This window comes from Flavobacterium taihuense (genome assembly GCF_019351435.1).
Taxonomy (GTDB): Bacteria; Bacteroidota; Bacteroidia; order Flavobacteriales; family Flavobacteriaceae; genus Flavobacterium; species Flavobacterium taihuense.
The window spans coordinates 230,686-346,028 of record NZ_JAHWYN010000003.1 but is presented as its reverse complement, the minus strand read 5'-3'; the positions used below and the strand labels follow the sequence as shown (position 1 = coordinate 346,028).

General features: G+C 34.2%; 101 protein-coding genes and 2 tRNA genes (2 of these 103 only partly in view). 55 read left to right on the top strand and 48 right to left on the bottom strand.

The window, feature by feature from the left end; genetic code table 11:
• The 4 genes from hemL to KZH69_RS04950 form a co-directional block, all read right to left on the bottom strand.
• Nucleotides 1–810 carry the 5' portion of a glutamate-1-semialdehyde 2,1-aminomutase gene (gene hemL, locus KZH69_RS04965; protein WP_219316347.1) on the bottom strand. 477 nt of this gene lie to the left of the window's left edge, so the window shows 810 of its 1,287 coding nt (coding positions 1–810); its start codon is at nucleotides 808–810; the stop codon falls past the left edge of the window.
• 154 nt (nucleotides 811–964) lie between these two features.
• Entirely contained in the window at nucleotides 965–1,789 is an 825-nt protein-coding gene (locus tag KZH69_RS04960) for a glucosaminidase domain-containing protein (RefSeq protein WP_219316346.1), read from the bottom strand.
• Nucleotides 1,790–1,813: 24 nt separating this feature from the next.
• Nucleotides 1,814–2,707 carry a 1-aminocyclopropane-1-carboxylate deaminase/D-cysteine desulfhydrase gene (locus KZH69_RS04955; protein ID WP_219316345.1) on the bottom strand — a complete coding sequence of 298 codons (894 nt, stop codon included), beginning with the start codon at nucleotides 2,705–2,707 and terminating at the stop codon, nucleotides 1,814–1,816.
• Nucleotides 2,704–3,051, bottom strand: a complete 348-nt coding sequence (locus KZH69_RS04950) for a hypothetical protein (RefSeq protein WP_111411306.1) — start codon at nucleotides 3,049–3,051, stop codon at nucleotides 2,704–2,706. The genes KZH69_RS04955 and KZH69_RS04950 overlap by 4 nt, the downstream gene beginning before the upstream one ends.
• Nucleotides 3,052–3,144: 93 nt before the next feature.
• Between KZH69_RS04950 and KZH69_RS04945 the strand changes: the two genes are divergently transcribed.
• The 8 genes from KZH69_RS04945 (at nucleotide 3,145) to KZH69_RS04910 (ending at nucleotide 11,814) form a co-directional block, all read left to right on the top strand.
• Nucleotides 3,145–3,321, top strand: coding sequence for a C1orf53 family protein (locus KZH69_RS04945; RefSeq protein WP_165830459.1), 177 nt, complete (start codon nucleotides 3,145–3,147; stop codon nucleotides 3,319–3,321).
• A 355-nt stretch (nucleotides 3,322–3,676) separates the two neighbouring features.
• A complete protein-coding gene (gene hutU, locus KZH69_RS04940; protein ID WP_219316344.1) occupies nucleotides 3,677–5,656 on the top strand; it encodes a urocanate hydratase in 1,980 nt (659 codons plus the stop codon).
• A 328-nt stretch (nucleotides 5,657–5,984) separates the two neighbouring features.
• Nucleotides 5,985–6,548: a DUF4136 domain-containing protein gene (locus KZH69_RS04935; RefSeq protein WP_219316343.1), complete on the top strand. Its 564-nt coding sequence runs from the start codon at nucleotides 5,985–5,987 to the stop codon at nucleotides 6,546–6,548.
• Between the two features lie 334 nt (nucleotides 6,549–6,882).
• Nucleotides 6,883–7,323, top strand: a complete 441-nt coding sequence (locus KZH69_RS04930) for an ACT domain-containing protein (protein ID WP_219316342.1) — start codon at nucleotides 6,883–6,885, stop codon at nucleotides 7,321–7,323.
• A gap of 31 nt (nucleotides 7,324–7,354) precedes the next feature.
• A complete protein-coding gene (gene ilvA / locus KZH69_RS04925; protein ID WP_219316341.1) occupies nucleotides 7,355–8,599 on the top strand; it encodes a threonine ammonia-lyase IlvA in 1,245 nt (414 codons plus the stop codon).
• Nucleotides 8,600–8,676: 77 nt separating this feature from the next.
• Nucleotides 8,677–9,066 carry a group III truncated hemoglobin gene (locus KZH69_RS04920; RefSeq protein WP_219316423.1) on the top strand — a complete coding sequence of 130 codons (390 nt, stop codon included), beginning with the start codon at nucleotides 8,677–8,679 and terminating at the stop codon, nucleotides 9,064–9,066.
• Between the two features lie 133 nt (nucleotides 9,067–9,199).
• On the top strand, nucleotides 9,200–9,979 hold the full coding sequence (gene budA, locus KZH69_RS04915) for an acetolactate decarboxylase (protein WP_219316340.1): 780 nt from the start codon (nucleotides 9,200–9,202) through the stop codon (nucleotides 9,977–9,979).
• Nucleotides 9,980–10,050: 71 nt separating this feature from the next.
• Nucleotides 10,051–11,814 carry an aromatic amino acid hydroxylase gene (locus KZH69_RS04910; RefSeq protein WP_219316339.1) on the top strand — a complete coding sequence of 588 codons (1,764 nt, stop codon included), beginning with the start codon at nucleotides 10,051–10,053 and terminating at the stop codon, nucleotides 11,812–11,814.
• Nucleotides 11,815–12,294: 480 nt separating this feature from the next.
• Here the strand turns inward: KZH69_RS04910 and tamL are convergent, their stop codons facing one another.
• From tamL to alaS, 6 genes are all read right to left on the bottom strand, one after another.
• On the bottom strand, nucleotides 12,295–14,589 hold the full coding sequence (gene tamL / locus KZH69_RS04905) for a translocation and assembly module lipoprotein TamL (protein ID WP_219316338.1): 2,295 nt from the start codon (nucleotides 14,587–14,589) through the stop codon (nucleotides 12,295–12,297).
• Complete coding sequence (locus tag KZH69_RS04900; protein ID WP_219316337.1) at nucleotides 14,579–19,642, bottom strand: translocation/assembly module TamB domain-containing protein; 5,064 nt, start codon at nucleotides 19,640–19,642, stop codon at nucleotides 14,579–14,581. The genes tamL and KZH69_RS04900 overlap by 11 nt, the downstream gene beginning before the upstream one ends.
• A 205-nt stretch (nucleotides 19,643–19,847) precedes the next feature.
• Nucleotides 19,848–20,468, bottom strand: coding sequence for a DUF4230 domain-containing protein (locus tag KZH69_RS04895; RefSeq protein ID WP_219316336.1), 621 nt, complete (start codon nucleotides 20,466–20,468; stop codon nucleotides 19,848–19,850).
• Between the two features lie 2 nt (nucleotides 20,469–20,470).
• Nucleotides 20,471–21,442, bottom strand: a complete 972-nt coding sequence (locus tag KZH69_RS04890; protein ID WP_219316335.1) for a GSCFA domain-containing protein — start codon at nucleotides 21,440–21,442, stop codon at nucleotides 20,471–20,473.
• A gap of 90 nt (nucleotides 21,443–21,532) precedes the next feature.
• The gene (locus KZH69_RS04885; protein WP_219316334.1) at nucleotides 21,533–22,330 is read right to left on the bottom strand and encodes a hypothetical protein; all 798 of its coding nucleotides are present in this window, start codon (nucleotides 22,328–22,330) and stop codon (nucleotides 21,533–21,535) included.
• Between the two features lie 178 nt (nucleotides 22,331–22,508).
• Complete coding sequence (gene alaS, locus KZH69_RS04880) at nucleotides 22,509–25,139, bottom strand: alanine--tRNA ligase (protein ID WP_219316333.1); 2,631 nt, start codon at nucleotides 25,137–25,139, stop codon at nucleotides 22,509–22,511.
• A 405-nt stretch (nucleotides 25,140–25,544) separates the two neighbouring features.
• Here alaS and KZH69_RS04875 point away from each other — a divergent pair, with 405 nt between their 5' ends.
• The 14 genes from KZH69_RS04875 to KZH69_RS04810 all read left to right on the top strand — a co-directional run bounded on the left by KZH69_RS04875 (nucleotide 25,545) and on the right by KZH69_RS04810 (nucleotide 38,597).
• The gene (locus tag KZH69_RS04875; RefSeq protein WP_219316332.1) at nucleotides 25,545–26,522 is read left to right on the top strand and encodes a M23 family metallopeptidase; all 978 of its coding nucleotides are present in this window, start codon (nucleotides 25,545–25,547) and stop codon (nucleotides 26,520–26,522) included.
• A gap of 116 nt (nucleotides 26,523–26,638) precedes the next feature.
• A complete protein-coding gene (locus tag KZH69_RS04870; RefSeq protein ID WP_116795990.1) occupies nucleotides 26,639–26,971 on the top strand; it encodes a MerR family transcriptional regulator in 333 nt (110 codons plus the stop codon).
• A gap of 44 nt (nucleotides 26,972–27,015) precedes the next feature.
• On the top strand, nucleotides 27,016–27,603 hold the full coding sequence (locus KZH69_RS04865) for a LemA family protein (RefSeq protein ID WP_219316331.1): 588 nt from the start codon (nucleotides 27,016–27,018) through the stop codon (nucleotides 27,601–27,603).
• Between the two features lie 44 nt (nucleotides 27,604–27,647).
• On the top strand, nucleotides 27,648–28,085 hold the full coding sequence (locus tag KZH69_RS04860) for a TPM domain-containing protein (RefSeq protein ID WP_219316330.1): 438 nt from the start codon (nucleotides 27,648–27,650) through the stop codon (nucleotides 28,083–28,085).
• 3 nt (nucleotides 28,086–28,088) lie between these two features.
• Nucleotides 28,089–28,922, top strand: coding sequence for a TPM domain-containing protein (locus KZH69_RS04855; RefSeq protein ID WP_219316329.1), 834 nt, complete (start codon nucleotides 28,089–28,091; stop codon nucleotides 28,920–28,922).
• Nucleotides 28,923–29,263: 341 nt separating this feature from the next.
• A complete protein-coding gene (locus KZH69_RS04850) occupies nucleotides 29,264–29,677 on the top strand; it encodes an RrF2 family transcriptional regulator (RefSeq protein WP_111411322.1) in 414 nt (137 codons plus the stop codon).
• Nucleotides 29,678–29,931: 254 nt separating this feature from the next.
• Nucleotides 29,932–32,505 carry a TonB-dependent receptor gene (locus KZH69_RS04845; RefSeq protein WP_219316328.1) on the top strand — a complete coding sequence of 858 codons (2,574 nt, stop codon included), beginning with the start codon at nucleotides 29,932–29,934 and terminating at the stop codon, nucleotides 32,503–32,505.
• 84 nt (nucleotides 32,506–32,589) lie between these two features.
• On the top strand, nucleotides 32,590–33,537 hold the full coding sequence (locus KZH69_RS04840; protein WP_219316327.1) for a PstS family phosphate ABC transporter substrate-binding protein: 948 nt from the start codon (nucleotides 32,590–32,592) through the stop codon (nucleotides 33,535–33,537).
• A gap of 97 nt (nucleotides 33,538–33,634) precedes the next feature.
• Nucleotides 33,635–34,528: a phosphate ABC transporter permease subunit PstC gene (gene pstC / locus KZH69_RS04835; RefSeq protein ID WP_219316326.1), complete on the top strand. Its 894-nt coding sequence runs from the start codon at nucleotides 33,635–33,637 to the stop codon at nucleotides 34,526–34,528.
• A gap of 11 nt (nucleotides 34,529–34,539) precedes the next feature.
• Complete coding sequence (gene pstA / locus KZH69_RS04830) at nucleotides 34,540–35,379, top strand: phosphate ABC transporter permease PstA (protein ID WP_219316325.1); 840 nt, start codon at nucleotides 34,540–34,542, stop codon at nucleotides 35,377–35,379.
• A complete protein-coding gene (gene pstB, locus KZH69_RS04825; protein WP_219316324.1) occupies nucleotides 35,376–36,137 on the top strand; it encodes a phosphate ABC transporter ATP-binding protein PstB in 762 nt (253 codons plus the stop codon). The genes pstA and pstB overlap by 4 nt, the downstream gene beginning before the upstream one ends.
• Nucleotides 36,138–36,208: 71 nt before the next feature.
• On the top strand, nucleotides 36,209–36,964 hold the full coding sequence (locus KZH69_RS04820; protein ID WP_219316323.1) for a DUF2490 domain-containing protein: 756 nt from the start codon (nucleotides 36,209–36,211) through the stop codon (nucleotides 36,962–36,964).
• A 111-nt stretch (nucleotides 36,965–37,075) separates the two neighbouring features.
• Nucleotides 37,076–38,245 carry a chromate transporter gene (locus tag KZH69_RS04815; RefSeq protein WP_219316322.1) on the top strand — a complete coding sequence of 390 codons (1,170 nt, stop codon included), beginning with the start codon at nucleotides 37,076–37,078 and terminating at the stop codon, nucleotides 38,243–38,245.
• Between the two features lie 121 nt (nucleotides 38,246–38,366).
• Entirely contained in the window at nucleotides 38,367–38,597 is a 231-nt protein-coding gene (locus KZH69_RS04810; RefSeq protein ID WP_219316321.1) for a hypothetical protein, read from the top strand.
• A 60-nt stretch (nucleotides 38,598–38,657) separates the two neighbouring features.
• On the opposite strand, the gene der is transcribed toward KZH69_RS04810, so the two are convergent.
• Nucleotides 38,658–39,968: a ribosome biogenesis GTPase Der gene (gene der / locus KZH69_RS04805; protein WP_219316320.1), complete on the bottom strand. Its 1,311-nt coding sequence runs from the start codon at nucleotides 39,966–39,968 to the stop codon at nucleotides 38,658–38,660.
• 74 nt (nucleotides 39,969–40,042) lie between these two features.
• Between der and KZH69_RS04800 the strand changes: the two genes are divergently transcribed.
• Entirely contained in the window at nucleotides 40,043–40,609 is a 567-nt protein-coding gene (locus KZH69_RS04800; protein WP_219316319.1) for a hypothetical protein, read from the top strand.
• Nucleotides 40,610–40,868: 259 nt separating this feature from the next.
• Here KZH69_RS04800 and era read toward each other — a convergent pair whose 3' ends face one another.
• Nucleotides 40,869–41,750, bottom strand: a complete 882-nt coding sequence (gene era / locus KZH69_RS04795; RefSeq protein WP_219316318.1) for a GTPase Era — start codon at nucleotides 41,748–41,750, stop codon at nucleotides 40,869–40,871.
• 117 nt (nucleotides 41,751–41,867) lie between these two features.
• On the opposite strand from era, the gene KZH69_RS04790 reads away from it, so the two are divergent.
• Nucleotides 41,868–41,940 (top strand) — tRNA-Met (locus KZH69_RS04790).
• 35 nt (nucleotides 41,941–41,975) lie between these two features.
• Nucleotides 41,976–42,048 (top strand) — tRNA-Met (locus KZH69_RS04785).
• Between the two features lie 81 nt (nucleotides 42,049–42,129).
• On the opposite strand, the gene KZH69_RS04780 is transcribed toward KZH69_RS04785, so the two are convergent.
• From KZH69_RS04780 to KZH69_RS04755, 7 genes are all read right to left on the bottom strand, one after another.
• Nucleotides 42,130–42,744: a recombinase family protein gene (locus KZH69_RS04780; protein WP_219316317.1), complete on the bottom strand. Its 615-nt coding sequence runs from the start codon at nucleotides 42,742–42,744 to the stop codon at nucleotides 42,130–42,132.
• A 164-nt stretch (nucleotides 42,745–42,908) separates the two neighbouring features.
• Nucleotides 42,909–43,034, bottom strand: coding sequence for a hypothetical protein (locus tag KZH69_RS20435; protein WP_255557640.1), 126 nt, complete (start codon nucleotides 43,032–43,034; stop codon nucleotides 42,909–42,911).
• A complete protein-coding gene (locus KZH69_RS04775) occupies nucleotides 43,021–43,659 on the bottom strand; it encodes a hypothetical protein (RefSeq protein ID WP_219316316.1) in 639 nt (212 codons plus the stop codon). Before KZH69_RS04775 ends, KZH69_RS20435 begins: the two co-directional genes overlap by 14 nt.
• 519 nt (nucleotides 43,660–44,178) lie before the next feature.
• A complete protein-coding gene (locus tag KZH69_RS04770) occupies nucleotides 44,179–45,129 on the bottom strand; it encodes a hypothetical protein (protein WP_219316315.1) in 951 nt (316 codons plus the stop codon).
• Between the two features lie 2 nt (nucleotides 45,130–45,131).
• Nucleotides 45,132–45,680 carry a DUF8453 domain-containing protein gene (locus KZH69_RS04765; protein WP_219316314.1) on the bottom strand — a complete coding sequence of 183 codons (549 nt, stop codon included), beginning with the start codon at nucleotides 45,678–45,680 and terminating at the stop codon, nucleotides 45,132–45,134.
• 80 nt (nucleotides 45,681–45,760) lie between these two features.
• The gene (locus tag KZH69_RS04760) at nucleotides 45,761–46,276 is read right to left on the bottom strand and encodes a hypothetical protein (RefSeq protein ID WP_219316313.1); all 516 of its coding nucleotides are present in this window, start codon (nucleotides 46,274–46,276) and stop codon (nucleotides 45,761–45,763) included.
• Nucleotides 46,269–47,612, bottom strand: coding sequence for a tyrosine-type recombinase/integrase (locus KZH69_RS04755; protein WP_219316312.1), 1,344 nt, complete (start codon nucleotides 47,610–47,612; stop codon nucleotides 46,269–46,271). The genes KZH69_RS04760 and KZH69_RS04755 overlap by 8 nt, the downstream gene beginning before the upstream one ends.
• 281 nt (nucleotides 47,613–47,893) lie before the next feature.
• Between KZH69_RS04755 and KZH69_RS04750 the strand changes: the two genes are divergently transcribed.
• On the top strand, nucleotides 47,894–48,592 hold the full coding sequence (locus KZH69_RS04750; RefSeq protein ID WP_219316311.1) for a pseudouridine synthase: 699 nt from the start codon (nucleotides 47,894–47,896) through the stop codon (nucleotides 48,590–48,592).
• Between the two features lie 195 nt (nucleotides 48,593–48,787).
• Here KZH69_RS04750 and KZH69_RS04745 read toward each other — a convergent pair whose 3' ends face one another.
• From KZH69_RS04745 to KZH69_RS04705, 9 genes are all read right to left on the bottom strand, one after another.
• Nucleotides 48,788–49,093, bottom strand: a complete 306-nt coding sequence (locus tag KZH69_RS04745) for a hypothetical protein (protein ID WP_219316310.1) — start codon at nucleotides 49,091–49,093, stop codon at nucleotides 48,788–48,790.
• A gap of 396 nt (nucleotides 49,094–49,489) precedes the next feature.
• On the bottom strand, nucleotides 49,490–50,317 hold the full coding sequence (locus tag KZH69_RS04740; RefSeq protein WP_219316309.1) for a leucine-rich repeat domain-containing protein: 828 nt from the start codon (nucleotides 50,315–50,317) through the stop codon (nucleotides 49,490–49,492).
• 333 nt (nucleotides 50,318–50,650) lie between these two features.
• A complete protein-coding gene (locus KZH69_RS04735) occupies nucleotides 50,651–51,733 on the bottom strand; it encodes a formylglycine-generating enzyme family protein (protein WP_255557639.1) in 1,083 nt (360 codons plus the stop codon).
• A gap of 205 nt (nucleotides 51,734–51,938) precedes the next feature.
• Nucleotides 51,939–52,664 carry a thioredoxin domain-containing protein gene (locus tag KZH69_RS04730; protein ID WP_219316308.1) on the bottom strand — a complete coding sequence of 242 codons (726 nt, stop codon included), beginning with the start codon at nucleotides 52,662–52,664 and terminating at the stop codon, nucleotides 51,939–51,941.
• Nucleotides 52,651–53,712, bottom strand: a complete 1,062-nt coding sequence (locus KZH69_RS04725) for a sterol desaturase family protein (protein WP_219316307.1) — start codon at nucleotides 53,710–53,712, stop codon at nucleotides 52,651–52,653. The genes KZH69_RS04730 and KZH69_RS04725 overlap by 14 nt, the downstream gene beginning before the upstream one ends.
• Before the next feature lie 216 nt (nucleotides 53,713–53,928).
• Nucleotides 53,929–55,848, bottom strand: coding sequence for an arylsulfatase (locus tag KZH69_RS04720; protein ID WP_219316306.1), 1,920 nt, complete (start codon nucleotides 55,846–55,848; stop codon nucleotides 53,929–53,931).
• Nucleotides 55,849–55,865: 17 nt separating this feature from the next.
• A complete protein-coding gene (locus KZH69_RS04715; RefSeq protein ID WP_219316305.1) occupies nucleotides 55,866–57,335 on the bottom strand; it encodes a RagB/SusD family nutrient uptake outer membrane protein in 1,470 nt (489 codons plus the stop codon).
• A gap of 21 nt (nucleotides 57,336–57,356) precedes the next feature.
• Nucleotides 57,357–60,476 (bottom strand): SusC/RagA family TonB-linked outer membrane protein, encoded by a 3,120-nt coding sequence (locus KZH69_RS04710; protein WP_219316304.1) that lies wholly within the window; start codon nucleotides 60,474–60,476, stop codon nucleotides 57,357–57,359.
• Between the two features lie 862 nt (nucleotides 60,477–61,338).
• Nucleotides 61,339–62,193, bottom strand: coding sequence for a leucine-rich repeat domain-containing protein (locus KZH69_RS04705; RefSeq protein ID WP_219316303.1), 855 nt, complete (start codon nucleotides 62,191–62,193; stop codon nucleotides 61,339–61,341).
• 180 nt (nucleotides 62,194–62,373) lie between these two features.
• Here KZH69_RS04705 and KZH69_RS04700 point away from each other — a divergent pair, with 180 nt between their 5' ends.
• Nucleotides 62,374–62,862: a DUF1761 domain-containing protein gene (locus KZH69_RS04700; protein ID WP_219316302.1), complete on the top strand. Its 489-nt coding sequence runs from the start codon at nucleotides 62,374–62,376 to the stop codon at nucleotides 62,860–62,862.
• Between the two features lie 56 nt (nucleotides 62,863–62,918).
• Here KZH69_RS04700 and KZH69_RS04695 read toward each other — a convergent pair whose 3' ends face one another.
• Nucleotides 62,919–63,197, bottom strand: coding sequence for a 4a-hydroxytetrahydrobiopterin dehydratase (locus tag KZH69_RS04695; RefSeq protein WP_219316301.1), 279 nt, complete (start codon nucleotides 63,195–63,197; stop codon nucleotides 62,919–62,921).
• 92 nt (nucleotides 63,198–63,289) lie between these two features.
• On the opposite strand from KZH69_RS04695, the gene KZH69_RS04690 reads away from it, so the two are divergent.
• On the top strand, nucleotides 63,290–64,441 hold the full coding sequence (locus KZH69_RS04690) for a GNAT family N-acetyltransferase (RefSeq protein WP_219316300.1): 1,152 nt from the start codon (nucleotides 63,290–63,292) through the stop codon (nucleotides 64,439–64,441).
• Nucleotides 64,442–64,598: 157 nt separating this feature from the next.
• On the opposite strand, the gene KZH69_RS04685 is transcribed toward KZH69_RS04690, so the two are convergent.
• On the bottom strand, nucleotides 64,599–66,506 hold the full coding sequence (locus KZH69_RS04685) for an ABC-F family ATP-binding cassette domain-containing protein (protein ID WP_219316299.1): 1,908 nt from the start codon (nucleotides 66,504–66,506) through the stop codon (nucleotides 64,599–64,601).
• A 74-nt stretch (nucleotides 66,507–66,580) separates the two neighbouring features.
• Here KZH69_RS04685 and KZH69_RS04680 point away from each other — a divergent pair, with 74 nt between their 5' ends.
• Entirely contained in the window at nucleotides 66,581–66,961 is a 381-nt protein-coding gene (locus tag KZH69_RS04680) for a DUF983 domain-containing protein (RefSeq protein ID WP_219316298.1), read from the top strand.
• On the opposite strand, the gene KZH69_RS04675 is transcribed toward KZH69_RS04680, so the two are convergent.
• From KZH69_RS04675 to topA, 7 genes are all read right to left on the bottom strand, one after another.
• Nucleotides 66,962–68,020, bottom strand: coding sequence for an NAD(P)/FAD-dependent oxidoreductase (locus KZH69_RS04675; protein WP_219316297.1), 1,059 nt, complete (start codon nucleotides 68,018–68,020; stop codon nucleotides 66,962–66,964).
• 78 nt (nucleotides 68,021–68,098) lie between these two features.
• On the bottom strand, nucleotides 68,099–69,076 hold the full coding sequence (gene porN / locus KZH69_RS04670; protein WP_219316296.1) for a type IX secretion system ring subunit PorN/GldN: 978 nt from the start codon (nucleotides 69,074–69,076) through the stop codon (nucleotides 68,099–68,101).
• 49 nt (nucleotides 69,077–69,125) lie between these two features.
• The gene (gene porM, locus KZH69_RS04665; RefSeq protein WP_219316295.1) at nucleotides 69,126–70,685 is read right to left on the bottom strand and encodes a type IX secretion system motor protein PorM/GldM; all 1,560 of its coding nucleotides are present in this window, start codon (nucleotides 70,683–70,685) and stop codon (nucleotides 69,126–69,128) included.
• A 52-nt stretch (nucleotides 70,686–70,737) separates the two neighbouring features.
• Nucleotides 70,738–71,367 (bottom strand): type IX secretion system motor protein PorL/GldL, encoded by a 630-nt coding sequence (porL, locus tag KZH69_RS04660; RefSeq protein ID WP_219316294.1) that lies wholly within the window; start codon nucleotides 71,365–71,367, stop codon nucleotides 70,738–70,740.
• A 55-nt stretch (nucleotides 71,368–71,422) separates the two neighbouring features.
• Nucleotides 71,423–72,832, bottom strand: coding sequence for a T9SS ring complex lipoprotein PorK/GldK (porK, locus tag KZH69_RS04655; RefSeq protein ID WP_219316293.1), 1,410 nt, complete (start codon nucleotides 72,830–72,832; stop codon nucleotides 71,423–71,425).
• Between the two features lie 266 nt (nucleotides 72,833–73,098).
• Nucleotides 73,099–74,250 (bottom strand): formimidoylglutamase, encoded by a 1,152-nt coding sequence (locus KZH69_RS04650; protein ID WP_219316292.1) that lies wholly within the window; start codon nucleotides 74,248–74,250, stop codon nucleotides 73,099–73,101.
• Nucleotides 74,251–74,329: 79 nt separating this feature from the next.
• Nucleotides 74,330–76,849, bottom strand: a complete 2,520-nt coding sequence (gene topA, locus KZH69_RS04645; protein WP_219316291.1) for a type I DNA topoisomerase — start codon at nucleotides 76,847–76,849, stop codon at nucleotides 74,330–74,332.
• A gap of 351 nt (nucleotides 76,850–77,200) precedes the next feature.
• Between topA and KZH69_RS04640 the strand changes: the two genes are divergently transcribed.
• Nucleotides 77,201–78,784, top strand: coding sequence for a glycerol-3-phosphate dehydrogenase/oxidase (locus tag KZH69_RS04640; protein ID WP_219316290.1), 1,584 nt, complete (start codon nucleotides 77,201–77,203; stop codon nucleotides 78,782–78,784).
• A 41-nt stretch (nucleotides 78,785–78,825) separates the two neighbouring features.
• Here the strand turns inward: KZH69_RS04640 and KZH69_RS04635 are convergent, their stop codons facing one another.
• The gene (locus tag KZH69_RS04635; RefSeq protein ID WP_219316289.1) at nucleotides 78,826–79,446 is read right to left on the bottom strand and encodes an outer membrane beta-barrel protein; all 621 of its coding nucleotides are present in this window, start codon (nucleotides 79,444–79,446) and stop codon (nucleotides 78,826–78,828) included.
• Between the two features lie 411 nt (nucleotides 79,447–79,857).
• Between KZH69_RS04635 and miaB the strand changes: the two genes are divergently transcribed.
• The 9 genes from miaB (at nucleotide 79,858) to groL (ending at nucleotide 87,556) form a co-directional block, all read left to right on the top strand.
• On the top strand, nucleotides 79,858–81,303 hold the full coding sequence (miaB, locus tag KZH69_RS04630; protein ID WP_219316288.1) for a tRNA (N6-isopentenyl adenosine(37)-C2)-methylthiotransferase MiaB: 1,446 nt from the start codon (nucleotides 79,858–79,860) through the stop codon (nucleotides 81,301–81,303).
• A gap of 41 nt (nucleotides 81,304–81,344) precedes the next feature.
• A complete protein-coding gene (locus KZH69_RS04625) occupies nucleotides 81,345–81,875 on the top strand; it encodes a YcxB family protein (RefSeq protein ID WP_219316287.1) in 531 nt (176 codons plus the stop codon).
• Between the two features lie 6 nt (nucleotides 81,876–81,881).
• Nucleotides 81,882–82,028: a hypothetical protein gene (locus KZH69_RS04620; protein WP_219316286.1), complete on the top strand. Its 147-nt coding sequence runs from the start codon at nucleotides 81,882–81,884 to the stop codon at nucleotides 82,026–82,028.
• 104 nt (nucleotides 82,029–82,132) lie between these two features.
• Nucleotides 82,133–83,392: a sigma-54 interaction domain-containing protein gene (locus KZH69_RS04615; RefSeq protein ID WP_219316285.1), complete on the top strand. Its 1,260-nt coding sequence runs from the start codon at nucleotides 82,133–82,135 to the stop codon at nucleotides 83,390–83,392.
• A 126-nt stretch (nucleotides 83,393–83,518) separates the two neighbouring features.
• Nucleotides 83,519–84,022 (top strand): LptE family protein, encoded by a 504-nt coding sequence (locus tag KZH69_RS04610; protein ID WP_219316284.1) that lies wholly within the window; start codon nucleotides 83,519–83,521, stop codon nucleotides 84,020–84,022.
• Between the two features lie 117 nt (nucleotides 84,023–84,139).
• The gene (locus KZH69_RS04605; protein ID WP_219316283.1) at nucleotides 84,140–85,090 is read left to right on the top strand and encodes a tetratricopeptide repeat protein; all 951 of its coding nucleotides are present in this window, start codon (nucleotides 84,140–84,142) and stop codon (nucleotides 85,088–85,090) included.
• An 11-nt stretch (nucleotides 85,091–85,101) separates the two neighbouring features.
• On the top strand, nucleotides 85,102–85,431 hold the full coding sequence (gene secG / locus KZH69_RS04600) for a preprotein translocase subunit SecG (RefSeq protein WP_219316282.1): 330 nt from the start codon (nucleotides 85,102–85,104) through the stop codon (nucleotides 85,429–85,431).
• Between the two features lie 133 nt (nucleotides 85,432–85,564).
• On the top strand, nucleotides 85,565–85,840 hold the full coding sequence (locus KZH69_RS04595) for a co-chaperone GroES (protein WP_100431955.1): 276 nt from the start codon (nucleotides 85,565–85,567) through the stop codon (nucleotides 85,838–85,840).
• A gap of 87 nt (nucleotides 85,841–85,927) precedes the next feature.
• On the top strand, nucleotides 85,928–87,556 hold the full coding sequence (gene groL / locus KZH69_RS04590) for a chaperonin GroEL (protein WP_219316281.1): 1,629 nt from the start codon (nucleotides 85,928–85,930) through the stop codon (nucleotides 87,554–87,556).
• Between the two features lie 177 nt (nucleotides 87,557–87,733).
• Here the strand turns inward: groL and KZH69_RS04585 are convergent, their stop codons facing one another.
• The 8 genes from KZH69_RS04585 to xrtF all read right to left on the bottom strand — a co-directional run bounded on the left by KZH69_RS04585 (nucleotide 87,734) and on the right by xrtF (nucleotide 94,946).
• Entirely contained in the window at nucleotides 87,734–88,414 is a 681-nt protein-coding gene (locus KZH69_RS04585; RefSeq protein WP_219316280.1) for a DedA family protein, read from the bottom strand.
• Between the two features lie 212 nt (nucleotides 88,415–88,626).
• Nucleotides 88,627–89,016, bottom strand: a complete 390-nt coding sequence (locus tag KZH69_RS04580; RefSeq protein WP_219316279.1) for a heavy-metal-associated domain-containing protein — start codon at nucleotides 89,014–89,016, stop codon at nucleotides 88,627–88,629.
• Nucleotides 89,017–89,050: 34 nt separating this feature from the next.
• A complete protein-coding gene (locus KZH69_RS04575; protein ID WP_219316278.1) occupies nucleotides 89,051–91,063 on the bottom strand; it encodes a TonB-dependent receptor plug domain-containing protein in 2,013 nt (670 codons plus the stop codon).
• Between the two features lie 63 nt (nucleotides 91,064–91,126).
• Nucleotides 91,127–91,537, bottom strand: coding sequence for an HYC_CC_PP family protein (locus KZH69_RS04570; RefSeq protein ID WP_219316277.1), 411 nt, complete (start codon nucleotides 91,535–91,537; stop codon nucleotides 91,127–91,129).
• A gap of 79 nt (nucleotides 91,538–91,616) precedes the next feature.
• Nucleotides 91,617–92,972 carry an MBL fold metallo-hydrolase RNA specificity domain-containing protein gene (locus KZH69_RS04565; protein WP_219316276.1) on the bottom strand — a complete coding sequence of 452 codons (1,356 nt, stop codon included), beginning with the start codon at nucleotides 92,970–92,972 and terminating at the stop codon, nucleotides 91,617–91,619.
• 112 nt (nucleotides 92,973–93,084) lie between these two features.
• Complete coding sequence (locus tag KZH69_RS04560) at nucleotides 93,085–93,915, bottom strand: ATP cone domain-containing protein (protein WP_219316275.1); 831 nt, start codon at nucleotides 93,913–93,915, stop codon at nucleotides 93,085–93,087.
• Nucleotides 93,916–93,976: 61 nt separating this feature from the next.
• Nucleotides 93,977–94,420, bottom strand: coding sequence for an exosortase F system-associated membrane protein (locus KZH69_RS04555; protein ID WP_219316274.1), 444 nt, complete (start codon nucleotides 94,418–94,420; stop codon nucleotides 93,977–93,979).
• Nucleotides 94,410–94,946 (bottom strand): exosortase family protein XrtF, encoded by a 537-nt coding sequence (gene xrtF / locus KZH69_RS04550; protein ID WP_219316273.1) that lies wholly within the window; start codon nucleotides 94,944–94,946, stop codon nucleotides 94,410–94,412. The genes KZH69_RS04555 and xrtF overlap by 11 nt, the downstream gene beginning before the upstream one ends.
• 71 nt (nucleotides 94,947–95,017) lie before the next feature.
• Between xrtF and KZH69_RS04545 the strand changes: the two genes are divergently transcribed.
• From KZH69_RS04545 to rpe, 13 genes are all read left to right on the top strand, one after another.
• Complete coding sequence (locus tag KZH69_RS04545; protein WP_219316272.1) at nucleotides 95,018–95,473, top strand: XrtF-associated fRMsr-like GAF protein; 456 nt, start codon at nucleotides 95,018–95,020, stop codon at nucleotides 95,471–95,473.
• A 289-nt stretch (nucleotides 95,474–95,762) separates the two neighbouring features.
• A complete protein-coding gene (rpsO, locus tag KZH69_RS04540; protein ID WP_219316271.1) occupies nucleotides 95,763–96,029 on the top strand; it encodes a 30S ribosomal protein S15 in 267 nt (88 codons plus the stop codon).
• Nucleotides 96,030–96,238: 209 nt separating this feature from the next.
• The gene (locus KZH69_RS04535) at nucleotides 96,239–98,374 is read left to right on the top strand and encodes a polyribonucleotide nucleotidyltransferase (protein ID WP_219316270.1); all 2,136 of its coding nucleotides are present in this window, start codon (nucleotides 96,239–96,241) and stop codon (nucleotides 98,372–98,374) included.
• Nucleotides 98,375–98,724: 350 nt separating this feature from the next.
• On the top strand, nucleotides 98,725–99,477 hold the full coding sequence (locus KZH69_RS04530) for a hypothetical protein (RefSeq protein ID WP_219316269.1): 753 nt from the start codon (nucleotides 98,725–98,727) through the stop codon (nucleotides 99,475–99,477).
• 5 nt (nucleotides 99,478–99,482) lie between these two features.
• Nucleotides 99,483–102,269 carry a TonB-dependent receptor gene (locus tag KZH69_RS04525; protein ID WP_219316268.1) on the top strand — a complete coding sequence of 929 codons (2,787 nt, stop codon included), beginning with the start codon at nucleotides 99,483–99,485 and terminating at the stop codon, nucleotides 102,267–102,269.
• A 28-nt stretch (nucleotides 102,270–102,297) separates the two neighbouring features.
• Nucleotides 102,298–103,479 (top strand): DUF4249 domain-containing protein, encoded by a 1,182-nt coding sequence (locus KZH69_RS04520; RefSeq protein WP_219316267.1) that lies wholly within the window; start codon nucleotides 102,298–102,300, stop codon nucleotides 103,477–103,479.
• A 214-nt stretch (nucleotides 103,480–103,693) separates the two neighbouring features.
• Nucleotides 103,694–105,442 (top strand): hypothetical protein, encoded by a 1,749-nt coding sequence (locus KZH69_RS04515; protein ID WP_219316266.1) that lies wholly within the window; start codon nucleotides 103,694–103,696, stop codon nucleotides 105,440–105,442.
• A 498-nt stretch (nucleotides 105,443–105,940) separates the two neighbouring features.
• On the top strand, nucleotides 105,941–106,363 hold the full coding sequence (locus KZH69_RS04510) for a hypothetical protein (protein ID WP_219316265.1): 423 nt from the start codon (nucleotides 105,941–105,943) through the stop codon (nucleotides 106,361–106,363).
• A gap of 1 nt (nucleotide 106,364) precedes the next feature.
• On the top strand, nucleotides 106,365–108,107 hold the full coding sequence (locus tag KZH69_RS04505; protein WP_255557637.1) for a tetratricopeptide repeat-containing sensor histidine kinase: 1,743 nt from the start codon (nucleotides 106,365–106,367) through the stop codon (nucleotides 108,105–108,107).
• Nucleotides 108,100–108,846: a LytR/AlgR family response regulator transcription factor gene (locus tag KZH69_RS04500; RefSeq protein WP_219316264.1), complete on the top strand. Its 747-nt coding sequence runs from the start codon at nucleotides 108,100–108,102 to the stop codon at nucleotides 108,844–108,846. Before KZH69_RS04505 ends, KZH69_RS04500 begins: the two co-directional genes overlap by 8 nt.
• A 368-nt stretch (nucleotides 108,847–109,214) precedes the next feature.
• Entirely contained in the window at nucleotides 109,215–109,454 is a 240-nt protein-coding gene (locus KZH69_RS04495; protein ID WP_219316263.1) for a hypothetical protein, read from the top strand.
• Between the two features lie 215 nt (nucleotides 109,455–109,669).
• Nucleotides 109,670–110,533 carry a sigma-70 family RNA polymerase sigma factor gene (locus tag KZH69_RS04490; RefSeq protein ID WP_026707723.1) on the top strand — a complete coding sequence of 288 codons (864 nt, stop codon included), beginning with the start codon at nucleotides 109,670–109,672 and terminating at the stop codon, nucleotides 110,531–110,533.
• Nucleotides 110,534–110,702: 169 nt separating this feature from the next.
• Entirely contained in the window at nucleotides 110,703–111,365 is a 663-nt protein-coding gene (gene rpe, locus KZH69_RS04485) for a ribulose-phosphate 3-epimerase (RefSeq protein WP_219316262.1), read from the top strand.
• Nucleotides 111,366–111,431: 66 nt separating this feature from the next.
• On the opposite strand, the gene KZH69_RS04480 is transcribed toward rpe, so the two are convergent.
• Nucleotides 111,432–111,854 (bottom strand): CBS domain-containing protein, encoded by a 423-nt coding sequence (locus KZH69_RS04480; protein ID WP_219316261.1) that lies wholly within the window; start codon nucleotides 111,852–111,854, stop codon nucleotides 111,432–111,434.
• A 93-nt stretch (nucleotides 111,855–111,947) separates the two neighbouring features.
• Nucleotides 111,948–112,763 (bottom strand): zinc-dependent peptidase, encoded by an 816-nt coding sequence (locus KZH69_RS04475; protein ID WP_219316260.1) that lies wholly within the window; start codon nucleotides 112,761–112,763, stop codon nucleotides 111,948–111,950.
• Between the two features lie 342 nt (nucleotides 112,764–113,105).
• Between KZH69_RS04475 and KZH69_RS04470 the strand changes: the two genes are divergently transcribed.
• The 3 genes from KZH69_RS04470 to KZH69_RS04460 all read left to right on the top strand — a co-directional run.
• Complete coding sequence (locus tag KZH69_RS04470; protein WP_219316259.1) at nucleotides 113,106–114,506, top strand: phage integrase SAM-like domain-containing protein; 1,401 nt, start codon at nucleotides 113,106–113,108, stop codon at nucleotides 114,504–114,506.
• A 432-nt stretch (nucleotides 114,507–114,938) separates the two neighbouring features.
• Nucleotides 114,939–115,109, top strand: a complete 171-nt coding sequence (locus tag KZH69_RS20655) for a helix-turn-helix domain-containing protein (protein WP_219316258.1) — start codon at nucleotides 114,939–114,941, stop codon at nucleotides 115,107–115,109.
• Nucleotides 115,102–115,343 carry the 5' portion of a helix-turn-helix domain-containing protein gene (locus KZH69_RS04460; RefSeq protein ID WP_219316257.1) on the top strand. The gene runs 40 nt beyond the window's last position, so the window shows 242 of its 282 coding nt (coding positions 1–242); it begins with the start codon at nucleotides 115,102–115,104; its stop codon lies off the right edge, out of view. Before KZH69_RS20655 ends, KZH69_RS04460 begins: the two co-directional genes overlap by 8 nt.

Sequence of the window (115,343 nt, the reverse complement as noted above, 5' to 3'; positions counted from 1 at the left end):
CCCGATTACTTTTCCGAAACAAACAATATCTGCATCGATGTTGAACAATTCCTGAACTCCACCTCTGGCTAATCTAAAGCCTGTCATAACCTCATCAAAAATGAGCAGAATTCCGTTAGCCGTGCATAACTCACGCAATCCTTCCAAAAACCCTTTCACTGGTGGAATACATCCCATGTTTCCTGCAACGGGCTCAACAATTATGGCCGCAATCTCATTTTTATTGGCTTCGATTAAAGTCTTCACATTTTCCAAATCATTGTATTTGGCGAGCAAAGTATCTTTTGCCGTTCCGGCAGTTACACCAGGACTGTTTGGAGTTCCAAAAGTCACAGCACCACTACCGGCCTGAATCAAAAATGAATCGGAATGACCGTGGTAGCAACCGGCAAATTTGATGATTTTATCTCTTTTGGTAAATCCGCGAGCCAAACGCACCGCACTCATACATGCCTCTGTTCCTGAATTCACAAATCGGATTTTATCAATATTTGGAACCATAGATACAGCAAGTGCAGCAATTTGTGTTTCTAATTCAGTTGGCATCCCAAAAGACGTCCCTAGTTTCGCTTTTTCAATTACGGCTTCCACCACAGGCTCGTAGGCATGACCCAAAATCATTGGTCCCCATGAATTGATATAGTCGATTAATCGGTTTCCATCTTCATCGTACAAATAAGCTCCTTTGGCACTTTTTACGAATATTGGCGTACCTCCCACGGCTTTAAAAGCTCTTACTGGTGAATTTACTCCCCCTGGGATTACTTTTTCTGCTTCAGCAAAAAGCTGACTACTTCTTTGGTATATCATTTTTATATTTATTTGAGATGATAGACAAAAAGATGATAGATTAAGAGACTCCAACGAGTTCTATAAACTGTCATATTCTTTAAATTATTCATTAGTCTATTATCTATTTTCCCTTTTATTATCTATTATCTATTCGTCTATTATCTATCTGTCTTTACTTCACTATCAACTTCTGTCCAATCGAAAGTGTATTCTCTGTTAGATTATTTTTCTGTTTTAATTCTTCTACCGTCAAATTGAATTTTTTGGAAACGGAATAAAAAGTATCTCCTTTTTGAATTTCATACAAACTGGCTTCATCTGCACCAAAATTGTCCTGAAGCAAAACTTTGGATTCTTCCTTTGCCATTTGTTTTCCTAAAACTTTGGCGTCGTACTGACTCAAATTATAGGTCTCAATATAACTTATTAATTTTTCCGGATACCTTGGATCAGTGGCGTATCCTGCGTCTTTCAATCCTTTTGCCCATGATTTATAGTCCCCTTTAGGTAAGGTAAACAAATTGGCATATCTTTTTTTACCTGTCAATACCATTGCGTGATCTTGGTAGGATTCGGAGGCTTGATTGTATTTTCTAAAACATTCATTGGCAGAATCGTCGTCTTTATAGATTTTATCACCAGTCCAATCGTTATGACATTTGATTCCAAAATGATTATTGGCTGTCGTTGCCAAATCACTTTGTCCCGAACCTGATTCTAGAATTCCTTGTGCCAAAATAATACTGGCAGGAATTCCGTAAGTTTTCATATTAGACATCGCAACTGAATTGTATTGCGCAATATAACCATAGGTCATTTCATTTGTGGACATTGGTTTTGAAGTGGACTGTGTACCAACTTTACTGCTGCTGCCGTTTTGGATTGGTTTGGAATATTTCCATCCCACCGGTTTTTTTGTAGTGACAATTGTTGGTTTCGATGAACCACAACTTATAAGGGTTGCAATTAAGAGAAATAAAAATATTTTCTTGACCATATTTATTTTTTGATATTGATTTTACTATTGTACTTCAATCAATGTTTTATTTTTGCTTTTCAAAAGCGTGTTCATCCCCTGGATTCCCTGTAATCCTCCTGTATGAATCAATAGAATTTTGGAATTATGAGGAAAATAATCTTTGTGAATTAAATCTATAACGCCAAAAACCATCTTTCCCGTATAAATAGGATCTAATGGAACTTGTGTTTGTTTGTAAAACTGATTTATAAACTGAATCAGTTCTTCATTTGCCTTTCCGTACCCCCCAAAGTGGTATTCGGTAATTAACCCCCAATTTGTATTGGTGGCAAATTTACGAATTTCATCTTTTAAAAAGTCTCCTTTTAATGCTGGAAATCCTAAAACTTTTTGGTGCGGCAATGCGCTATTGATAATCCCCGAAACAGTTCCACCCGTTCCAACCGCGCAACAAACATAATCAAATGAAGCGTCTTCCTCAATCAGTATTTCTTCGCAACCTTTTACGGCATATTCATTGGTTCCGCCTTCTGGAACTAGGTAAAATGATCCAAATTTATTTTTTAGATTGGCTATAAAATTAGGTTCAGTTTTATGTCGATAAGCTTCCCTGGTGACAAACTCGAATTGCATTCCACATTCTTGAGCAAACTTTAAAGTGGGGTTTTCGTCAATTTTATCGCCCAACTCATCTCCGCGAATCACGCCAATGGTTTTGAAACCCTGCTCTTTTCCAGCATAGGCCACTGCCGCAATATGATTGGAATAAGCGCCACCAAAAGTCAACACAGTTTCGTGATTTTCGGCTTTCGCCTGAAGCAAATTATACTTTAGCTTCCTAAATTTATTTCCAGATATAAAGGGATGAAGTAAATCTTCCCGTTTTATTTCGAGAGAAATTCCATTAGGTAGTTCGTATGTTATTTTTTGGTTCAAAGTTTAGGATTTATTAGTTTTAAATAGTTTAAAAAACTAAAAAAAGTTCTCTTTTTAAAATAATCAAAGTCGGTTTCATTAGCATAAGCCTCTCTTTCAAAACTGATATTTCTATAGGCTAAATTGGCGTTTTTATACTGCAGCAAACGTACCGCATATTCCATAAAATACCAAACAAAAAAAGGCAAGATTAGTAGCTCCAATTGTTGTCGGAGGTGAATTTTTTCGTGATTGACAAGTACTTTATTTTCGGAATCAAATGCATATTTTACAAACACAAAAGGAAAGACCGTTAACCCGCGATATCCTTTAGGAATTAAATATTTGGCAACAATAACAAACATTGGTTATAAAATTTATAGATTTGTACAGGCAATTTAGTCCGAATTAAAGAAAATCACAATCGCCTAGTCGCGAATTGCAAGCATAAAAACAGAATGGCAGAACAAAGTAATGAAAATAAATTAATAGAAGGTGAAGATTTTTATTATACACCCGAAGGTTACAAATGTTTTACCGAAAAACACCACTTAAAAAGAGGCTATTGCTGTAAAAGCGGTTGTCGTCATTGTCCCTATGGATTTGACAAGAAAACGGGGCTTTTGAAAAAGTAATCAGTTTGCAGTTTTTAGGCTGCAGAACTTAGATTACAGAAAACAGTATTTTATATATTTCAACACTAACAATGGACATTCTTTCTTTAAAATATAAAATTAAAATTCATAAGTCCTACCACAGGTCGGATATACGGTATCCTTAGTGGCGAATTCCTCTAATTTAAGAAAAATATCTTGATTTACGGGATGCGAGAGGGATAGAAACTAGCTACCGAAGTAGCGTGGATAGCCCGACCGCATTAAGGAAAGTGGGCGACTAACCGACACGAAACGTAGGCCCCTTTTCTTAATGCGGTCTCGCCCAAAAGCTGCTCATTAGAACAATTAATTTTAGATTTTAAATACCAAAAAAATGACTTTTCAAGAACAAATACAACAAGGAATTCCTTCAATATTACCACAGCCAAAACCGTATGAAGCCAACATTAACCACGCGCCGAAACGGAAAGAAATCTTAACAGACGAAGAGAAAAAATTAGCACTTCGTAACGCTTTGCGCTATTTTGAACCCAAGCATCACGCCGAATTACTACCAGAATTCAAGGACGAACTCGAAACTTACGGTCGCATTTATATGTACCGTTTACGTCCCGATTATAAAATGTATGCCCGACCAATCTCGGAATATCCTGGAAAAAGCGAACAAGCCAAGGCCATTATGCTAATGATTCAGAATAATCTTGATTATGCAGTGGCGCAACATCCACACGAATTGATTACTTATGGCGGTAACGGTGCTGTTTTCTCGAACTGGGCGCAATATTTATTGACGATGAAATACTTATCGGAAATGACCGATGAGCAAACATTGACGATGTATTCCGGACACCCAATGGGATTATTTCCATCCCACAAAGAGGCGCCGAGAGTTGTGGTAACCAACGGAATGGTCATCCCTAATTATTCCAAACCCGATGATTGGGAGCGAATGAATGCCCTGGGCGTTTCGCAATACGGACAAATGACAGCAGGAAGTTATATGTACATCGGTCCACAAGGGATTGTACACGGAACGACAATCACTGTTTTGAACGGTTTCAGAAAAATAAAACGTTCCCCAAAAGGCGGTTTATTCGTGACTTCTGGTCTTGGAGGAATGAGTGGTGCGCAACCCAAAGCGGGAAATATTGCAGGTTGCATCACAGTTTGTGCCGAGGTAAATGCTAAAATAACACATATTCGTCACAGTCAAGGTTGGATTAATGAAGTGATAGAAAACTTAGACGAATTAGTACAGCGAGTAACTTTGGCGAAAGCCAATAATGAAACAGTTTCTATCGGTTACCTTGGAAACGTGGTAGATGTTTGGGAACGATTTGATGAAGAAAACCTATATATTGATTTGGGTTCTGACCAAACTTCGCTTCACAATCCATGGGCGGGCGGATATTATCCGGTTGGAATTTCATTTGAAGAAGCCAATGATATGATGGCGAACAATCCTGATTTATTCAAAGAAAAAGTACAGGAAACATTGCGTCGTCACACAACAGCCATCAACAAACATACAGCCAAAGGAACTTATTTCTTCGATTACGGAAATGCCTTTTTACTGGAAGCCTCTCGTGCCGGTGCCGATATTATGGCCGAAAATAAAATTGATTTCAGGTACCCGAGTTATGTACAGGACATTATGGGACCTATGTGTTTTGACTATGGTTTTGGGCCTTTCCGTTGGGTTTGTGCCTCAGGAAAGCCGGAAGATTTAGCCAAAACAGATGCTATTGCATGTCAAGTTTTGGAAGAAATGGCCAAAACTGCTCCAATAGAAATTCAGCAACAAATGCAGGATAATATTCAGTGGATAAAAGGTGCACAAGAAAATAAATTGGTTGTGGGTTCTCAAGCCCGAATCCTATATGCTGATGCTGAAGGCCGTGTAAAAATCGCCGAAGCTTTCAATCAGGCGATTGCCAAAGGTGAAATAGGATTGGTAGTTCTAGGTCGTGATCATCACGATGTTTCGGGAACCGATTCACCTTACCGCGAAACTTCCAATATTTATGACGGTTCTCGTTTCACCGCAGATATGGCTATTCAAAACGTGATTGGCGACAGTTTTCGTGGTGCGACCTGGGTTTCCATTCACAATGGTGGTGGTGTAGGTTGGGGAGAAGTTATCAATGGTGGCTTCGGAATGGTGTTGGACGGTAGTAAGGAAGCTTCCCGTCGCTTGGCTTCGATGCTTTTTTGGGATGTCAATAACGGAATCTCAAGACGCAGCTGGGCCAGAAACGAAGGTGCTGTTTTTGCCATAAAACGTGCAATGGAAGTAGAACCATTGTTGAAAGTTACACTTCCAAATTTAGTTGACGATCAATTATTAAATTAAGATATTTTCTGGGAGCTAATCCTGCTATTCGCTTCAAGATTTTTCATAAACTCGTTTTTTTCTAAGAACAAAAAGAGCTTCCATTGGTCGCTTTTTTTGTTCAAGAAAAAAATACTCGTTTATCAAAAAATGCTTTCCGCTACAAACGAAGTTCACTGAACTCGCATGAAAATAAAAGTATAGTGAAGTAATCAGGGCTAACACAGCTGACTGCAAACAAATGTATTTAGTAGAGTTTTTTGAAAAATCATTTTTTTTAACTACCTTAGAGTAAACAAATTGGTACGATTTTTGCAGTTTCTCTACACCACCATAAATCAAATAAAAAATGAAAACATTTAAGCTTCTGCCCCTATTATTACTTTTCATAGTTGCCTCATGTGACACGGTAAAAGTATATTCTGATTACGACAAATCCGTTGATTTTACGCAATATAAAACTTTTGCTTTTATGAAATCCGGTATTGACAAAGTTGAAATTTCCGATTTGGATAAAAAAAGAATCCTGAACGCCATCGACCAACAATTACAGGCCAAAGGTTTTACCAAAAGTGAAACTCCCGATTTATTGGTTAATATTTTCACCAAATCCCGAGAAGAAATCAGTGTAAACCAATTCAATGCCGGTTATGGCTACGGTTGGGGATGGGGATGGAATCCTTATATGTACGGAGGACAAACGTATGTAAGCTCCTCTACAGAAGGGACATTGTACATTGACCTTATAGACGCCAAAAAGAAAGAATTAGTTTGGCAAGGTGAAGGTACTGGAACCCTTTCTAAAAATATGGACGAAAAAGACGCAATAGTCAATAATATTGTTACCCAAATTTTGGCACAATATCCTCCTGCAAAACCCGAAACAAAGGAAAATAAAGAAAAGAAAAAATAATTTATTGCTCAATTCATTAAAATGAATACATTTGTCATCTAAGCAATAAAAATGAAAAACTTAATTAGCATCATCGTTGTCATTATTATAATTATCATTCGATAATTATGGCGAGGTGTTATATAAAAAAGTAATCAATATACAATTTATGAAACCTCCCACATCGGGAGGTTTTTTATTTTAAAGAAGTATGAAAAATTTAGTAGCAATTATTAGTATCGTAATTATCATTATTCGTTTCACATAACGAGTCAGGATTCTATTTTCTAATAAAGCCTTTCTCAGTTCAATGGAGAAAGGCTTTTTTTTTTAACCAACAGCAAACTATTAAACAATGAAACAAGAATTTACGATAACCCTTTTCAGTGAAAAACAGGAAGGATTAATCAATAAAGTAGTCCTTATTTTGACTCGAAGAAAAATAAGCATAAACAGCTTCTCTGTATTTTTTTGCAAAACAGTAAATTTATATCGTTTTACGATTACGCTTATTGAAACAGAATCAGCAGTTCAAAACATAGTGTATCAAATGGAAAAAATCATTGGAGTTTTTAAATGTTATTTACAGACTGAAGCTGAGCTATCTACTCACCAAATCCTACTATTAAAGTTTCTAAATTCCGATGAAAAAGAAAAACAAATCACATCAATTATCAATGCCATTCCAATTATTCAGGAAACTGATTATTGTGTTTATACCAGCAAAACACACAAAGAAATAATCCAACAATTAGCCACAATAATAACCGAATTAGAAGCAATGAATTCCTTTTAATTCCAAATTTTAAAATCCAAATACTAAAAAAATGACTTTATTTACAGCAATACAACAAGCCCAAAAACAACTTCAAAATGTAGTCCCCACAGCTCCCCTCATCGAAAACCTAAATTTATCGGAGGAATTTGGCGCAACCGTTTTACTAAAACGTGAAGACCTGCAAGTAGTACGATCCTACAAAATAAGAGGAGCTTATAATAAAATGAGTTCCTTAACTGATGCCGAAAAAGAAAACGGAATTGTCTGTGCAAGTGCAGGAAATCACGCTCAAGGTGTTGCTTTTTCCTGTCATCTCCTAAAAGTAATGGGCAAAATTTACATGCCTAAAACTACCCCAAAACAAAAAGTCAAACAAGTACAGCTGTTTGGAAAAAACTTCGTCGAAATTGTCTTGACAGGCGACACCTTTGATGACGCTTACGCAAAAGCCGTAGCCGATGCCTCCCAAAACAACAAAGCGTTCATTCATCCTTTTGATGACTTAGAAGTTATAGCAGGTCAAGGTACTGTTGGATTGGAAATTTTGGATACTTACAAAGAACCTATCGATTATGTATTCGTACCCGTAGGCGGTGGCGGACTGGCATCAGGGCTTTCGACCGTATTCAAACAATTAAGTCCCAATACCAAAATCATTGGAGTAGAACCTCTAGGCGCACCTTCAATGAAAACTTCAATTGCCAATCACAAGAACACCCCACTGGAAACCATCGATAAATTTGTAGATGGAGCCGCTGTAAAACAAGTGGGCGATTTGACTTTTGACATTTGCCAAAAAAACTTAAGCGACATTATACTCGTTCCCGAAGGAAAAGTATGCACCACCATATTGCGATTGTACAATGAAGAAGCCATGGTCGTAGAACCTGCAGGAGCATTAACCATAGCTGCCTTGGATTTTTACAAAGAAGAAATAAAAGGGAAAACGGTAGTTTGCATTGTCAGCGGTAGCAACAACGACATCGAAAGAACTGCCGAAATCAAAGAACGTTCTTTACTTTACGAAGGTTTAATGCATTATTTCATGATTCAGTTTCCGCAGCGTCCAGGAGCCTTAAAGGAATTTGTAAACGACATTCTAGGTCCAGATGATGATATTACTTATTTTCAGTTTGCAAAGAAAAATAGTCGTGAAGTAGGATCAGTAGTTGTAGGATTAGAATTGAAAAATCCAAATGACATTCATGCCATCAAAAACAATATGAATACCAAAGGATTTGAATACCGTTATCTCAATGAAAGACATGATCTATTCACCCAATTGATAGGATAAATTAACAACTCTTTTTCTATCGTTTTTTTAATTATAGCGTATCTTTGGAAGAGCAATTTTCACATTAAAATATCATGATAAACAAAGACATTTCAAACATAGAAGACATTAAATTATTAGTCAATACCTTTTACTCAACTGTACAAAAAGACGAATTAATTGGTACAATATTCAACGAAAAAATAGGCGACCGTTGGCCTGAACATCTAGAGAAAATGTACCGTTTTTGGCAAACTATCCTGCTGGAAGAACACACCTATTCCGGAAGTCCTTTTCCACCTCACAAACAACTTCCCGTTGAGAAAGAGCATTTTAATCGTTGGATGGAAATTTTCACTAAGACCGTCGACAGTTTATTTACAGGTTCGCTTGCCGATGAAGCCAAACTTAGAGGTCAAAATATGGCTGAGATGTTCAATCACAAAATTGAATACTTCAGACATGAAGCGAAGCATCCGCTTTTGTAAAAATAGAAAGTATATCAAATAGTTAATCACTGCAAATTTTCAGATTTTAAAATATTTTAATCTAAAAATCTGCGGTGATTCATTTTTTAAAATCATTGTACTACTTTTGCTACACTAATCAAACCAAATTACAATGCGTTCCTTTTCAAAAACAATCCTTTTACTTTTTATTGTATTTTCCTTTTTTGCAAGTACCGCCCAAAAAGGCAAAAACACAAGCATATACCAATATGCTACAATAAACGCTTTGATGGAAGGCGGTTTTGATGGCGACATGACTTTTAAGGATTTGCAAAAGAAAGGGACTTTCGGAATTGGGACTTTTAATGAATTGGACGGGGAAATGATTGGGTTTGACAATCATTTCTACCAAATCAAATCGGATGGGAAAGCCTATGAAGTTTTACCTTCCCAAAAAACGCCTTTTGCTGTAGTTACCAATTTCTCGAAAGACAATGTTGTTTTTGCACATCAATCATTTGACCTCAAAAAACTCTATGCTTTACTGGACACGATTTCACCCAATAAAAACTTATATGTGGGTTATAAAATCAAAGTGAAATGCCAAACGCTAAAAACCCGATCTGTTTCCAAACAAGTCAAACCCTATCCATTAATGATTGATGCCGTAAAAAAGCAATCGGTTTTTGAGTTGGGAACCATTTCTGGAACGCTGGTTGGTTTTCGATTTCCCGAATATATGAAAGGCTTGAATGTTCCGGGTTATCATTTTCATTTCCTTTCGGATGATAAAAAATCGGGTGGACACGTATTGGATTTATTAGGTTCAAATTTTGAAATCGAAATCGACTACATGGCCGATTTTGAATTACACATTCCCGACAACGAAGAATTCAATAAACTGAATTTAACCAAAACAAAAGCGGAAGATTTAGAGAAAGTGGAGAAATAATTTCTATTGTAAAAACTTCCTTTTCACCTCCTAAAATTGTACTTTTGCACATAAACTACATCGATTTCGTTATGAACACAAAAATAGCAAGTAATCCATTATTAGAACGATTACCTAAACATTTAAAACAGTTTATCAAACCTCAGGATTACAGTGATTACACACCAATTAATCAAGCAGTTTGGCGCTATGTAATGCGTAAAAACGTGAATTATCTCTCGAAGGTAGCGCATAGTTCGTATCTGGAAGGTTTGAAAAAAACGGGTATTGAAGTAGACAACATTCCGAGTATGTATGGCATGAACCGCATCTTAAGCGAAATTGGCTGGGCTGCCGTGGCGGTTGATGGCTTTATTCCGCCGAATGCTTTTATGGAATTTCAGGCTTATAATGTTTTGGTCATTGCATCAGACATTCGTCAACTCGAACATATTGAATATACGCCTGCACCGGATATTATTCACGAAGGTGCCGGTCACGCCCCTATTATTGCGAATCCTGAATACGCGGAATATTTAAGACGTTTTGGCGAAATCGGTTGTAAAGCGATTTCTTCACATAAAGATTACGAAATGTATGAAGCGATTCGCTTGCTTTCTATTTTGAAAGAAGCCGAAGGCACGTCAAAAGCCGAAATAGAAGCTGCCGAAAAAGCGGTGGAAGATCTGCAAAATAATATGGGTGAATTATCTGAGATGGCCCAAATCAGAAACCTGCACTGGTGGACTGTGGAATATGGTCTAATAGGTACATTAGAAAATCCGAAAATTTACGGTGCCGGTTTATTGTCATCCATTGGTGAAAGCGCTTGGTGTATGACAGATAATGTAAAAAAAATCCCTTATGATTTTTCGGCAGTGCACCAAAGCTTTGATATTACCAAATTACAACCGCAGTTGTATGTCACTCCTGATTTTGCCTATTTGAGTTTAATATTGGAAGAGTTTGCCAACACTATGGCTTTGCGTACAGGAGGATTGTCGGGGTTAAAAAAACTAATTCACTCGAAAGCATTGGGAACTGTTGAATTGAGTACTGGTTTACAGATTTCGGGAGTTTTCACGAATGTCATTGAACACGAAGGAAAACCAATTTACTTTCAAACTACTGGAAAAACTGCTTTATCATATCGCGAAAAAGAATTGGTTGGTCACGGAACAAGTACGCATCCAGAAGGTTTTGGTAGCCCAATAGGGAAACTAAAAGGAATTAATCTTGCTATCGAAGATATGAGTCCTCGTGACCTAAAAGCCTATGGTGTTTATGAAGGACAAACGGCTACTTTGGAGTTTGAAGGCGATATAAAAGTGGTTGGAGAAATCATTACCGGAAAGAGAAATCTGCACGGAGAGATTATCTTAATTTGTTTCAAAAACTGTACGGTTACACACCGCAACACTATTTTATTCCAACCGGAATGGGGGAATTATGATATGGCTGTGGGCAAAAAACTAGTTTCGGCTTTTTCGGGTCCGGCCGATGTGAACAGTTTTGATTTGATTTCGCACGTACCTTCAAGTAAAACCATTAAAGCCAAACATACTGCTGAAAGAGATGATCTTGAAGTATTGTATCAAACGGTAAGAAACATTCGTGAATCGAATGATACAAAAACTGCATTGGAGCCTATTTTTACAAAACTGCAAAATCAACATCCAAATGATTGGTTGCTTTCTGTCGAATTGATTGAGCTTTTAAACACACGAAATGAAACGAATATGATGCAAGAGGTCCTTTTGCATTTGGATAACCTTAAAAAACAACGTCCCGAAATCGAAAAATTAATTTCAAATGGATTGGAGTTGATTTTTGAGAATGAGGAAACAACGCATTAGAATTATAAGCATAGATTAAAAATTTATAGACACAAATTTTCACAAATTATTTTTAAGTCAAAATTTGTGTTTTTTTATTACAAAAAAAAATAGCTATTCCTGACGACCATTGCCGTTTTTTAACATCCCAACTATCCGTAAACTTGTCATCCCGAGGAACGAGGGAACTCCGCAAGTAGCTCCGCAATCTAAATAAAAAAAGTGGCTTTGTCGAATAGTATTATGGAGATCCCTCGTTCCTCGGGATGACAAGATTGAGGGTAGGTATTCTGTGATATGACTACTTGAATCTCATTTAATATTTCTTTTTTTTGAATGATGGCAAAAAATCGAAATGTCTTCCCTTAGCCCCGATTGAAGTAAAAATCCTTATAAGCCGGGGTTCGGCTTATAAGATTGTAACGGAAAGCGGGACCATATTTCCTAAAATATCAAATCTTTCGGCTCCAAAAATTTATAATCGGATGCAGTGGATAATCATTAAAAAGGATAACCAATAGCGATATTGAGCATCAGATTGTCTTTTCGCCAAGAACCACTTCCAAAATTAATGTCGTCAATCACCCAATTGCTTCCGTTGACCAAATAAGGCTGTCTGATGGGGAAAGCGAGATCGGTTCGGAGGATTAAAAAAGAAAAATCAAAACGCAATCCCGCTCCTACTCCAACCGCAATCTGTTTCATAAAATCTTTTGAAATCTGACCGCCAGGTTTATTTTTATCTTCATTCAGAAGCCAAATATTTCCCGCATCCATAAACAAAGCTCCGTTTACGATACTGAATAATTTGGTTCTGTATTCGGTATTGAATTCTAATTTTATATCCCCTAATTGATCTTCTAAAAATTCAGCATTTGGATCAAGTTTTTTATAACTTCCCGGCCCGACCGATTGTGACCTGAAGGCTCGAATACTATTGGGTCCCCCGGCAACAAACTGTCTGGATGAAGGCATTACAGTGTTGTTTCCATAAGCATATCCAACGCCGGCAATTAATCTACTGGCTAACTTGCTGTTTTCACCGAGTTTTAGGTAATGTCTGAAATCTCCTTTAACTTTCACAAATTGACTGAAAGGCACGTCAAAGAACTTGATGGTATCGCCTTTTTTGGCATTAGCTCCCATAAGCAATCCAGTAACATTCCCCGCTAAATCCAATTCACCGTTGAAATACACCGTATTTTTTTTCCTTTTTTGCATCGTATTGGTAAACGTATATGAATAGGTCGGACCAAAAATAAGTTGCTTTTCGATTACTTTTCCCAATGATGGATTTTTTGAAATTTCTTCCAGATAAGAAGCTGTAACATTTTTTGGGCTTACATAATTAATTTCCAATATTTTCAATTCATGTTCCGCTCGCACACTTTCTTTCCACAAATAACCGAAAGAAGTTTTGAAAGAATTCAAAGTATACTGATCGGCCTTACTTTGGCGTTCATAACGTACAAGCACTTTTGTTCTAGGAACAAATTCGCTTGAATTTTGCCATTTAAAAGGAGCAACTAAACGAGGCCACATCAAACTCGCTTCCCCCCCAAAAGTATAAATATCATGACCTCCATTTTGACCTGAAACCTGAAAATCAACACCACCAAATAAAGAGAGTGTAAACAATTCGGCTCCTCCAAAAAAGTTTCTGTTGTCCCAATTAATTTTCGTTTCAGAGCCTGTATATCCCGCTGAATTGGTACTGGCTCCTACTTCAAATCGAAGAAATTTTTTGGGCAACAATGTCAAATAATAATACGCATTTAACGCATCAGGAATTGAATCATCTACTTTAAATTCATTTTTTACAAACTTAAAAGTGCCTAAATTCACAAACCTGTTTAAGGAAAGGTTATGGTTTTTTCTGTTGTACAAATCGCCTTTTTTAAAATACAATGTGCGGTCAAAAACTCTGGGATTAAAAGTCTTGGCCGAATCAATAATCGTAAAATCTTTGTACTGTACAATATCTTCCTTTTTATAACCAATACTATCCGTTAGAATTGAATAATTCGAATAGACAATAATATCATTTATGGTATAAGGTTTTCTCGCTTTTGAGGGTGCTTCCTCTTTTATTTTTAGTCTAATACTCACTTCGTGATCTCCTTTGGTGCTGTCAACTTGGGCCAAAATATAATCAGGATTAAAAAAATAATATCCTTTTTCCTTTAATCTGGCATCAATGCGGTCACGCTCCAACTTTATAACTTCTAAATCATAAGGATTTCCTGGAATTAAAAGGGTTCTTTTTTGGGTTTTACTAATTTCTTTTCCCAAAGCAGTTGAATCATCTGGAAAAGAAACCGTTTTAATTTTATACTGTTTTGAAGGCCAAATGGTAAATTCTGCTGTCGCTCGTTTACCATGTCTCGTAGAATCTGCCTGTACTTTGGTTTTAAAATACCCTCTGTTTTCAGTATAATTACGAAGCAAGGATGTATTATATTCTAAATCTACATGGCTGAATAAAACGGGTGGTTCGCCCACTTTGGTACGCAACCAATATTGAAATCCCTTTTCTTTTTTTGGCTTTCCTGCCAAATTATAAATGAACAATTTTGGTCTTAATCCCAATATTTGCTTGTTTGGTTTGGGGCGCAAAAGATTTTTCAATTCTGTTTCTAATGCTTTTCTGGCTTTTCTTTTTATGATTGAATCCTCCAGTTTTACGGAACCTCCCGTATACAGCAAGTCACCTTCGGGCAAATACTTGGTGTTACTGCATCCTAAAATAAAGAATGAGCATAGAAGTAAAAGATATTTTGAATATTTAATTTTCATAAGACAGCTTAGACTTTTGTTTCTCTTTCTCCAATTTCTTTTTTTCTTTACGAATCCGTTCCTTTTTTGTAATCTCAATTTCTTTAGCGCTTCGTTTAAAAAGCTCTTTGAATCTATTATATTCCATCGTGATGACAAAGACAACGCCTGTTTCTACAATTTCGCCTTGAATCGCTACTTGGTATTCATTTTTTCTATACGCGCGAATCATATACCTGCCGTCTTTGCTCAATAAATATTCTAATGAAGCATCGCCGGCAATATTGGAGGCATCTTCATTGGCTCGTTCTGCTCCTTCCACTCCAAAACTGCTCCCCACGGTAATTTTCAACCTGTCGTTCAAAAGTTTCTTTGAAATTCCCACATTCAAATCAGTTCTGGTTTCTTTGGCGCCAGAAGTATAATCTTCGGTCGATTCCAAATCAAATTCCAACTGAACCCCCGCTATTAAATCTCCTGCTAAATCATTCAATTGTTGTGAAAGTATTTTACTTGCGCTTTGTCTCGCAAGATATTCAGCACTTGTGCTTCCGCTTTCCGTAGCAAAAGGATTTTCGCCTACGAATCGATTTAACAACAACAATGCAAATACTTGTTTGTTTAATTCCGATGGATCTTGTCTCAGCTGTTCTAGCTTTGTTTGCGATGCACTCACAATATCCGATGAAACATCATAATTCCCATCGGGCAAAACGATGTCAAAAGTAATTTCCGGCTTTAGCAATTCGCCATTCATCTTCAATAAAGTCTGGAATGGTATTTTTTGTTTGTAGGTGTTTTTAACCTCAGGCGTAACCGCCCCAAGTTGATCGCCTAGTAAATCCAATGGTGAAGCATTAACTTTATAAACTGCCGTAATACTTACAGTTGCCATCGTTGGCTCTCCATTCCAAATAATATAACTACCCTTCTGAATATCAAATTTACGTCGGATCATATTGAAATTCATTTCATAAGAACCACTACTAAATTCATATTTACCCGTCAGCGTAGTTTTTCCGGAAGGGTCAATTCCAGCGGTAAGCTCGGCTTCTCCTTTTAAATTTAAATAGTCACCATTTCCTTTATCAATCACCAACGTAAAATCGGCTTCCTTGTTTATAGTAATAGCAACTGAGACATCCATTCCCATTAATTTCGATTGATTCAGTTCCTTCTGCAACGCAACGGTTTGTTTTAAATACAGATTGTCTTCGTCAACAAACTCCACAATTCCTTCCCTATCAACAATAGAAGGATCCGACTGAGGCATAACAACCGTGAATTTTGTTTCGTCATTTACCTCTATATTCCCATTGACAATAGGATTGTCAAGCGTTCCTTCTATTTTTAATTTGGTATCCAAAAATAGATCGCCATAAAACAGATCATTATCGGTAACTTTAGAATGTATTGCTCTGAAATCATCCGCTTTTACCGCCAAATCAAAATTGAAATCCCTGAAATTTTGGGTTGTCATTTTACCGTTTACACCGAGTTCATTTCCATTTTCATCAAAAATAGAGAAGTTGTCGAATGCAATTTCTTCATTTCGCAAGGCGATTTTTTCGTTATTTACAGTAAAATAAGAATTCAGTTTTGTGATTCGGAAACCTGCATCTTTAAATGATAAATCTCCATTTACTTTTGGTTCCGAAATAGTTCCGGTAATCTTAAATTGCCCAGACAAAGAACCTTTACCATCGGTTATATTTCCAAAAGAAAACCCTTGAATGCTTTTGACATTTAATTGATTTACATCTAAATTCAAATCAAAATTATCGTTGTCAATCCTATATGTTCCCAAAAGAGCCAGATCATTTCCTTCGCCAGATAGCGTCATATTTGCCGAAAGAACATTTGCCGTTTTATTATCCACTTTTAAACTGATATTTCCAACAGCTTCTCCTCCAAACACAAACTTATCAATGGTCAAATCTGAAGTAAAAATTGGATTCGTCATGACATTTTCGACTACAGCTGATCCATTTATCAAACCTTGCATTTCCAATTCATCTTTCTTTATCACATTCAAAATTGTCTCTATTTTGAAATTCAAAAAATCAACGTGTAGCGGAGCATTGTTTTGATTGCCTTGCGATTGAATTTTCATTTCATTTCCGGAATGATCCAAATAAAACTTATTGACATAAAGTCTTTTACCTCCAAATTCAACTGAATTTTCAGGATTTATATTCCATTTATCATAGTTTAAAACTAAGCTTTCCGCATTCAGTTTAATGACGTTTTTTGAATCTTCGTGACGCAATTCGCCTGCAATAAAATATTGATCTTTTTTGTCTTTGTCTTTTACCTGCAAAGCATACGAAAGAATATTGTTTTCGGCTTTTCCCGTTAAACTTGTAAACGGAATTTTAAATTGTGTGCCTTCAATCGTCGCTACAGAAACTTGATATTCTATGGCATTATTCTTCGTTCCGACATTTATTTTACCGTCGGATATTGTATTATTGGCATAAATAATTTTCGGAATTGCTCCTTTTATTTCCAAAGTATCTCCTACACTATTGTATTTTCCGGAAATAATTACGGGCTCTAAAGACGTTAACTTAGGAATTAATTTATATAAAACAGGATCATTTTGAATCGAAAGTTTAAATGTAAATTGTTGTTTCTCTGAAGTGGTTCCGTACTTCGCAGTTTGGACGTTTATATATTTCGATAGTGAATTTTGTATCGCATCCGAAAGTGTGGTTAGTTTGTACTTACCGTCAATTTCGGCATTAACAAATTGGGAGCTGATTTTAATGTTATTACTTTTACCATCCGCGAAAGCAATAATTTTAACCTTATCCAAAACAATCGGTTCTGTATCCTGCAAAATTTGGACATTAGAAGCCAAAATTTCCCCGTTCAAATAATCGGGATTACTGTTGGCAATATCTGCGACAACATTTCCTCTAAGTTTCATCGGGCCGGCATGCAGATTCAGTTTTTCCAAATCGGCGATATCAAGATTCAGATTTAATTTTACTGCAGGATATTTATCTTTGAAACCACCATTTGCATCCAATTTGAATTTTAAATTTGGGTCTTTACTGTCGGCTTTTACATCAAAATTTCCTTTGGCAATCGTACCTTTCAAAGCCATGTTAGAGTACGTATATTTATTGAAATCCGCTTTTTTAACAATCGCTACGAGCTGAGCATTTGCCGTTTTAGGATTCAGTCCTTGCCCTTTAACTTTTGCATTTCCCGTAATTTTCCCCAAGGAATCATTCTTAATCAGTCGGCCAAGATTAAAATCCATAAAAGCAATCGTGGCGTCATATTTCTCAATGTTTTTAATTCTATTATCAAACAATGCATCCACATTGGCTTTGCCATAACTGCTATTTAATGCCAATTTAGTTTTAAAATTATTGATGGAACCTTTGAATTTTCCGCTAGCATTAAATTGTTCTGGAAGCCGAATCGTTTTGGGAAGTGATCCTTTAGGAACAAAAGAAAGAACATCTCGGGAAGAAGAAGTTATGTTTTTTATATCCAAATCAAAAAAAGCTTTTTCGTAATTGGGAAGCCCTTTTATTTTTCCAGAGACAGAAACTTTTGTGTTGCCAATTCCCTGCATTTGAAAATAGGGAATATTCAAATCCTTCACTTTTCCGTTTACTCGGGAATTGATGTACAAAATAGCATTCGGATTCGATTGAAAAGGATTCATTTTACGCAATTGTGGAGCAAAAAGCAAAATATCCTTAAACCCAATTCTTGACTGACTTAAATTAGCATCAACCGACAAATCTCCTATGTCCTTTGAAATACCGTCAATTGATTGATAGTTCACTTTTAATTTGTCTTTCAACTCTGTTTGAGGTGTTCTTACATACAAATTATTCAGATAAGCTTGTTTTGGTCCATAAAAAAACTGCGTTTTGAGTTGCTGAATTTGCAGTCCGCTTTTCTCGTTTAGAGCTAAAGAGTTCACTCGCCCCGAAATAGTCTCATTTCTAAAATAAACATCTTCAGCTTTGGCATTCAAACCATTCCAATCAAGATGGCTATAGTCGATTCCCATTGCAATCGCAGGAGATTGCATATCATCAAACTTGAAAGCAATGTTTTGCATATCAATTGAGTTCAGTTTCATTTTCCAGCCATTTTTTGAAATGGCTGTTGTATCTAAATTTGGTGTTTTTAATTGCTTGTCTTTTTTGCCAAGAAGTAGATTTCCTTTTAGATTCTTAACTTCAAATTTTTCAAAATCGAGCATTTGATTTTTTATATCCAAATCATTAACCAAAAGTTTTAAACTTCCCAAAGTAAATCCTGAATTCATTCTAGAATCTTTACTGTCGTATAAAACCTTGATTTTAGACAATGTAATTTTTTTTAGTTCCAAATTAAAATCACTTCTTTTGGCTATAGTATCAACGGTTTTAACAGAGACTTCGGCTATTTTCTCAACCAAATCCTGATTCAAAACTACATTCAATCCATTTAAATCTACATAAGGAATATTGAAATCCATTTTGTCCAGATCGAACTTTTTAAATTTTGTGCTGAAATTTTTCAGCTTTAGGCGAATGTCATTTTTAGACAAATCGTCTTCAAAACTGAATTTGATGTTTTTTAAATCTACATCAACAACCGAAACTGAATAAGGTTTACTGTCTGGATCTTTGGGTTCTTTGGAGGCAAATGCTTTGATAATGTAATCAAAATTAAACACTCCATCCTTATTTCTAGATATATTGGCGGTTGTATTTTCTAGTTCAATCGAGTTTATTTCTACTTCGTGATTGATGATTTTAAATAAATCGATATCAATGGCCAACCGTTTACCACTTAATAAAGTGTCCTTATGTTGGTCTTCAAAATAAAATCCTTCAAGCACTATAGTTTTTGGAAAACTAATCGCAATTCTATCTAGGGAACTTTTGGTTTTAAGTTTGTCATTGAGATAAGTGAGTACCTTATCTTTTGTAAAATTCTGAATAGCGGGAACTTGAATTAACACAATAATTAAAACCAAAAAAACCAAAATTGTAACAGCGCTCCAAAGTATAATACGCTTTGCTTTTTTTACAAAAGAATTTAATTTTGGGTTCATATAAAAAATCTTTGTAAATAAATGCGTTTGAATTGTGACTATTCATACAATTTATCATGAATTTTTGAATCTACAAATATGCATTAACTATAATTGTTTAAGTTATACAATTCCAATAATAAGTTTTAAAATTATTGTGTGATTGTCTAAATTATTAAGTTGAAGCATACTAATTTAGTTACTCTTTATAAAGTTAAAAAAAGTTCTATAGTTTTACTTTTGTAGCAAAATCCTTTTCATTTTCGATCACTTTTCCATCGTATTGCAGCTTCCATCCCATCGTATTGGTCAGAATCAAAATCTTCGATAACTCACTTATCAAACGGTTTTGGGCATTGGATTTCAAGGATGATTTTTCTATTTTCTTAGCTAAATTAGCTTTTACCGATTTGTTGATCTTGTTGTAATCATCTCCAGTAAACGGATTCATTTGGCTTTGCTCGACATCATAAAATTTGATGTCAGGGCTTATTTTTATTTCTTCTTTTGGAATGCTTAGAATTGTGATGGTTTTATTGGCTTCGTCAATATCGTATTTCATTTGGTGCAAATCGTATGATACGGTAACATCGGCATTAACGATTATCAATGCTTTTTTCTCAAACGAAAGCATATCCATCATGTATTTCTGCTGATTTTTATAGGTCACTACTTCCGAAAAATGCCCTTCGGTAACCACCAATTTACCAACATTCACGATTTGTTGCTGAATCAAATTGGTATTGTAATCTAATGTTGAATCATCTCCCTTTTTGAATTCACAAAATTTGAATGCCAAAATTATGATAACAACTAGAACCGCTCCAACTATAATTTTCTTTAGCATAATTAAAATTTCATAAATGAATACTGAGCAACTAATTTAGTGATTTTTTCCTTCAATTTGGATTCGAATTTTTTATGGCTTTCGGAATTTGGATTAAAAGGACGGTGTTCCAAGCTTTTTTGAATACTTTCTACAATTTCCATTGTATCATAAGCCGTTTCTGCAATAGTACTTTTCTTAAATTGTTCCCAAATATAATCAATTGCCACTTGACTTGGATGTATCATATCTTCGGCATAGAAACGATAGTCCCGAAGTTCGTCCATCATGATTTCGTAGGAAGGGAAGTAGATTGCAGATTTTAGATTGCAGATTTCAGTCCCAATAGCTATCGGGAGCAGATTGTGGATTGCGGTAATCAAATGAGATTTACTTCTTTGATTTTCAACAAAACCATCTTTGAGGTGTCGTATAGGAGAAACGGTAAAAATGAAATTGCAATTTGGGTTGATCTTTTCAATCAAGCACATGGTGTTTTCAATACTTTCCTGGATAGTTGCAACAGTTAGTAATTCTTTGGCAAATTGTTTTTGAGGCACTTTATGACAATTAGCGACAATAGTATTTTTTTCAATATTTCGATATACCCAAGAAGTTCCGTAGGTAATAATGATATGTGTTACTTCCTGCAATTGTTTTTTGGTCTCCGTCAAAATTTGATTCAAGTTCGCCAAGAATTTATCTTTATCCGAATGACTTAAATCCGAATGTACCTCAAAACAATGCCAGCGCTCATTGTGAAAAAAAACATCATCCTCGGTAAATAAAACCTCATTAACGACTCGATCAATAATCCTTTCGATAGAGACCGGATTGAAGATAATTCCAAATGGATTGATTGTACTTTGGAATTTAAAGTATTGGAATTTGTCTCCCATATTTTCAGCAAAACAAGAACCCAATGAGACTATTTTAGAGGAATAGTCTATTGGGTATGAATTTTTAGGAATGGGTATTGGAGTCGTGAATTGCATCTTTACTATTTCGTGTAAATTTCGACATTTTTTAGCAATAAAAAAACCAGATGCTTGAACATCTGGCTCATACTAAAATGAAACTAACAATTAATAAGTGTATTCAGTTATATATTCTATTGTTTTTCCATCACTTGTATAGGATGTCACTTTTGTAGGATACCCATTATCACCGTAAATATAATTGCGGATATAAACAAATGTATTTAAAAATGAACTGTCACCACTAATGGTTTTTATAATATTATTATTTCCACAATTAACCTCATTTAACAATAAGTTAAAACCTAAAATATTTTTGAGTGGATCATTTTTATTATCATACTCATAAGACCTGATGTTGCGTTGATCATTTGTAACAATAAACTCTTCTTTTACAAGATTTCCATCTTTGTAATTTAAAACCCCTTGATGATCTTTTACTTCTATATTTGTTTTAGAATCTACCACATAATACACATATGTAACTTGATTATCCGAATTATGCGTATAAACTGTTTTGTAAATATATTGCCCATTTGGATATTCAGTGGAAAACTCTTCTTTTAGTGTTCTTGTTTTTAGTTTTCCATTTTCATAAGTATACAAGACCTCAGCATTTTTAACCCCATTTCCTTTATCATCTAAATCAAATTTCACCTGCTTAACTATAAAATTTCCATCATAAGTAAAAACAGTTTTTGAATCCTCATCTACCGAAGTTAAAATCTTATTTCCATCATAAGTTATTATCTCTCTGCTATTATCAGATGAAAAATCAGGAAAAGTCATAGTTATTGTTTTAGGTAACACAAAATTATTGTCTGAATCCGAAGATGAATCATCAGTTGAACAAGATGAAATTAGCACTAAAGTCAAAGCACTAAAAAGACATAAATTTTTTTTCATTTTTTAATAAATTATGTATTAATATATCCGCAAATATATAAGAAATCATGACTATCAAGCCAAAATATTTTGAGTTTATTTTAACAAAAAAAATCCCAAGCGAGTTAATGACCAACTCACTTGGGATATAATTAACAATCTATTTACTAAAAAAAATAGGTTACTTATAATAACTAAATTATTTCACAAACTCAACCGCTTTCTCCAAAGCCTCAGCGATTCCATCAGTATTTTTTCCTCCAGCGGTAGCGAAGAACGGCTGTCCTCCTCCTCCACCTTGTATATATTTCCCTAATTCGCGAACCACTTGACCTGCGTTTAGTTTTCTATCGGCAACCAATTCTTTAGAAATGTAGCAGGACAAAGTTGGTTTTCCTGCATCGGCTGTAGCCAAAACCAAAAACATATTCGTTCCTATAGTTCCCAATTCATAAGCCAAGTCTTTGGCGCCTTCTGGACTTAGATCAACTTGTTTGGCAAGGAATTGAATTCCATTGATTTCTTGCAATTCCTTAGCCAATTCGCCTTTCATATTTTTAGCTTTATCTTTCAATAAAACCTCCAATTGTTTTTTAAGGGAAGTGTTTTCATCTTGCAGTGTTTGAATCGCTTTTACGGGATCAACAGCATTTTTCAACACTTCTTTGATTTCATAAAAAGAATGCAATTGAGATTCAAAAAAGTCTTTAGCCGCATCGCTGGTAATCGCCTCAATACGTCTTATTCCCGCAGCAACAGCACCTTCAGAAGTAATTTTGAAATGCCAAATATCACTTGTGTTGGGAACGTGTGTTCCTCCGCATAATTCAACCGAATCACCATACTTGATCATTCGAACTAAATCACCATATTTCTCTCCAAACAACGCTATCGCGCCTTCTTCAATCGCTTGGTCTTTTGGAATCGCTCTTTTTTCAATCAAAGGCAAACTTTCACGAATTCTAGCATTCACAAAATCCTCTACTTCTTTAATTTCATCATCGGTTACTTTAGAAAAATGAGAGAAGTCAAAACGCAAAGAAGCTGAACGAACCATTGACCCTTTTTGCTCAATATGAGTTCCCAATACTTTTCGCAAACCTTGGTGCAACAAGTGCGTTGCTGTATGATTAGACGATGTTCTGGCTCTTTGATGCTCATCTACTATGGCTGTAAAACTATCAGTCAAGTTAGTAGGCAACGATTTAGTCAAATGAACCGTTTGATTATTTTCCTTTTTGGTATCAATAATATAGATGATATCACCATTTTGAGCTTCCAAATATCCTTTATCACCCGTTTGTCCTCCGCTTTCACCATAAAATGGGGTAGAATTGAAAACCAACTGATAAATTTCGCCATCTTTTACACTGTCAACCCTGCGGTATTTAGTGATTCTTACTTGGTGTTTCAATCGGTCGTAACCCACAAATTCCTGAACGTCATCTTCAACCAAAACATTCCAGTCTCCGGCAGTAACTTTAGAAGCCGCACGAGAACGTTCTTTTTGCAATTGCAATTGCTCTTGGAAACCTTTTTCGTCCAATTCCAACCCTTTTTCAGACAGGATCAAAGCTGTTAAATCGATTGGAAAACCATAAGTATCATACAATTCAAATGCTTTTTTACCATCAATTATTTTACCAGAATTGGTGTTAATCACCGCATCCAGCAAAACCAATCCTTGATCCAATGTTCTCAAGAAAGAACTTTCTTCTTCACGAATCACGTTCGAACACAATGCTTTTTGCGAACGGATTTCTGGAAAAGAACCGCTCATTTGCGTACTTAACGTTTCCACCAATCGGTAAATAAAAGGCTCTTTGGTATCCAAGAAAGTAAAACCGTAACGAATCGCACGACGTAAAATTCTACGAATTACATAACCCGCTCCCGTATTTGATGGCAACTGACCGTCGGCAATGGCAAAAGCTACCGCACGCACGTGATCCGCAATTACCCGAATCGCAATATTTACTTTTTCTTCGGCTTCGTCTTTCGCTTTAATTGTATATTTAGTTCCGGTAATCGTTTCAATTTCTCTGATTAGCGGTGTAAAAACGTCGGTGTCATAATTCGACTGAACTCCTTGCAAAACCATACAAAGACGCTCAAATCCCATTCCTGTATCCACGTGTTGAGCAGGCAATTTCTCTAGAGAACCATCGGCTTTACGATTGAACTCCATAAATACATTGTTCCAAATCTCCACCACGTGCGGGTGATCGTTATTGACTAAAGATTTTCCAGAAACCAAAGCTTTTTCTTCAGCAGAACGAATATCAACGTGAATTTCAGAACAAGGTCCACAAGGTCCTTGGTCACCCATTTCCCAGAAATTATCTTTTTTGTTTCCCAGAATAATTCGGTCTTCGTCAATCAACGTTTTCCAAATATCCCAAGCCTCCTGATCAAAAGGCACATTCTCATCAGGATTCCCTTCAAAAACCGAAACATACAGAATGTCTTTCGGGATTTTATACACTTCTGTCAACAATTCCCATGCCCAGTGAATCGCCTCTTTCTTAAAATAATCACCAAAAGACCAGTTTCCCAACATCTCAAACATCGTGTGGTGATAGGTATCAATCCCCACTTCCTCTAGGTCATTATGCTTTCCGGAAACACGAAGACATTTTTGCGTATCGGCAATTCTCTTGCTTTTTGGAGTTCCAAGGCCTAAAAAATATTCTTTAAACTGCGCCATTCCCGAGTTGTTAAACATCAAGGTTGGATCATCCTTAAGAACAATCGGAGCCGATGGAACAATTAAATGCCCTTTACTTTCAAAAAAATCTAAAAATTGTTTACGTACGTCTTGTGATTTCATTTTTGCTGTATATATTCAGTAATTCGTTGAATTATTATTTATTATTTTATCTAAAACCTATTTTTTATCATCCTTTGGGCGTGACCCCATTAGAAAAAGGAGCCAAATTCAGCAACCGGGTATTAGGCTCCTTTTCCTAATGCTGTCGGGCTATTCGCGCTACTTTGGTAGCTAGCTTCTATCCCTCACGCGAACTCGATATATAAAGAGCTACATTCTAAATGACATATCCAATCCTTAAAAAGTAAAGGAGTAAGAACCTCAACCCTTTAGTTCTTCATAATATTCATAAAGACAGGCAACCATTTATTTATTATTAAAAAAAACAGCAGAACAACTGAAACATTTATTAAATTTGTTCGACTTACCTTTTAACTAATTTGCAAAAATAGGGTATTTTAAAATATGGCGAAAGTAAAATATTATTACGATTCTGTAAATCTGGCTTATCGCAAAATAAAAATCAGAAAGAGAAGAAAAGTTGGCTTTGCCGTTCTGTTTTTATTAGCATCGGCTATTTTTGGATTTTTGACCTTCATCATATTACTAAACACCCCGTATTTTGACACACCAAAAGACCGTTTGCAAGCAAGGGAAATAGAAAATTTAAAATTAAACTATGCCATTTTAAACAAAAAAATGGATGAAGTAGATGATGTAATCGAAGACATTGAGGATAGGGACAACAATTTGTACCGTGTATATTTCAATACCGCCGCTATTCCGGAAGAAGAACGAAAAGCAGGCTATTCCAAAATAAACCGTTATGCTGCTTTACAAGGCTATAACAATTCAAAATTAGTAACCAGCACCACCGAAAGGGTAGATGCTTTGAGCAAAGAACTGGCAATCCAATCCAAATCATTGGACGAAATTGTAAAATTGGCTAAAGCAAAAAGCAAACTGCTTTCGGCAATTCCGGCGATACAGCCCGTGAAAAATGAAAATTTAAAACATATGGCATCAGGTTTTGGCTACCGATCAGATCCGTTTACCAAAGCTAGGAAAATGCACGAGGGTATGGATTTTACAGCCAAAACGGGAACCCCAATCTTCGCCACAGGCGATGGAGTTGTAGCAAGAGCTGATAATACCGCTTCAGGTTTTGGAAACCACGTTGTACTAAGACACGGCTATGGGTACGAAACATTATACGCTCATTTAAGCAAATACAATTGCAGACCCGGCAAGTTGGTAAAACGGGGAGATATTATAGGATATGTAGGCAGCACAGGACGTTCCGAAGCACCACATTTACATTATGAAGTACATAAAAATGGAAAAGTAGTAAATCCTTTAAATTTTTATTACGGCAATATTTCGGCAGTGGAATACGTTGCTATTTCAAAAATTGCTAACCAAGAAAATCAATCGTTAGATTAGAAATTTAGAAGAAAGAGCAAAGATGAAAGAATATAAACTAAAAGTGAAAGTAAAAGCAATTAGGTAAGTGTAGATAGCTAACAACTAAAAACCGACAAATAAAAACTAAAAATAAAATGCACATAGAATTATCACCAGATAAAAGATACTACAGCATAGGCGAAGTCGCCAAAGCATTTGATGTAAACGCTTCCTTGATTCGTTTTTGGGACAGTGAATTCGATATTCTGAAACCAAAGAAAAATGCCAAAGGAAACCGAATGTTCACACCAGAAGACATCAAGAACCTACAACTTATTTATCATTTGGTCAAAGAAAGAGGATTTACTCTCGAAGGAGCCAAAACCCATTTAAAAGAAGGCCAAAAGAAAACAATGGATAAATTTGAAATTATCAGTAAATTAGAAACCATAAAAATGCAGTTAATTAGCATTAAAAACGAATTATAAAAAGAATAAATTAAAACAACAAACAAACTCTAAATTAAACAAACATGAAAAGATTTTTGCCTTGGATTATAGTAGCAGTAGTAATCATTGGAATCTACAGCTGGGTTAAAGGAATTAACAACACAGCAGTAACGCTAAGTCAAACCGTTGAACAATCATGGGGTGATGTACAAACAGCTTACCAAAGAAGAAATGACCTTATCGGGAATCTAGTAAATACAGTTAAAGGAGCCGCCGATTTTGAGAAAAGCACTTTAACAGCGGTAATCGAAGCTCGTGCTAAAGCTACTGCAGTAACAGTTGACCCTACAAACATTACACCGGAACAATTAACAGCCTTCAATTCGGCTCAAAGTGGTGTGAGCAGCTCTTTGTCTAGATTATTGGTATCTGTAGAACGTTACCCTGAATTGAAAGCAAATGCAAATTTCTTGAAATTACAAGACGAATTGGCCAGCACTGAGAATCAAATCTTGACAGCAAGAACTCGTTTTAACGAAGCGGTTATGCCATACAATACGCATATCAAAACCTTTCCTAACTCTTTGTTTGCGGGGATGTTTGGCTTTAAAGAAAAAGCATATTTCCAAGCTGTAACTGGTGCAGAAAAACCTGTTGAAGTAAAATTCTAATAAAATCCTAACCCCGCCACGGCGGGGTTTTAAAAAACTGTATGATGTCAAAAGTAGAAGATTTTTTAAGCAAAGAAGACGAACAGGAAATTGTGGAAGCTATTCGAATAGCCGAAAAAAACACTTCTGGCGAAATTAGAGTCCATTTAGAAAAAACAACTTCACTGGATGCCTATGATCGCGCCTTGGAAGTTTTTCACGAATTAAAAATGGATGAAACCGAATTACAAAATGGTGTTTTATTCTATTTGGCTGTCGAGGATAAAACCTTTGTGATTTGTGGCGATAAAGGCATTAACGATATTGTTACCAATACATTTTGGGACAGTACCCGCGATGTTATGGTTGCCCATTTCAAACAAGGAAATTTTAAACAAGGATTAATCGACGGTATTTTGAAAGCCGGAGAAGAGCTAAAAAAACATTTTCCGTGGCAAGAAGGCGACACCAACGAATTATCAAACGAAATATCAAAAGGATAACTAATGAAAATTCCAACAAAGAAAAACTCAAATTCCAAAGGAATTTTTAAATTCGCTTTTTTACTTTTTGTGCTTTTGTCAAGCAATACTATCTTCTCACAATTTACAATTCCGGAGAAACCTAGTTTTCAAACTTCGGTTTATGACTATGCGAATGTTTTAAGTCCAGAGGAAAAAGCACAACTCGAAGAAAAACTCATCAAATATTCTGATTCTACAACTACCCAAATTGTTGTGATTACTATCGAAAGTCTAAAAAACGAAGATGTTAGTCAACTGGCCACTAAATGGGGTCAAACATGGGGAATAGGAGGAACAGCCAAAGATGACAATGGGGTTATTATACTTTTGGCCAAAAACGAAAGAAAAATAGCCATTAACCCCGGTTACGGTTTAGAAGACCGATTAACCGCTGGTACTGGTGGAGAAATAATTCGAAACATTATCATTCCTGAGTTTAAAGCCGGTAGTTATTACCAAGGTTTAGACAAAGGTACCACTGCCATTATTGATGTCTTTAAAGGCAAATACAAAGGCGAACGCAAACAAACCAAAGGAAAAAGCTTTCCAATTTTCCCAATCATTGTTATTGTAGTTATCGTTTTGTTTTTGTTTTCAAGGAATAAAGGAGGCGGAAGCGGAAATTCCGGAAACCGTGGCGGAGGCATTGGCCCTAGCCTACTCGACGTCATTATACTAAGCAGCCTCGGAAGAGGTGGTGGAGGTGGTTTTGGTGGTGGATCGTCTGGAGGCGGTTTCGGAGGTGGAGGCGGAGGCTTCGGTGGAGGTTTTGGCGGCGGCGGATTCTCAGGTGGAGGATCTAGCGGAAGCTGGTAAAAACATGTAAATATAATAGAGAGTTCAGTAAGGGCTCTCTTTTTTTGCTTTTGAAATACATTTTTTTGTTTTGAAAACTAATCCCGTAACCTAGACAGAGGCGACATCCTTTCTTGTCTCTTCTTCAAACGAGACAAGAAAGATATAGCGGATGGCTGAACAAAGCTCCTTAGCAAAAAAGACTTTACTCTTTATAATCCAAGAAACTTCTAGGATTAGTTTTTTTTGCAAAAAAATTAAGTTTTTAAAAATTAAAAAAAAGTCTATATTTGACTTATAAATGTATTCATTGAAAAGAATCCATTCAATTTTATATCCATTATAAAAAATAATCATCCAGAATGCTTTCACATAAAACCAAATATGCCCTTAAAGCGCTTCTATATTTAGCCCAACAAGATGAAAACCACATTTCAAGAACCATTGAAATAGCTGAAGGTGCCTCTATCCCTAAAAAGTTTTTGGAACAAATACTTTTGGATTTAAAAAGAGGTCATTTTGTAGGTAGCAAGCAAGGAAAATATGGCGGTTATTATCTTTTAAAAGACAAAGAAACGATCACTTTAGCCGATATCCATCGACTATTTGATGGTGCAATTGCATTACTTCCTTGTGCTTCATTAAATTTTTATGAGCGTTGCTCTGATTGTGTAAGCGAGTCGGAATGCCTATTACGACACGGATTGATGACCATTAGAGACGAAACTTTGAAAGCAATGCAAGGCATTACAATTGCCTCATTGGTGAAAAAATAAAAAAATATATTTTAAACTATACTAACTTTATAGAATTAATTATATATTTGCATCAAATTAACGTATGATTAACAATCAAATTTATCTTTATGCAAACAATTACAAACAAAAAAATTGAAGTCAAAAAAACAAATAAGATAACAATTCTTTCAACTATTGAAAAAAATATCACTCAAGTGATGTGTATGTGTATGTGCTAGACCCTTAAAAAAATTTATTTTAAATTCTACTAATTACATATAATATACAAAATAATGAGAATTATATATATAAAAACAATTTCAAGTTTATTCTTTTTACTAATTTTCTCGACTTCATATGGTCAAAACCTTTTACAAGGAGTTGTAAAAAACGATCAAGACTCCCCTATAGAAGGCGTTAATATAGTTCTCAAAGGAACTACTAATTCATCAACTACTGATGCTAATGGTAATTTTAGCATTGAAGCCAAAACACTTCCATTTACAATAATTGTACAATACTTAGGTTACACAACCAAAGAAATTAAAATAAACGAACTGCCAACTGTTGCTAAACCTTTACAAATAACTATTAGCACTGGCGAAGAAAAAGTATTATCTGAGGTAGTAGTAACATCAAGACGTAGAATAGAAAAAGCACAAGATATTCCTATCGCAGTATCTGTCGTTACGGGCAAGCAAGCTGAACAAACAGGCGCTTTCAACGTGAACCGCATAAAAGAATTGGTTCCATCTGTACAGCTTTATTCTTCAAACCCAAGAAACACCGGAATTAATATTCGTGGTCTTGGATCACCATTTGGTCTAACCAATGACGGTATCGATCCAGGAGTTGGTTTCTATGTTGACGGTGTGTATTATGCCCGTCCTGCAGCAACTACTCTAGATTTTATCGATGTAGAAAGAATTGAAGTATTACGTGGACCGCAAGGAACTTTGTTTGGTAAAAACACAACTTCAGGTGCTTTTAACATAACTTCCCGCAAACCAAGCTTCAACTCGGGTGCAGACTTCGAAGTGAGTTACGGTAACTATGCATATCTTCAAGCCAAGGCTTCGGTTACTGGAGCTTTGAGTAAAAAAATTGCTGGTAGATTGTCATTTTCGGGTACGCAACGTGATGGTATTATCGATAATATTAGAACAGGAAAGCCGACAAATACTCTAAACAATCAAGGTATTAGAGGTCAATTGCTTTTTACTCCAACAGAAAACACAAACATTACGTTAGCAGGAGATATCACAACACAGCATAATGACGGATATGCTCAAGTAATTGCAGGTGTTGCTCCAACAAATAGAGTTCCACAACGTCAATTTAACGCAATTATTTCTGATTTAAACTACCAACTTCCAAGCTTAAATGCTTTCGATCGTAAAATAGACCATGACACCCCATGGCGTTCAGGACAGGATTTGGGAGGAGGATCGCTTAATGTGGACACGAAAATTGGAAACGGAACCTTGACCTCAACTACTGCATGGAGATTCTGGACTTGGGATCCATCTAATGACAGAGATTTCACAGGTTTGCAACAACTTGCAAAATCACAAAATCCATCGAGACAAACTCAATTTACTCAAGAGGTACGTTACGCAGGTCAGATTACATCTGAAATAAGCGGTGTTGCTGGAGTGTTTTATATTGACCAGACATCAAAAACAAAAGGTACAGAGGAATCCGGTAACGCACAATGGAGATTTGCTCAGGACTCATTTACTCCAGCAAATACTGCATTGTGGAAAACCCCAGGCCTTTTTGAAGGATATGGAATTCATACAGATGCTCAAATACATTCAACTAGTGCGGCGGTATTTGGTCAATTAGACTGGGCTGTAACAGAGCGTTTACACGTATTACCAGGTTTAAGATACAATTATGACAAGAAAGATGCAGATTATGACCGTAAAACATACGGAGGACTTCAAACCACTGATCCAGCATTAATTGCGTTGAAAAAGAAAGTTTATACAGATCAAAACTTCTCATCAGATAATGATGATACTGACTTCTCTGGAAATATAACCGTATCATACAAAGCATCTGAGAAAATCAATGCTTATGGAACTTTTGCAAAAAGCTACAAACCTATTGGAGTGAATGTAGCAGGACTTCCTACTCCGCCTGCGGGACAAACTTTAGGTGATCTTGCAACAGTGAAGCCAGAAGATGTTACGCATTATGAATTTGGAGTAAAAACTTCTCCAGTTGCAAATTCAATATTGAACTTGACATACTATAACACAAACATCAAAGATTTCCAAACCAATGTTCAGGCTGCTGAATTGGGAGTAAACCGCGGTTATCTTGCTAATGCTGATGAAGTGCGTGTACAAGGTGTTGAACTAGATTTCAGTTTTATTCTTAACAAGCATTTCAACTTCTACGGAGCTGGAACTTATAGCGACGGTAAGTATGTTAAATTTACAAACGCCCCTCTACCACTTGAAGAAACTGGTTCTGCAGTGTCATTTAAAGATGTATCAGGTTCTAATTTACCTGGAGTTTCAAAATGGGCAGGAACCTTAAGCGGCGAATATACAAAAAAAGGAAAATTCTTTGCTAACGCAGGAAAATTCTTTATAGCTCTAGATGGTTATGCCCGTTCAGAGTTCTCATCAAGCCCATCTGCTTCGACGTATTTAGTGGTTCCTGGCTATGCAATTTTTAATGGTCGCATAGGATTCCGCGCTTCCGAAGGATTATCTGTTCACTTTTGGGGACGCAACCTTTTAAATAAAAATTATTACGAACAGTTGTTGCCTGCCGGAGGAAATTCAGGACAATACGCAGCAGTATTAGGAGATCAAATCACTTATGGTATTACACTAAAGTATTCTCTGTAATAAATCATTAAAAATCGCAAAGTTAATTTGACATAATCGCCAAGTTAACTTTGTGATTAATATTAAAAAAACAAGACATACAAAATGAAAACACACAAAAAAATATTATTAACACTAGTAGTCTTAATAATAGCAAACTTAACAACCAATAAAGTTTCGGCACAAGATTTATCTGGAAACATCAGTATTTCTGGAGCATTTGCATTATATCCTATTACTGTAAAATGGGCAGAAGAATTTAAAAAAGCCCACCCAAAAGTTAAAATTGATATTCAGGCTGGTGGTGCCGGAAAAGGAATAACGGATGTTTTATCCAAAGTAACCGATATTGGATTAGTATCACGCGAACTTAATGCCGCTGAATACAAAAAAGGAGCTTTTGCCGTAGCTGTTACCAAAGATGCAGTAATTCCAACCATAAGCGCAACAAGCCCCTATAAAAAAGTATTATACCAAAAAGGTGTGAAAAAGGAAGCCTTCAACAATATTTTTATCACCGGTAAATACAAAACTTGGAATACTTTGGGATTCAAAAGCACTGCTCCAATTCATGTCTACACAAGATCTGATGCCGCTGGAGCTGCTGAAACTTGGGCAAGTTATTTTGGCAAAAAACAAGAAGACTTACAAGGAGTTGCCGTATTTGGTGATCCTGGATTGGCACAAGCGGTACAAAGAGATCCTTCAGGATTAGGTTTTAATAACATCGTTTATATCTATGACAATAAAACCAACAAACCGACCAATGGAATAGTTGCAGTTCCAATTGATCTTAACAATAATGGAAAATTAGATCCCGATGAAAACTTTTACAATGACATAGACCAATTGATTGCCGCCATTGTCTCTGGAAAATACCCTTCACCGCCTGCAAGAGATTTATATTTTGTAACCACTGGAAAACCAAACAATGCCGTTGTCAAAGCTTTTATAAAATACATACTTACCGATGGCCAAAAATTTGTTTCGGAAGCGGGATACATCAAGCTTTCAAAAGAAAAACTAAAAAAAGAACTAGAGAAGGTAAAGTAATACTCTTCCAATAAATAAAACATCCACTCTAAAACAATAACTGAAAACCATGAGGGGTTTAAAAACAGTTTTTGATAGGGTGGTTTACTATAATTAAATGAAAAATATAAGATTGCTCAAAGACCAATTCATCAGTAAAATATTCCTGGTGCTTACCCTCTTGTCTATTTCTACAGTTGTGTTGATTGCATTAGGATTATTCTACAAATCAATACCCATTTTAAACAGTACATCTCTTTATAATTTATTATTCTCATCCGAATGGAAACCTTTCAAAGAAGCCTTCGGATTTTATCCTTTTATTGTTGGCACACTTTGGGTAACCGCAATTGCTATTATAATTGCTTTGCCTTTATCGATGTTAACAGCCATTTACCTTTCGGAATATGCTCACATTAGAGTACGAAAATTGGTTTTACCTTTAATAGAATTATTATCGGGGATACCGCCTGTACTTTATGGTGTTTGGGGAGTCTTGGTAATTATCCCTTTGATTCAGGATAAAATAGCACCACATTTCGTAGAATTCACAACAGGTTATTCTGTTTTGGCGGGAGGAATCGTTTTGGCAATAATGATTTTCCCTCTTATTATCAGCATTGTAATTGAGGTGTTTGATAATGTGCCACAGGATTTACGGAATGCTTCTTTATCATTGGGTGCTACGCAATGGCAAACCGTAAAAAAAGTAGTTCTTCGCAAATCTTTTGATGGAATTGTAGCCGCTGTTGTACTCGCTATTTCCAGAGCTTTTGGGGAAACCATAGCTGTTTTGATGGTTTGCGGAAATTTGGCACAAGTTCCACATAGTCTATTCGATTCAGCTTATCCCCTACCAGCACTTATCGCAAATAATTATGGAGAAATGATGTCCATCCCTATGTACGATTCGGCATTGATGTTTGCTGCACTGCTCCTATTCGCCATTATCTTCTTATTCAATGCAGTGTCGAGAATTATTTTATATAGAATCGAAAAAAGAAACAACTAACAGGTATCAAAATGAGAAAAATAGAAGAAAACATATTCAAAGTTTTGATGATATTAAGCACTATCATGATTAGCAGTACCTTGTTCATGATATTATACACCATTTTTTCAAAAGGTATTGGTTCCTTGAGTTGGGATATGGTTTCCAAAATTCCGGAAGGTGGTTTTTATATTGGAAAAGGAGGTGGAATCTTGAATGCCATAGTGGGTTCGATTTACATCACAATTGGCTCTACTTTATTGGGACTTTTAATCAGCCTACCCATTGTTATTTATATTAATGTGTATGCCAAAAGAAATGCAACTTTGGCTTCGATTACCCGATTGAGCTATGACATCCTGTTTGGGATTCCATCAATTGTATATGGCGCATTTGGGTTTGCCATTATGGTCTATATGGGACTAAAAACCTCTTTATTGGCAGGAATTATTACGGTAACATTAATGATAATTCCAATACTGGTTCGAGCCATAGACGAAGTTGTTCGGGTAGTGCCAGAAGATATGAGCAATGCCGTTTTTGCCCTTGGGGGAACTCGATATGAAACGGCAAAAATCATCTTGCGCCAATCCATTCCCGGGATTATAACCGCAATATTACTGTCCTTCGGAAGAGCTATTGGCGATGCTGCCTGTGTACTTTTTACAGCAGGCTTTACCGATAGCATCCCAACTTCACTCGATCAACCTGCTGCAACTTTGCCACTGTCCATATTTTTCCAATTGAGCAGTCCTATTCAAGAGGTTCAAAATAGAGCATATGCAGCAGCAGTTATCCTTACCATTATTGTTTTAATTATCAACATTGTTGCAAAAATAGCCAGCAAAAATCTTTCAAAAAATAAAATATGATTATTCAGCCACACATAAGTATCCAAAATTTAAATGTTCACATTGGTGAAAACCATATTTTAAAGAACATTAATCTTGACATTCCAGACAAGAAAGTGACCTCGTTAATAGGTCCATCGGGTTGTGGAAAGACAACATTGCTTAAAACCATGAACCGATTACTCGACCGTCAAAATGATGTGCGTGTAAACGGTAAAGTTTTAGTAGACGGAGAAAACATTTACGACCCAAAAGTGGAAGTAACCCATATTCGAAAAAAGATGGGTCTACTGTCGCAAAGGCCTTTTCCGCTGCCAATGAATATCTATGACAATATTGCTTATGGGCAACGCGTTCACGGAAATAACAGTAAAAAAGAATTAGACGAAATCGTAGAAAAATACCTTCGTGGCGTTAACCTTTGGGATGAAGTAAAAGACAGACTTAAATCGCCTGCTACCCGATTATCCATCGGACAGCAGCAACGATTGTGTTTGGCCAGAGGACTTGCAATTGAACCCGAAATCATTTTGGGAGACGAGCCCACATCGGCATTAGATCCTATTTCGACCCAAGCCATTGAGGAATTATTTATGCAATTAAAAGATAAATACACGATTGTTTTGGTGACACACATTTTGCGCCAAGCCCGAAGAGTGTCTGATTATATTGGTTTTGTATATATGGGAGAGATTATAGAATTTGGCCCTACCGAAGAAGTGCTTTTGAATCCAAAAGAAAAACTGACCAAAGATTATGTAAAAGGTTTTTTGGTTTAACCGCAGAAAAATTAAATTCTATATAAATTATAGCGTTTATGTACATTTGCCAAAAACCGAAAATAACCTTCATGAAAACCATCAGAATCTTTTGCCTTTTACTGGTCTGTTTTGTCTCCAGAGCACAAACCGAAAAAAATGTAGATCATCAAAGTTTACTTTGGACACGCTATTACAACCAATTGACAATAAACAACAAATGGTCCATTCATACTGAATTTGACAATAGGATTTTCATGAATCCTGTAGAAGAAAATTTATATGAAATGCGGATTCAAGGGCGTTATAAGATCAACAAAGATGTGGAAGTTGGTGCCGGATATGCTTATTTCTCTGTAGCCACCCAAGTTCCTGAAGTCACTTATGATTTTAGAATACCGGAATACAGAGGACAACAGGACATCACTTGGAAACAAGAATACGGAAAGATAACACTGAATCAACGGGTTCAAGTAGAAGAGCGATTTATACATAATTCCGATAAACAGGAATTACTCCCGGGGACCACTTTCTATTGGAGATTCAGATACCGTCTTCAAGGGGAATACTCGTGCTGGAAAAAGGAAAGTCAGTATTTGAAAGCAATTGTATATGATGAATTGATGATTAATGGCGGTGAAAATGTTGTCAAAAACACATTTGACCAAAACAGAATTTATGCCGCATTGCAATACGGTGTAAACAAAAATATTGCTTTAGAATTGGGCTATTTAAACAGTTTCCAACAACGACCAAGTGGTGTTGATTATTTTGACAGAGATATTATCAGGTTTACCTTTTTCCATAAAATAAAACTAAAAGAAAAACATAAAGTACAGACTAATTAAGGCTCTGATGAACCAAAAACAAAGTTGACTTACTCTGTTTTTTGATTGTTTATTTTGGAAATTATAATGTAATTTAATAAAAATCAAGTCATTCCAAAAAAAAAAAAAAACATGAGTACTGAAAAAATTAATTACACTTTAATTAATCTATTAAAATATTTTCTAAAGTTAGGAACAACAGGCTTTGGTGGTCCTGTGGCATTAGTTGGTTACATGCATCGCGACTTGGTCGAACACAGAAAATGGATTAATGATTCCGACTTCAAAGAAGGACTAGCATTGTCACAATTAGCTCCTGGTCCTTTAGCTGCCCAATTGGGAATTTATATTGGCTTTGTACACTTTGGCGTTTTAGGCGCAACCTTATCGGGCTTAGCCTTTGTAATTCCCTCTTTTATAATGGTCGTTTTATTAGGTATTGCCTACCAGGCATACGGCGGATTACCGTGGATGCAAGCCATATTTTATGGCATAAGCGCGGCTGTAATTGGAATTATTGTTTTGAGTTCCTATAAATTGACAGTCAAATCGATTAGTAAATTTGAAATTCCTGCTATTAAGAGTAATTGGTTACTTTGGATCTTTTACATCTTAGCCACTCTACTTACGGCTGTAACACAACAAGAAGAACTGCTGCTGTTTGTTGCTTTGGGTTTTATCTATATGATCGTAAAGGCACCCCCCGAATGGATTAAACGTCCTAAAACTTTTTCCTTCTTTCTCTTAACAACTGCAGGATTCTCTTCTATAGAACTTGGAAAATTAGGTGACTTAGCCTGGTTTTTTATCAAAGCTGGAGCCTTTGTTTTTGGCAGCGGATTGGCCATTGTTCCTTTTCTGCACGCTGGAGTAGTTGCAGAACATGGATGGCTGACCGAAAATCAATTTGTCGATGCGGTAGCGGTAGCGATGATTACTCCTGGCCCTGTTGTAATAACCGTCGGTTTCATTGGATATTTGGTCGCAGGAGCTTCTGGAGCCACTATTGCTGCTTTGGGCGTTTTTCTGCCTTGTTATTTATTCACGGTAATTCCTGCCCCATATTTTAAGAGAATATCACAAAACAAAAGTATCAAAGCATTTGTAGAAGGAATAACTGCTGGGGTTATTGGCGCTTTGGTGGGTGCCGTAATTGTAATTTCCCTCCGAACCATTGTAGACATTCCCACAGCATTAATTGCAACAGGTACAGTTCTCATTTTGATATATGTCAAAAAAATACAAGAACCACAAATAATAGGAATTGCTGCGTTATTGGGTATTTTACTCAAACTGATATAATTTAATAAAAAAAGTGCTCTTAAATTCTACAATTTATCAATCCAATTTTAAGAATAGATTATTCACCAATTAACTAAATTTTGTAAAAATAGACCGTAACTTTAATAGAAAAGTTAAGGTCATGAAAAATTTTGCAATTAAACTGACGTGGTTAACCACAATTTACCTTGTTGTTTTTGCTGCACTATGCCAAACAAAACTATTTTTTCCAGTTTTAATGGGTTTGTATTTTATCGGTGTGAGTCTACTATTGCTTTTAATCTTTACAGTACTGCACGATGAAGAATACAAAACAAATAAAAAATTTAAGGATTGGTATCGTGATAACTCTAAGAAAAATTTTGTACACTAAGAAATCGTATTTTCAGATCAAGGCAAAAAAAAGTCCCGATAAATTCGGGACTCTCTATTTTTATTTCTCTCTAATATAAATATCAATTGGAACTCCTGAGAAATCCCAGTTTTCTCTAATCTTATTTTCAAGGTAACGTTTGTAAGGTTCCTTAACATATTGCGGCATATTGGCAAAAAAAACAAACTGAGGTGTTGGTGTTGGTAACTGCATACAATATTTAATTTTCACATATTTCCCTTTGGTTGCCGGTGGCGGATAGGCCTCTATCACTTTCAACATGAATTCATTAAATTTTGAAGTCGGAATACGTTGCTGTCTGTTTTCATAAACCTGAACTGTAGCTTCCAATGCTTTCAATAAACGCTGTTTAGTCAAAGCCGAAACGAAAAGAATAGGCACATCCGTAAACGGCATTAATTCTTTTTTGATTTTCTCTTCATAATCTCGGGTTGACATGGTATCTTTTTCAACCAAATCCCATTTATTCACAAGGATTACAACCCCTTTTCTGTTTTTCTCTGCCAACCAAAAAATACTTTGATCCTGACCTTCAAATCCACGAGTGGCATCAATCACCAAAATACAAATATCAGCATGCTCAATGGCACGTACCGAACGCATTACGGAGTAAAATTCCAAATCTTCCTTCACTTTCGCTTTACGACGAATTCCAGCCGTATCTACCAAGTTGAATTCAAAACCAAAACGGTCAAATTTTGTATCAATAGCATCACGGGTAGTTCCCGCAATATCAGTTACCATAAAACGTTCTTTACCAATTAACGCATTGATAAAACTTGATTTACCTGCATTAGGGCGACCCACTACAGCAAAACGAGGCAAAACGACCTCTTCTTGAACTGGTTCTGGTTTCACTGGAAAAGCTTCAATTAAAGCATCCAATAAATCTCCTGTTCCACTACCAGAAATACTGGCAAAAGTAAAATATTCACCTAAACCAAGATTATAAAACTCAAGAGCGTCTTTTTCACGCATGGCATTATCCACCTTGTTTACCGCCAATAAAACTGGCTTAGTCACTTTACGCAACAAGCGGGCAACAACATCATCCATCGGGGTAATTCCCTCTTCAACATCTACAACAAATATAATAACATCGGCTTCATCGATAGCCAATTCTACTTGTTTACGTATCTCACCTTCAAAAACATCATCCGATCCACGAACGTATCCTCCCGTATCAATCACAGAAAACTCTTTTCCGTTCCACTCGCTTTTACCGTAGTTTCTATCTCTGGTAACTCCAGAAACCGAATCTACAATAGCTTCTCTTCTTTGTATCAGCCTATTAAAAAGGGTTGATTTCCCTACATTAGGTCTTCCTACTATCGCAACAATATTGTTCATAATATAAATTCAAATATTTATTTCTCCCGAATACTGCTTTCCAGTTTCGGGTTGCAAAGGTAGTGTTTAAAACCATGAATATCAATTTTTTTGGTATATTCGCCACAGCTTGTTCACTTAACCACTTCATTTCTAATTTTATGGACACCAATAATGAGATCCGTTTGCGTTTGCGATTCTACAAAGAAGTCAATCAGGACATCGATTCCTTACGTCAAAAATTCATTCATTTCACCACTACCAATTCCCCAGATTTCATACTGAAAATAAAAGAATACCATATCTGGATCAACATCAAAGGCGACAAAAAAGCCTATTGGTCTCCTCATTTACACCTCGAAATGGAATCCAGAGGTGATAATCAAACCCACATACGGGGATTATTTGGTCCCGACCCTAATCTTTGGACTTTCTTTATGTTCTTACACTTTATGATTGCGGGTACTTTCATTATTTTTTGCGGTATCGCCTACTCTCATTACATCCTAAAAGAATCAACAACAGGTGATTTCGTTGTGATGTCACTAATGGTTTTCGCTTGGTTCCTACTATACGTAATCGCCAAACAAATCCGAAGCAATGGCGAAAAACAAATGAACGATATCGAAAAAGTGTTTCTTGAAATCATAGAATCAAAATAATTAGCAGCTAATCCAGCTCTCCATTGCAACTCCTCATTCAAAAAAGGAGTTGCTCCAATGCGCTTGCTCGAGCTTCCTCTGGTCGCTCAGCAACCACAGGAACAACAGCCTTTTTTCATAGCGGGGTTTCCATTTCGATCTGGGCTAAAAAAAATCAGCATTAGAACAAATTCCAATACTGATTTTATATTTATTTTATTTCAATGAAAATAAAGACTAAAAGCTAATCACTAATTACTAGCCACTAATCACTATTCCTCTACTGGTTATACCCAAAACGCTTCAACATATTCGCATTGCTTCTCCAGTTTTTATTCACTTTTACATACAATTCAATATGGATTTGCTTTCCGAAGAATTTCTCTAAATCTGCACGGGCTTCCATTCCAACTTTTTTCAAAGCTGCACCTTTGTGCCCAATGATGATTCCTTTTTGGGTATCGCGTTCTACCATAATCAAAGAACGAATACGGATGATATTCTCATCCTCAAAAAACTCTTCGGTTACAATTTCTACTGCATATGGAATTTCCTTGCTGTAGTTCAATAATATTTTTTCACGGATAGTTTCGTTCACAAAGAAACGCTCCGGTTTATCCGTCAATTGATCTTTTGGGTAATACGCTGGAGATTCAGGCAACAATGAAATAATTCTTTGAAAAACTTCAGGAACATTAAAATTCTGCAACGCCGATATTGGATAAATCTCTGCATTAGGAACTTTGGCAGTCCAAAAAGCAACTTGCTCTTCCAACTGAGCTTGATTTGAATTGTCAATTTTGTTTAACAATAACAAAACTGGAATTTTCGAATGGATAATTTTATTAAAAAAAGCTTCGTCTTTCAATTCCTGCTCACCAATCTCTACCATATAGATTAAAACATCGGCATCTTCAAAAGCGGACTTCACAAAGTTCATCATCGATTCCTGCATTTCGTAGGCAGGTTTGATGATTCCAGGTGTATCCGACAAGATCATTTGAAAATCTTCCCCGTTTACAATACCTAAAATTCTATGACGTGTTGTTTGTGCTTTTGACGTAATAATTGATAACCTTTCACCAACAAAGGCATTCATTAACGTTGATTTCCCAACGTTTGGATTCCCTATGATGTTTACAAAACCTGCTTTATGTGACATTTCTACTTAAATTTATGCTGCAAAGGTAGTCATATCAAGTCAATACAGGAAATAAAACATTTTTTAAAGTTTTCATTGGATTTATCAAAATTCGGCGTATCTTTGCACCCGAAACAACGCGGGATAGAGCAGTAGGCAGCTCGTCGGGCTCATAACCCGAAGGTCACAGGTTCGAGTCCTGTTCCCGCTACTAAGGTAGCCTTATTGAGATTACAAAACGCACATCGCGGGATAGAGCAGTAGGCAGCTCGTCGGGCTCATAACCCGAAGGTCACTGGTTCGAGTCCAGTTCCCGCTACTGAGAAAAGCTTCACAACCATGTGAGGCTTTTTTTTATTGTAGCAAAATCGTAGCAAAATTTGCTGAATTTTATTTCGACTTAACAATTTACTAATTCAGCCTTCTTATTCATAACTTGTTTAACTTTCTGAACCGTTCCAAGCGAAACTCCGCATCTTCCAACAATGTCTCTCAATGATTTTCCCATTTTTAGAAATTTAACCACTTCCTTATACTTACTCAAAACCTCAGCATCTGTTTCCGTTGACCCTTTAACACGACCATGGTAAACCCCTTTTGCTTTTGCTATTGCAATCCCTTCCTTTTGACGCTCCAATAACGTCTCACGCTCCATTTGGGCTACGTTCGCCATCACACTAATAATTAGATTGAAAGTTGGATTAACTTTTCCTAGAACCATCGATTCCAAGCCTAAGTTATCAACTCGTAAAACAACACCTTTAGAGTTGAAGTATTCGCATGTGTTAATTATATCATGCAATCCTCGACCTAAGCGACAAACACTTGCTACAGAAATAAAAGTCACATTTCCAGCTTCTATTTGCTCAATCAACTCTTTTCCTTTTTTTCTTTCCGCAAAAGCAACCGACCCGCTTACTACATCATTAAATAAAACCTCATCGGGATTTTGTTTAGCCAATTGTCTTTCTAATTTTTGGCTCGGCATCGAAATTCTGCTATAGCGTATTTTCATTTGTATGTACTTTATTTGCATATACAAATATACTTTATTCTAATAAGCTATACTAATTTTAGACTAGTTATTTTTAGTACGACCCCAACCCCTATTTTACGTTGAGGTTTATTTTTGTACCATGCTACCAAATGGCTATAATCTAATTTTAGCATAACATCCCATTACTCACCATAAACAAACAAATAAGTTGGAGCATCCATTTTTAGAATCAATCCTTTTTCTGCTAGAACTTCAAAATTATCAATCAGCATCTTAAATTGTAGTTTCGTTACCCTAATTCGTATCATCACCCAAATTATTTCCTATAATGTCCCAATCCTCATTTACCAATCCTTCCTTTGATGCGTAAAACAAACCCGCTTTGTATTTGTCATAAACACCGCAATCTACTCTGTCGTAACTAAAATAACTTTGTATTTCTTCTACTATCTGTTGATGTAGTTTTTTGTTCTCCACATGCAAAACAAAATGATTATGATAGCCAGTCCTATTTGAAAATGCTTCTGTCGTGAAAAACATTTTCATACCTGTTTCATCTCCATATTTTGAAATCAGCATTTCATACATCGAATGCATCTGTCTAAAACAACTTTTTTTGTTTCTGTCGGTTTTATACGCTACCGTAAAAAAGAAACTCCAGTCCATTTGCCATAGTCTGTATTGAAGACTGTCTTTATCCACCAAACAATCAATCAAATTTTTCATTGATTGATTTTCCAATCGCAACAGTTTATTTTCATCATGTAAAATCTCACTATCAAAATACCTAACATGTTCTTTTGGATAATATCTCTTTCCGTTCTTTATTTCTGTCTTCAAAAATAAATCCTCATTTTTCTTATAAAATCGTACTATTGTACTCTTGCTTTTTTTGGTACTTTTAATAAATTCTTTTAAATTCTCAATTTTCATTTTTTAGTTAGTTACTACTTTTTGTTATGTTCCAGATACAAGAAGTCCATACAAGAGGATTAATCGAGCACTGTTTACAATAAATACTAACGAACTATAGAAAAGTCAACCATTTTGACACTTTATTTTACTATTTTTTTAAAATTGCCCAAATATTTAGTGTTTCAAAGTGACACACCTAGAAAATTGCCGTGAGATTTGGCTCGTGATTTCATTTAACATACCCTTTGTACCCTATGTTCAGGTGTGTACATTTTGTGCCGAGGCGAGTAACTCAATGAACCAAAAACAAAAAAGCCCATTAGACAGGGGGCAAATACGCCTTCCTGTCCATCTGGACTGTGATTCTATAGCTTAACCCACCTAACAAATACCCCAGAATCTGGAACGTTTTAGGAACATAAAGGAAAAATAAAAGCTTTATGTTAGATTGAAAAGTACTTTAAAAATTAATTATACGTTTTAATTATATGGAATATTGTGAATATAAATCTAAATGTCTAGTGTTAACATAAGCATTTAATTAAATGAAATCAACTTACCATTTTTAAAATATAAGTATTGATTTTCATATACCCATTGACTTCCATAAGATGCTTTGTTTATTTTATCAGGCTTCCCCCATGCTAATAGTGCCATTTCTTCTGTAAATCCAATAGCAAGTTTACCATCAAGAACTTTAAACCAGTTTATGGTGCCAAATTTATTTCGATAGAAACTAGCGTCCTTTGCTAAATAAACTCTCCCTTTACTATACTCATCAAAACAATAATCATATGGAATTGTTGTTTTCTCATTCAATGAATTTTTGAGAACCATTGAGAGTGAATAATATTTTTCTTCAACCGTCAAGTCAGTGCATTCCCATTTTTCTCCATGGTTTTTTGTTATTGGTTTTCCTGTTTTAATGTCAGTACAATCCTCTAATGCTTTATTACAAAAGACAAATTTCTCGCCAACAACTCTTTTTTTTACTTTCTCAAAGTATCCAACTACAATAAATGGAAAAGAATTTTTAGAAAGTTCTGTATCATATTCAAAATAAACTTTATCTCCGCTTTGTTTTTCTTTTAATTCTAAATAGTACTTATTCCCATATACATATTCAGCTTCTTCTGCTCGAGGATGTTTGTGAACAGCTAGGACGCTAAAATACTTTCCGAATAATTCATCATACTTGGAATTATAGCCATCGCCACATTTATAAATATTTGATTTATTGGTGTCACTTTTAGTATAGTCGAGAATAAATTTGTAATACCAATATTTTCTTGTATTTTCAGGTTCTCCTTTAATATACAATTCTTGTCCAATATATTTGTAAACATCTTTATCTAAAAAATTCTGTAAACTGTCATAAATACTAGTCGGAATTTCTTTTTTTACCTCAACTATTTTAGTTGTTGATATTTGAGCATAAATGAATGGGCTCAAAAAAAATATTGTCAAAATTGTAATCGTTTTTTTCATATTTATATTTTTTTGTTTTTCAATGTTGTATTTATTTCATTCAAGTAAAATGGGATTTGCCCGATAAATGTTTCTGGTGGATTTGAGTAATTTTGACCAAACAACTGATTAAAAGGCAAATGAAATTCTTCTGTGAATTTCCTATTATCTGTCCCCTTATAATCAATTTTAAGTTTAATAAATTCATTTTTATCATTGTCATAAATTTCAGAATAATCATGAACATAGTATTTTATTTCATATTCAGGAGGAAAAGAATTAAAACCATTTTTCATTGCACCTAAATTTGACAATGATTTTAACTCTTTACCAAATTGATTATAATCATGCAATACCAAAATATTTACATTTTTAGCATGTCCTTCACCAATGTTTTTTATGTGTAGTTCCAAAGTTTTATGATTTTCTGACGACTTTAAAAATGCCACAATATGGGGTTCTATTTTCTGCTTTCTGCTTTTACGACTTTCGTACCATAACATAAGACTTATCACTGTGTATAAAACAGTAGAGATAGCTATTACAATTGATAAACTTATTTCAATTTTCATTTTTTTACTTTAAAATTTCGTTTTATATTATGGTGTTTTTTTTCTTACACAAATATAGGTTAGAATTTTGGGATTCATTACTAAAAACCAAATCCATCTTTGTTGAAATAATCTCGATAGTACACTATCAAATTCTCTCGGGTTATGTAGTCCGTTTTGCCTATTGTAGTCGTTTTTAAAGAATGTGACCCACTCTCAGCGTGCTTTTTTATGGTTTGTCTTGAAATCCCTATCACTTTTTGAGCTTCTGAAAAATTGTAAGCATCCTTTGTCAGCGAGTCGATAAATTTTATTGTTTCGGCATCGTCACCAACGGTTGCTCCATCGGGTAAAGACTTTTCTTTTGCTATAACCCCTTCGAGCATTTTGTGGAACTCATGAACAGAATCTAAAGCAGAATCCAAAGATTTTTCTGTCTGCTCTAGCAAATGGCGTGTTCCTAATCTTATGCTCTTAAATACATGGTTTACTTCCTCTGGCTTCAAACTACGTCCGTAACTTATTAGTGCGTTCATCACTTCGCTTTGTTCCGTTGAAGTTAGTTCTCCTTGCTCAGCCATCTGAAATACTGATATAAAGATTGATTTCTTATTCATTTTTATCAAATATGGTTACGTATTCTGGATTTATGTCTCTGGAGTAATCAATGTATTTTTGGAGTGTTGATAGCTTTTCGTGACTTGTGTAGCTCATTAGTTCATGAAGCGGTACAATGTTAATCAAGTTGGTTATGAATGAATCTCGACCTCTGTGCATGCTCAATAATTCGTACCGTTTATGAAGTTTCCCTGTCTCTGAATCTTCTGAAAGTGTTACATCGTTAAAAAGCTCTGTTTCCTTTAATAAATCATGCAAAATCAAATTTGTATAAGCATTCGAGAATAACTTTAATTCATAATTTAATTTTTCTAATACTTCCAAAGCTAAATCGGATAGCGGTATGGTTGCAATTTTACCTGTTCTGCTCCTTGTCTTTGATGCTATGTGCTTATAAACTTTTCGACCTTTAAAATCCGAAATGAATTCCTTTTTAAACTCTTCAATATCCTTCCAACGAAAACCAGTCAAACATGAAAACAAAAATACTAGCTTAACTTTCTCCTTTGTTTCGTCTTCAAATTTATGTTTATAAAGTTTGTGCACCTCATCAATGGATAATGTGGTTTTAATTTTTGAAGTTACCACAATCTCAGTTCGCTTATAATTTCTTAAAAACGCATCGTCATCAATTAGCTTCTTTTCTTTTAAATAAGATAAAAAACCTGTTAGAACTTCAAATCGTTTGTCGATACTTGCAGGTTTAAGCTTTCCAAGTGATTTGAATTTATACACGTCACCGTTTGGTAAGTTAATTTCTTTTGGTCTTGGTTTTGCTAACCATGAATGAAAAACATCTAACCAGTCATTATTGATAACATCCTTAATTTTTAACTCAACGTTATTTTCAGCTTGAAAATCTTCCATCGTATTTTTGAATGTTCCGTAAGTCTTAAAACTCTCAGCAGACTTGCCACCTCTTTCTACAAGTTGAACACGTTTCCTTTCATAGAAATCTAAAAAATTCGACATAAACAAACTGGTTTTAACCTTTATGTTACCATCTTTTAATCCAGTAAGTATTTTACTCAATTCATTGGATTCAATCTTTATTCCATCGATAAGGTACTGCGACACCACATCATCCGCTTTGGTAATCCAATCGGCAATGGTCTTGTTCATTTTGGTTGCATTTCTCACATCCTGTGCAACCCTATTTTTTTTATAGTCCCACTCCTTAAATTTGTTTTGATTATTTTTATCCTTTGAAATTGTAACTCCAGTTGGAAATCGCATAATCCCATTTACACTATAGTAAATAACTACCGAACCATTATTAACTTTCGCCTTGCAATACATTCCTTTGTTTTTAGCTAAAGTAATAAAGTGTAGCAAGATTGTAGCAAAAAACGCTTAACATATTGCATATTTTGTCAATTGCAACTGTTAAGCGTTTTTTATAAAACTCTATGAAACCCCTTTAAACTTAACGGATTTTAAAACATTTGTTAAGTTGTGATATTACATGTTTAGTACTGTTCCCGCTACTAGAAAAGCTTCAGAGAAATCTGGAGCTTTTTTCGTTATAACCCTCTTTATCAACATCTCATTGCGTTCACGAGCAGGACACTCGCGCCAGCAGGGTAGCATAATCAACAGTATAAAAGAACATTGAAATGTTAGAAATTCTTTACCAAGACGAATATATTATAGCAATTAATAAACCAAGTGGATTGTTGGTTCACAAATCATTTTATGCGCGCGATGCAAAAGTTTATGCTATTCAAGAATTAAGAAATCAAATAGGAGGGCAACACGTTTATCCTATTCATCGTTTAGATCGAAAAACATCTGGTGTCTTGTTATTTGCGTTGGATAAAGAGGTTTTGAAAATTATGAATGATCGTTTTGCCACACGAGAAGTCGAAAAAAAATATTTAGCAATTTTACGTGGTTGGTCACCCGCAGAACTAACGATTGATTATGATTTAACCAATGATGATGACATAAAACAAAACGCAATAACCTACTTTCATCGTTTGCAAAATGCCGAAGTTGAGTTAGAATTTAACAATCAACCAACATCACGATATTGTTTGGTAGAAGCGATTCCTGAAACTGGACGCATGCATCAATTACGAAAACATTTCAAACATATTTTTCATCCCATTTTAGGAAGTCGCCCACATGGTTGTAACAAGCAAAATAAATTATGGTTGGAGAATTATAACCTGAAAGGAATGATGCTTCATGCACATCAGTTAATTTTTAATCATCCAATAAAAAATAAACAACTAATCTTGAATGCAAAGATTAATGAAGAGTTTAGCAAAGTAGGTACTATTCTTAATCTAGATTTGAGTAAGTATCAATAGAATAATAATTTGTAAATCATCGGGCTCACAACCCGAAGGTCACAGGTTTAAGTTCTGTTCACGATACTAGAAAAACTTCAGAGAAATCTCAAGCTTTTTTTTGGTTATGAATTATTTTTTAGAACCCAATTTCAATTCATAAAAAAAGACTACTCAATTACGAACAGTCTTTTTTTATGCATTTAAGAAATTGATTTATGCAGCAAACAAACCTTGCTTATGCGCGTTGTATAAAACCAAATCGTAAGGAACTAATTTCGGAGCTACCTTCTCTGAAGCAGCATCAAAATTAATACCATTGTGTTTTCTAAACAAGTAAATTTCCTTTAAACAATTAGACAAACTCTGGTGAATTAATGTCGTAAAAGTCGGCAACTGTTTGTCGCCTACCAATAAATCAATTTGGTAATTCGAACTGCTTTTCGATAAATTGTTCCCGATGATTCTTAGAGTGAATGTTGTTGGAATTCCGTTTTGCTCTCCTTGATACTGTACTACCATAATTACTTACTATTAAAATGTGGTTAATTTAAATTTATTATCTAAACTCAATATTCATTGAATTCTTTGTTTAAGCTCTTAAAAATACGGAATCGATATAATAACGACCGTTAAATTATCAGTTTATAACAAAGCTACTTAATAAAATACTTCTAAACAGCATTTAAGCGCGTAAAATTTTCATAAATTATCAAGCCACAAACAAACAAACAAACAAACAAACAAACAAACAAACAAACAAACGCAGCAATATAACAACTTTAATTCCTGAAATTGTATCACTGAATATTTCAAACAAAAAAGAGAAACCCTGTAACGTATGATTTTACAGGGTTTTCCAACTAAATGTATTAAAACAAACAACTTTTTTTATCTTTACTCTTTGCTATTAAATTATCATCCTTTAATAACAGGTAAAGAAATTACATTTCCCACTTCATTTCTCATGGTCATATTCAATTTATCCAATAGTGACAATTTGTTCGAAACTAATCCTGAAAACAAATTATAGGATATATTCATTTTTTTTAGTTTTGTTAATTTTTCTAACTCTAAAGGGACTTGTCCTTTAAAATCGTTATCAAAAAGGTTTAAATTTTCCAACAACACTAAATTCCCAATAGCTGGACTTAATTTCCCTGTAAACCTATTACTATACAAAGATACTGATTTCAAGGATTTTAACTCATAAAAAGTTATAGGTAATTGCCCTTTAAAAGAATTTTCATACAACGAAATAGTCTCAAGCATCGAAAGTTTCCCAATTTGTTGAGGTATCTCGCCCGATAAAATATTTCTATCCAATGCTAATATCTTTAAATTAGCAAGTGTGCAAATTGTTACTGGAATATAACCAGTCAATTTATTAAACGACAAATCCAATATTTGCAAAGCTTTCAGATTACCAATATTAAGAGGGATTTCACCATTCAATAAATTGGCACCTAAATTTAATTCTTGCAAGTTTAACAAAGATGTAATCTCAATGGGAATACGACCTGTTAAATTATTATTATTTAAGTTTATTGAAACTACCTTATCATCAACTACTTTAATACCGTACCATTTATTCATTGGCAAAGAAAGGTCCCATTTATTAGTCCATTTATGCCCATTGGTAGATTGGTTCAATTTTATCAATATTTCTTTTTCTGCTTGAGACGCATTAGCAAAAAAGGAAAATGAAAGGAAAACGATAAGAAGTAGCGTAATTTTATTACTCATTTGCTTTGCTTAAAATTGATTGAGCCAAAAATAATTAAAAAGTTCGCTAACAAACAAAAAAAATCGACAAATTAACACAGAAATAATTTTATTAAATATATATCTTACAAAAAAAAGTGCAACAATTCAAAAAAATGAATCATTGCACCTACAAAAAAAAAATCAAGTATGACCAAATAATCAACTAACTCTGTTTCGTATGAAAACAAAATTAATTTTACGGTACAGCTCGAGCAATTGGTCTATTCCTCGGCTAATTCTTCAATTCCCATTTTGACAAATTAAGAAACACAAATTTCAAATATCAAGATTTCGCTACAAACCACTTCATCGTTATATTTTATCCTTCACACATCTAAATCCTAAATGATTACAGGCACTTGTTGTTTCTCCTTTTCCTCGGCTTCCCGCAACGTATCGAATGCAATATTGATCGCTGCATAAGAAAGAACCACCTCTTTGAACGTGTTTTTCAACCCCAGGCTCTTCGGGATCATTACTGGTCGAAGGTCCTGTTGGATTATCATTAGGACTATTTTTATAATAATCCTCACGGTACAAATCGCTACACCATTCCCACACATTTCCTTCCAAATCATAAATTCCAAAAGGATTTTTAGGAAAAGATTTCACTGGAGCCTCTCCAGCAAACCCATCTTCGGCTACATTATTATTTGGAAAACTTCCTTGAAAAATATTGGCAACCCATTTGCCGTTTGGCTTAAGATCAGTCCCCCAATAATATTTGGTATGCGGTCTTGCTGCTCTAGCGGCAAACTCCCATTCGGCTTCTGTTGGCAATCGTTTCCCTGCCCATTGTGCATACGCCTGAGCATCTGAATAACTGATTTGAACCACAGGATAATTTTCGAATCCAACGATACTGCTTTCAGGTCCTGTTGGATGTTTCCAATTGGCTCCTGGTACATATTTCCACCATTGCTGAATATTATCCAGTGAAACCTTTTCAGCTGGAGGTGAAAATACCGCAGAACCCGGAACTAAATTTTCGAGCGGAACTCCTGGATAATCATCAGGATTCAATGGTTTTTCGGCAATTGTAATATAATTAGTGGCTTGCACAAAAGCGGCAAACTCAGCATTTGTTACTTCGTGTTCATCCATCCAATAGCCTTTGACACTCACTTTATGAACAGGTTTTGCATCTGGATAATCATTAGTTCCCATATTAAAATCTCCTGCCGCGACCCAAACCATCTCATTGATTGAAGTAACAACAGTAGTCTCCTTGGAACTATTGACAATTGATTGCAACAGCAACGCTTTTTTGGAAGTATTTGCCTGGCATATAGCCTGGCAGCTACTTGCGGCAACTGTTACTGTTTTACTCCCTTGTGCAAAAATTGAACCTAAACCAGACAAAACAATTCCAACTAATAAACTATATATTTTCATTTCTCTATTATTCATCATCTGTATTCCCGATGGCGCAATACTATTAACACTAAGTACTACCGAACTCCTAAAACTTTTTTTCGATGTTCCGATGGCTATCCCATTTATTGCTCATTATGTGATTTCCATCTTTGATCGAAATGATAAACACTTAGCTTAACAGTATTTTCTAATCGCAATCGGGAGTAACTGATGACTGTTTTATTTATTTTTCGGCCAAAGCCAAATCAACATCCTTTTTCAAATCACCCAAACCGTCTTTTTTAAAAACAATTGTACCTTTTTGATATAAAATCAAAGTTGGAAAAACCTTTACCGCTTTTAAATCGGCTATAACCTGCGGGTTTTCTTCCAAATCAATTTCTACGATTTTTACATTCTCGCCATATTGCGCTTTGATGGTTTCAAGAACTGGTTTCACTTTTTTGCATGCACCGCAATATCTTGAACCAATATCCACTAAAACGGTCTTGTTATCGGCTATAACTTTTTGGTATTCTACTAACGATAATTTGTTTTTTGAATTGAAATAATAAGGCTTTCCTCCTCCTATCCATGCAGCAATACCTCCTTCTAAATCATGCACTTCCGAAAAACCATTTTTTAATAATTCTTTTGCCAATTGTCCACTTCTGAATGTGCCAATAGAATAGATAAATACTGGTTTTGTTTTATCCAATTGAGCCGTATGTTTCGCATAATTTTCTGTTTCTAAATTAAAATTAACCGAGCCGTTGATATGGTCTATCGCAAACTCTTCCGGACTTCTGGCATCAATTATCTGTGGCTTTGTTTGCTCTTTAATTTTTGCAGAAAAAGAATCTAATTGCAACGTAAAAATGTTTTGATTTTGGGCTGAAGCACCTAAAGCAAAGAATAACACAATTGCAGTAACATTGTTTGTTACTCTTTTAAGATTAAACTGGCTCATATCGGTTTGGATTTGATGAAACGGACTCTTTCTTTTGAGAAATTGGCAAAGCAATAACGCCTTCTGCCAATGGACTTCCTTCTTTTTTAGATTTGAATATTGGCCACAAAAACTGTGCATACCATTCTTCCTGCTTGTACGATTTCGTTCCGTAGGATTTCGGAAATTTCCTAGTTATTAAAGCCGTTCCAAAAATCACGTCCCATAAGAAAAACATATTTCCAAAGTTGCCTTTAAAATAACCAATTCCATCACCACTAGTATCAGCGTGATGTGCATGATGTGTAGCCGGAGTCGAAATAAAACGTTCCAAAACCCATGCAATTGGATGTAATATTCTGAATTTATAAAAAGGTTTGTCCCAAGCAATACTGGAATGTGCACCCAATGTGATAAAACTTTTTATCACCGTGACAAACAAAGCAGGCAATCCTAATCCTAAAAACGTCAAGGTTGCCGTCAAATAAATTTGAGAGAAAAACACGGTGTAAATAAAGTTTTGTCTCGAAGCCATCGCCATTCCCATGTATGGAGCAGAGTGATGAGTTCTATGAAAACGCCACAAAAACGGCACTTGATGGTGCAAGCGATGATACCAGTATTGAGTCAAATCATCTGCTATGGCAATCAGGAAAAATCCTCCCCAAAATGGAACCCATGAAAGCGTATTCTCCAAATTTGGAATTAAAAAGGGTAAAGCAGTTAAGCTAAAAAAAGCAATTACAGGAGGTAAAAGCAATTTTGGTGCCAAAAAACAAATGATATCTATTTTACGTTCTGTTCCTGTCCATTGGTCGTCATACAAACCTGCCGCAAATTCAACAACTCCTAAAACGAGCATAAAAGCAACCAAACCCCAAGTACGAATGTTTTCGAACGCCGGTTTTGTAAATTCTAAAAATGACGGAAGTGTAAGGTGCGATTCAGCTACAATACCATTATTTAGTCTAAAATAAAGGTAAATTGCCAACACTGGCAAGCTGTATAACAAAAGACTTATGCTTAAATCTCTTGTTAGTTTTCTTTTTAAATTTTGATCTAATGCCATGATTTATTATTTTAAAAAATGATTTACTAATGCCAAGCCTCCAGCCAAAATAACTAGCGGCACTAAAAAGACAATCGCCCCGACGACAATCTTTTTTCCTATAATTTGAAAATCTATTAGTTTCATGTTTTTTTCATTACGTGATTAATTAGTAGCACTTAGTGATTAGCTTAGAAAAGTTGATCAATCATAACTATTCACTAAGTGCTAACTTTATTATTTAGTTTCTCCAGGTTTTGTTACTTGTTGAATCAAATCTTGAACGGATTTGTCTTTATTGGCTCCCGTATTGTGTATTTTTCTGCCATAAACATCTTGCCAGTCAATTAACGGATAAAGATTATTTTCTTTGGCTTGATCGTCGAACAATTTTTTAAGTTCTTCTAATTTTTCAGGATACTTTTTGGCCAAGTTATTGCGCTCATTAAAGTCTTCGTTCAAGTTATACAATTCCCAAACATCAGCATCAAAATTACTTACTGCTGGTTTTTCATTTTTGCCTAAAGAATTCTTTACGGCAAAAGAATCCGGAAGATGCGCCGCACCTGCTTTCCAACCATCTTTGTAAATGGCTCTGTTTCCAAAAATATAGTAGTACTGTACCTTGTGTAGTGATTCGGCTTTAGCATCATTTAATGAAGCATAAAAAGAAGAACCTTGTATTATATCTTGCTTGATTTCACGAATATATTCTGGTGCCTTAATTCCAACAATATCCAATGTAGTAGGAAGTAAATCTGTTACGTGGTTGTATTGATTTCTGATTCCTCCTTTTTCTTTAATCCCTTTTGGATAATGAATAATTAATGGATTTCGGGTTCCCCCTTCTGAATGTGCATCTTGCTTCCAGTTTTTGAAAGGGGCATTGGTAGCTTGTGCCCAACCCAAAGGATAATTGGTATTCAACCCTTTCGCAGTTCCTATTTCTCCAATATTATTCAAATTATCCTGAAGATTTTTTTCATCAGAGGTTCCTTGAGCAAAAAGATTTTGGCTAATTGTACCTTGCAAAGTTCCCTCTTTGCTCGCTCCATTGTCACCAATAGCAAGAAAAATCAAAGTATTATCCAATTGATTGGTTTCCTTTAAATAATTTACAACTCTTCCAATCTCATGATCTGTATAGGTTAGATATCCAGCATATACTTCCATGAATCTGGCATACACTTTCTTTTGGTCTGGACTCAATTTTTTCCACTCTGTAATGAGCGGATTACGTTCTGGCAATATAGCATTGGCAGGAATCACACCTAATTTCTTTTGATTCGCTAATACTTTTTCACGATATACATCCCAACCTTCACCAAATTTTCCTTTGTATTGATCACTCCACTCTGGAGCAACCTGATGCGGTGCATGAACGGCTCCAGGCGCATAGTATAAAAAGAACGGCTTCCCTGGTACTGCCTTTTGTTGTTTGGTAATATAACTAATGGCTTTATCTGTAATTTGATCGGTTAAATGTCTTCCATCAGGTTTTACGTGTGCTTGATCTTCTACTAAATCAGGGTTATATTGATCAGTTTGAGATCCCAAGAAACCAAAGAAATGATCAAATCCTTTACCTGTTGGCCATCTATCAAATGGTCCTGCATCGGTGGCATCTTCATCTGGAGTAACCCCATATTTACCCACAGCAAAAGTATTATAGCCATTATCTCTTAAAATTTCGGCAATAGTTCCTTTATCCGCTGGGATTTTCCCATCCCAACCTGGAAAACCTGCAGATAAAATAGTATGTGAGAAACCGCTAACGTGTACTCTTCCTGAATTTCTGCCTGTTAACAATGCCGCACGGGTTGGCGCACAAATCGCTGTGGTATGAAAATTGGTATATCGCAATCCATTATTGGCCAAGGCGTCAAAAGTTGGCGTTTGTATTAAACCTCCAAAAGCGCTGGAGGCTCCAAATCCCACATCATCAAGTAATACCCAAACGATATTAGGTGCGCCGGCGGGAGCTTTTACTGGTTCTGGCCAGTACTCTTTTGATTCTGCCAATGTTTTACCAATAACTCCTTTGAAGTTGGCTTCTGGTTTATTTTGGGCAAAGCCAAATTGTGCTACAAGTAAAGCTGTAATTAAAAGTCCTTTTTGATGACTTTTGAATTTTAAATTATTCTTAAAATTTTTCATTTTTATAGTTTTATTGATTAATAACCTGGATTTTGTGGTAATCCCACTGGGTCAATATTTCGCTCACTTTGAGGAATTGGATACAAATTATTTCGTTCTGAAACAGAAGCTTTGGCTGTTACTTTTTTTACTTCAGTAACTAAAATTCCCCAACGAACTAAATCATACCAACGTTGCCCTTCCTGAACAAACTCTTTCTTGCGCTCCTCACGAATGGCGTCCCTCAGCTGAGTAGCTGTCAGTCCAACTAAATCTACAGTTGTGTCTGAAGTGTTGATTGGTTTGCCAAAAGCCCTTCTTCTTACCTGATTCACTGCTTCAAAAGCCTCTGCCGTTGGCCCGGATTGCTCATTAATCGCTTCCGCCAAAGACAATAGAATGTCCGCATAACGAATAACCGGAAAATTAATCGCCACGTTCGATGGCGCTGCTAAATTTGTTACGTCTAGGTATTTTCCAAAAATAGGTTTCGGAAAAGTATACAGTGTTCCAGTAGCTGGATTAAGTAATTGCTTCTTATAACTCACCTCTCTTCTGGTATCTCCAGCCGCATAGATGTCATAAAACAAGGCTACATCCGAGATAATATCTGCTGGTTCTGTGGCTGTAAACCCAGTAAACGAGGTCGCTTGGAAAGTACTTCCGCTAGAACCATTACCCGCTTGATTGGGTTCGAACTGAACAGAAAAAATATGTTCCTTTCCATTCTTCTTCGTTTTATTAAATACATCAGCAAAATTTTCAAAAAGTGCATAACCATATCCACCGTTAATGACTTCATTTGCTTTTGCAATGGTTTTGCTCCATTCTTTTCTAGTGATATACACTTTTACCAAAAGTGATTTTGCAGCTCCAGAAGTCGCTCGTCCAGCCTCAGCTGCCGTATAAGTAGATGGTAAATTTTCGGCATCTGTCAAATCCAAAATGATTTGTTGATAAACTTCTTCGACAGTTGCTCTTTTTGATTTTAACCCCTCCACATTTATGGAAGTTGCCTCATGCAATACTATTGGAACGCCACCCCAAAGACGAACCGCTTGGAAATACAACAATGCTCTGATGAATTTTGCTTCATTAATCAATCGGGTTTTGACAACATCGGAACCTGACACTTTAGGAATATTGTCAATTGCCACATTAGCTCTGTTGATTCCGTTATAAATTTGGCGCCAAGCCACCTGAACACGGTCTGTTGTTGCATCATGGGTTAAATTACTTAAGGCTCTTACCTGCGGGTTTGTTGCCGAAACCCCAGCCGCTGCATAATCAGAGCCCATATCTGTCAAGAAATAAAGATTTCTTCCAAATAAACTTTGTTCTCCCGGATCAAGACTCAAAGAAGCATAAACTGCAGTCACGCTGGCAACAGCATCGTCTTGGGTTTTGAAGAAATTCTCCTCGGTTATAAAAGAGGTTGGCGTTACCTCTAGATCAGCGCACGATACTAAGAGAGTAGCGCTTACTATAAATGTTATTATCTTTTTCATTGTTTAATTTTTATATTTTACTTAGAAAGTTACGTTCAAGCCCGTGATAAATGTTTTAGAATTTGGATAGGCTCCAAAATCAGTTCCGGGATATAAATTGTTTTGTTCATATGAACTTACCTCTGGATCGTAACCGGTATACTTGGTCCAAGTGATTAAATTTTCGGCAGAAACGTATAGCTTAACACTCTTTGTTCCTATTTTTGTAGAAAGGCTTTTAGGAAAGGTGTATCCAAAAGTGATGAGTTTTAATCTCAAAAAGGAAGCGTCTTCTACATAACGTTCTGAAACGATCCCTACTGGAGAACTTGACGCTCTCGGAATTTCATTACTCGGATTGGTAGCAGTCCAACGATCTTCTAAAACAGCCGAAGCATTTGTTCCAAGCGTAGAGATTTCTAACTGTTGATTCAAGGCATTAAACACTTTACCACCATAAGCCCCTTGGAAAGAAAATTGCAAATCAAAATCATTATATGAAATAGTATTGCTAAAACTTCCAACAAATTTGGGTTGTGAACTTCCTAGACTTCCTTTGTCTGCAGCCGAAATTATTCCGTCTCCATTGGTGTCAACATATTTTCTATCTCCAACTTTCGTATTGGCAGCACTGTTAATTTTTGGTTGTGTATTGATTTCTTCTTGAGTTTGAAAAATACCATTGGTTTTATATCCCCAAAAAGTTCCCAAAGGCTCCCCTACTTTTACAGTTACTGGTTGTTGTTGCAACAAAGAACCATTTGGCACTACAGGAAAAAACTGACTAACTCCATTCCCAATTTCAAGTACTTTATTTTTGTTCGTTGAAAAAACAAAATTCGAATTCCATGAAAAATTTTCTGTTTTGAGGTTTTCGGTAATAAGTCCAATCTCGATTCCTTTATTTTCTACTCCCCCAATATTTTGAAGAACACTGGTATATCCAGAAGTAAGAGGAACAGGAACACTAATAAGTAAATCACTCGTTTTTTTATAATAGGCATCAAAAACAAAATTTATTTTTCTGTCCAATAATGCCAAGTCTAAACCAATATTGTATTGCGCTGTTTTTTCCCATTTCAAATCTGGATTTGCCAAACGTGTAGGTGCCAATCCTGTTTGAATTGTACCTCCGAAAGCGTAATTAACAGAACCTATTGACGCTAAAGAAAGGTAATTTCCAATTTCTTGATTGCCGGTTGTTCCTGCACTCAATCTAAGTTTTGCATCGCTAACTCCTTTAAGATTTTTAGCAAAGTCTTCTTCGGTGATGTTCCAGGAAAATCCTGCTGACGGGAAATAACCCCAACGCGATTCAGAACCAAATCTTGAAGACCCATCAGCGCGAGCAGAAACAGTAAGGTTATATCGTCTTTTGTACGAATAATTTACTCTGGACAACCATGATTTCAGCACACTCTCGAATGCATCACTAGATGGTTTTACTGCTGTACCATCTTGCAAAGCGTTATAGGTATTAGCATCATTTACAAATTTATTGGCTCCTGCTGTAACAACTTCGCCACTAGTATACTGAAGCGTGTATCCTGCCAAAGCCGAAAACTTATGATCTTCACCAAAACGAGTATTGTAATTCAACGTGTTTTCATTCAATACCGAACTCACCAATCGATTACCAATAGAAGCTAGTCCTTTTGTTGAGGCACCATTTGTAGTATTTGAGGGAGCGTAATAATTTTGTTTGGTATTAATCACATCACCACTAACCGAAACTTTCGCCGTGATTTCTTTGTTTATTTTATATTCACCAAATAAACTGGTCAAAATTCTATTGATTTTAGTTTCATTGACCGTGTTTTCTAAATCATTAATTGGATTTGGCACATATCCATTAACCGAAGTTACATAAGGATTTTGAGTTACATTATAACTCCCGTCGGGATTTCTTATTGGTACTACTGGCGCTGTTAATAAAGCACTAACTAATGGACTTGGTTCTCTTCCAGAATTATTGGCTCCTACTCCATTTGAAACGGAATTAGTAAAGTTTGCATTCACGCCAAATTTAAAATTCTGCGAATAATTTCTCTCGTAATTGGCACGAAGAGAAATTCGTTTAAAATCTGACCCGATTACAACCCCATCTTGATCAAAATAACCTCCGGAAACAGCATATCTGGAGCGATCATCACCTCCTGAGAATGTCAATTGGTGATTTTGAACCGGAGCATCTCTAAAAGCTGCGGATTGCCAGTCATAATCTCCTGAAGTTTTAAGCGCTTCAATTTGATCCGTTGAAAATGAAGGAGCTTGACCTATACTAGCCTGCACATCATTGCGTAAGCTTGCCCATTGTGAAGCATTAAGCAGATGGAGCTTTTTGGCTACTGATTGTGTCCCAAAATAACCTTGGTACGAAATATTATCTTGTCCTTTGGTTCCTTTCTTGGTAGTAATCAGTACTACTCCATTGGCCCCTCGAGAACCATAAATTGCAGTTGCCGAAGCATCTTTTAATACATCAATCGACTCGATATCAGCGGGATTTATTGTTGAAAGCACATTTACTCCAGCTCCAGATAAAGCTACTCCAGCTGTACCATTATTATTATCATTGTAAATCAGTATTCCATCTACAACATATAGGGGTTCGTTACCAGCTGTTATAGAGTTTCCTCCTCTAATACGAACACTTGAAGTCGCACCGGGTCGCCCTGAACTTTGAGTAACCACAACTCCAGGAATGGCACCTCTCAATAAGTTATCTGCAGATGAGGTGACTTGAGCCAAATTTGCTTTTGGAACTGAAGCAATTGCGCCAGTTATATCCTTTTTCTTTTGAGCTCCATATCCAACAACTACTAACTCATTAAGTTCTTGAAGATCTTCTTCCAAATTAATGATAACTGGATTTCCATCAACGATGACTTCTGCCTTTTTATAACCTATATAACTTACGATTAAAGTGTATGGGAATTTTTGACCCGTTTGAAAATAAAATTTCCCTTCTGCATCTGTTACAACGCCATGAGTGGTTCCTTTAATAACTACAGAAGCTCCTGAAACTGGCTGATTTGTGATTTTATTAATTACTGTTCCGTCTAGTTTCGACTGAATAAGAGGCTGGGTATTTTGCGCATGGATTCCAAACGAAATCAGAAAAATACCTAGCCATGAAAGATTATATAATATTTTTTTCATTACTTTGTTTTGGTTTAATAAATCAAGGATTCTGAAAACTGATTCTATCAATTTTCACTTTCCAATTAGTTTAACGATTAACATTTTTTTAAGCCTGCCATTTCTGTTGCCGCAGAAATGGCTTTTTTTTATCTACAACACATTCGTTTTTTCATTTTATTTCTTTTTTATTAGTACTATTTTTTGGTTGGTATTGTTTTGAAAAATACATATATCAAACTATCAAATAATCCATATTAGATAGATGAATTATTTTTTAACTGAGCATTTGAAGAATGTAAAATGGTATAAATTGAAGAGCATTAACAGCAACAACACATTCGACTAAGAGTTTCGAATGATAAAGATCCTTGCATGATCAAAAAAAAGATGTTTTTGATTGTCTTCAAAATTTTATATTTAAGTATTAATATAGTTTTTTAAACTCTACTATTTCTATAGACAAATGTAAGTTAAAATTATTAACTGCCAAAAAAAACGACAACTATTTACTAAAAAAATGTTAATCGGAATAATGACGAAAACAAAAAATACAATTAACAATATACAAATCAATTAATTACATAAACTAAAAATTACCAAAATGTCACAAAAAAATTGTCTTTTTTTAAAACAGCCACTTTATCTGACACACAAAACTTTTCTTTAAATAATAAAATTCAAATTATAAAAAGTAAATTATAACAAATTTGTTCAGAAATTGAAGGCTCAAAACGATGAATGTGTTGATTTAAAAAAACATAAAAAAAGCGCAACAATTCAAAAAATGAATTATTGCGCTTATCAACTTAAAAAATTAAATAGTATCAACCAATTAACTAACCCCCATTATCCTTAACTAAATATAGTATTCTAAACATAACTATTCATCTGCCGCCAAAACTCCTTTTGCATTATTAGACACTTCTAATTGGTATGCAATGCCAGATTCATTTAACATGGTAAGATTAAAACCTTCTTTTTGAGCCAAAGCTTTGGAGACTGCTCCAGAAAAAAAGTTATACGCTAAATTGACACTTTTTAAATTATCTAACTTAGCAATGTTGTACGGAATTTGTCCATTCATTTTATTATCAAACAAACTTAAATTTTCTAGTGATCTTAAATTTTCAACATTCCAACTGATTTGACCTGAAAATTTATTACTACTTAACATCAATTCTTTTAAGTTTTTTAGATCATACAAAGAATTCGGAAGTTGACCTGACAATTCATTATTAAATAAAGAGACAACTTCTAACTCTTTCAAATTCCCAATTTGAGGAGGTAACTCCCCCGAAAGCTTGTTCATAAAAAGCATTAAACTTTTTAAATGTGACAACTCACAAATGGAATTGGGTATAGTACCCGACAATTTATTAAAAGCGAGGTTTAATTGTTTTAAATTTTTTAGCTTCCCGATTTTTTCGGGCATGGTTCCCGTAATCTGATTTTTGAATAAATTCAGCTCTTCCAGATTCTTCAAATCTGTTATTTCGGCAGGTAAAGTCCCGACCAAATTGTTATCCGAAAGATTAATACCTATTACATTATCATTTTGAATTTTTACTCCATACCAACTTTCAACTGGAGCATTCAGATCCCATTTTACATTCCATTGCTTACCATTCGTTTTTTGATATAATTTTATCAAAATATTTTTTTCGGCATTAGGAACTTTAGCCAAAAGCGAAAACGAAAAGGCAAAAGCCATAAATAATGAAACGATATTTTTCATAATCTCTATTTTTACATTTTACTTAACGAAAGTAACGAAAAAATTCACTTAAAAACAAAATTTATCGATTAAATACGTTTATTTGTATATTTTATAATATTTTAACTACAAAAAATACATATCACACTTAATATCAAAAAAATTAATTACTTTTGAACTATAACCTTAAAAACCTTAATTATGGAAATGAATTGGATTGCAATTTTTGTTAGTGCATTAGCAACATTAGTAGTTGGATTTATTTGGTATCATCCAAAAGTTTTTGGTACTATATGGATGAAAGAAACTGGACTTACTCAGGAGGAACTTGCCAAAGGAAATATGCTAAAAATCTTTGGTTTAACTTACATTTTCTCTGTTTTAATTGTTTTTGTTGAGATGTCATTAACAATACATCAAACTGGAGCCATGAGCATGGTCGGAGGATTTGCAAAAATAAACGAAGCTCTTCCTTCTTTTAAAGCTTTCATGAATGATTATGGTACTGCTTTTAGAACTTACAAACATGGCGCCTTACATGGCTTTATGTCTGGTTTGTTTTTTGCGTTTCCAATAATTGCAATAAATGGTTTATTCGAAAGAAAATCATGGAAATATATTTTTATCCATTCAGGATTTTGGATGGTTACTTTAACCATAATAGGATCTTTAGTTTGTCGCTGGTTATAAGCTAAAGAAAAAAACACATTAAGCCTTATTCTAACTCAAAGAATAAGGCTTTTTCTTTAAAACAAACCTTCAATTTGTTTTGCTAACTCAAAATCTTTAGTGGTCACACCACCTGAATCGTGTGTATTCAAACGAATATTAACTTTACTATAAACATTAAACAATTCTGGATGATGATTCATTCTTTCGGCCAACACACCAACTTGAACAATAAAACCAAGTGCTTGAGTGAAATTCTTAAATTTAAAATCCTTTTCTATAGCATTCTCTTTAAAATACCAGCCTTTCAAATTATCTAAAAAAGGCTGTGCTGCTACTTCATTATATGTTTCCATAATTTAATGTTTTTATAAAGTTAGATAAATTAAAACAATCCTTTATAAAATTAACTTTATTGGCTAAATTTGACAAAATATACCTACCCAATTTGAAAACAATACTTTCATATCAAATTTACGAAACCAAAGCCCAACTCCCTGAAAATTGGAATGACCTAGGTTCCAAAAATATTTTCTTATCCAAAGAGTATTTTGAAATTTTAGAAAAATCAGCTCCTAATAACATGACTTGCCATTATATTGGGATTTTTAAAAACCAAAATTTAGTAGGCATTGCCATATCACAGTTTTTAGATTTGAATAAATTGGAATCATTTGGAGACAGAGACCGCTGCGTTAAAGCTTCAGTCCGAAAGTTTATTCTAAAAAATTTCGCTTCTCATGTGTTACTGATAGGCAACAATATGCTTACAGGACAAAATTCATATGTTTTTTCGGAAGCAATATCACCTATTGAAGGCATAAAAACCTTAAAAAAAGCAACTATTGATTTAAAATCCAAGTTCAAATCGATGGGTAAAAAAGTACACATTACCACTTTTAAAGACTATTCGCAAAAAGATATCGAAAACTTTGCTGTAGATTCTTTTAAAAAAAACTACAAATACTGTATTCAACCCAACATGGTTTTTAAGATGAAAGACGAATGGAAATCTGAACAGGATTACATTAATGCATTGACAAAAAAATACAGAGATCAATACAAAAGAGCTCGAAAAAAATCAGAAGGAATAGAAAAAAGAAAACTAAATCTGGAAGAAATTATCCAATACGAAGAGACTATTTATGATTTATACCATCATGTTGCGCAAAGCGCCCCTTTTAATACTTTCTTTTTGACCAAAAACCATTTTAGAATTTTTAAAGAAACTTTAAAAGACAAATTTTTATTTTACGGTTATTTTTTAAATGGAAAACTCGTTGGCTTTAACACTTTAATCAAAAACGGCAATACAATAGACACCTATTTTCTAGGCTATGACGATACTATTCAAAGAGACAAAATGTTGTATTTAAACATGCTTTACGACATGATTGCCTATTCAATAAATAAAGGGTTCAAGGAAATTATTTTTTCAAGAACGGCCTTGGAGATTAAAAGTTCTGTTGGAGCACAACCAATGGAAATGTTTGGTTTTATGGAACATAGTAATTCTCAAATAAACAAACACGTGCCAAAAATATTCCCATTACTGGAACCCGAAATTGAATGGAAAGAAAGAAGCCCCTTTAAAGAGTAATCAGTTTGCAAATTTTAGAAAGAAGCTTTCAGAATTTAGAATAAAGAACTTAGAGCTAGATGCAAAGAAAGCGAAAACTTGTCAAAATTCGACAAACTTTCGCTTAACTCAGATAACAAATTAGATTTTTGAACACCTACTTTCTAACCTCTATTTTCTACAAATTATCAATTTCTTCTTGTACAATTTCCCAATCAAGCAACAATTTATCCAACTCCGCTTTCTTTTTATTATAGGCCATAAAGAATGAAGCGTCTTCAATATGCTTATCATAATTGGAAGCCAACAATTTGTCATCATGCTGGATATCTTTTTCCAATTGCTTAATTTGACTTTCCACTTTACTTAACTTGTTTTGCAAAGCCTTTCCTTTTTTCTGATCTTCATAGGAAGCTTTATTACTTTCTTTCGCTACAGTAGCTTTCAATGCATCTTTTTTCTCCACTTCACGCATATTTTCCATGTTGCGTTCTTCCAAGAAATAATTGATATCCCCTAAATATTCTCTGATTCTTTGATCTTTGAATTCATAAACAATATTAGACATCCCTTGCAAGAAATCCCTATCGTGTGAAACCAATAATAAGGTTCCACCAAATTTTTGTAAAGCCGCTTTCAAAACATTTTTAGATTTAATATCCAAGTGATTTGTAGGCTCATCCATCAACAATACATTAATGGGTTGCAATAACAATTTACATAATGCTAAACGGTTTCTTTCGCCTCCAGAAAGGACTTTTACCTTTTTCTCGACATCATCTCCACGAAACAAGAAAGAACCTAGCATATCGCGTACTTTCATGCGGTTCGTATCCATTGCAGCATCTTCCATAGTCTGCAACAAGGTAATTTCGCCATCCAGATACTCAGCTTGGTTTTGGGCAAAATAACCCAACTGTACATTATGTCCTAATTTGATTGAACCTTGGTATTCAAATTCGTCAACTATCGCTTTAATAAATGTCGATTTCCCTTGACCATTTTGACCAACAAAAGCAATTTTACTTCCCCGCTCCACCAATAAACTGATATCTTTAAGAATCGTTTTATCACCGTAGCTTTTGGTCACATTTTCAGCTTCAATTACAACTCTGCCAGGTTCTTTTGAAACTGGGAAAGAAATATTCATCACTGAATTATCATCTTCGTCCACTTCGATACGCTCTACTTTATCCAACTTTTTGATTAGAGATTGTGCCATAGAAGCTTTAGACGCTTTGGCTCTAAATTTCTCAATTAATTTTTCAGTTTCTTCAATTTTCTTAGCTTGATTTTTTTGTGTAGCCAATTGTTTCTCACGAATTTCATGGCGCAATTCAAGATACTGCGAATACGGCTTATTAAAATCATAAGCTTTACCAAGTGAAATCTCGATAGTTCTATTGGTTACATTATCCAAAAACATTTTATCATGTGAAACGATAACAACAACACCAGGATAATTACGCAAAAAACTTTCTAACCAAATGATACTTTCAATATCCAAGTGGTTGGTAGGCTCATCCAACAATAAAACATCATTCGATTGCAATAATAGTTTTGCCAATTCAATTCGCATTCTCCAGCCTCCGGAAAAAGTTTCGGTTTGATTGTCAAAAACTTCGCGCTTAAATCCTAAACCCAAAAGAATTTTTTCAGTATCACCAACATAATTATATCCTCCTAATAATTCGAAACGATGGGTATAATCAGAAAGGTCCTCGATGATTTTACTGTATTCTTCACTTTCATAATCGGTACGAGTTACCAAAAGGTGATTAATTTCAGCTAACTTTTTTTCAACAATTTTAATCTCAGTAAAAGCTTCATAGGCCTCTTCCAAAACCGTTCTTCCAACTTCAAAATCAATATCCTGACGTAGAAAACCCATTCGAATTTCCTTCTCTTGAGAAATAACTCCAGAGTCCGGAGCAAAATCTTTAGCTAGTATTTTAAGCATTGTCGATTTCCCAGCACCATTCTTTCCCACTAGACCAACTCGGTCACCCGCACCCAATCGAAAAGTCACTTCCTCAAACAAATATGAACCACCAAACGAAACCGATAAATTATGTATATTAAGCATGTACTATTATTTTATTCCTTTATGAATTAGTAAATTTGTACTTTCTAAAAATAGAAAAACTAATTTTTTTGCAAATGTTAAAAAAAGGATCCAAATTATATAGCATTTTAACAGGAACTTGTCCAAAATGCATGAATGAGAGTATGTATGTGGACAAAAATCCTTTACATTTAGGTTCAGTCCTCAAAATGAATGAAAATTGCAGTCATTGCGGCCTTAAATATCAAATTGAACCATCTTTTTTTTACGGAGCGATGTATGTTAGTTATGGACTAAATGTTGCTATCGGAATATCAGCTTTTATAATCTCTTATCTCTTTTTTAGTGCAAGTATTAAAACCTCTTTTATTATCATTATTGCAACATTAATAGTGTTTTTTCCAATAGTTTTGAGATGGTCCAGGAACATTTATATTAATATGTTTGTTTCTTATGACCCAAAAACAAAAATTTAATTAAGATTTCTTTCCTTGTCTATTGCCAAATCTTTTTATATCTATTTCCTTATCCAGCACCGTGCCATTTTCAATGTGATCGAAAAGCGCTTTGGCCATTGCTGGACCAAGCATAACACCACGAGTTCCTAAACCATTCAAAACATGAACTCTTTTATGCACCGCATGTGTTCCTACTAATGGTCTTCTGTCTCTAACAGTCGGACGAACGCCTGCATAATGCTCAATAATCTCAAAATCACACGAGATAATCTCTTTAATTCTTTCAATTAATTCAATTTTCCCTTCTTCGGTAAGTAAATCAGTTTTATCTTTCCAATTATAAGTAGCTCCTACTTTAAATAAATCGTTTCCCAAAGGCAAAATAAAAACGCTTGTATTTACGATAACATCCAGATTTAACAAAGGAGCCTTTATAATGACCAGCTCTCCCTTTGTACCATCCAAAGGTAATTCTTTAAAAAAAGGATTCTTATGCAAACCAAATCCCTCTGCAAAGACAATATGTTTCGAATCTATACCTTTATACAAGACCCCATCATCCTCAATATCCAACGCATTATAATCAAAACTCTCCTTTTTTAAAAGTTCTTTAGACAAAAGAAACTCTTCATATTTGGAAAGTAACAATGCTGTATCCACATATCCGGTTTGCAAAACTTCCCCATAACCAAAAGGAGCTTCAATACCCTCAAAGGTTTTAAAAATTAAAGAAGTGGATAGAAAAGGTGCCAAAGCTTTTTTATCTGAAGCAGTAAACCAATTATTTTGCTCCTCAATAGAAAAAAACTTCCTTAAAATTGGAATCTTAAAATCAAACTTAGTTTCAATTTTATTAGCAATATTGGAGTAGAACGAAGTCATTATTTCTAATTGCTCTTGAGCTTGCCAAACTTCGCTAAAACGCTTTAAAATAACAGGATTATACAGTCCTCCAGCAATTTTTGACGAATTTTGAGAATCATCATTAAATATTAGAATCTTTTTATCATGTAACAACGCTACCTCTGAGAATGAAATTCCGGCCAAACCTGACCCTACAATTATATAATCAATCATAAAAAAGAAATAAATATAAAAAAACAAAAAACTCTTACCTAAATAAAGTAAGAGCTTTTATTGTAAATAATTGTAAAATTAGTAATTCCACATGTCGTGTTCAAAATCACGAATTTTATCTTTAATTCTATCCGATTCCAATAACTGATTCAAAGCATTTTCATTTACATACTCTGTTATCAAACGATCGCCATATACATTTTCTTCTTTGTAAATAATACCGCTAAATTGTCGTGAATCCAAAATTCTATCAAAAGAAACCGGCATGGCGGAATTTTTCTCGTTGAAAGCTAAATACTCATGCAAATAATCTCGAATTGAAGGATAAAAAATCCAGAACAAATCAATATAATCAGGATTATCACTACCAACTTCCCTAGCTTCTGGAGCAATAGGACAAATCCCTAATAAACGATACTTTAATTCACTTTGACGTTTATCAAAATACCAATATCCTTTTAATTTGTAACCAGTTATATCCTGAGCTGTAAGTTCTTTTTTATCAATAAATTGAGGATCTAAAACTCTAGCAGGTGCAGCAGGACCAACAACCTTAACTTTTTTCCCTTTAACAGTTTTATAAGAAACAGTTTCTCTTGGGAAATATAAATCTCTATTGGCGTTTACTTCTTCTCTACCAGCATTTGTAGTATCAATATAAGTAAATGAACTACTCATATCTTTAAAAGTTTTTTTGGTATTAAAATAATCATCAGCATACACTTCAGTTATTTTATTTGTTTTAATACCTTTTATCAAAACATCAAACAATGACCTTCTATCTTTACCGATATTAGTAGAATCTATTGGAAAATAAAGAGGAAAATTAAATCTTTCGCTCAAATCAACTATCTCCCAAGTAGTCTTGCCCATTAATATATCTCTATCATCTACATAACCATAAGCCAAAGGCTTATCATTATCAAGAGACACTTGAGATTTAGTTTTTACACCTATTTGCTCTGGTGTTTTAGCGTTAAGCAAATTAGATTGTGCAAATGAAGAAAAACTCCCTGCAACAAATGCAATAATCACTACTAAATTTTTAGTCTTCATCTTTATTAATTATTAAGTTATTTAAGTAGGTTAAAATGCAACTTAAATATTATTGTATTTCGTAAATTACTGGTGCAGTTCTCGAAAGCATAATATCCGAACCAACTAATTTTGTTTTAATATCTGAAATAGTCACTTGATCTCCTCTAGTTGCTCTTGCCAAAGCTGTTTTACATTGAGCATTAACTCTATCTCCAGAAACAATTACTGCAGCTTGACCCGCAACTTTTAATGTAAAACCAACCACATTTAATTGAACGTTGAAATCAAAATCAGGCAACTTTGCAGAAACTTGTGACACTTCCAAACGAGATTTAGCTCCTTTAACAATTCCCATTTCTCCACCGATAGCACCAACTGGAGGGGGAATACCTTTTATTCTATATGATTTTTTATCAGATACTTTAGAACCATCAGGTAAAGTTCCAGTTACATTAATAACCACTTCAGAACCTTGACCTGGATTCATGTTATAAGAACCTGGCTTTCCAGCAGAACTTAAACCTGGAGCTGATGCACTTACTTTATCGGCAGAAATACCAGCAAAAGATATAGTCATAGGATTTATAACACCTCTATAAACTACATTCATTTTATCAGCAGAAATGGTCGCTGAATTTGGTTTTGGAACCACTACATAATTTCCAACAATTGGAATAGCTACTGGCTTACCATCTTCCATAAAAGTAAAGTTACCATTAATGTCGTGTTCACCAACATTACCTGCACCAAAACTGAAATCAACTTGACCATCATGCAAAGCAGAGCCAAGATTTAAATTACTTCCATTCACTACCACTTTAGTAGGAACCGTTGCTTTATCAAAACGTCCCAAAACTATTTTTCCCTTTACAGCCTCTCCCGCAAAAAAAGCAGATTTTTCAGGAATAACAATTGCAGTATAATTTTTCATAGATGCAGCTGCAACAGCTGTTGAACCAGTCAATCTACTCAGAATTTGATTTTCGATTGTATTAACATCATTCTGCGTTGCCGTCAATTTAGCAACTGAAGCAATCAAAGGAAAATGTTTAAAATTATAATCTAAATTATTTTTAGTTACTCCTTCTTTATCTACTACATCTCCAGTATTGAACTTTGTGTTAAATTCAGAAACAATATCCTTAAATTTTGGATCATTCCCTAATGCCGATTTAACAGCAGCTTTATAAGAATCTACTGCCGCCGCTACCTCTTTACCTTTAGCTGACAATCCATCTCCACTGAACCATGATTCATCTAATTTTGATGAATTATCCATCGTCTCGTATGGTAATTTACCATCTTTTTCTCTTTCTATATCCTTAGTAAAACCTTGTTTAAGAGATTCTATATATTTATAAAAAGTAGTAGAAGCAAGAGCAACTTTTTTTCCAATCTCATTAGGGACTTTGTATTGCTCTGGTTTATCTTGAGCCTTCATATCTAAATCTGCTAAAATAGCTTCATTAGAAGTTAATGCTAAATTATTCGCTGTTTCAAATCTTTCATTGATTAATCCAAAAGCTGATAAAACTTCTTTGGACATGTTTAATGCTAACATTGCGATAAAAACCAGATACATCAGGTTAATCATCTTCTGTCTAGGGGTTAATTTTCCTCCTGCCATTTTTTCTAATTAGTTTATTATTTAATATTATAATATATAGTTAAAAAACTAATTATCCTTTATTACTCATTGCGGTTAACATACCACCATACACATTATTTAAAGAAGCAATATTTGCAGTCATTGATTGCATTTGCTCTTTTAATTTACTTGCATTTTCAGCAATTTCTTTATTAGCCTCAGCATTTCTTGAAGCACTTTCTAATTGCACTTTGTATAAGCTATTCAAAGACTCCATTTGAGCTGCCGCCATCGACAATTCTTCACTGTATTTTTTAGTAGCAGAGATTGAATCAACAGTAGGAGAAATATTTCTTGAAGCATCTTCGAAATTTCTAATGCTATTTCCTAAACTACTCATCAATTCACCATCAATTTTTGCTTCTTTCAACATTGCATCTAATTTAGAAGATAACATACCATCAGCATCATCGGAAACAACTTCTTTTTTCTCAGCTTTTTCTCCTCCGGCTAATTCTGGATAAACTAATGACCAGTCTAATTCATGATCAACAGGTTCAAACGCAGAAAGAGCAAAAATGAAAGCTTCAGTACAAAGACCAACTATTAATAATGCACTTGCTCCAGGATAATGTTGAATTTTAAAAAGCGCTCCAATAATTACTACTGCTGCTCCCATACCATAGGTAAAATTCATTGCTTTTTTGCTCAATATTGCCATTTTTTTAAAAATTTTAAAGTTAATTTATAGGTTATTTATTTAATTGGGTTTATTTTTATTTTTTGCTATTAGCGGTGCTTTGAGTTCCCATGTAATCTTGAACTGTTCTAAAACCGATATAACTTCTAGCCGAATCTGCGTATTCAAAAGCACGAGTACTTACTTGAAGGAAGTATGAAACATCTTTCCAAGAACCGCCTCTCACAACTTTTCGCTTATTTGAATTATCAATAACAGCTGGATTCATAGTAGACACAAAATCATACGAATTCGCATCATAAGCAGAATCAGTCCATTCTGAAACGTTACCGGCCATATTATACAAATTATATCCATTAGTCTCATAAGATTTTGCTTCTACAGTATATAATGCCTGATCAGCAGCATAATCTCCTCTATTCGGTTTAAAATTAGCTAAAAAACATCCTCTATCACTTTTTGTATAAGGGCCTCCCCATGGAAAAGTAGCGGATTCTAATCCACCTCTAGCTGCATATTCCCATTCTGCTTCAGATGGTAATCTAAACGAATTTACATTATCAACATGATTCTTTTTAGACTTGAGGTAACTATTTTTATTTAATGTTCTCCATTCACAAAAAGCTTTAGCCTGACTCCAAGTAACACCGACTACAGGATATTCTCCATAAGCCTTGTGCCAAAAATAATCATTGTGCATAGGTTCATTATATGAATAGGCAAAATCCTTAATCCAAACTGTAGTATCTGGATAAACTTTCACCTCTTCAGTTCTAATAAAATCTTGTCTTTTACCTACTTTGGCTTTAGCAGCAGCCTGAATATCCATCCACGTATAACGAAATTTAAGCTTATTAACATCCATAGTTCTCAAACCATTATAAGAAGCTTCCAAAGGCAAATACATAGAATCCATTACTTCAACATAATATTCATCCGGATATTTTTTAACATCCTTAACCAACTTAGCTTTCCTATTTAATCTCTTATACGCATTAGGGTCTTTATCTGTACCAATACTATAATAATTATCATACATATATTTATCATATGCAGTCATCTTTTCTGGATCAGAATTATTATTATTAAAAGAATAATCCGCTATACTACCAGTATTTTTTCCCTTTCCTTTTCCGTCACTAGCAGCACCTTGTCCACTTTCTTCAGCTAAAATAGCCAAACGGAAACGTATAGTAGAATCTTTTACCCATTCGACAAACTGACGATATTCACTATTTGTAATTTCTGTTTCGTCCATATAAAATGACCTAACAGTAACTGTTTTTGTTGGTGCGTCAGCAACATTTGCGACATCATCATCAGACTTACCCATGATATATGCACCACCAGGAACCAGCGTCATTCCATAGGGTTTTTCCGGATGCCATTTTGCTCCTTTTACACCAACCAACTCACCTTTGTCGCTTGATCTACCACAGCTAATCAACACTGTTAAAATTGCCGTAAATGCAATGAAATTCTTCATAAAAATTGGGGTTATCTATTCATTATTATTCAGGATGCAAACCTATATATTTTTTGTCTAAAAAAATATTTTTCTAGTCACTAATTATTTTGGTCAAATGTATGTTAAAAATTCTTAAAAAAAAATAATTTATCGCCAAAGCGTTAAAAAAGAACGATAAAAAACATGATTTTTAAAAAAATGTAAGTATATCGTAATTATTTCAAATATTCACATTAAATTAACAATTTTATTATAAATTCACTAACTAGTTTAAAATCGAAAATTCATATAACATTTTTCCTTTGAGCTTTCCACCATCGTTCAGGCATTTCTTGATTACAAGCCGCCAAATACTCCTCGTATGAACACGGTAATAACGTGTGTTTTTTCAATTTATTGTTTAAGTTTGAAATAAAAGGTATCTCAATCCACCATCTATCTGTTTTATCACTTTTATAAAAAACTAAATCTTCTTCTTCTAGTGGGACAATATATTTTAAATAATTCTCTCTGCTACCAAAAGGATATTCGTTTGATCTGTAATGATACCCTTCTATAAAATACCAAAAAATTTGCGCTATGATTACTGCCTCTTGCTGAGTATTATTATGATTAAAAACTCCAAATGAAGTTACTTTATCACTTATTCCTGCATATCTCGCCAATGAACAGATTTCTTTACCATTAAAACCATTCGGATTAAATACAATAAAATTACCAGAATCTGACGATTTTACAGAATTTAAATCAATACTTACTAAATCAGCATCCCTAAAAACAGGTTCTGAAATTGAAATATTATTTGAAACTTCCCCCAAACGATAGGCATCGAAAAACAACTTCTCTATCAAATCTATCTCCTCCTGCGAATTGTAATAAGTTTGATAGCCAATATTACAAAAATTAAACAGATTATTAGGTTCGTCTATAATAATTTTTGTTAAAAAAGAATTAGTACTAATTGTTTCATTTTCTTTCCCAAAATCAAATTTACTATCAATAGCAACTAAATTCACCATTTGCTCCAAATCGTCGTAAGCCCTATATAAAGCATAAGTCAAATCTTGGGATCCTCCAATAACTATTGGTATGATTTTTTTCTTTATTAAACTTGAAGCTATTTTTTTTAATGCGAAAAAAGTATCTTCTTTTGAATTTCCAGCGAGAATATCTCCTAAATCAGCAATTGATGCTTTCCAATTACCAGGAAACATTCCGTACAACTCTTTTCGAATCGCATTTAAATGAACATCTGACATTGCTTTGCTATCTTCTCTATTTTCAAGAACACCAATTATTGCAATGTCAATTTTTTCCAAATCAGGGATTGAATCATCAGTATGCAATACAATTTTGCTTCCCAAATGTTGAGTAGACAATCCTAAAACATAATTTAGAATTTCTTTATCTAGTGGCACTAAAAATTCAAACTCCATCTTTTAATTTCTTTTTCCTGATAGCTTACTTGTTTCCAATAAATTCTTGAAAATATTAAGACTATTGAATTCTTTTTTTCTATTTCTTTTTTTCTACCGCCTTTTTAACCGCTGGCTTTTTAGCGGCAGTTGCTTTTTTGGCGGCAACTTTTTTTGCAGGTGTTTTTTTGGCAATCATTTCCTGAACTTCTGCTAATGTTAATTTTGCTGCATCAACATCTTTACTTAATTCAATTTTTATCTTCCCTTTTGTAATAACAGAACGACCCCAACGGGCTTTCTCTACCAGTATCCCTTCATCTTCCCAATTGTGCAGCACTTTATCAATATTCTTTTGTAACTTATCCTCAATTAAAGCTTCTACATCCGATTGAGATAAATTATCAAAATCATACTTCTTACTTACATTTATAAAGATACCATTCCATTTAATAAATGGACCAAAACGGCCAGTCCCTTTTTGAACACCTTCGCCTTTATAAACTGCAATTGGCGCATCAGCGATAGCTTTTTCATCAATTAATTCCTGAGCCCTCACCATTGACACATCCAACGGATCTTCTCCCCTTGGCAAAGAAATAAACACACTTCCATGTCGCACATAAGGACCATAACGACCATTACTCACTTCAACTTCTTCTCCATTATATGTACCCAAATTTTTTGGAAGCAGAAATAAATTCAAGGCTTCCTCTAAAGTGATATTACCAATATTTTGTTCGTGTCTTAGACTCGCAAACTTTTTATTTTCATCTTCGGCATCACCAATTTGAGCCATTGGCCCAAATTTACCCAGACGAACCGAAACCGGTTTGCCTGATTCTGGATCAATTCCTAATATTCTTTCTCCACTTTCTCTATCAGCATTAGCTTCAACATCTTTTACCGTTGGGTGAAATTTATCATAAAACTCCTTCATCATCTTTGTCCACTCCATATTTCCATCGGCAATTTCATCAAAATCCTGTTCGACTTTTGCCGTGAAATTATAATCCAAAATATTCCCGAAGTTCTTCACCAAGAAATCAGTAACAATTGTACCAATGTCTGTAGGAACTAATTTTCCTTTATCAGAACCTGTATTTTCTTTAAGTAACTTTTCTTCTAGTTTACCCGATTGCAAAGACAATTGCGCATAATTTCGTTCGACACCTTCAAGATTTCCTTTTTCTACATAATTCCTGTTGATAATAGTAGAAATTGTTGGTGCATAAGTAGAAGGACGGCCTATTCCTAATTCCTCAAGTTTTTTTACCAAAGAAGCTTCAGTATATCTTGCTGCCGCTCTTGAATATCTTTCGGTAGCTGCAATATAATTGTTTTGCAATTTTTCATTAACTTTCATTGCAGGCAACAATCCCTCTTGCTCTTCTTCTTCATCATCGTGTCCTTCAAGGTACACTTTCAAAAATCCCTCAAAAAGCAAAACCTCACCCGAAGCAGTAAATAACTCTTCATGATTATTGGCTTCAATTTTTACATTGGTACGTTCTAATTTAGCATCACTCATTTGAGAAGCCAAAGTTCGTTTCCAAATCAAATCATACAAACGGGCTTGATCTCTATCAATATCTACGGTATGACGAGACATATCGGTAGGGCGAATCGCTTCGTGAGCCTCTTGTGCTCCTTTACTTTTATTGGCAAAAGTTCTTGGGTTTGAAAACTCCTTTCCATAAGACTTGATAATTTCTGCCTGCGCAGCATCCATAGCCTCCTTTGACAGATTCACACTGTCAGTTCTCATATACGTAATAAGCCCTGCTTCATACAAACGCTGCGCTAACTGCATAGTAATTCCAACAGGCAAATACAATTTTCTTGCCGCTTCTTGCTGCAAAGTCGAAGTCGTAAAAGGAGCTGTTGGTGATTTTTTGGTAGGTTTAGTTTCTAAATCCGCTACCTTATATATAGAACCTATATTTTGTTTTAAAAAATCTTCGGCTTCTTTTTTGGTGTTGAAATTTTTTGGAAGTTTCGCTTTGAAAGATTTTCCGGCTTCATTAGTAAACTCTGCTACAACAGAATAAGATGCCATTGCAGTAAAGTTTTGGATTTCACGCTCCCTCTCCACAATCAATCGTACAGAAACCGATTGTACACGTCCGGCAGACAAACCTCCTTTAACTTTTCTCCAAAGAACCGGTGACAATTCATAACCCACCAAACGGTCTAAAACTCTTCGCGCCTGTTGTGCATTTACTAAATTATAATCAATTTCACGAGGTTTTTCAATGGCTTTTAAAATAGCGGTTTTAGTAATCTCATGAAAAACAATACGTTTTGTTTTTTCTTTTTTAAGCTTTAACTCTTCAGCTAAATGCCAAGAAATAGCTTCACCTTCGCGATCCTCATCACTCGCTAACCATACCATATCAGCATTTTTGGCTAACGTCTTTAATTTAGATACTAATGCTTTTTTATCTGCGGAAACTTCATATTTGGGTTTGAATCCGTTTTCAACATCGACACCAATTTCTTTAGAAGGTAAATCGGCTATATGCCCATAACTTGACTCTACCTGATAGTCACTTCCTAGAAATTTTTCGATTGTTTTTGCCTTCGCAGGTGACTCAACTATCACTAAATTCTTTGCCATTTTGCTTTTATTTGAATCGCAAAAGTAATTTTTTTTTTTAAATATCAGCCTTTCATTGATTTTAAAAACACTTTATATCGGCAAACGAACCATTTCAACAACTCAAGGCAGTAATTTATTAACCTGGTTATAGTTCATTTCAAACACAAAAAAATAAGAAAAGAAAAACAATAAGCAAAGTCATCCAAGATAATAAATACCCTTATAACAGCAAAATATGCCGTTCAATTTCACCTATATATATAGGTAGAAAAAAATATAAATCACATTTTTTTCTTTTCAAAGCATATGAACATAAATAATTAGTTAAATTTACTACAAACGACCAAATCTAACCTTCAAAATTGCATAATGAATCGAACTGAACAGTTAGCAAAACTGAAACAAACCCAAACTTGGGACATTATCATTATTGGTGGCGGTGCCAACGGACTTGGCGTTGCAGTGGATTCTGCGAGTCGAGGTTTCAAAACTATCCTTTTAGAAGCAGTTGATTTTGCAAAAGGCACCTCAAGCCGAAGTACCAAATTGGTTCATGGAGGCGTTCGCTATTTGGAACAAGGCAATCTTTCCTTGGTCATAGAAGCTCTAAAAGAAAGAGGTTTGATGGATAAAAACGCAGGACATTTGGTCAAAAACGAATCTTTCATTATCCCAAATTACAACTGGTGGGGCGGTTATTTTTACACCTTTGGTTTAAAATTCTATGATTTATTAGCCGGTAAATTAAGTCTTGGCAGTTCTAAATATTTATCCAAAGAAAAGACACTAGAATTAATCCCTTCCATTGAACCAAATGGACTGCAAAGTGGCGTACTGTACCATGATGGCCAATTTGACGATTCAAGATTGGCAATAAATTTGGCACAAACAGCCATAGAAAAACAAGCTTGCGTTCTGAATCACTTTAAAGTTATCCGTTTACAAAAGAACACTAAAAACATAGTCACTGGAATTACAGCTATTGACCAAGAATCCCAAAAAGAGTATACCATACAAGGCAAAGCAGTGATTAATGCAACAGGAGTATTTACCAATGCCATCATGAAAATGAACGATACGGCTTATAAAAAGTATATTGTTCCCAGTCAGGGTATTCATTTAGTATTTGACAAATCTTTTTTGCCAGGTGGTCATGCATTAATGATACCTAAAACGAGTGACGGAAGAGTGCTTTTTGCGGTTCCATGGCATGACAAAATTGTTGTTGGCACCACTGATACTCTAGTCAAAAAATCAGATCTTGAACCCATTGCGCTCGAAGAAGAAATTGAATTTGTACTGAAAACTGTGCAAATATATTTAACAAAAAAACCAATGAGATCAGATGTTCTTTCTGTTTTTGCAGGTTTAAGACCTTTGGCAGCACCTGAAAAAAAAGGACAAAACACCAAAGAAGTTTCTCGTAGCCACAAAATAATCGTTTCTGAAACCGGGCTAATTACAATTACTGGAGGAAAATGGACCACTTACAGGAAAATTGCTGAAGATATCGTCGATAAAGCCATCAAAGTGCATGAACTAAAACCAAATAAATGTATCACAGAGCATTTAACCCTTCACGGAAACAAAAAAAACAATGCATCAGATTTTGAAAATCATTTATTTATTTACGGAACTGACAGTAAAGCCATACTTGAATTGCAAGAAAGCGAACCTGAACTAAAGGAAAAACTACATCCTGATTACAATTACACTTTAGCCGAAGTTGTTTGGGCCATTCGAGAAGAAATGGCTACAACAGTTGATGATATTTTGGCAAGACGTGTTCGGCTATTATTTTTAGATGCCCGAGCAGCAATTTCTTGCTCTACCAAAGTAGCACATTTACTAGCTAAAGAATTAGGTCATGACGAAAATTGGATTCAAAATCAAGTAGTCGAATTTAAGACTTTGGCTAATGGGTTTTTATTGAAAGAATTTCGAATTCCATAAAGAGATAAAAGACATCTTCCATTTTGAAATCACAAATAGAGTTAACGATAAGTCAGACTTAATGTAATATCCCATGAATCATAATGTTGATCATGAATAGTTGCTAACAAATCATTCACATCATTAAATCTGCCGAAGCCATAATTAGTTATCAGTGAAAGAGCAAAATGTCTATTCAAATTATACTCATAACCCAGACCAATTTTTTGGGATGTCCCACTTACATTATGTTCATAAGGGTGATCATTTATGTATTCGCTCCAACCATATTGACCATTTGCAAAAAAAGAAACGGTTTTGAAAGGGAATACCTGTATTTGAAAAGATGTATTAGAAATACTAATTCCTTTTTCGGGGTTTGAAAAGTCGCCAGATTCAATTAAATATCCATCTAATTTAATACCTAGCCTAAGTGCTCGAAAGGGGCTATATCCGCCATGAAATCCCATGATAAATCTTTCTTTCCTACTTTCGCTATGACCGTTACTCGAGACCTGAAGCCATCCAATTCCCATTTCGATCCCGACGTAAAATCCCTTTTTAAAAGTATTTAAATTATTTACGGAAGTACTCATTTGAGCATATACATAATTAGTCATTGGTAGTAACAGACAGCAGACCAAAAGAACAAAAACATACTTTTTTGAATTTAGGTATGACATGGAAATGACTATTTAATAGTTCTAAATAGATTTTTTTTAACGAGTGGCACCAATGTTTTCTATTCCCTAAAAGTAACTATAAATTTACTAAAAAAATCACGACTATTGCTTTCCTAAAATCAAAAAACACAATTCCGAAAATGAATTCATTAGTCCTGATTCTAGTGAAGAGCCTGGAGTCCCTTTGACTCAAATTTATTGTATTTGCAAAGCGACTGAAAGAAGCTCTTGCAGACACTTAAAAATTTTATTAATGAGACTAGACCTTGCAGCGAAAAGCGGAAATTACCTCCGTACTAAAATCTGCTTGACTATTTCAAATTGGAAGGACTTAAAAAGTTGTTAATTCTTCGGCTGACATCTTGTCATAATCACTGTATTTGCCTTATCTTTGCGCTTTGAAAATACCCAATGGAAAAGATAATTGAAGAAAGCAAACAAGGGAACAGCCTTGTTCTAGAACATAAACTGGAGAATACCAAGAAGCTTTATATAGAGAGCTATGGCTGTGCGATGAATTTTTCGGACAGTGAGATTGTGGCATCTATATTGTCTGATGGCGGTTATAATACCACTTCTGTTTTGGAAGAGGCAGATTTAGTATTAGTAAACACTTGTTCTATTCGCGACAAAGCAGAACAAACGATACGCAAACGTCTGGAGAAATACAATGCCGTAAAACGAATTAACCCGAAGATGAAAGTGGGCGTTCTAGGCTGTATGGCCGAGCGCTTGAAAGAAAAATTTCTTGACGAAGAAAAAATTGTAGACCTTGTTGTAGGTCCTGATGCCTACAAAGATTTACCGAACCTATTGAGTGACGTTGAAGAAGGCCGTGATGCGATCAATGTGATTTTGTCAAAAGAAGAAACATACGGTGATATTTCGCCCGTTCGTTTGATGAGCAACGGAATTACCGCTCTCGTTTCTATCACGAGAGGTTGCGACAATATGTGTACGTTTTGTGTAGTACCTTTCACCCGTGGACGTGAGCGCAGTCGTGAGCCACAAAGCATTATGAACGAAATTCAGGATTTGTGGAGCAAGGGATTTAAGGAAATAACACTTCTAGGTCAGAATGTAGACAGTTATCTGTGGTATGGCGGCGGTTTGAAAAAGGATTTCATCAATGCTACTGATATGCAAAAAGCGACAGCGGTGGATTTTGACCAATTACTGGAAATGGTAGCGGTTGGTTTCCCAAAAATGCGCATTCGTTTTTCGACTTCGAATCCGCAAGATATGCACGAAAGCATTTTGCACGTTATTGCCAAATACCCTAACATTTGCAAACACATTCACCTACCGGTACAATCGGGCAGCAATCGAATCTTGAAAGAAATGAATCGTTTGCATACCAGAGAAGAATATATGACTTTGATTGATAAAATTCGTTCTATTATTCCAGACGGAGCCATTTCGCAAGATATGATATCGGGATTTCCGACAGAAACGGAAGAAGATCATCAAGATACACTGAGTTTGATGGAATATGTGAAATATAATTTTGGTTATATGTACAGCTATTCAGAACGCCCTGGAACTTTGGCGGGAAGAAAAATGCAAGATGATGTTCCTGAAACTACCAAAGCAAGAAGATTGCAGGAAATTGTCGATTTACAGCAAAAACACGCTTGGTTGCGCTCTGAGGAATTCATTGGCAAAACGGTTGAAGTATTGATTGAGAAAGTTTCAAAAAAATCGACTGAGGAGTTTTCTGGAAGAAATTCACAAAGTATAACCGTGGTTTTCCCAAAAGAAAATTATAAAATTGGAGATTTTGTAAATGTAAAAATTAAGTCTTGCACTTCGGGAACTTTGAAAGGAGAAGCAGTTGGATATTCAAATATGAACTGATTTTTTTTTACCACAAATTAACACAGATTAAAAAAATACAGATGGAAAAAGAAATCACAATTAAATATAAGCCAAACATAGATACATTAGTAAAAGTCTCTAAATATTTATTAATACGTATGCCTTTTTTGAAAATTGCTCCTTTTCTAATAGTAATATTTATTTTACAAAGTAATTTGGGGACTTTTTTAGAATCCAATAACAATACTAATTTAAAAAATTGGAATATTATTGATATTTTCCCTTTTGTTCTAATCATTACAATTTGGGCTTTTGTCTATTTTCGAACAATGTCGACAATGAAAAAAAACATACTGAAAAACAAAAAAAACCTAGAAACTCAAAAAATATCATTCAAAAACAACTCTTTCATTCAAGAAGGCGAAACCTTTAAAATAGAGAATTTCTGGAAAGATTCATATCAAATTAAGGAAACTAACGAGTGGTTTCTAATTTATTTACAAAAAAATTCTGCTTTACCTATTATCAAAGCAGATTTAAAAGACAACCAATACAATGAATTAAGACTGCTTTTTAATTCAATCGATATAAAAAAGAGTTTAAAAAACTAAAGCACTATGACTAAAAAACATATACTCATCGCTTTAATTACATTTATCGTTGCTTTTGGAATAACATTCTATGCAATTAGAACTTATTTTCCAAAACATAAAATTGAACAAACAGCCATTCAAAAAGATACGCTGACAAAACCTCAGCAGTAAAACCATTATATTTCATTAGATATAAATAAAGTTTGAAAGTTTAGATTTAAAAGTTTGCTTGGCAACTTGAAACAGTAAACTTAAACTAAAAAAACTAAAAGCAAATGGATACAGTACAATCAATAAAACAGCGCTTTGAGATTATTGGGAATGACCCAAAACTTAACCGTGCAATAGAAAAAGCCATTCAGGTTGCCCCCACCGATATTTCGGTTTTGGTGGCTGGAGAAAGTGGTGTTGGAAAAGAAAACATCCCAAAGATTATACATTCCTTATCACACCGAAAACACGGAAAATATATTGCCGTAAACTGTGGTGCCATTCCAGAAGGAACAATTGACAGTGAACTTTTTGGACACGAAAAAGGGGCTTTTACAGGTGCAACCAGCACTCGCGAAGGGTATTTTGAAGTAGCCAATGGTGGTACAATATTCCTTGATGAAGTAGGAGAACTGCCATTAACCACTCAAGTCCGTTTGTTGCGTGTGTTGGAAAATGGTGAATTCATAAAAGTAGGTTCATCGCAAGTTCAAAAAACAAATGTCCGAATCGTAGCCGCAACGAATGTCAATTTATTTAAAGCAATTGAAAAAGGGAAATTCCGTGAGGATTTGTATTATCGTTTAAGTACGGTAGATATCACGTTGCCACCACTTCGAGAACGAAAAGAAGATATACATTTGTTATTCCGAAAATTCGTTGCCGATTTTGCCAATAAATATAAAATGCCTCCTTTGAAGCTTGACGAAGGTGCCATTGCCTTATTGCAGAAATACCGTTGGAGTGGTAATATTCGACAATTGCGAAACGTAGCAGAACAAATTTCGGTATTGGAAACCAACAGAGACATTACTGCTGCTACTTTACAAACGTATTTACCCGCAGAAGGCAGTAATTTACCATCGGTAATAAAAGACAAAAAAAACGATAGTGATTTTAACACCGAAAGAGAGATTTTATATAAAGTCCTTTTTGACATGAAAAGTGACTTGCATGATTTAAAAAAATTGACATTGGAATTAATGCAAAATGGCAATTCTAATGTTCAGGAAACCAATAAATCACTCATCAAAAAAATATACGGCTCCAAAGAAGAGGATAGCGAAATTGATTTTGAAGAAGAACCAAGAACTTCTTATTTATCCAACTCAAATATAGAACAGAACTACGAAGAGCAGGACAACAACAATTATCTTCTGGCAGAAACCATTGAAGAGGAAGAAGTTTTACGACTCGAACAAAAAGAAATCGAAATGATTAAAAAATCATTAGAAAAAAACAAAGGGAAACGAAAAGCCGCCGCCGATGAATTGGGCATTTCGGAGCGTACTCTGTATCGAAAAATAAAACAATTTGATCTTTAACAAAAAATAAAATTTCAAAAACAACAAATTTCAAATTCCAAATTCGATTTTTGTACATTTGAAAACTGAATCAAATTAGAATTTGGACTCGAGCGATAGCCAACAGGCGTAGCAATTTAAACATTTATGAAAAAAATACATTACCTCTTTTTAATAATTAGTTCTTTCATCCTCAATAGTTGTTCAGTTTACAACTTTACAGGAACTGGTAAAATTGATGCCAAAACGTATCAGGTAAATTTCTTCCCAAACAATTCTGACTTGATTGAACCAGGAATTGATAGAACTTTTACACTTACATTGCAAGATTTAATTCAAAATCAAACTAATTTACATTTGGTGAAAAATGGTGGGGATTTGACGTATGAAGGAGAAATAGTAGATTATCGTATCAGTCCAATGACGGCAACTGCAGATCAGCAAGCAGCACAAAACCGTTTAAAGATTAGAGTAAATGTTAGATTCACCAATAAAAACAAGGAAGCTGACGATTTCGAAAAAGTTTTTGAATTTTATCATGATTATCCAGCAGCCCAACAATTGACCGGGGCAACAAAAGATGCTGCCATAAAAGAAATTTTTGAAAGAATCACACAGGATATTTTTAATGACTCGCTTGCGAAATGGTAACTTTAAAAAAGTAATGAGTTAGCGGTTTTCTGTTTGTAGTTTGAAAACAATTGAAACTATAAAGTCAAATTATAAAAATTGGAAACTAAATCCTAAAACTTAGAATAACCCAAACAAATGAACGTTAGTAGCTATAATTATTTATTAAACCAACCTGAAGAAATCAACGAGACTCAAACGGTGGCTTTGGAGAAAGTTTTGGATGAATTTCCATTTTTTCAAAGTGCAAGAGCGTTGCGTCTGAAGGGGCTTTACAACCTCAATAGTTACAAATATAATTTCGCATTAAAAGTTGCTGCCGCACACACTACGGATAGAAGCGTTTTATTTGATTTCATTACTTCGGAATCATTTATTGCCATACAAAAAAAGACTTACGATAAGAAAACACAAGACCTTCTAAACATAACAGTTATCGATAGCCAAATTGTTAAAAAAGAAGAGCCAGTACCAATTGCAATAAATCCTTTGGAACAATCGATTCTTACTTCAATTAAAGAAGCTAGTTTAAATACAGAGGTATATCATGGTGTTACTTTTGAAAAAGTTGAGACTGAAAAAGTTATTGAACAATCGATTCTGGATTCTATCAAAGAAGCAAATCCTGTTCAGAACAAAGAGGGCACAACAGAAGCTGAAAATAAATTAGAACTGGGCAAACCATTAGATTTTTCAAAAGAGGAAACCCATTCATTTCATCAATGGCTTCAAATTTCGAGGATACAACCCATAATACGTGAAAATCCCCAAGAGAACAATACGATGGAAAAAGACCCTATAGACGAGGATAAAAAGAAAAAAGCTGAACTAATCGATAAGTTCATCGAAACCAGTCCGAAGATTCCGCCAATAAAACCTGGAGTTGTATTTACCCATAATCTTGATCTCAACAAGGAGGACAACTCTTATTTAATGACAGAGACTTTGGCTAAGGTATATTTGGAACAAAAAAAATATCAAAAAGCGATACAAGCTTATGAAATATTAATTTTGAAATATCCAGAAAAAAGTAGTTTCTTTGCAGACCGTATAAAGGATATTAAAATAGTACAACAAAATAACAATTAATAATAAATAGTATGTTTTCAATTTTTTTAGTTTTAATTACAATAGTATGTTTTCTATTGATCGTAGTAATAATGGTTCAAAACCCTAAAGGCGGTGGACTTTCTTCTACAATAAGTGGTTCTCAAATGTTAGGTGGTGTACAAAAAACTACAGATTTCTTAGATAAAAGCACTTGGACATTAGCGACTATATTAATTGCTTTAATCTTACTTTCTGGTTTGAGTTTCACAGGAACTTTAAGTGATGCCGATTCTAAAATCATTGACAACACTGAAACTGCTGCACCAAAAACTAATGCACCAGCTCAAAACACACCTGCACCAGCAACTCCTGCGAAATAATTTATTTACATATATACAAAAAATGCCAGCCTGTCAAAGCTGGCATTTTTTATAAGAAAAAATGTCAGTTTATAGGCTATGGCACAATTTCTGAAAGAACAACAACAGTAAAAATAACATAAACATAAAAATCATGACTTTAAACATTAAACCACTTTCAGATCGAGTTCTTATCGAACCAGTTGCAGCTGAAACGAAAACGGCGTCAGGAATTTTTATTCCAGATACCGCCAAAGAAAAACCACAAAAAGGAACTGTAGTTGCAGTAGGAAATGGAACTAAAGACCACACTATGACCGTGAAAATTGGAGACACAGTCCTTTATGGAAAATATGCTGGAACTGAATTAAAATTAGAAGGAAAAGATTATTTAATTATGCGTGAGGACGATATCCTTGCAATAATCTAAGATAAGTATTAAGAATAAAGTTTTGTTGTTCGCTTTGAGCAACTTTAAAGATTTAAACCTTAAACAATTTAAAAAAAAATTAGAAAAATGGCAAAAGATATAAAATTTGATATTGAAGCACGTGACGGTTTAAAACGTGGAGTTGATGCATTGGCAAATGCAGTAAAAGTAACCCTTGGACCAAAAGGGCGTAACGTAATTATCGGTAAATCTTTTGGCGGACCAAACGTTACTAAAGACGGTGTTACTGTAGCAAAAGAAATTGAATTGAAAGATCCCTTGGAAAACATGGGTGCCCAAATGGTAAAAGAAGTAGCTTCAAAAACCAATGATTTAGCTGGAGACGGAACTACAACCGCTACGGTATTGGCACAAGCTATCGTAAAAGAAGGATTGAAAAACGTTGCTGCTGGAGCAAACCCAATGGATTTGAAACGCGGTATCGACAAAGCGGTTGAAGCTATTGTAGCTGATCTTGCTAAACAAGCTAAAGTTGTGGGAAGTGATTCTGAAAAAATCAAACAAATTGCTTCTATCTCAGCAAATAATGATGAAGTTATTGGTGAATTAATCGCTAATGCTTTCGCAAAAGTTGGAAAAGAAGGTGTAATCACTGTTGAAGAAGCCAAAGGAACAGATACGTATGTTGATGTTGTGGAAGGAATGCAATTTGACAGAGGATATCTTTCTCCATACTTTGTAACCAATCCAGAAAAAATGGAAGCGGAACTAGAAAGTCCATACATCCTTTTGTACGACAAAAAAGTTTCTTCTTTAAAAGAATTATTACCAATATTGGAACCAATTGCACAAACTGGAAAACCATTATTAATTATTGCAGAAGATGTTGATGGTGAAGCTTTATCGACTTTGGTGGTAAACAAATTGCGTGGTGCTTTAAAAATCGCTGCTGTAAAGGCGCCTGGCTTTGGAGACAGAAGAAAAGCGATGCTAGAAGATATTGCTATCTTAACTGGTGGAACTGTAATCTCTGAAGAAAGAGGATACACTTTAGAAAACACTACTTTAGAGATGCTAGGTACTGCAAAAAGAGTAACTATTGACAAAGACAACACTACCATTGTAAGTGGTGCTGGAGAAGCAGATATGATTAAAAATCGTGTCAACCAAATCAAAGGTCAAATGGAAACTACGACTTCTGATTATGACAAAGAAAAATTACAAGAACGTTTGGCTAAATTAGCTGGTGGTGTTGCTGTTCTTTACGTTGGTGCTGCTTCTGAAGTGGAAATGAAAGAGAAAAAAGACCGTGTTGACGATGCGCTTCACGCGACTCGTGCAGCAGTCGAAGAAGGAATTGTTGCTGGAGGTGGTGTCGCTTTATTGAGAGCTAAAAACGCTTTAAGCACTATTGTTTCAGACAATGCTGATGAGAAAACAGGAATCCAAATCATATCTCGTGCAGTAGAATCTCCTTTGCGAACTATTGTTGAAAATGCAGGTCTTGAAGGTTCTGTAGTAGTTGCAAAAGTTAGTGAAGGTTCTGGAGATTTTGGATATAATGCCAAAACTGATGAGTACGTAGACATGCTAAAAGCTGGAATCATTGACCCTAAAAAAGTAACTCGTATCGCATTAGAAAATGCTGCTTCGGTTGCGGGAATGATCTTGACTACAGAGTGTGCTTTAATCGACATCAAAGAAGAGAATGCAGGCGGAGGCCACATGGGTGGTGGTATGCCAGGCATGATGTAAAATCAGCTTAAATTAGTATCAGACTTAATGAACAAAAATCCGTCTTGAATTCGTTCCTGACGGATTTTTTATGCTTCATTAAAAATTAAACAACATTCAAATGCTGCCTTAACAATTTTTCATAAAAAAACCGTCGGACTTTATAAAGCAAGACGGTTAATTTTATTTTTATTCTATTTATTTAGCAACGACTTTTTGCTTGATTAATTTTAGAAAAACAGGAATTGTCGATACTAAAATGATTCCAATTACAATTTTCTCAATATGTTCTTTTAAATCAATTCCCCACTGATCCTTGAAAAGACCATACAAATAATGACCTGAAAATATCAATATAAAAGACCATAAAAAAGAGCTCAATATATTAAAAAACATAAATTTCTTTTTATCCATTGATCCAATACCAGCCACAATCGGCGCAAATGTTCTTACGATAGGCAAAAATCTCGCATAAATAATCGCTTTCCCTCCATGTTTTTCAAAAAACTCTTTGGACTGAAGCAAATATTTTTTCTTAAACAAAAGTGTATCTTCTCTATTGTATAAATAATACCCACTTTGGGCTCCAAACCAATAGCCAACCATATTACCAAATACTCCTGAAAGCGCTACTAACGTTGAAAGTAAAACAAGATTTATAAAATCACTTTCTATAAAAAGAATATTCTGAACCAAATCACGGCTATAGATTCCTGCCAAAAAAAGCAAACTGTCTCCAGGAAGAAAAAAACCGGCAAAAAGGCCTGTCTCTGCAAACACAATGAATAAAACAATGTACAAACCCAGTTGAATGCCTCCAATTGTAAAAGTTATATAAAATTCAGGATTTACTAATTGGGTCCATTCAAAATTACTCATAAATTTTTGTGTTTTATTTAGGCTGTGAAAGTAAGGATAATTTAGGTGAACCACAATTTATTACTTCACTTTAAAGTTTTATTAACGATTTAAAAACCACAAAAAGCATCAAAAATAAGTTTCTTTTTTGATGCTTTTTCTTTCACCTGTATAAAATTTTAAATTAATTAGGATAAAATAATTCCTGATGCAAAATAATCTAAAACTACATATTACAGTCTTTCATATTGACAACAAGCATGAAGATTATCATAATCTTCTTTGGTTGATTTCAATTCATCGGTGTCATGTCCAACTTTGGCAATAGCTTTTTTTACATCCAACAAAGAACATTTCTCTTCGTTTATGATTACACTCAATTGATGTGTGTTAATACTCCAAGAAGCCGATTTCACTCCTGCTATAGAATATGCAGCCTTTTGAATCCTCTTTTGGCATTGCTCGCAGTTACCATTTACTTCAGTTGTATATTTAGCGTTTTTATTTTTCTTTTCTTGGCCTTTAGCCGAAAATCCAATGATAGTCATTAGTAAAACTAAAAATACATTCTTAACTATATTATTATTGAAGCTTTTTTTGAATTCTTGATTAGTTGTTTTCATCATTTTATTTTTTAAATTGATATTGTTATTGTTCCTATCTGATTTTAAACCTTAAACCCGCATAATACATTTGTCCAAATACCGGTGCGTACAAAATAGTTGCATCAAAATAAGGTCCAAAGGGGTTTTGTGAATCTACTATAGCAGGATTTTGAGTGTAATTCCCAATATTCTCCCCTCCTACATAAATTTCAAAAGTACTGGAAAACACTCTTGTAATTTGAGCATTCATCAAAGAATAAGCTGATGAATGGTCCGGAAACTGGAAGGCTACGGGATTTGAAGCCGTGTAAGGCAATTGTTGCTCGCCAATCCAATTATAGGTAAAATCAAATTTCCAGTGCTGACCTTTATCCTTAATTTGGGTTTCATACCCTAAATTTCCAAAAAAACGATGTGCCGCCTGCAATGGTCTTTGATACTTCCCAGACAAATAATCGGTTTTAATGTTGTAATATTTGTAAGCCGAACGCAATTCCAAATGCTTGGCCAATTCATAATTAAACTCCAGTTGAAAACTATTGGCAAACGAAACACCGTCCAAATTATGAAAAATTACCGATTGAGGGCTTTGCATAATATCGACTACGACTTGATTTTGGAAATTGGTTCTGTAGAAATCGGCGGTAACATCTGCATTCCTATTAAACAACTTGAATCCTTGCATAAAACTCAAACCATAATTCCAGGCAATTTCTGAATCCAATCCATATAATTTACCACCAGAATTTACCACATCAAAAGTTCTGGAACTAGCAAATAAAGTTTGATTTTCGGCAAAAATATTGGCAGGGCGTTTTCCTCTTCCTGCTGAAACTCGCAACACTCCTTTCTCCCAAGGATTGTATTTCATATGAATTCTTGGCGTAACAAAAACACCCAAACGATTACCATAATCTACCCTACCACCAAGAATCAAGCTAAAATTATCTTGATTATCATAGGTATATTCAAAGAAAGCTCCAACAGTATTATCTATCCTACTGTAATCTAAACTGTTGACAAACTCAGCATAATTATCATAAGTAAAATTCAAGCCTGTGGCAAACTTGTTCTTTTCATTATTGATGATCGAATTAAAAATCAAGTTCGAATAAAAACTATTCTGTTTGATAGTATACCTATTTAACCCAAAGTACGAATCTTGGTCATAGCTCGATAATGCATTTTGAAAACCAATGCTTTGATAGGGCATATCTTTAAAAACATAACCTATTTTTGTAGAAACATCGATTTTCTTGGTATCGATTTCAGAACCCCAAGAATTCGTTGTTCCTTTATCGGCATCAGGATTAAAACTCAATTGCCCCATCAATTTAGCGTCATCCATATATTGCAAATTAATAAAACTAACCCAACCTGTTTCTGCATTATAATACTGATAGCGATTTAATAAATTGATTTGTTTTTGCAGAGGATTGTCTAGAAAACCATCGCTGTTTTTATCCATTTTGGAATCTCTAATATTGCCGTGAAGCAGTAAACTAGTCGCCCAATTGTCGGACAGTTTTTGATTGAAATTGGCGTTCAGTTCAAAACGGGAATCGGTAGAACCATAAGCGTTTAATAAAAATGGAACTTCCGACATCGGTTTTACTAATTCGGTATTGATTTGCCCCGATATGCTTTCGAAGCCATTAGCCACACTTCCCGCTCCTTTGGTAATCTGAATGCTTTCTATCCAAGGACCTGGTGTAAAAGAAAGTCCGTAAGCTTGTGAAGCTCCTCGAACTGAAGGAACGTTTTCTTGGGTCATCAATAAGTAAGGGCTTGTCAAACCCAACATTTTGATTTGCTTCGTTCCAGTTAAAGCATCCGAAAAATTGACATCTATGGAAGGATTGGTTTCAAAACTTTCTGCAAGGTTGCAACAAGCGGCTTTGAGCAATTCTTTTTTGGTTACTAAAGTGGTATTTCCCGTAACGGTATATGATTTCTGAAGGGCTTTCCGTTTGGACTGCACTTTTATTTCTCTTAAAGTATCTTGCGAATAGGAATTAAAAGCAGCAAACAAAAGCACTAAAACTAATGTTATTTGTATTTTCATGATTAAAATTATAATGATTAAAAATGTCAAACCACAACAAATGGGTTTAACTTAAATTAAACATTACAATTTATCGTAAAGAAGGTATTGATTGTAGAGTTTGAAAAGTGGCGGTGCATTGGCATCGCAATAATACGCAAGAGAAGAACTATTTTTAAAACTAGGTGTAGCAACAAAAACAGTTCGTTCATATTCTGGAACTATAAAAGCGTAATTAAACTGAAAAGAAAAAGATTTAACAATTCCATTATCTGTTTTTTTCTGAATGACCACTTTTTTGTCTTTACAACAGCTGTCTTTCTTAGTAACCAACTTTTCACAACACCCTTTTTCGCTTTTTAATGAAGGCAAAGTAGAATTCAAGGAAACCGAAGAAATCTGGCCTCCGCAATAATGCACATTAAATGCCAATCCCACATTGGAAACCAATAATAAGATTGCTAGAAATATACTTATGTGCTTTTTGAATTTCATTTTTGCAAAATTAGCGTTATTATCTGCTTAAAAAAATCAAATTCTTGTTAAACTTTTAAATTTTAAAAGAAAATTAAACTTACAATTCAAATACCTGCCCCATTAAAGGTATAATACATTCAAAACCATATTTGTCTTGAATTTTGACTCTTAGTTCATCCGCAGGTTCGTTCTCTCCATGTACCAAAAAAACCTTTTTCGGTTTCTCTTCTAAATCCGAAAGCCAATTAACCAAGTCTTTTTGATCGCCATGTGCTGACAAACCTTCTATTTCAACGACTTTAGCTTTTACCGCAAAATATCTACCGTGTATTTTTACGTCAGTTGCACCTTCTAATAATTTTCTTCCGCGTGTACCTTCTCCCTGGTAACCAATTATAATTACTGTTGTTTCGGGCAATCCAATATATCGTTCCAAATAACTTAAAACTCGGCCTCCTGTGACCATACCGCTTGCCGCAATTACTACTTTTGGTTGTTTATTATAAATAGTATCAATCGTTTCCTGATAATCGGAAACCATTGTAAACATTTTACACATAGCAGTGAATTCATATTCAGGTAATCTATGCCATTTCCTATTATTTACAAAAAGTTCCAACATACTAATTCCCATTGGAGTATCAATAATATATGGAATATTTGGAATCCTATCTTCTTCCTTCAATTGCCAAAGAAGATACATTACACTCTGAGAACGCTCTACTGCAAAACTCGGAATTATAATGGTCCCTCCATTTTGCACTGTATTATTGATGTACATTTCCAATTCATCTTTAGGATCAGTTTCAGGATGAAGACGATTCCCATAAGTACTTTCAAGGAAAACATAATCTGCTTTTTTAGGTTTAGTAGGCGGAAACATCAACACATCATTATCCCTGCCAATATCTCCAGAGAAAACAACCACTTTATTTTCAAGCCGAAGTTCAATCGTACATGCGCCGAGAATATGTCCAGCATTGGAAAAAATGGCTTCAATTTCCGGATCCAAGGAAATAATTTCATCAGGTTTAATTACTCTAAAATGGGGGAAAACCTTTTCAGCTTGAGCTACTGTGTACAAAGGCTCCGCAATTTCGTGTTTCGAATATTTTCCTTCATTAGCCATTTTAGCATCCTCTTCTTGAATTTTAGCACTATCCAAAAGTATCAACTTAGCAACGTCCTTAGTTGGACTAGTGCAATATATTTTACCTTCAAAACCTTGATTAACCAATCGAGGTAACCATCCGCAATGATCTAAATGCCCATGAGTCAATAACACAAAATCAATACTAGAAGGTAAAATAGGCAAAGGCTCCCAATTGAGTTCCCGCAAAGGCTTTAATCCTTGAAATTGTCCGCAATCTATTAAAATTCTAACTCCATTACTTTCTACCAAAGTTTTGGATCCTGTAACCGTTCCTACTCCTCCTATGCATGTTATTTTCATTTTAATTCAATTTAGATTAATCATAAAAAACACTAAAACTCTGAGTTAAAAAACGTTTTACCTCTTTTAAATTGCCAGATAAAATCTTAGTTTCTTAGCTACTCTAAAAAAACTATATAAACCGACACAGCTCTGACGCTTCTTTCATCACATTCTTTATTCGACTGGGACTCAATCCAATTTTTTCTAAATCTTCTCTATTATTTACAATCTCTCGAACCAAAATAATATCCAAAATCAATAGTTTTTCTTTTTCAGAAAGAGTCAATGTCGTCAAACAAGTAATTGGGTACAGTTGACGGTTATCTATTTTGGTTTTTAAATTATTGTTTGTGGGATAATCCCAGCTTAACAAATTAAGTCCAGAACATTTAGCAAAATCGACTGCATCAGAAGTAAAACGATTATTAGTTACAATCCAACATTTTGAAATACTATCACTTTTTGAAAATATTTGATATTGTCTTTCTCTTAAATCATTAAATCGGGACAAGATATACATTGGTACCTTCACATCGGTTGCTGCTTCTCTACCCACATGAAACTTACACTCAACCATTGTAATAACATTATTGTTCTTAACCAGAACATCGATTTCATGCGAAACGCACTTTCCTTGTAAAATAATATTAACCTTAGTTTCATAATGCTCTGCCGCAAAAAGTCTGGCAATGAATTTTTCAAAAAAAAAGCCTGCAGGTCCTAACAATCGAATAGCTTCTCTTAAATTATATCGAGCAGCATGCGAATTAGAATTTTTTTTAAGAAGTGCGAAAGCCATTTTATAAATATGCTTAGTAGAAATACCTTCGTAAACCTCTTTTTCAATAAGTTGCAAAACATCATCAACTATAGTGGGAGAGGCTCCTGATTTTAAGAGTGATTGTTTTAATTTTGAACGATTAAAATCGACAATAGCTCCCGAATGTTTAACAATTTTCATCTTCTCTAAATTTAACACGTAAGTTTATAAAATTCAGATTAAAGGTACGAAATAACAGTCTTTATTTATTTAGTTTTTGATAATAAAACGCTGGTATTAAAATAATTAAAAACAAAGGCTGAATCAAAAAACGACGCACGTAAAATAGTAGTAAATTATTTTGATTTGCATAAAAATGGGGGATTAAAAAAAATCCAATAATTAAAATCAAAAAGAAAAAAAAATACAAAAGCGCGGCAAACTGAATCATCTCTTTATCTTTAAAAATAGTATAAAGAACACCTAAAGAAAGAATTGTGTTTAGAAAGAACCGCAAAGACAATCCCAAAAATAACTTCGAAGCATTAAAATCAGGCAAAGGCATTTTTAAATAATCCCCTTCGAAATAAACCAAAAAAGGATCATAAAACAGATGTCCTTCGAAAGCTCGTATACCTACCAATAGTGATATCAATACACTAATTATGGAATAGGAACGTTTATTTCGCAGTATTTTATTTAGCATATTTCGAGAATTTATTAACCCATACTACCCATAAAATAAAAACCAGACCATAAATAATTAACGGAAAAAGAATACTATGCAGCAAATGCAATTGATTGGGAAAATAATAAACTAAAACCGTTAAAAGCGCAATACGAAGCACATTAATAATATAAATCAAAAGGCTCCCGCCAAAAACAAAAACTAAAGTATTTTTTAAACCGCCTGAAAACGCAACTATAAAAGATACGAATAAGACAATCACACTCATGCTATTGCAACCTTCCACTATTTGGGCAACAATTTTATTTTGAAAATAAACACTAAAAAAAGGGGCATTCCTACTTTCCTCAACACGTATCGATTGATAAAACCATGAAATAATTTCTTCGGTATTTTGAGCTACCCATCGCGTAATTGTATCAACTTTACCATTTTCAAAACCATTCAAAAAAAGCTGATAAAAAAATGTAAGCAAAATGTATGTACCAAAAAAGCAAGTAAGAAAAAGCAAAAAGGGTTTATAAAGGAGGAAATATTTTTTCAAAATTAAATTTTTAACAAATTTATACAATTTTTAAAATTGTCTTTAAATACTTTTGTAAAAAATAACAGATCATGACTTTTCAAGAATTACAGCCCAGAGTAACCCAAATCACACTAAACACAACTCTAACCAGAGACGAAAAACTGTTGGCTGTTTGTCAACTTTTGAGTGATTCTATTTCCTACTATAACTGGGTAGGATTTTATTTTGCCAATCACGAGGCAAAAACACTACATCTTGGTCCATACGTAGGAGCCGAAACTGACCACACAGTTATCCCCTTTGGAAAAGGAATTTGTGGTCAAGTAGCAGTATCCAACAATAATTTTGTAGTTCCAGACGTAAGCGCCCAAGACAATTACATAGCGTGCAGTTTCACTGTGAAATCCGAAATTGTAGTTCCACTTTTCGTAAATGGAGAAAACATTGGGCAAATTGACATTGACAGCCACGTAATCGATCCGTTTACAGCAGAAGACGAACGCTTCCTGGAATTTGTAAACGTGGAGATTGCGAAGTTGTACTAAAGATCAAATCAGAAAATTATAAAAAGACAAAATAATCATCTAAAAAATCGGAAATTTATATATAAGTATTTAAAAAAAATATGATGCTATTCTTTCTAAACACTTTAAGGCCTTAGGAACTAAAAAAAGTACTGAATCGTTATAAAGATTGAAAAAATTAAAGATTCCTATTATGAGGATGTAAAATAATTCATCATTCATCATTTATAATTCATAATTATTTTCTACTTTTGCACCCGTCTTACAATAGATGTACGACATACATAAAAATCATTAAACAAATATTGGAATGTATTTAACTAAAGAGATTAAAGAAGAGATCTTCGCTAAACACGGAGAAAAAACAAACACTGGAAAAGCAGAAGCACAAATCGCTTTATTCACTTTCAGAATTAGCCACCTTACTGAGCACTTGAAAAAAAATCGTCACGATTATAATACAGAGCGTTCATTGGTATTATTAGTAGGTAAAAGAAGATCATTGTTAGACTATTTGAAGAAAACAGAGATCAACAGATATCGTGAGATTATCAAAGTATTGGGTATTAGAAAATAATCAATATATAAAAGAGGTGCGAGAGTGCCTCTTTTTTATTTTAGAGTTTAGAAGTTAGATTTTAGATTCTTCAATTAATATTAATTTTTCACAATTAATATTTACATTAAAAAAAGTTTGGTTTTTCATTGGGTTTTAGGCATTAACTACGCAACAACTACAACTAACAACACAACTAGAACCCATTGTTTAATCACAAAAAATAAAGTATGATTCCAAAAGTTTCAAGAGAAATTATCGATTTAGGAGATGGCAGAAGCATCTCAATCGAGACCGGAAAATTAGCCAAACAAGCTGACGGTTCTGTAGTAGTTCAAATGGGAAATGCCATGTTGCTTGCAACTGTAGTATCTGCCCGTAAAGCCAGTCCTGGTATTGACTTTTTACCTTTAACAGTAGATTACCGAGAAAAATTTGCCGCTGCAGGTCGTTTTCCTGGTGGATTTTTCAAAAGAGAAGCAAGACCAAGCGATAGCGAAGTATTAACAATGAGATTAGTGGATCGTGTATTGCGTCCTCTTTTCCCGGACGACTACCATGCTGAAACGCAAGTAATGGTGCAGTTAATGTCTCATGACGAAAACGTTATGCCAGATGCACTAGCAGGATTAGCTTCATCAGCTGCACTTGCATTGTCTGACATTCCTTTCTCAACATTAATTTCTGAAGTACGTGTTGCACGTGTGGACGGAAAATTTATCATCAATCCAAGTCGTACTCAATTAGAATTATCTGACATCGACATGATGATTGGTGCTTCTAAAGATTCTATCGCAATGGTAGAAGGTGAGATGAAAGAAATTTCAGAATTGGAAATGGTAGAAGCCATTAAATTTGCTCACGAAGCTATCAAAGTTCAAATTGCTGCTCAAGAAAGATTAGTTGCTGCTTTTGGTAAAAAAGAAGTAAGAACTTATGAAAATGAAAAAGAAGACGAAGCTATTTACGCTAAAGTAAAAGCTGCAGCTTACGATAAAATTTATGCTATCGCAAAAGTAGGTTCTTCTAAACAAGAAAGAACAGCTTCATTTGCTGAAGTTAAAGAAGAAGTTAAAGCGTTGTTTACTGAAGAAGAATTGGCCGCTGACGGAGATTTAGTTTCTAAATACTTCTATAAAATCAATAAAGAAGCCGTTCGTAACGTAACCCTAGATTTAGGAACTCGTTTGGACGGAAGAAAAACAAACGAAATCAGACCGATTTGGGCTGAAGTTGATTACTTACCATCAGTTCATGGATCTTCTATCTTCACAAGAGGAGAAACTCAAGCATTGGCAACAGCAACTTTAGGAACTTCCAGAGAAGCAAATCAAATTGACTCTCCATCAGAACAAGGTGAAGAGAAATTCTACTTACACTATAACTTCCCTCCTTTCTCTACTGGTGAAGCAAAACCTCTAAGAGGAACTTCAAGAAGAGAAGTAGGTCACGGAAACTTAGCACAACGTGCTTTGAAAAACATGATTCCTGCTGATTGTCCTTATACTATCCGTATTGTATCCGAAGTATTAGAATCTAACGGTTCTTCTTCTATGGCTACCGTATGTGCTGGAACATTAGCATTGATGGACGCAGGTATCCAAATGATCAAACCAGTTTCTGGAATTGCAATGGGATTGATTACTGATGGAGCTCGTTTTGCTGTATTGTCTGATATCTTAGGCGACGAAGATCACTTAGGAGATATGGACTTTAAAGTAACAGGAACTGCTGACGGAATCACTGCTTGTCAAATGGATATCAAAATCGAAGGATTGGAATACCATATCATGGAGGAGGCTTTGGCTCAAGCTCGTGAAGGTCGTTTGCATATCCTTGGAAAAATCACTGATACTTTAGCAGCTCCAAAAGCGGATGTAAAAGCATATGCTCCAAAAATTATCACAAGAACCATTCCTGGTAACTTTATTGGCGCTTTAATTGGACCTGGTGGAAAAGTAATTCAAGAATTACAAAAAGCTACTGGAACAACTATCGTAATCAACGAGGTGAACGAAGAAGGTGTTATTGAAATTTTAGGTACAGATCCTGCTGGAATAGAAGCGGTATTGGCAAAAATCCAATCTATCACTTTCAAACCACAAATGGGAGAAGCCTACGAAGTAAAAGTAATCAAAATGCTTGATTTTGGTGCTGTTGTAGAATATACCGCTGCTCCAGGAAATGAAGTATTACTTCATGTATCTGAACTTGCTTGGGAACGCACAGAAAATGTTACTGACGTTGTAAACATGGGCGATGTATTTCAAGTAAAATACCTTGGTATTGATCCAAAAACTAGAAAAGAAAAAGTTTCTAGAAAAGCACTTATTGCTAGACCTCCACGTGAGGAGAAAAAAGAGTAATCCAATCTTAGTTTACTAAAAGGTTTATTATAGAGAAAACCCCGTTTCATCATTATGAAACGGGGTTTTTCGGTTTATTTAATTTTTTTCAACGCGACCTCTTTAGTTAATATTAAGTAGCTAAAAAAACTTGCAAATTCATATCTAAATGGAATTCACATAATATCAATAGCTGTTTTTTTAATATTATTTTTTTTAGGCATTTATTTTAGAATTCAATAAAAATATAACAATTTACCTTATTTTTGTAAGATTATGTGTTACTTTTGTGAAAAAATACATCATTTTTATAAAATACATTTAAAACCATCTATTAGCAACCAACTAAAAAAAACTAAATCACGCATCCTTTGAAAAACATTCAAGCAAAAACTCGTTTTCTTCTTTTATTGGGATTATTCTTAAACACTTATCGTATTCAAAGTCAGACCAGCAATATAATTTCAACATACAATTGGTTTGACAAGGTTATTGGCAGAGAAAATCTAGATATTAACTACGGCCCTCTTTATACTAACACTTACAGAACACTAGGAGATAATAATATGTATTTAATTAACGATAAGTACAGTTTAGGAAAAATCAGTTATGAAGGTCAAACGTATTATGACACAAAGCTCAAGTATGATATTTATAGAGATATATTAATTTTAAATCCTGCAGAAGAATCTGAACAAATAGGAATATATTTAAATAAAGAAAAAGTTGATTCTTTTACTTTACTAAATAAATTTTTTACAAAAATAAATAAAGAACAATATAATTTTCCTGGTTTCTCTACAGCATACTATGAAGCTTCAATTTATAATGAAGACATTGTGTTTTACATAAAACACCACAAAAGTATGATTAAAAAAATAAAATACGATTATTCCTACTATAACTTCACTAATAATAATAGTTACTTTCTAGACTATAAAAAAACTTTATACAGTATAAATAATAAAAGTGATTTAATTAAAATATTTCCCAATCAAAAAAAACAAATCACTGAGTTTTATTCAATAAATAGAGACTTAAAAAAGAGCGACATAGACCATTTTATGAAGAACTTGATCACAACCATTAGTAATTCACTTTCAAATCATACCTCTATTAAATAAAACTAATGAACAAAATTATATCCCTCTTATTTATTTTATTTCTTTCTAATAACATTCTGATAGCTCAAAATTCTAACGAAAAATTTTCTATAAAATTTAAAGACGAATCTTTGGCAACAGCTATAAAAAACATTGAAACCACAACTCTTTATAAATTTTATTTTGATCCTACTTGGGTAGAGACAAATAAAACCTTAATCACTGGAGATTACAATAATATTACAATAGACGAGTTACTTGAAAAAATACTCAACAAGACAGACTTAAATTTTGTTATTATTAAAAAGAAAATCATTTTAACGCTTAACAATCAAATACACGATAAATTGCCATCTAATTATTTCGCAGACACGCCTGCAAACCAAAATGAAAAATTAGAAGAAAATATAGAAAACCCTGTTTTTTACCAACAATATGATTCTTTAAATAACTATAGTATAACAAAAAAAACTGCCGTAATTTTTATTGGTAAAGAAAATAAAGAATCAGTTAAAAAAAATTACCTTATTTCTGGTCATATAAATAACGAAGAAACTAACAAACCTGAAGCAAATATCTATATAAAAATCAGAAACAAAAACATCTCTACTTCAAGTGATCCAAACGGTTATTTTTCTTTACAACTTCCAAGAGGAATGAACGTTTTAGAAATAAAATCATTAACTCATAAAGAATTTACAAAAACTTTAATGGTTTACAATGACGGTACTTTTGATATTAATCTTAATGAAAAATCAAATCAACTAGATGAAGTCGTAATTAAAAAGAAAGGAAAGAGAGTGACGGAGACTGTGCTTTCAGGACTAGTATCAATTGATATTGAAAACATAAAAAATGTTCCACTAATTCTTGGAGAAAGAGATATATTAAAAATTGCGACTACTTTTCCTGGAATAAAAACAACAGGAGAAGGATCTGCAGGTTTTAATGTTAGAGGAGGAAAAGAAGATCAAAACCTAATACTTCTAGACAATGCTGTATTATATAATCCTCAGCATTTCTTAGGCTTTTTCTCGGCCATAAACCCTTACACCGCAAAAAAAGCGGACATTTACAAAGGAAGTATTCCTGCTGATTTTGGAGGAAGACTATCATCTGTATTCGACATTACTACAAAAAATGGTAATCCAGAAAAGATTTCTGGAGAGGGAGCAATTGGCCCTATTACTTCAAACCTTAGTTTTGCACTTCCAATAGAGAAAAACAAATCTAGCATCCTTTTTGGAGCAAGGGCAACGTATTCTGATTGGATTTTAAAATCATTAGATGACGAAAACTTAAAAAATAGTCAGGCTGGATTCTATGACGGAATTCTTAAGTATAATAATGCAATTAATAAAACTAATAATTTAGAAGCTACTTTGTATTATAGCCAGGACCGCTTCAGTATTAACTCTGATTCAATCTATAAATATAGTAATCGACTTGCTTCAGTAAAATGGGATCATTCTTTTAACAAAAATCATAAAGCATCTCTTATTTTTACAAATAGCGAATATAAATTTAATATTAATTATGATTCTGAGGATATTAATGCTTTTGATTTTGGTTATAAAATAAATGAATCTCAATTTCAACTAAAATTTAATTACCTCTTCAATGAAAAACATCATTTTTCATACGGGATTGCTAGCAAATTATACAATATTAACCCAGGTTACCAACATCCAAAAAAAACAGAGGCAACTTTAATTCCTATAGATATTGACAAAGAAAAGGCACTCGAATCAGGTGTTTATTTTTCTGACAATTACAAAGTGAGTGATAAATTGTTAATTGATTTAGGACTACGGTATTCTTTCTATGCAGCTTTAGGAGCCAGTGATGTAAATATTTACCAAAGTGAATTACCTCTTAATGAAGCTACTGTAATAAATACTCAACATTACAATAATAATGAAATTGAAAAAAAATATGGCGGATTTGAGCCACGTTTAGCTGCACGCTATTTTTTTACTGAAGATTTTTCAATCAAAGCTGGCTATGATTTCACAAGGCAGTATATTCATTTATTATCAAGTAACGTAACACAATCCCCCAATGACACTTGGAAACTATCTGATACTAATATAAAGCCTCAAAGCGGACAACAAATATCATTAGGCCTATTTAAAAACCTAAATGATGATGAATTTGAAATTAGCTTAGAAGGATATTACAAAAAATCAAATAATATTCTAGATTATAAAGTTGGAGCTCAATTATTGCTAAATAAAAATGTTGAAACTGAGCTTTTACAAGGTGAAGGCAAAGCTTACGGTATTGAATTTTTAATAAAGAAGCAAATCGGAAAACTAAACGGGTGGATCGGTTACACTTATTCAAGGTCTTTAGTCAAATTAGATGGACAATACAATGAAGAAAAAGTAAATAATGGAGAATACTTCGCTTCCAATTTTGATAAGCCTCACGATTTAAGTGCGGTTTTAAATTATAAATTTACAAAGCGATATAGTTTATCTACCAACTTTTTATATCAAACAGGGAGACCTATTACTTTTCCAATTGGGACATATCATTATGGAGATGCAGAATATACTCTTTATAGTGATAGAAATAAATACAGAATCCCAGATTACATACGTTTAGATATTGGAATTAATATAGAAGGAAATCATAAAATAAAAAAATTAGCACACAGTTTTTGGAACATATCAATTTATAATGTTTTAGGGCGAGATAACCCATATTCAATTTATTTTGTAACAAATCCTGCTGGAAAAATAAAAGCATACAAAACTTCAATTTTTTCTATTCCAGTGCCTAGTATTACTTATAATTTTAAATTTTAAATATCGAATTCCACATATTCTAAAAATCATGAAATCTATATATCTAATTAAAATAGTACCTTTTTTATTTTTATCATTAATTATTAGTAGTTGTAGCGAAAGTTACAACCTCCAAACAGACAACTATGAAGAAGCATTGGTTGTAGAAGCAACAATTACTAATGAACTTAAAAATCAAGAGATAAAACTTACGAAAACTTCAAAATTTGAAGAAGAAGAAATAAAAACTGTAGCTGGAGCTAATGTAAATATTCACGACAATAAAGGAAATATATTTTATTTTAAGGAATCGGCAGGAAAATATATATCTGAAACCAAATTTAGACCATCACCTAATACTGAATATACACTTGAAATCGCAACAACTGACGGAAAAAAGTATCAATCATCAAATGAAACACTAACGACAGAAACTGAAATAGAAAGTGTAACACCAGAAGTTATTACTGACATAAAAGAAGGAAGGGGAGTTCAAATTAACGTAAAAAGTTATGATCCTGTCAATACTTCAAAATATTACAGATATGAATACGAAGAAGCATACAAAATAATAACACCCAAATGGTATCCTATTAAATTAGTTGTTATTGGACCAAGAGAAGTAGAGGAAGTACTTAACGAGACCAATAAAAAAATTTGTTATACTGTCAAAAATTCAACAGACATATTACAATATACAACTACAAACTTACTGGAAGACAGAGTAGATTTTCCTATTAGATTTATTAGTGATCAAAATTATATTATCAGTCACAGATATAGCATTTTAGTTCGACAATATGTACAAAATATTGAATCATATACTTTTTATAAAACATTAAAAGAAATATCAAGCTCTGGTAGTGTTTTATCTCCGAAACAACCCGGATTTCTAAATGGAAATATTAAATGTATGAGTGATTCAAATTCCAAAGTCATTGGTTTTTTTGATGTATCAGCAGTTTCATCAAAAAGAGTTTTTTTTAATTATAAAGACCTATTTCCAGGCGAACCTTTACCGCCATATTACACGGATTGCAGTAATCAATTTTTTAATTACTGTTGGGGAGCAGGTGATCCCCCATGTGTCGGAGGAACATTGATTTACAATCTTACCATTAACAGTTTAACATTAATAAATATCGAACCGAAATACATTATGGTGAATGCTCCATGTGGAGACTGCACCGTTTTTTCATCAAACGTAGTTCCTCCGTTTTGGACAGATTAAGAAAATAAATTAATACCATAATAAAAAATAAAATCAATCCATTGCTTTTTTTGAATATAGCTATCAGCAATTGTTATTAACCATACCATTTGTAGAAAAATATTACCAAAGAAGCATAATTAGTAAAAGTAACTATAACCAATGAGCATGAATATCAAGAAATAAAGCTTATTAAAGACAATACTTCTTTTTCATCTAACATAATACCTTCATTTTGATAAGAATTAAACAAATCCTTTCATTGTTTGCTTTAATAAGTACACAATTAATCAGTGCACAAAAAACAGTTGTTGTAGATGAATCTATATACCTTCATGCGAATGCCTCAACATTTGTTTCGGGAGAAACTCTCCTTTATAAGGTTTATTGCTTAAAATCATCAGACAAAACTCCAAGTGTCTTGAGCAAAATAGCTTATGTTGAACTTGTTGACAGCAATAAAAAGCCAGTTTTAAAAACTAAAATTGTTCTAGAAAATTCATGCGGACAAGGCGAATATTTTATTCCAACAACACTAAAAACAGGAAAATACAAACTTATAGGATACACCAGTTGGATTCTTAACAAAGCTACGTCAGATCTTTTTCAGATGGACATCACTATCATAAATCCTTTTAAAGCAGATGAAAAAAATGCTTCGGATAACATTTTAAAAACAAATCAGGGAAATTCAAATTTAGCTGTCAGCACAAATGAAATCATTTCAAAAGACAACAACATAAGTAGTGAAAATCTAAAATTTAATCTTAATAAAAAGACATTTACAAACCGAGAATTGGTTGATCTAAAAATTGAATCTCTAAATCCTCTTTTTAAAGATGGAACATACTCTTTATCTGTAAGGAAAATAGACAGTCTACCATCAAAAAAAGCAGTCAATCCGATAGACTTTTTATTAACAAATCAAAAAACGATTATTGATTTAGAAAATCAAAAAAACAATATCGTTTTACCTGAACTTAGAGGTGAGAATATATCTGGAAAAATTATAGCAAAAGACCCTAATCGCAAAGTAGAAAATATAGCAATTGCATTTTCATTACCTGGAAAATCTTTTGCATTTAAGATTGTAATGACTGACCCAAATGGTGCTTTTAATTTCACAATAAACAAAGCAAATTACAACACTAATATCATAGTTCAGATAATAGATGACCATGCCGATTATTACACTCTTTCATTAGACAATCCACATCAAATAGATTATTCAAAACTAATTTTCCCTGCCAACGAAAATCTTTCATACTTTTATAAGGAAAGCTTGTTAAACCGATCAATTTCTACTCAAATTGAAAATGCTTATTTTTATAAAAAAACAGATAATTTAATTAATCCAGTTGACGTAGATCCGTTTTACAGTTCTTTCGAAAAAGAATATATTCTGGATGATTATACTAGATTTAAAACATTAAAGGAGACAATTACTGAAGTTGCAACCGAAATATATTTGAAACAGCTAAACAACAACTATTACTTACATGTCATGGATCCTAATGTTTTTCCTCAGTTACCGGAACCAGCATTGGTTTTAATTGATGGTTTGTTATTGCAAAATCAAAACGATTTAATCAATTACAATATGAAGAATATATTCAAAATTGATTTAATCGCTGGTAGATATTATGTAGGGGCTACATCATTTAATGGATTGATATGCCTTACCACTTTTAATAAAGATTTCAAAAGTAATCAAAGCGAATCTTCAATGATGAAAGCGGCTATTTTAAGACCACAACCTAAAAAAGTATATTACAAGATTGATTACTCGGATTTATCCAAAAACGAAAGAATTCCGGACTATCGCTATCAATTGCTATGGCTACCGCAACTCACCTTGGCTAGCAATGAAAATCCCATATCCTTTTACACCTCAGATCTAACAGGAACATTCGAAATTTCGCTAGAAGGTTTTACAGACCAAGGGATTCCAGTCTCTTTAAAAGACACTTTTGAAGTACAATAAATACCAGTAAAAACCCCAACTCATCCATTTGATTTGGGGTTTATCATTATTAGGACGTGACCTCGTTGAGTAAAGGGGCTTACTATAGTATCGCTTACAAAGCCCCTTTACTCAACAAGGTCGGGCTATCACGAGCGCTATGGCGCCTTGCTCTATCCCTCACGCAACCATAAAACGAGAACTCTACATCGAAAAACAGCATCCAAATCTCACTTCCTAATACAAAAAGCATAGCGCCCCTTGCGGTAAAACCCAACAAATCAACTATTAAAGAATCCTCGTTAATCAGTTTCTTCCGTCAAATCCGTGGCCAAAACAAAACTTTGCGTCCCTTACCTAAACCTTTGCTCACTTTGCGGTTAAACCAATCACAAAATACTATTTCACATAATTCAAAGTGAATAATTCAAAAAAAATAAAACCATTACATTTTATTCAAAGAAAAAAAATATCTTTAACGTGAAAATTAGTATCTATTAACCAATTAAAAAACTGACTATGTGCGATTCTACAAAAGAACTATCCTTTACCCCTTACCCGACCATCCAAACTACCAAGATTAATGCCGTTCCTTTTACTTTCCTAGAATCAGGTGAGGTGAATTACCCAGTAGCCCCATTAGTGTCTGCAAAATTCTACACCCCAAAAGGAGGCCCATTGACACTAAAAGTGAGAGCAACAGTATACATGAACTCTGAAATTCCTGATGCACCTGTTGTGGAACCACCAGTTGAAAAAGACGGCGTTTTGACCATCAATTACGATTATGATTTTTCCATGGAAACCCCAGAAACCTGCGATGTGTGGTACGTAGAACTGGATTACACCTCTCCTACTGTGGGTAATATAACTAAAATTGAATCTTTCATGGTTAACTTGGATCCTGAAACTTCTAGAGGTACTTCAACTCAAGTTCCTTAAAATGAATTTAAAGTTAAAATATTATTTTTTTTGTTTCTTCTTAATAGCTCCTTTTTTTCTTTTTTCACAATCTGAAAAGACTAATTTATTTGAAAAAAAAATACTTCAACAAAAATTAATCGAGTTTAAGGGAGAACTCAATTTTATAAAATCCCAATCTTATTATTTAAAAAAAGATTGGGATTCGACTTTGATTTATTCCATGAAACAGCTAAGTATAAGCAATAACAGAAAGCTAGCGGATTATTGTCATTACTTCAGAGGAGAAAGCTTTTTCAACAAGAAACTTTACAAAGAAGCAAAAAAGGAGTTTTTTTTAGTGTCCGATTCATTTGAGCTTTTACCATTTAAAAATTTCACTTTAGGAGCCTCTTTTCTTGAATTAAAAGAATTTGACAATGCTCTTTATTACTTTAAACTTGCAGAAAAACAATATGTTAAATCAAATAACACTGTTGGTCTGGCAAATGCTTATAATGGAATTGGGACGACTTATATTTTTCTAAAACAATTTGAAAAAGCAGAGAATTACCTACTTAAAACGTTGCGAATAAATCAAGAAACACAAAACAATGATAAAATTTGCATATCGTACATGAATTTAGCAAACTTATATTATGAGCAATATAAAGACAATCTAGCTATTTTTTATTTTAAAAAGTCCTATGAACTATCAAAAAAAGCAAATAATATAACTACAAAACAAACGGCCTCCAAAAACATGGCAGTTGTAGAAGAAAACAGGGGCAACTTCAAAGAAGCATTGACTTACAGAAAAGAATCAGAGCAATGGAAAGACTCTCTAAACAACCAAAACAAAATCTGGGCAGTTGCCGACTTTGAGAAAAAATATGCTGTAGCCCAAAAACAAAAACAGATCACTGTACTTAAAATCGAGAGCAAGCTAAAAGACACGCAACGTAATGGTTTATTTTATTCCGTATTAGCTTTGTTATTGCTTTTAATAGGAGGTGTTTATGTCTATGCCCAAAAAGTAAAAAGCAGTAAAATAATTCTTACCCAAAAAAATAAATTAGACGAACTTAACGCTACTAAAGATCAACTATTCTCCATCGTGAGTCACGATTTGCGTTCCTCCGTCAATGCCTTAAAAACCAGCAATGCAAAATTAACCACTTCGTTGGAAACCAAAAACTATAACGAACTCGACCAACTTCTTCATCAAAACAGCGCGATTGCAAACGGCGCATACAGTTTGCTCGACAACTTGCTCCATTGGGCGTTGTTGCAAACCAAACAATTGTATTTTCATAAAGATTCGGTGCATCTGTATTCCATCGTACAACAAATAGAATACAATTACAAGCCTCTACTTCTTGATAAAGGCATTACTTTTGAGAATGCTGTTTCCAAAAATAGTTTTATCTTCGTGGATCTCGATTCGTTAAAAATTGTATTGCGTAACTTGCTGGACAATGCCATTAAATTTTCTGATGAAAATGGAGAAATCAAGATCTATACGACAGAAACAAATACTAATTTTTGTCAACTTGTGATTCAGGACAACGGTTTAGGGATGAGCCAAGACACCATAAATGAATTGCTTGAAGACAATGAGTTATTGGCCAAGAAAAGTAATTCGGAAATTATAGGCACAGGGCTCGGTTTGCAATTGTGCAAACAAATGATCAAGAAAAACAGAGGAACGCTAGCCATAGAAAGCGAGCTCAATAAAGGAACCAAAATGATACTTTCGTTTCCAAAAACAGAACAAAATGGATAACATCAATGTACTTATTATAGAAGACACCCCAGAGCAAAGTGATGCACTGAGCAAAGTCTTACTGGCCAATAAATACAACATTGTGGGCGTAGCCAGAAATTATACTGATGCGCTGACTTTATTCTACCAAAACCCCGTAGACATCATCGTAATCGATGTCTTCCTCGACGGAAAACCAGATGGAATCACCTTTGCCGAGACCATTAATATTGTTCCAAATGCCTCCAAACCTTTCGTGTTTTTAACCAGTTCGCAAGACCGCCAGATATTTGAGAGAGCCAAACTCACCAAGCCTTTCAGCTTCCTGATGAAACCCTTCAACGAATTGGAAATTCTCTATGCGCTAGAAATGGCTGTCGAAAAATTCTACGAACAAACTAATGTTTTCCTGAGCGAAGACCAAGACACAGTAATCAGCAATGATTATATGTTCATCAAAAAGAAAAATGCACTCAAGAAAGTGTCACTTCAAGACATTCTATACATCGAAGTTGAAGACCGTTATTGCAACATCATAACCGAGAAAGAAAAATTTGTCATCTTGATTTCGCTGACCAAAATCAGCACCCTTCTCAATAAAGAAAAATTCATTCGGACCCACAGAAACTATATCGTAAACGCTGATAAAATAGAAGAAATTATCCTGGCCGATAATCTTATTATTCTGAAAGGAAATTACAAAATAAACCTAAGCGATTCCTATAAAGATTTCATCAAGAAAATGAATATTTTGTCTTAAGAGCACATACATACAAGAAATACTTACAGATACCCTGATAAATTAAGGGTATTTTTTTTATATATAAATGTATTTGCGAATGAAGCAATCTCACTTAAAATATCCCACTCTATAATCTGCTTGAGTTACCTACATTTAGTACCTAAACTTCGTCCTTCGTAATAAACAGTATAGCGCATTACAACTTTCTATACATCATTAAAACCAAATTATCAGAATTAGCAAAATCATCATTCACTATTAATTAAAGCCACCTCCTTTTTTTCTTATACATTTCGTAACAAAAAAAAGCGCTTTCATAACATTCATTGCATAAATTCTTAATTTACAATGTAATTTTATTCAATTAAAAATTCAAAACAAATACCATGAGCGTAGAACTTAACAATCAAATTAATATGCAATTCAGAACCCTTTTCAACAAAATCAATCCTTGGATTGGACTCATAGCTTCATTATGCCTAATCATTCCGAGTTTATATGACATTCTGGATGAACCTTTACTATTTACTAGTGATCACCTAATCCTTGCTGCTGGTGTATTTTTTATGATTTTATTTTTAAAACAAATATTTGATAGAATTATCAATCTCGAAGGAATGGATTAAATTCCCTTAATAAAAAATAGCCTAAGCCATTTAGCGCTATTTCTTGTACGAACTAATATTTAAATTAATCAATTAAATTAGTTAGAGATACCTGTTTCATTAATATGAGACAGGTATTTTTATTTTAATTAAAAAAAGAAGTCGCCTTTTGTAACTTTTTAAAAACTCCATACGTATAACCACTCGTACACTTAAAAAATTGAGGAGACAAAAACATGAGACAACTTAAAATCACCAAGCAGGTTACCAATCGTGAAACCGCTTCATTAGACAAATATTTACAAGAAATTGGAAAAGTTGACCTTATTACCGCTGACGAAGAAGTAGAATTAGCTCAAAAAATTAAAGCTGGGGATCAAAGAGCCTTAGAGAAATTAACAAAAGCCAATTTACGTTTCGTAGTTTCGGTAGCCAAACAATACCAAAATCAAGGTCTTACCCTTCCCGACTTAATCAATGAAGGAAATCTTGGATTGATAAAAGCAGCACAACGTTTTGACGAAACTCGTGGATTTAAATTCATCTCATACGCCGTATGGTGGATTCGCCAATCGATACTTCAAGCTTTAGCCGAACAATCGCGTATCGTTCGTTTGCCTTTAAACAAAATTGGTTCTATCAATAAAATCAACAAAATGTATGCCCTATTAGAGCAATCTAATGAGCGTCCTCCATCTGCTGAGGAAATTGCAAAAGAACTTGACATGACAGTAAATGATGTAAAAGAGTCTATGAAAAACTCTGGTCGTCACTTATCAATGGATGCCCCTCTAGTAGAAGGAGAAGACTCTAACCTTTACGACGTATTGCGTTCTGGTGAATCACCAAATCCAGACAGAGAGTTAATCCATGAATCATTGCGCACCGAAATTGAGCGTTCACTAGAAACATTGACTCCTAGAGAGGCTGATGTAGTGCGTTTGTACTTTGGTCTTGGTGACCAGCACCCAATGACATTAGAAGAAATAGGTGAAACTTTTGACCTGACTCGTGAACGTGTTCGACAAATCAAAGAAAAAGCGATCCGTAGATTGAAACACACTTCTAGAAGTAAAATATTGAAAACATATTTAGGTTAATTTAAAATATCCCAAATTAAAATTTTTAAATACTTTAATTTTTAAATCTTTTAATACAACGCGAACAACAGTCTGATTAACTGTTCGTTTTTTGATTGATGATTGAAACTCCGGCTGATTACCGGAGTTTTATTTTTTATAATTACCTTTGCAAAAAATAAACAACACAATGAAGAATACAATTATTGCCCCTTCAGTTCTAGCTGCCGATTTTGCTAATTTGCAACGTGATATCGAAATGATCAACAATAGTCAGGCCGACTGGTTTCACATTGACATCATGGATGGTGTTTTTGTTCCAAATATTTCTTTTGGAATGCCTGTTCTTGAAGCAATCACAAGACATACTAAAAAAACGGTTGACGTGCATTTAATGATTGTCAATCCTGACCAATATATCAAAACATTCAAAGATTTAGGCGCTGATATCTTAACTGTACATTACGAAGCTTGCACACACTTACATAGAACCCTTCAATCAATTAAAGCTCAAGGAATGAAAGCTGGAGTAGCATTAAATCCTCATACAAATGTCGATTTATTGGAAGATGTAATCAATGATATTGATATGGTTTGCATCATGAGTGTGAATCCCGGTTTTGGCGGGCAGTCGTTTATAGAAAATACTTATGTTAAAGTAAAAAAACTAAAAGATTTGATTACTAGAAAAGGAGCATCAACGCTTATCGAAATTGACGGAGGTGTAACCAATAAAAATGCATTACAGTTAGTTGGAGCTGGTGCTGATGTACTAGTTGCTGGAAGCTTCGTTTTTAAAGCCGAAAATCCTATTCAAACAGTAGCCGATTTAAAACAATTGACCACGATATAAAAATACAAAAGTCCCAATACGCATAAAGCGTCCTTGGGACTTTCTTCTTTTTTAGTAAACACTTATTTATTTGTACTGATCAATTAAATACTTTATCAAATCGGTGGTGGTTACTATTCCAACCAACAAATGATCTTCACAAACTGGCAAAGCATGGAACTCTTTGCTCGCCAATATTTCGGCAGCTTCTTTAATGGTCGTATCTGGCGAAATGGTAATTAATTTTTTGGCCATAACCTGCTCTACGGTAAACATATTATAAACGGTAGTATCAACAACCTCTTCATCATCATCAATAGCGTCGGCAAAAGAAATACGCAACAAATCGGTGTAACTTAGCATACCAATTATAGTTGCGCCATTCACCACTGGAATATGTCTGATTTTATAATGCTTAAAAAGAGATTCTGCTTTGGTCAAATCATCTGAAATAGTCAGTTTAATTATGTTTTTAGTCATAATAGTTGACACGGGAACATGCTGTCTCATAACGCCTCATTTTTAATTATATGTAAAATTAAGAAAGAAAATTGACTCAAAATATGATGTTTATCAGTTGTCAATTAAAACTATTTTCGGAAATTATTGTTTTATATTCAACATCAAACTGACTTTTTTATACAAATTTGGAAACCGTGTTTCAAACTCTAAAGGTGTTTCAAAATAATGCTCTAAAATCACAGCAAGAAATTCAAATTGATTGGTAAAACCATAAATCCTAAAATAATTGGATTGTATTAATTGTTCTCTTACTGAGGGAACACTTACTTCTTCATTAATCTCATTATACATTCTTGAAAAAAGTACTGCACTGCTGTCATTGCGTTGCAACCCTTGATAATGCAAAACATGAGCAAATTCATGGATACCCAAATTCAAATTATCGGTAGACACGTCAAATCCTTTTTGGAAATCTTCCCAAGAGAATACTACTGCTCTTGTATTGGGATTAAATTCTCCCTTATGGTATCGCATGGTAATTCTAGAAAAATATACAGATGGATAAATTATTATTTTATCAAAAACGTCACAAAGATATTCTCGCATTCCAAAAGACAACATCGTTAAAGTTGCAGCTACCTGCACCTTTATTTCTTCGGTGATTACAAAACCCTCACGACTAACGAATTCATACTCATCAAGAACACTGGCAATTCTATGCTCAAAATATATTTTCTTTTTATCCGATAAACGAGTGTAAAACGGAAAACTAGAATTTAAAAAGAGAAGTGCTTCATGGCTAATTTTCTTCGGGAAAAGACAAAAATGGACAAAGAAAGGTTTATCAAACACCAAACCAAAACAATATTCCAGAAGTCTAAAAAGAGCACCAAAAAGCAAAATCACAACAGAAAAAGTAAGACCAAAAGTAAAAACCACTAAAATAATGTTATCCATGAAAACTGATTCTTGTTTTACTTTGCTCCCTATAAAATAAAAAGCAAAATCATAAAATTTATTTACAATTTTGCTTTACTATGTGACCACGGCAGGGTTCGAACCTGCAACCCGAGACACTCAATTTGGCATTTTTAAACACCTCCCGAAAGCACTATAAAAACAAACCTCAACCCCTATAAATTCAACAAAACTTAACATTTTCAATACCTTACAACCTATAGAATGACATTGAATGAAATTTAAAGAGATTGGACAAATGTCGGGCAAATGTCGGGCAACTTTTTGAAACTTGCCCGACATTAATTATATTTGTGTTGTTCAACCGTTCAATATTACAATATGGCATCAATTAAATTCCGTTTGCGAAGTGAAGCAAACAAAAACGTAGCGATAAAAGTACGTATTATATTAGGTCGTGGCAAACAAGACTTAGAACTAAATACGGGGTTCACAATCAACCCAAAAGATTGGAACACGCCCGATAAAGAAAATCCAAAAAAAGGCGACAACTTCCCAAAACAAAACAATCCCGAAAACAAAGTACTTTTTAACAACCTCAAAAAATTAGAATCTTTTCTTTTTAAGAGTGTTAATACTGATTTAGGTGAGAGTGTTGTTATAGATACTTTTTGGCTCGAGGCAAAAATTAATGACTGTTTTAAACGTGTTGTAAAAAACGACAAAGGTTTATTAATAAATCACACTCAATACATAATCGATAATGCAAGTACCCGAACTATTGGAAACAATACAGGGCTAAGTAAAGAAACAATTAAAAGTTATGTTTCATTTAAAAAAGTTATCTTAGAATATCAACTTACAATAAAAAAGCAAATTCAATTTATTGATTTAACTGCACCTTTTATCGAAAAATTTAAAATTTGGATGCTTACCAAAAAGAAGTACGCCAAAAATACAGCGGGGCGAAAACTTCAAATGTTAAAAACAATTTGTATCGATGCAGAAAAACACGAAATACCCGTAACGCCCTATTCAAAAATAATCCAACATTTTGGAGAGAGCAACAAAGACCGATACATTCAAACTTTATCGTTTACCGAACTGGAACAAATTAAAAATGTGGATTTGTCCAATGCGGAACAACTCAAAGAATTTAAAGCCTCAAACCCCGAACTTACAAAAGGCATTTCAATAACGCCCGAAGCACTAGACAACGCCCGAAAATGGATTTTATTAGGTTGTGAAATTGGACAGCGTGGCGGGGATTTATTAAAAATCACAAACGAGAATATTCGATATAAAGGCACAAATATTTACATTGACATAATCCAACAGAAAACAAATAAAAGTGTAACAATCGGGATTATTGCGCCCCACGTTATCGACATAATCGAAAATCATTTACCAAAAGAAGTGCCACACCAAAAACTTAACGATTATGTAAAAGTGGTTTGCAAACTGGCGGGGATTAATGAAACGGTAAAAGGTTCAAAACTAAACACCGCAACCAACCGCAAAGAATTAGGAACGTACCCAAAGCACGAATTAATAACTACACATTGTTTTAGGCGTTCGTTTGCTACTAATTATTATAAAAAGATACCCACCGCCGTATTAATTGGAATAACTGGACACTCAAAAGAAAGTTTATTCCTTACCTACATAAACCAACGAGAGGACAAAGACAGTAACGCCGATTTGTTTATGAAGTTTTACAGCGACCTACACAAAGACAAAACACCCGAAATGAAAGTAATACTTAATACTGGTACGGTATAAAAGTTTTTAACAGTTGTTTACTTATTTACAACCGCATTATGTTGTTTTTATACAATGTTTTGTAATTATATTGTATTTATTTCTAGTTGAAGCCAAAGTTGTTAACAATAAAGGTTTCGAGCAAAAAGCAAAGATACAATATGACTTGCTTTACGATTGTATAACACTTACATTTGTAAAAGATAAGTGCAAAGCGCACCAACATAAAAACCCGCCTTTATAAAAGCAGGTTTGAATTTTTAATGTGATTTAAGATTGATTGCACTCTTTCTTAAATCGAAAGTTTTTTCTCTGACCGAGTAAATAACTTTACAAATGTAATATTTAATTTTAAATATTAAATTAATAAATGACATTTAAATAGATTTTAAATAGATTTTTACTTTTGTTAAATTCAAGCTAAACTTTTTAAAGGCATAATATTTCAATGTTATGTTTTTAAAAACCAAAGAAGTAGCCGAAAAACTATCGGTTACAAAAATGACTATTTCCACAATGGTCAAAAAGGGAAAACTAAACCCTGTCAATTCAGATAAGAGATACTTTTTATTTGAGGCAAAAGAGATTGATTGTTTAATTCTTAAACGTCAATCAAATGAATAATCAAATTCAATTTATCTCAGTAACACCCGAACAATTACAAAAGGAAATTTCAAACGGGGTAAAAATCCAATTACAGGAATTTTTAAAACATTTCAAACCAGTACAACCCGCCGAATATTTGACCCGTCAACAAGTGGCGCAAATGTTTGATGTGGATATTTCAACGGTACACAATTGGTGCAAAAGCGGAAAGCTTAAACCGTTGGGAATTGGCTCGAGAGTCTATTTTTTAAG

Excerpts from the sequence above, each read along its gene's own strand:
- porK (WP_219316293.1), bottom strand. The coding sequence starts at position 72,832 with ATGAAGAATTTCATTGCATTTACGGCAATTTTAACAGTGTTGATTAGC.
- KZH69_RS04505 (WP_255557637.1), top strand. The coding sequence starts at position 106,365 with ATGAATTTAAAGTTAAAATATTATTTTTTTTGTTTCTTCTTAATAGCT.
- tamL (WP_219316338.1), bottom strand. The coding sequence starts at position 14,589 with ATGAAAATTAAATATTCAAAATATCTTTTACTTCTATGCTCATTCTTT.
- KZH69_RS04800 (WP_219316319.1), top strand. The coding sequence starts at position 40,043 with ATGAATATCAATTTTTTTGGTATATTCGCCACAGCTTGTTCACTTAAC.
- KZH69_RS04495 (WP_219316263.1), top strand. The coding sequence starts at position 109,215 with ATGAGCGTAGAACTTAACAATCAAATTAATATGCAATTCAGAACCCTT.
- KZH69_RS04680 (WP_219316298.1), top strand. The coding sequence starts at position 66,581 with ATGTTAAAAAAAGGATCCAAATTATATAGCATTTTAACAGGAACTTGT.
- KZH69_RS04860 (WP_219316330.1), top strand. The coding sequence starts at position 27,648 with ATGTCAAAAGTAGAAGATTTTTTAAGCAAAGAAGACGAACAGGAAATT.
- KZH69_RS04780 (WP_219316317.1), bottom strand. The coding sequence starts at position 42,744 with ATGAAAATACGCTATAGCAGAATTTCGATGCCGAGCCAAAAATTAGAA.
- secG (WP_219316282.1), top strand. The coding sequence starts at position 85,102 with ATGTTTTCAATTTTTTTAGTTTTAATTACAATAGTATGTTTTCTATTG.
- KZH69_RS04675 (WP_219316297.1), bottom strand. The coding sequence starts at position 68,020 with ATGATTGATTATATAATTGTAGGGTCAGGTTTGGCCGGAATTTCATTC.
- alaS (WP_219316333.1), bottom strand. The coding sequence starts at position 25,139 with ATGAAATCACAAGACGTACGTAAACAATTTTTAGATTTTTTTGAAAGT.
- KZH69_RS04890 (WP_219316335.1), bottom strand. The coding sequence starts at position 21,442 with ATGCAATTCACGACTCCAATACCCATTCCTAAAAATTCATACCCAATA.
- KZH69_RS04850 (WP_111411322.1), top strand. The coding sequence starts at position 29,264 with ATGCTTTCACATAAAACCAAATATGCCCTTAAAGCGCTTCTATATTTA.
- KZH69_RS04885 (WP_219316334.1), bottom strand. The coding sequence starts at position 22,330 with ATGAAAAAAAATTTATGTCTTTTTAGTGCTTTGACTTTAGTGCTAATT.
- ilvA (WP_219316341.1), top strand. The coding sequence starts at position 7,355 with ATGACTTTATTTACAGCAATACAACAAGCCCAAAAACAACTTCAAAAT.
- KZH69_RS04610 (WP_219316284.1), top strand. The coding sequence starts at position 83,519 with ATGAAAAAAATACATTACCTCTTTTTAATAATTAGTTCTTTCATCCTC.
- pstB (WP_219316324.1), top strand. The coding sequence starts at position 35,376 with ATGATTATTCAGCCACACATAAGTATCCAAAATTTAAATGTTCACATT.
- KZH69_RS04470 (WP_219316259.1), top strand. The coding sequence starts at position 113,106 with ATGGCATCAATTAAATTCCGTTTGCGAAGTGAAGCAAACAAAAACGTA.
- KZH69_RS04615 (WP_219316285.1), top strand. The coding sequence starts at position 82,133 with ATGGATACAGTACAATCAATAAAACAGCGCTTTGAGATTATTGGGAAT.
- KZH69_RS04725 (WP_219316307.1), bottom strand. The coding sequence starts at position 53,712 with ATGGCATTAGATCAAAATTTAAAAAGAAAACTAACAAGAGATTTAAGC.
- KZH69_RS04745 (WP_219316310.1), bottom strand. The coding sequence starts at position 49,093 with ATGGTAGTACAGTATCAAGGAGAGCAAAACGGAATTCCAACAACATTC.
- KZH69_RS04535 (WP_219316270.1), top strand. The coding sequence starts at position 96,239 with ATGATTCCAAAAGTTTCAAGAGAAATTATCGATTTAGGAGATGGCAGA.
- KZH69_RS04520 (WP_219316267.1), top strand. The coding sequence starts at position 102,298 with ATGAAATCTATATATCTAATTAAAATAGTACCTTTTTTATTTTTATCA.
- KZH69_RS04565 (WP_219316276.1), bottom strand. The coding sequence starts at position 92,972 with ATGAAAATAACATGCATAGGAGGAGTAGGAACGGTTACAGGATCCAAA.
- KZH69_RS04960 (WP_219316346.1), bottom strand. The coding sequence starts at position 1,789 with ATGGTCAAGAAAATATTTTTATTTCTCTTAATTGCAACCCTTATAAGT.
- KZH69_RS04765 (WP_219316314.1), bottom strand. The coding sequence starts at position 45,680 with ATGAAAATTGAAATAAGTTTATCAATTGTAATAGCTATCTCTACTGTT.
- KZH69_RS04945 (WP_165830459.1), top strand. The coding sequence starts at position 3,145 with ATGGCAGAACAAAGTAATGAAAATAAATTAATAGAAGGTGAAGATTTT.
- era (WP_219316318.1), bottom strand. The coding sequence starts at position 41,750 with ATGTCACATAAAGCAGGTTTTGTAAACATCATAGGGAATCCAAACGTT.
- KZH69_RS04865 (WP_219316331.1), top strand. The coding sequence starts at position 27,016 with ATGAAAAGATTTTTGCCTTGGATTATAGTAGCAGTAGTAATCATTGGA.
- KZH69_RS20655 (WP_219316258.1), top strand. The coding sequence starts at position 114,939 with ATGTTTTTAAAAACCAAAGAAGTAGCCGAAAAACTATCGGTTACAAAA.
- rpe (WP_219316262.1), top strand. The coding sequence starts at position 110,703 with ATGAAGAATACAATTATTGCCCCTTCAGTTCTAGCTGCCGATTTTGCT.
- KZH69_RS04605 (WP_219316283.1), top strand. The coding sequence starts at position 84,140 with ATGAACGTTAGTAGCTATAATTATTTATTAAACCAACCTGAAGAAATC.
- groL (WP_219316281.1), top strand. The coding sequence starts at position 85,928 with ATGGCAAAAGATATAAAATTTGATATTGAAGCACGTGACGGTTTAAAA.
- KZH69_RS04820 (WP_219316323.1), top strand. The coding sequence starts at position 36,209 with ATGAAAACCATCAGAATCTTTTGCCTTTTACTGGTCTGTTTTGTCTCC.
- KZH69_RS04950 (WP_111411306.1), bottom strand. The coding sequence starts at position 3,051 with ATGTTTGTTATTGTTGCCAAATATTTAATTCCTAAAGGATATCGCGGG.
- KZH69_RS04750 (WP_219316311.1), top strand. The coding sequence starts at position 47,894 with ATGTTAGAAATTCTTTACCAAGACGAATATATTATAGCAATTAATAAA.
- KZH69_RS04625 (WP_219316287.1), top strand. The coding sequence starts at position 81,345 with ATGGAAAAAGAAATCACAATTAAATATAAGCCAAACATAGATACATTA.
- KZH69_RS04810 (WP_219316321.1), top strand. The coding sequence starts at position 38,367 with ATGAAAAATTTTGCAATTAAACTGACGTGGTTAACCACAATTTACCTT.
- KZH69_RS04730 (WP_219316308.1), bottom strand. The coding sequence starts at position 52,664 with ATGAGCCAGTTTAATCTTAAAAGAGTAACAAACAATGTTACTGCAATT.
- KZH69_RS04555 (WP_219316274.1), bottom strand. The coding sequence starts at position 94,420 with ATGCTAAATAAAATACTGCGAAATAAACGTTCCTATTCCATAATTAGT.
- KZH69_RS04840 (WP_219316327.1), top strand. The coding sequence starts at position 32,590 with ATGAAAACACACAAAAAAATATTATTAACACTAGTAGTCTTAATAATA.
- KZH69_RS04640 (WP_219316290.1), top strand. The coding sequence starts at position 77,201 with ATGAATCGAACTGAACAGTTAGCAAAACTGAAACAAACCCAAACTTGG.
- KZH69_RS04740 (WP_219316309.1), bottom strand. The coding sequence starts at position 50,317 with ATGAGTAATAAAATTACGCTACTTCTTATCGTTTTCCTTTCATTTTCC.
- miaB (WP_219316288.1), top strand. The coding sequence starts at position 79,858 with ATGGAAAAGATAATTGAAGAAAGCAAACAAGGGAACAGCCTTGTTCTA.
- KZH69_RS20435 (WP_255557640.1), bottom strand. The coding sequence starts at position 43,034 with ATGATACGAATTAGGGTAACGAAACTACAATTTAAGATGCTGATTGAT.
- KZH69_RS04760 (WP_219316313.1), bottom strand. The coding sequence starts at position 46,276 with ATGAATAAGAAATCAATCTTTATATCAGTATTTCAGATGGCTGAGCAA.
- porL (WP_219316294.1), bottom strand. The coding sequence starts at position 71,367 with ATGGCAATATTGAGCAAAAAAGCAATGAATTTTACCTATGGTATGGGA.
- KZH69_RS04900 (WP_219316337.1), bottom strand. The coding sequence starts at position 19,642 with ATGAACCCAAAATTAAATTCTTTTGTAAAAAAAGCAAAGCGTATTATA.
- KZH69_RS04895 (WP_219316336.1), bottom strand. The coding sequence starts at position 20,468 with ATGCTAAAGAAAATTATAGTTGGAGCGGTTCTAGTTGTTATCATAATT.
- KZH69_RS04585 (WP_219316280.1), bottom strand. The coding sequence starts at position 88,414 with ATGAGTAATTTTGAATGGACCCAATTAGTAAATCCTGAATTTTATATA.
- KZH69_RS04545 (WP_219316272.1), top strand. The coding sequence starts at position 95,018 with ATGACTTTTCAAGAATTACAGCCCAGAGTAACCCAAATCACACTAAAC.
- KZH69_RS04875 (WP_219316332.1), top strand. The coding sequence starts at position 25,545 with ATGGCGAAAGTAAAATATTATTACGATTCTGTAAATCTGGCTTATCGC.
- hutU (WP_219316344.1), top strand. The coding sequence starts at position 3,677 with ATGACTTTTCAAGAACAAATACAACAAGGAATTCCTTCAATATTACCA.
- KZH69_RS04635 (WP_219316289.1), bottom strand. The coding sequence starts at position 79,446 with ATGTCATACCTAAATTCAAAAAAGTATGTTTTTGTTCTTTTGGTCTGC.
- KZH69_RS04685 (WP_219316299.1), bottom strand. The coding sequence starts at position 66,506 with ATGCTTAATATACATAATTTATCGGTTTCGTTTGGTGGTTCATATTTG.
- budA (WP_219316340.1), top strand. The coding sequence starts at position 9,200 with ATGCGTTCCTTTTCAAAAACAATCCTTTTACTTTTTATTGTATTTTCC.
- KZH69_RS04510 (WP_219316265.1), top strand. The coding sequence starts at position 105,941 with ATGTGCGATTCTACAAAAGAACTATCCTTTACCCCTTACCCGACCATC.
- KZH69_RS04735 (WP_255557639.1), bottom strand. The coding sequence starts at position 51,733 with ATGAAAATATATAGTTTATTAGTTGGAATTGTTTTGTCTGGTTTAGGT.
- porM (WP_219316295.1), bottom strand. The coding sequence starts at position 70,685 with ATGGCAGGAGGAAAATTAACCCCTAGACAGAAGATGATTAACCTGATG.
- KZH69_RS04500 (WP_219316264.1), top strand. The coding sequence starts at position 108,100 with ATGGATAACATCAATGTACTTATTATAGAAGACACCCCAGAGCAAAGT.
- KZH69_RS04815 (WP_219316322.1), top strand. The coding sequence starts at position 37,076 with ATGAGTACTGAAAAAATTAATTACACTTTAATTAATCTATTAAAATAT.
- KZH69_RS04595 (WP_100431955.1), top strand. The coding sequence starts at position 85,565 with ATGACTTTAAACATTAAACCACTTTCAGATCGAGTTCTTATCGAACCA.
- KZH69_RS04650 (WP_219316292.1), bottom strand. The coding sequence starts at position 74,250 with ATGGAGTTTGAATTTTTAGTGCCACTAGATAAAGAAATTCTAAATTAT.
- rpsO (WP_219316271.1), top strand. The coding sequence starts at position 95,763 with ATGTATTTAACTAAAGAGATTAAAGAAGAGATCTTCGCTAAACACGGA.
- KZH69_RS04560 (WP_219316275.1), bottom strand. The coding sequence starts at position 93,915 with ATGAAAATTGTTAAACATTCGGGAGCTATTGTCGATTTTAATCGTTCA.
- KZH69_RS04870 (WP_116795990.1), top strand. The coding sequence starts at position 26,639 with ATGCACATAGAATTATCACCAGATAAAAGATACTACAGCATAGGCGAA.
- KZH69_RS04475 (WP_219316260.1), bottom strand. The coding sequence starts at position 112,763 with ATGGATAACATTATTTTAGTGGTTTTTACTTTTGGTCTTACTTTTTCT.
- KZH69_RS04570 (WP_219316277.1), bottom strand. The coding sequence starts at position 91,537 with ATGAAATTCAAAAAGCACATAAGTATATTTCTAGCAATCTTATTATTG.
- pstC (WP_219316326.1), top strand. The coding sequence starts at position 33,635 with ATGAAAAATATAAGATTGCTCAAAGACCAATTCATCAGTAAAATATTC.
- KZH69_RS04575 (WP_219316278.1), bottom strand. The coding sequence starts at position 91,063 with ATGAAAATACAAATAACATTAGTTTTAGTGCTTTTGTTTGCTGCTTTT.
- KZH69_RS04845 (WP_219316328.1), top strand. The coding sequence starts at position 29,932 with ATGAGAATTATATATATAAAAACAATTTCAAGTTTATTCTTTTTACTA.
- KZH69_RS04720 (WP_219316306.1), bottom strand. The coding sequence starts at position 55,848 with ATGAAAAATTTTAAGAATAATTTAAAATTCAAAAGTCATCAAAAAGGA.
- KZH69_RS04775 (WP_219316316.1), bottom strand. The coding sequence starts at position 43,659 with ATGAAAATTGAGAATTTAAAAGAATTTATTAAAAGTACCAAAAAAAGC.
- pstA (WP_219316325.1), top strand. The coding sequence starts at position 34,540 with ATGAGAAAAATAGAAGAAAACATATTCAAAGTTTTGATGATATTAAGC.
- KZH69_RS04580 (WP_219316279.1), bottom strand. The coding sequence starts at position 89,016 with ATGAAAACAACTAATCAAGAATTCAAAAAAAGCTTCAATAATAATATA.
- KZH69_RS04695 (WP_219316301.1), bottom strand. The coding sequence starts at position 63,197 with ATGGAAACATATAATGAAGTAGCAGCACAGCCTTTTTTAGATAATTTG.
- porN (WP_219316296.1), bottom strand. The coding sequence starts at position 69,076 with ATGAAGACTAAAAATTTAGTAGTGATTATTGCATTTGTTGCAGGGAGT.
- KZH69_RS04710 (WP_219316304.1), bottom strand. The coding sequence starts at position 60,476 with ATGAAAAAAATATTATATAATCTTTCATGGCTAGGTATTTTTCTGATT.
- KZH69_RS04715 (WP_219316305.1), bottom strand. The coding sequence starts at position 57,335 with ATGAAAAAGATAATAACATTTATAGTAAGCGCTACTCTCTTAGTATCG.
- KZH69_RS04705 (WP_219316303.1), bottom strand. The coding sequence starts at position 62,193 with ATGAAAAATATCGTTTCATTATTTATGGCTTTTGCCTTTTCGTTTTCG.
- KZH69_RS04480 (WP_219316261.1), bottom strand. The coding sequence starts at position 111,854 with ATGAGACAGCATGTTCCCGTGTCAACTATTATGACTAAAAACATAATT.
- KZH69_RS04855 (WP_219316329.1), top strand. The coding sequence starts at position 28,089 with ATGAAAATTCCAACAAAGAAAAACTCAAATTCCAAAGGAATTTTTAAA.
- der (WP_219316320.1), bottom strand. The coding sequence starts at position 39,968 with ATGAACAATATTGTTGCGATAGTAGGAAGACCTAATGTAGGGAAATCA.
- KZH69_RS04910 (WP_219316339.1), top strand. The coding sequence starts at position 10,051 with ATGAACACAAAAATAGCAAGTAATCCATTATTAGAACGATTACCTAAA.
- KZH69_RS04700 (WP_219316302.1), top strand. The coding sequence starts at position 62,374 with ATGGAAATGAATTGGATTGCAATTTTTGTTAGTGCATTAGCAACATTA.
- KZH69_RS04525 (WP_219316268.1), top strand. The coding sequence starts at position 99,483 with ATGAACAAAATTATATCCCTCTTATTTATTTTATTTCTTTCTAATAAC.
- KZH69_RS04935 (WP_219316343.1), top strand. The coding sequence starts at position 5,985 with ATGAAAACATTTAAGCTTCTGCCCCTATTATTACTTTTCATAGTTGCC.
- KZH69_RS04770 (WP_219316315.1), bottom strand. The coding sequence starts at position 45,129 with ATGAAAAAAACGATTACAATTTTGACAATATTTTTTTTGAGCCCATTC.
- KZH69_RS04930 (WP_219316342.1), top strand. The coding sequence starts at position 6,883 with ATGAAACAAGAATTTACGATAACCCTTTTCAGTGAAAAACAGGAAGGA.
- KZH69_RS04620 (WP_219316286.1), top strand. The coding sequence starts at position 81,882 with ATGACTAAAAAACATATACTCATCGCTTTAATTACATTTATCGTTGCT.
- topA (WP_219316291.1), bottom strand. The coding sequence starts at position 76,849 with ATGGCAAAGAATTTAGTGATAGTTGAGTCACCTGCGAAGGCAAAAACA.
- KZH69_RS04490 (WP_026707723.1), top strand. The coding sequence starts at position 109,670 with ATGAGACAACTTAAAATCACCAAGCAGGTTACCAATCGTGAAACCGCT.